Origin of the sequence: Burkholderia sp. PR2 (assembly GCF_052372875.1) — a bacterium.
GTDB classification, from domain to species: Bacteria; Pseudomonadota; Gammaproteobacteria; order Burkholderiales; family Burkholderiaceae; genus Burkholderia; species Burkholderia diffusa.
On sequence record NZ_JBQRWH010000004.1, the window covers coordinates 1,240,158 to 1,354,530 of the forward strand.

At 63.8% G+C, this 114,373-nt stretch carries 103 protein-coding genes, 2 tRNA genes and 3 pseudogenes (1 of these 108 running past the window's edge); 69 read left to right on the forward strand and 39 right to left on the reverse strand.

Going from position 1 to position 114,373, the window contains the following annotated elements:
- Both ACT2FV_RS23015 and ACT2FV_RS23020 read right to left on the reverse strand, forming a co-directional pair.
- Window positions 1–673, reverse strand: partial view of a DUF2242 domain-containing protein gene (locus ACT2FV_RS23015; protein ID WP_174919694.1) — the 5' portion only. The gene continues 407 nt to the left of window position 1, outside the view; the window shows 673 of its 1,080 coding nt (coding positions 1–673); it begins with the start codon at window positions 671–673; its stop codon lies beyond the left edge, outside the window.
- 126 nt (window positions 674–799) lie between these two features.
- A complete protein-coding gene (locus ACT2FV_RS23020) occupies window positions 800–1,693 on the reverse strand; it encodes a LysR family transcriptional regulator (RefSeq protein WP_124902046.1) in 894 nt (297 codons plus the stop codon).
- Window positions 1,694–1,800: 107 nt separating this feature from the next.
- Between ACT2FV_RS23020 and ACT2FV_RS23025 the strand changes: the two genes are divergently transcribed.
- Window positions 1,801–2,556 (forward strand): TerC family protein, encoded by a 756-nt coding sequence (locus ACT2FV_RS23025; protein WP_059603516.1) that lies wholly within the window; start codon window positions 1,801–1,803, stop codon window positions 2,554–2,556.
- A gap of 84 nt (window positions 2,557–2,640) precedes the next feature.
- On the forward strand, window positions 2,641–2,943 hold the full coding sequence (locus ACT2FV_RS23030; protein WP_124626705.1) for a TFIIB-type zinc ribbon-containing protein: 303 nt from the start codon (window positions 2,641–2,643) through the stop codon (window positions 2,941–2,943).
- A gap of 113 nt (window positions 2,944–3,056) precedes the next feature.
- On the opposite strand, the gene ACT2FV_RS23035 is transcribed toward ACT2FV_RS23030, so the two are convergent.
- Window positions 3,057–3,479 carry an Hsp20/alpha crystallin family protein gene (locus ACT2FV_RS23035; protein WP_059603522.1) on the reverse strand — a complete coding sequence of 141 codons (423 nt, stop codon included), beginning with the start codon at window positions 3,477–3,479 and terminating at the stop codon, window positions 3,057–3,059.
- A 27-nt stretch (window positions 3,480–3,506) separates the two neighbouring features.
- A complete protein-coding gene (locus ACT2FV_RS23040) occupies window positions 3,507–3,947 on the reverse strand; it encodes an Hsp20/alpha crystallin family protein (RefSeq protein WP_151051766.1) in 441 nt (146 codons plus the stop codon).
- A 241-nt stretch (window positions 3,948–4,188) separates the two neighbouring features.
- Here ACT2FV_RS23040 and ACT2FV_RS23045 point away from each other — a divergent pair, with 241 nt between their 5' ends.
- Window positions 4,189–5,106, forward strand: coding sequence for a 3-hydroxyacyl-CoA dehydrogenase NAD-binding domain-containing protein (locus ACT2FV_RS23045; protein ID WP_444504867.1), 918 nt, complete (start codon window positions 4,189–4,191; stop codon window positions 5,104–5,106).
- Between the two features lie 28 nt (window positions 5,107–5,134).
- Here the strand turns inward: ACT2FV_RS23045 and ACT2FV_RS23050 are convergent, their stop codons facing one another.
- Window positions 5,135–5,416 carry a DUF4148 domain-containing protein gene (locus ACT2FV_RS23050; RefSeq protein ID WP_124626700.1) on the reverse strand — a complete coding sequence of 94 codons (282 nt, stop codon included), beginning with the start codon at window positions 5,414–5,416 and terminating at the stop codon, window positions 5,135–5,137.
- A 168-nt stretch (window positions 5,417–5,584) separates the two neighbouring features.
- Complete coding sequence (locus ACT2FV_RS23055) at window positions 5,585–6,433, reverse strand: LysR substrate-binding domain-containing protein (protein ID WP_114176641.1); 849 nt, start codon at window positions 6,431–6,433, stop codon at window positions 5,585–5,587.
- Window positions 6,434–6,762: 329 nt separating this feature from the next.
- Here ACT2FV_RS23055 and madL point away from each other — a divergent pair, with 329 nt between their 5' ends.
- The 11 genes from madL (at window position 6,763) to ACT2FV_RS23110 (ending at window position 15,710) form a co-directional block, all read left to right on the forward strand.
- Window positions 6,763–7,158: a malonate transporter subunit MadL gene (madL, locus tag ACT2FV_RS23060; RefSeq protein ID WP_124626698.1), complete on the forward strand. Its 396-nt coding sequence runs from the start codon at window positions 6,763–6,765 to the stop codon at window positions 7,156–7,158.
- Window positions 7,159–7,169: 11 nt separating this feature from the next.
- A complete protein-coding gene (gene madM, locus ACT2FV_RS23065; RefSeq protein ID WP_174907074.1) occupies window positions 7,170–7,937 on the forward strand; it encodes a malonate transporter subunit MadM in 768 nt (255 codons plus the stop codon).
- 130 nt (window positions 7,938–8,067) lie between these two features.
- Window positions 8,068–9,714: a malonate decarboxylase subunit alpha gene (gene mdcA / locus ACT2FV_RS23070; RefSeq protein WP_059603540.1), complete on the forward strand. Its 1,647-nt coding sequence runs from the start codon at window positions 8,068–8,070 to the stop codon at window positions 9,712–9,714.
- Window positions 9,715–9,724: 10 nt separating this feature from the next.
- Entirely contained in the window at window positions 9,725–10,039 is a 315-nt protein-coding gene (gene mdcC / locus ACT2FV_RS23075) for a malonate decarboxylase acyl carrier protein (protein WP_444504868.1), read from the forward strand.
- Entirely contained in the window at window positions 10,036–10,959 is a 924-nt protein-coding gene (locus ACT2FV_RS23080) for a biotin-independent malonate decarboxylase subunit beta (protein WP_151051773.1), read from the forward strand. The genes mdcC and ACT2FV_RS23080 overlap by 4 nt, the downstream gene beginning before the upstream one ends.
- A 79-nt stretch (window positions 10,960–11,038) precedes the next feature.
- Window positions 11,039–11,746 (forward strand): biotin-independent malonate decarboxylase subunit gamma, encoded by a 708-nt coding sequence (gene mdcE, locus ACT2FV_RS23085; protein WP_444504869.1) that lies wholly within the window; start codon window positions 11,039–11,041, stop codon window positions 11,744–11,746.
- Window positions 11,733–12,401 (forward strand): malonate decarboxylase holo-[acyl-carrier-protein] synthase, encoded by a 669-nt coding sequence (mdcG, locus tag ACT2FV_RS23090; protein WP_444504870.1) that lies wholly within the window; start codon window positions 11,733–11,735, stop codon window positions 12,399–12,401. Before mdcE ends, mdcG begins: the two co-directional genes overlap by 14 nt.
- Window positions 12,398–13,264: a triphosphoribosyl-dephospho-CoA synthase MdcB gene (gene mdcB, locus ACT2FV_RS23095; RefSeq protein ID WP_444504871.1), complete on the forward strand. Its 867-nt coding sequence runs from the start codon at window positions 12,398–12,400 to the stop codon at window positions 13,262–13,264. The genes mdcG and mdcB overlap by 4 nt, the downstream gene beginning before the upstream one ends.
- On the forward strand, window positions 13,261–14,193 hold the full coding sequence (locus ACT2FV_RS23100; RefSeq protein ID WP_444504872.1) for an acyltransferase domain-containing protein: 933 nt from the start codon (window positions 13,261–13,263) through the stop codon (window positions 14,191–14,193). Before mdcB ends, ACT2FV_RS23100 begins: the two co-directional genes overlap by 4 nt.
- A 150-nt stretch (window positions 14,194–14,343) precedes the next feature.
- Complete coding sequence (locus tag ACT2FV_RS23105) at window positions 14,344–14,865, forward strand: phospholipase D-like domain-containing protein (protein ID WP_124626683.1); 522 nt, start codon at window positions 14,344–14,346, stop codon at window positions 14,863–14,865.
- A 176-nt stretch (window positions 14,866–15,041) separates the two neighbouring features.
- Entirely contained in the window at window positions 15,042–15,710 is a 669-nt protein-coding gene (locus tag ACT2FV_RS23110) for a phosphoribosyltransferase (RefSeq protein WP_444504873.1), read from the forward strand.
- On the opposite strand, the gene phaZ is transcribed toward ACT2FV_RS23110, so the two are convergent.
- Entirely contained in the window at window positions 15,697–16,920 is a 1,224-nt protein-coding gene (gene phaZ / locus ACT2FV_RS23115) for a polyhydroxyalkanoate depolymerase (protein ID WP_444504874.1), read from the reverse strand. The two genes, ACT2FV_RS23110 and phaZ, sit on opposite strands and share 14 nt — an antisense overlap.
- Window positions 16,921–17,067: 147 nt before the next feature.
- Between phaZ and ACT2FV_RS23120 the strand changes: the two genes are divergently transcribed.
- The gene (locus tag ACT2FV_RS23120; protein ID WP_444504875.1) at window positions 17,068–17,697 is read left to right on the forward strand and encodes a glutathione S-transferase; all 630 of its coding nucleotides are present in this window, start codon (window positions 17,068–17,070) and stop codon (window positions 17,695–17,697) included.
- A gap of 341 nt (window positions 17,698–18,038) precedes the next feature.
- Entirely contained in the window at window positions 18,039–18,236 is a 198-nt protein-coding gene (locus ACT2FV_RS23125; protein WP_044844954.1) for a hypothetical protein, read from the forward strand.
- 109 nt (window positions 18,237–18,345) lie between these two features.
- Here ACT2FV_RS23125 and proP read toward each other — a convergent pair whose 3' ends face one another.
- Window positions 18,346–19,830: a glycine betaine/L-proline transporter ProP gene (gene proP, locus ACT2FV_RS23130; RefSeq protein ID WP_444504876.1), complete on the reverse strand. Its 1,485-nt coding sequence runs from the start codon at window positions 19,828–19,830 to the stop codon at window positions 18,346–18,348.
- Window positions 19,831–20,359: 529 nt separating this feature from the next.
- On the opposite strand from proP, the gene ACT2FV_RS23135 reads away from it, so the two are divergent.
- Window positions 20,360–20,692 (forward strand): YnfA family protein, encoded by a 333-nt coding sequence (locus ACT2FV_RS23135; RefSeq protein WP_059523489.1) that lies wholly within the window; start codon window positions 20,360–20,362, stop codon window positions 20,690–20,692.
- A gap of 34 nt (window positions 20,693–20,726) precedes the next feature.
- Here the strand turns inward: ACT2FV_RS23135 and dnaQ are convergent, their stop codons facing one another.
- From dnaQ to ACT2FV_RS23150, 3 genes are read right to left on the reverse strand one after another with little or no spacing between them, the layout of a single operon-like run.
- On the reverse strand, window positions 20,727–21,470 hold the full coding sequence (dnaQ, locus tag ACT2FV_RS23140; protein WP_444504877.1) for a DNA polymerase III subunit epsilon: 744 nt from the start codon (window positions 21,468–21,470) through the stop codon (window positions 20,727–20,729).
- A 43-nt stretch (window positions 21,471–21,513) separates the two neighbouring features.
- The gene (gene rnhA / locus ACT2FV_RS23145; protein ID WP_059523484.1) at window positions 21,514–21,957 is read right to left on the reverse strand and encodes a ribonuclease HI; all 444 of its coding nucleotides are present in this window, start codon (window positions 21,955–21,957) and stop codon (window positions 21,514–21,516) included.
- Window positions 21,954–22,766, reverse strand: coding sequence for a class I SAM-dependent methyltransferase (locus ACT2FV_RS23150; protein WP_059603577.1), 813 nt, complete (start codon window positions 22,764–22,766; stop codon window positions 21,954–21,956). The genes rnhA and ACT2FV_RS23150 overlap by 4 nt, the downstream gene beginning before the upstream one ends.
- A gap of 18 nt (window positions 22,767–22,784) precedes the next feature.
- Here ACT2FV_RS23150 and gloB point away from each other — a divergent pair, with 18 nt between their 5' ends.
- The 8 genes from gloB (at window position 22,785) to ACT2FV_RS23190 (ending at window position 33,322) form a co-directional block, all read left to right on the forward strand.
- Window positions 22,785–23,591 carry a hydroxyacylglutathione hydrolase gene (gene gloB / locus ACT2FV_RS23155; protein ID WP_151047849.1) on the forward strand — a complete coding sequence of 269 codons (807 nt, stop codon included), beginning with the start codon at window positions 22,785–22,787 and terminating at the stop codon, window positions 23,589–23,591.
- Between the two features lie 153 nt (window positions 23,592–23,744).
- Window positions 23,745–25,346: a transglycosylase SLT domain-containing protein gene (locus ACT2FV_RS23160; protein ID WP_151047848.1), complete on the forward strand. Its 1,602-nt coding sequence runs from the start codon at window positions 23,745–23,747 to the stop codon at window positions 25,344–25,346.
- 157 nt (window positions 25,347–25,503) lie between these two features.
- Window positions 25,504–26,736, forward strand: coding sequence for an MFS transporter (locus ACT2FV_RS23165; protein WP_444504878.1), 1,233 nt, complete (start codon window positions 25,504–25,506; stop codon window positions 26,734–26,736).
- Between the two features lie 361 nt (window positions 26,737–27,097).
- On the forward strand, window positions 27,098–28,243 hold the full coding sequence (gene carA, locus ACT2FV_RS23170; RefSeq protein WP_059523474.1) for a glutamine-hydrolyzing carbamoyl-phosphate synthase small subunit: 1,146 nt from the start codon (window positions 27,098–27,100) through the stop codon (window positions 28,241–28,243).
- Window positions 28,244–28,280: 37 nt separating this feature from the next.
- Window positions 28,281–28,940, forward strand: a complete 660-nt coding sequence (gene leuE, locus ACT2FV_RS23175; RefSeq protein ID WP_124905252.1) for a leucine efflux protein LeuE — start codon at window positions 28,281–28,283, stop codon at window positions 28,938–28,940.
- A gap of 59 nt (window positions 28,941–28,999) precedes the next feature.
- Complete coding sequence (carB, locus tag ACT2FV_RS23180) at window positions 29,000–32,254, forward strand: carbamoyl-phosphate synthase large subunit (RefSeq protein ID WP_151047846.1); 3,255 nt, start codon at window positions 29,000–29,002, stop codon at window positions 32,252–32,254.
- A gap of 118 nt (window positions 32,255–32,372) precedes the next feature.
- The gene (gene greA, locus ACT2FV_RS23185) at window positions 32,373–32,849 is read left to right on the forward strand and encodes a transcription elongation factor GreA (protein ID WP_057927897.1); all 477 of its coding nucleotides are present in this window, start codon (window positions 32,373–32,375) and stop codon (window positions 32,847–32,849) included.
- Window positions 32,850–32,863: 14 nt separating this feature from the next.
- Window positions 32,864–33,322 (forward strand): DUF4149 domain-containing protein, encoded by a 459-nt coding sequence (locus ACT2FV_RS23190; protein WP_059603594.1) that lies wholly within the window; start codon window positions 32,864–32,866, stop codon window positions 33,320–33,322.
- Between the two features lie 58 nt (window positions 33,323–33,380).
- Here the strand turns inward: ACT2FV_RS23190 and ACT2FV_RS23195 are convergent, their stop codons facing one another.
- Window positions 33,381–33,908: a YhbY family RNA-binding protein gene (locus ACT2FV_RS23195; RefSeq protein ID WP_124626665.1), complete on the reverse strand. Its 528-nt coding sequence runs from the start codon at window positions 33,906–33,908 to the stop codon at window positions 33,381–33,383.
- A 194-nt stretch (window positions 33,909–34,102) separates the two neighbouring features.
- Here ACT2FV_RS23195 and ACT2FV_RS23200 point away from each other — a divergent pair, with 194 nt between their 5' ends.
- From ACT2FV_RS23200 to phoR, 11 genes are all read left to right on the forward strand, one after another.
- Window positions 34,103–34,765, forward strand: a complete 663-nt coding sequence (locus tag ACT2FV_RS23200) for an RlmE family RNA methyltransferase (RefSeq protein ID WP_059523464.1) — start codon at window positions 34,103–34,105, stop codon at window positions 34,763–34,765.
- Window positions 34,766–34,931: 166 nt separating this feature from the next.
- Window positions 34,932–36,827: an ATP-dependent zinc metalloprotease FtsH gene (gene ftsH, locus ACT2FV_RS23205; RefSeq protein ID WP_059603600.1), complete on the forward strand. Its 1,896-nt coding sequence runs from the start codon at window positions 34,932–34,934 to the stop codon at window positions 36,825–36,827.
- 160 nt (window positions 36,828–36,987) lie between these two features.
- A complete protein-coding gene (folP, locus tag ACT2FV_RS23210; RefSeq protein ID WP_437340724.1) occupies window positions 36,988–37,797 on the forward strand; it encodes a dihydropteroate synthase in 810 nt (269 codons plus the stop codon).
- 36 nt (window positions 37,798–37,833) lie between these two features.
- Window positions 37,834–39,189 (forward strand): phosphoglucosamine mutase, encoded by a 1,356-nt coding sequence (glmM, locus tag ACT2FV_RS23215; protein ID WP_151047844.1) that lies wholly within the window; start codon window positions 37,834–37,836, stop codon window positions 39,187–39,189.
- Window positions 39,190–39,644: 455 nt separating this feature from the next.
- A complete protein-coding gene (gene pstS, locus ACT2FV_RS23220) occupies window positions 39,645–40,679 on the forward strand; it encodes a phosphate ABC transporter substrate-binding protein PstS (RefSeq protein ID WP_124626659.1) in 1,035 nt (344 codons plus the stop codon).
- A gap of 94 nt (window positions 40,680–40,773) precedes the next feature.
- Entirely contained in the window at window positions 40,774–41,757 is a 984-nt protein-coding gene (gene pstC / locus ACT2FV_RS23225) for a phosphate ABC transporter permease PstC (RefSeq protein WP_059603612.1), read from the forward strand.
- The gene (gene pstA / locus ACT2FV_RS23230) at window positions 41,754–42,647 is read left to right on the forward strand and encodes a phosphate ABC transporter permease PstA (protein WP_444504879.1); all 894 of its coding nucleotides are present in this window, start codon (window positions 41,754–41,756) and stop codon (window positions 42,645–42,647) included. The genes pstC and pstA overlap by 4 nt, the downstream gene beginning before the upstream one ends.
- Before the next feature lie 15 nt (window positions 42,648–42,662).
- On the forward strand, window positions 42,663–43,511 hold the full coding sequence (pstB, locus tag ACT2FV_RS23235) for a phosphate ABC transporter ATP-binding protein PstB (protein ID WP_444504880.1): 849 nt from the start codon (window positions 42,663–42,665) through the stop codon (window positions 43,509–43,511).
- 18 nt (window positions 43,512–43,529) lie between these two features.
- Window positions 43,530–44,234, forward strand: a complete 705-nt coding sequence (gene phoU / locus ACT2FV_RS23240) for a phosphate signaling complex protein PhoU (RefSeq protein WP_059523442.1) — start codon at window positions 43,530–43,532, stop codon at window positions 44,232–44,234.
- Window positions 44,235–44,264: 30 nt separating this feature from the next.
- Window positions 44,265–44,966, forward strand: a complete 702-nt coding sequence (gene phoB, locus ACT2FV_RS23245) for a phosphate regulon transcriptional regulator PhoB (protein WP_006750313.1) — start codon at window positions 44,265–44,267, stop codon at window positions 44,964–44,966.
- 57 nt (window positions 44,967–45,023) lie between these two features.
- Complete coding sequence (gene phoR, locus ACT2FV_RS23250) at window positions 45,024–46,343, forward strand: phosphate regulon sensor histidine kinase PhoR (RefSeq protein ID WP_059603622.1); 1,320 nt, start codon at window positions 45,024–45,026, stop codon at window positions 46,341–46,343.
- Window positions 46,344–46,474: 131 nt separating this feature from the next.
- Here phoR and ppk1 read toward each other — a convergent pair whose 3' ends face one another.
- On the reverse strand, window positions 46,475–48,538 hold the full coding sequence (gene ppk1 / locus ACT2FV_RS23255; protein ID WP_226114031.1) for a polyphosphate kinase 1: 2,064 nt from the start codon (window positions 48,536–48,538) through the stop codon (window positions 46,475–46,477).
- Between the two features lie 278 nt (window positions 48,539–48,816).
- Here ppk1 and ppx point away from each other — a divergent pair, with 278 nt between their 5' ends.
- The gene (gene ppx / locus ACT2FV_RS23260; protein ID WP_059603629.1) at window positions 48,817–50,331 is read left to right on the forward strand and encodes an exopolyphosphatase; all 1,515 of its coding nucleotides are present in this window, start codon (window positions 48,817–48,819) and stop codon (window positions 50,329–50,331) included.
- Window positions 50,332–50,385: 54 nt separating this feature from the next.
- On the opposite strand, the gene ACT2FV_RS23265 is transcribed toward ppx, so the two are convergent.
- Window positions 50,386–50,826 (reverse strand): hypothetical protein, encoded by a 441-nt coding sequence (locus tag ACT2FV_RS23265; RefSeq protein WP_124626652.1) that lies wholly within the window; start codon window positions 50,824–50,826, stop codon window positions 50,386–50,388.
- Window positions 50,827–51,153: 327 nt separating this feature from the next.
- Between ACT2FV_RS23265 and ACT2FV_RS23270 the strand changes: the two genes are divergently transcribed.
- The 12 genes and pseudogenes from ACT2FV_RS23270 (at window position 51,154) to ACT2FV_RS23325 (ending at window position 60,637) form a co-directional block, all read left to right on the forward strand.
- A complete protein-coding gene (locus ACT2FV_RS23270) occupies window positions 51,154–51,867 on the forward strand; it encodes an integrase arm-type DNA-binding domain-containing protein (protein ID WP_444504881.1) in 714 nt (237 codons plus the stop codon).
- A 255-nt stretch (window positions 51,868–52,122) separates the two neighbouring features.
- Window positions 52,123–53,191, forward strand: a pseudogene (locus tag ACT2FV_RS23275) (alpha/beta hydrolase); the annotation flags it as partial.
- On the forward strand, window positions 53,185–54,225 hold the full coding sequence (locus tag ACT2FV_RS23280; protein WP_444504882.1) for a T6SS immunity protein Tli4 family protein: 1,041 nt from the start codon (window positions 53,185–53,187) through the stop codon (window positions 54,223–54,225). The pseudogene ACT2FV_RS23275 and the gene ACT2FV_RS23280, both read left to right, overlap by 7 nt.
- Window positions 54,226–54,236: 11 nt before the next feature.
- Window positions 54,237–54,524, forward strand: a complete 288-nt coding sequence (locus ACT2FV_RS23285; protein WP_444504883.1) for a PAAR domain-containing protein — start codon at window positions 54,237–54,239, stop codon at window positions 54,522–54,524.
- Window positions 54,525–54,926: 402 nt separating this feature from the next.
- Window positions 54,927–55,427 carry an Imm6 family immunity protein gene (locus tag ACT2FV_RS23290; protein WP_226114244.1) on the forward strand — a complete coding sequence of 167 codons (501 nt, stop codon included), beginning with the start codon at window positions 54,927–54,929 and terminating at the stop codon, window positions 55,425–55,427.
- Window positions 55,387–55,719, forward strand: coding sequence for a hypothetical protein (locus ACT2FV_RS23295; protein WP_226114034.1), 333 nt, complete (start codon window positions 55,387–55,389; stop codon window positions 55,717–55,719). The genes ACT2FV_RS23290 and ACT2FV_RS23295 overlap by 41 nt, the downstream gene beginning before the upstream one ends.
- Before the next feature lie 141 nt (window positions 55,720–55,860).
- Window positions 55,861–56,034 carry a hypothetical protein gene (locus ACT2FV_RS23300; protein WP_444505443.1) on the forward strand — a complete coding sequence of 58 codons (174 nt, stop codon included), beginning with the start codon at window positions 55,861–55,863 and terminating at the stop codon, window positions 56,032–56,034.
- Window positions 56,028–56,846, forward strand: a complete 819-nt coding sequence (locus ACT2FV_RS23305; protein WP_444504884.1) for a hypothetical protein — start codon at window positions 56,028–56,030, stop codon at window positions 56,844–56,846. The genes ACT2FV_RS23300 and ACT2FV_RS23305 overlap by 7 nt, the downstream gene beginning before the upstream one ends.
- Window positions 56,827–57,321 carry a hypothetical protein gene (locus ACT2FV_RS23310; RefSeq protein WP_444504885.1) on the forward strand — a complete coding sequence of 165 codons (495 nt, stop codon included), beginning with the start codon at window positions 56,827–56,829 and terminating at the stop codon, window positions 57,319–57,321. Before ACT2FV_RS23305 ends, ACT2FV_RS23310 begins: the two co-directional genes overlap by 20 nt.
- A 20-nt stretch (window positions 57,322–57,341) precedes the next feature.
- Window positions 57,342–59,504, forward strand: coding sequence for a hypothetical protein (locus ACT2FV_RS23315; protein ID WP_444504886.1), 2,163 nt, complete (start codon window positions 57,342–57,344; stop codon window positions 59,502–59,504).
- Window positions 59,446–60,168 carry a hypothetical protein gene (locus ACT2FV_RS23320; protein ID WP_444504887.1) on the forward strand — a complete coding sequence of 241 codons (723 nt, stop codon included), beginning with the start codon at window positions 59,446–59,448 and terminating at the stop codon, window positions 60,166–60,168. The genes ACT2FV_RS23315 and ACT2FV_RS23320 overlap by 59 nt, the downstream gene beginning before the upstream one ends.
- Window positions 60,169–60,265: 97 nt before the next feature.
- On the forward strand, window positions 60,266–60,637 hold the full coding sequence (locus ACT2FV_RS23325; protein WP_444505444.1) for a PAAR domain-containing protein: 372 nt from the start codon (window positions 60,266–60,268) through the stop codon (window positions 60,635–60,637).
- Window positions 60,638–60,645: 8 nt separating this feature from the next.
- On the opposite strand, the gene ACT2FV_RS23330 is transcribed toward ACT2FV_RS23325, so the two are convergent.
- From ACT2FV_RS23330 to ACT2FV_RS23380, 11 genes are all read right to left on the reverse strand, one after another.
- Complete coding sequence (locus ACT2FV_RS23330; RefSeq protein WP_175770352.1) at window positions 60,646–60,897, reverse strand: PAAR domain-containing protein; 252 nt, start codon at window positions 60,895–60,897, stop codon at window positions 60,646–60,648.
- 12 nt (window positions 60,898–60,909) lie between these two features.
- A complete protein-coding gene (locus ACT2FV_RS23335; RefSeq protein WP_444504888.1) occupies window positions 60,910–61,446 on the reverse strand; it encodes a hypothetical protein in 537 nt (178 codons plus the stop codon).
- 9 nt (window positions 61,447–61,455) lie between these two features.
- Window positions 61,456–64,350 carry an SH3 domain-containing protein gene (locus ACT2FV_RS23340; RefSeq protein ID WP_444504889.1) on the reverse strand — a complete coding sequence of 965 codons (2,895 nt, stop codon included), beginning with the start codon at window positions 64,348–64,350 and terminating at the stop codon, window positions 61,456–61,458.
- 60 nt (window positions 64,351–64,410) lie between these two features.
- Complete coding sequence (locus ACT2FV_RS23345; protein WP_444504890.1) at window positions 64,411–66,918, reverse strand: type VI secretion system Vgr family protein; 2,508 nt, start codon at window positions 66,916–66,918, stop codon at window positions 64,411–64,413.
- A gap of 346 nt (window positions 66,919–67,264) precedes the next feature.
- Window positions 67,265–67,624, reverse strand: coding sequence for a hypothetical protein (locus ACT2FV_RS23350; protein WP_444504891.1), 360 nt, complete (start codon window positions 67,622–67,624; stop codon window positions 67,265–67,267).
- Window positions 67,625–67,772: 148 nt separating this feature from the next.
- Window positions 67,773–69,740 carry a caspase family protein gene (locus ACT2FV_RS23355; protein ID WP_444504892.1) on the reverse strand — a complete coding sequence of 656 codons (1,968 nt, stop codon included), beginning with the start codon at window positions 69,738–69,740 and terminating at the stop codon, window positions 67,773–67,775.
- A complete protein-coding gene (locus ACT2FV_RS23360) occupies window positions 69,737–70,375 on the reverse strand; it encodes a hypothetical protein (RefSeq protein ID WP_444504893.1) in 639 nt (212 codons plus the stop codon). Before ACT2FV_RS23360 ends, ACT2FV_RS23355 begins: the two co-directional genes overlap by 4 nt.
- 62 nt (window positions 70,376–70,437) lie before the next feature.
- The gene (locus ACT2FV_RS23365; RefSeq protein ID WP_444504894.1) at window positions 70,438–71,013 is read right to left on the reverse strand and encodes a recombinase family protein; all 576 of its coding nucleotides are present in this window, start codon (window positions 71,011–71,013) and stop codon (window positions 70,438–70,440) included.
- 240 nt (window positions 71,014–71,253) lie between these two features.
- Window positions 71,254–72,456, reverse strand: a complete 1,203-nt coding sequence (locus ACT2FV_RS23370) for an AAA family ATPase (RefSeq protein WP_444504895.1) — start codon at window positions 72,454–72,456, stop codon at window positions 71,254–71,256.
- A gap of 234 nt (window positions 72,457–72,690) precedes the next feature.
- Window positions 72,691–72,822 (reverse strand): hypothetical protein, encoded by a 132-nt coding sequence (locus ACT2FV_RS23375; RefSeq protein WP_444504896.1) that lies wholly within the window; start codon window positions 72,820–72,822, stop codon window positions 72,691–72,693.
- Window positions 72,823–73,258: 436 nt separating this feature from the next.
- Window positions 73,259–73,335: transfer RNA gene (locus ACT2FV_RS23380), tRNA-Pro, on the reverse strand.
- A gap of 161 nt (window positions 73,336–73,496) precedes the next feature.
- Between ACT2FV_RS23380 and sixA the strand changes: the two genes are divergently transcribed.
- Both sixA and ACT2FV_RS23390 read left to right on the forward strand, forming a co-directional pair.
- Window positions 73,497–73,958 (forward strand): phosphohistidine phosphatase SixA, encoded by a 462-nt coding sequence (gene sixA, locus ACT2FV_RS23385; RefSeq protein WP_444504897.1) that lies wholly within the window; start codon window positions 73,497–73,499, stop codon window positions 73,956–73,958.
- A gap of 159 nt (window positions 73,959–74,117) precedes the next feature.
- Window positions 74,118–74,924 (forward strand): GNAT family N-acetyltransferase, encoded by an 807-nt coding sequence (locus ACT2FV_RS23390; RefSeq protein ID WP_059606381.1) that lies wholly within the window; start codon window positions 74,118–74,120, stop codon window positions 74,922–74,924.
- Window positions 74,925–75,132: 208 nt separating this feature from the next.
- Here the strand turns inward: ACT2FV_RS23390 and ACT2FV_RS23395 are convergent, their stop codons facing one another.
- The gene (locus ACT2FV_RS23395) at window positions 75,133–75,303 is read right to left on the reverse strand and encodes a hypothetical protein (protein WP_162840567.1); all 171 of its coding nucleotides are present in this window, start codon (window positions 75,301–75,303) and stop codon (window positions 75,133–75,135) included.
- A 135-nt stretch (window positions 75,304–75,438) separates the two neighbouring features.
- Here ACT2FV_RS23395 and ACT2FV_RS23400 point away from each other — a divergent pair, with 135 nt between their 5' ends.
- On the forward strand, window positions 75,439–75,630 hold the full coding sequence (locus tag ACT2FV_RS23400) for a hypothetical protein (protein ID WP_444504898.1): 192 nt from the start codon (window positions 75,439–75,441) through the stop codon (window positions 75,628–75,630).
- Window positions 75,631–75,655: 25 nt separating this feature from the next.
- Here the strand turns inward: ACT2FV_RS23400 and ACT2FV_RS23405 are convergent, their stop codons facing one another.
- The 5 genes from ACT2FV_RS23405 to ACT2FV_RS23425 all read right to left on the reverse strand — a co-directional run bounded on the left by ACT2FV_RS23405 (window position 75,656) and on the right by ACT2FV_RS23425 (window position 81,190).
- Complete coding sequence (locus tag ACT2FV_RS23405) at window positions 75,656–77,026, reverse strand: MATE family efflux transporter (RefSeq protein ID WP_444504899.1); 1,371 nt, start codon at window positions 77,024–77,026, stop codon at window positions 75,656–75,658.
- Between the two features lie 10 nt (window positions 77,027–77,036).
- Window positions 77,037–77,363 (reverse strand): DUF2288 domain-containing protein, encoded by a 327-nt coding sequence (locus tag ACT2FV_RS23410; RefSeq protein ID WP_444504900.1) that lies wholly within the window; start codon window positions 77,361–77,363, stop codon window positions 77,037–77,039.
- Between the two features lie 88 nt (window positions 77,364–77,451).
- Window positions 77,452–79,071: an acyl-CoA synthetase gene (locus ACT2FV_RS23415; protein WP_444504901.1), complete on the reverse strand. Its 1,620-nt coding sequence runs from the start codon at window positions 79,069–79,071 to the stop codon at window positions 77,452–77,454.
- A 378-nt stretch (window positions 79,072–79,449) separates the two neighbouring features.
- A complete protein-coding gene (locus ACT2FV_RS23420; RefSeq protein WP_444504902.1) occupies window positions 79,450–80,142 on the reverse strand; it encodes a peptidoglycan DD-metalloendopeptidase family protein in 693 nt (230 codons plus the stop codon).
- Window positions 80,143–80,278: 136 nt separating this feature from the next.
- Window positions 80,279–81,190 (reverse strand): aldose epimerase family protein, encoded by a 912-nt coding sequence (locus ACT2FV_RS23425; RefSeq protein WP_151047827.1) that lies wholly within the window; start codon window positions 81,188–81,190, stop codon window positions 80,279–80,281.
- 485 nt (window positions 81,191–81,675) lie between these two features.
- Here ACT2FV_RS23425 and ACT2FV_RS23430 point away from each other — a divergent pair, with 485 nt between their 5' ends.
- From ACT2FV_RS23430 to ACT2FV_RS23485, 12 genes and pseudogenes are all read left to right on the forward strand, one after another.
- Window positions 81,676–82,506 (forward strand): undecaprenyl-diphosphate phosphatase, encoded by an 831-nt coding sequence (locus ACT2FV_RS23430; protein WP_059606402.1) that lies wholly within the window; start codon window positions 81,676–81,678, stop codon window positions 82,504–82,506.
- A gap of 183 nt (window positions 82,507–82,689) precedes the next feature.
- Window positions 82,690–82,766, forward strand: a tRNA-Arg gene (locus ACT2FV_RS23435).
- A gap of 1,362 nt (window positions 82,767–84,128) precedes the next feature.
- Window positions 84,129–85,625, forward strand: coding sequence for a ShlB/FhaC/HecB family hemolysin secretion/activation protein (locus ACT2FV_RS23440; protein ID WP_444504903.1), 1,497 nt, complete (start codon window positions 84,129–84,131; stop codon window positions 85,623–85,625).
- Between the two features lie 79 nt (window positions 85,626–85,704).
- Window positions 85,705–86,607: a hypothetical protein gene (locus ACT2FV_RS23445; RefSeq protein ID WP_444504904.1), complete on the forward strand. Its 903-nt coding sequence runs from the start codon at window positions 85,705–85,707 to the stop codon at window positions 86,605–86,607.
- Between the two features lie 72 nt (window positions 86,608–86,679).
- On the forward strand, window positions 86,680–96,168 hold the full coding sequence (locus ACT2FV_RS23450; RefSeq protein WP_444504905.1) for a two-partner secretion domain-containing protein: 9,489 nt from the start codon (window positions 86,680–86,682) through the stop codon (window positions 96,166–96,168).
- Window positions 96,165–96,428, forward strand: coding sequence for a hypothetical protein (locus ACT2FV_RS23455; RefSeq protein WP_174910645.1), 264 nt, complete (start codon window positions 96,165–96,167; stop codon window positions 96,426–96,428). The genes ACT2FV_RS23450 and ACT2FV_RS23455 overlap by 4 nt, the downstream gene beginning before the upstream one ends.
- Window positions 96,429–96,449: 21 nt before the next feature.
- Window positions 96,450–97,262 (forward strand): hypothetical protein, encoded by an 813-nt coding sequence (locus ACT2FV_RS23460; protein WP_444504906.1) that lies wholly within the window; start codon window positions 96,450–96,452, stop codon window positions 97,260–97,262.
- Complete coding sequence (locus tag ACT2FV_RS23465) at window positions 97,249–97,512, forward strand: hypothetical protein (RefSeq protein WP_244112033.1); 264 nt, start codon at window positions 97,249–97,251, stop codon at window positions 97,510–97,512. Before ACT2FV_RS23460 ends, ACT2FV_RS23465 begins: the two co-directional genes overlap by 14 nt.
- A 767-nt stretch (window positions 97,513–98,279) precedes the next feature.
- Window positions 98,280–98,384, forward strand: a pseudogene (locus ACT2FV_RS23470) (peptide transporter); the annotation flags it as partial.
- 382 nt (window positions 98,385–98,766) lie between these two features.
- Window positions 98,767–100,596 carry an acyl-CoA dehydrogenase gene (locus tag ACT2FV_RS23475; protein ID WP_444504907.1) on the forward strand — a complete coding sequence of 610 codons (1,830 nt, stop codon included), beginning with the start codon at window positions 98,767–98,769 and terminating at the stop codon, window positions 100,594–100,596.
- Window positions 100,597–100,722: 126 nt separating this feature from the next.
- Window positions 100,723–101,703, forward strand: coding sequence for an NADPH:quinone oxidoreductase family protein (locus ACT2FV_RS23480; protein WP_059606595.1), 981 nt, complete (start codon window positions 100,723–100,725; stop codon window positions 101,701–101,703).
- 91 nt (window positions 101,704–101,794) lie between these two features.
- Complete coding sequence (locus ACT2FV_RS23485; RefSeq protein ID WP_059606426.1) at window positions 101,795–102,232, forward strand: nuclear transport factor 2 family protein; 438 nt, start codon at window positions 101,795–101,797, stop codon at window positions 102,230–102,232.
- A 26-nt stretch (window positions 102,233–102,258) separates the two neighbouring features.
- Here the strand turns inward: ACT2FV_RS23485 and ACT2FV_RS23490 are convergent, their stop codons facing one another.
- Both ACT2FV_RS23490 and ACT2FV_RS23495 read right to left on the reverse strand, forming a co-directional pair.
- A complete protein-coding gene (locus ACT2FV_RS23490) occupies window positions 102,259–103,629 on the reverse strand; it encodes an ATP-binding protein (RefSeq protein WP_444504908.1) in 1,371 nt (456 codons plus the stop codon).
- On the reverse strand, window positions 103,630–104,355 hold the full coding sequence (locus ACT2FV_RS23495) for a response regulator (RefSeq protein WP_059606429.1): 726 nt from the start codon (window positions 104,353–104,355) through the stop codon (window positions 103,630–103,632). It abuts the gene before it with no gap.
- A 246-nt stretch (window positions 104,356–104,601) separates the two neighbouring features.
- Here ACT2FV_RS23495 and ACT2FV_RS23500 point away from each other — a divergent pair, with 246 nt between their 5' ends.
- The gene (locus ACT2FV_RS23500; RefSeq protein ID WP_444504909.1) at window positions 104,602–105,348 is read left to right on the forward strand and encodes a MipA/OmpV family protein; all 747 of its coding nucleotides are present in this window, start codon (window positions 104,602–104,604) and stop codon (window positions 105,346–105,348) included.
- Between the two features lie 273 nt (window positions 105,349–105,621).
- Window positions 105,622–105,957: a hypothetical protein gene (locus tag ACT2FV_RS23505; protein WP_124626607.1), complete on the forward strand. Its 336-nt coding sequence runs from the start codon at window positions 105,622–105,624 to the stop codon at window positions 105,955–105,957.
- 21 nt (window positions 105,958–105,978) lie between these two features.
- Here the strand turns inward: ACT2FV_RS23505 and ACT2FV_RS23510 are convergent, their stop codons facing one another.
- Window positions 105,979–107,193 carry a lytic transglycosylase domain-containing protein gene (locus ACT2FV_RS23510; RefSeq protein ID WP_124626606.1) on the reverse strand — a complete coding sequence of 405 codons (1,215 nt, stop codon included), beginning with the start codon at window positions 107,191–107,193 and terminating at the stop codon, window positions 105,979–105,981.
- A gap of 417 nt (window positions 107,194–107,610) precedes the next feature.
- Window positions 107,611–108,771 (reverse strand): porin, encoded by a 1,161-nt coding sequence (locus ACT2FV_RS23515; RefSeq protein ID WP_226114049.1) that lies wholly within the window; start codon window positions 108,769–108,771, stop codon window positions 107,611–107,613.
- Between the two features lie 434 nt (window positions 108,772–109,205).
- Between ACT2FV_RS23515 and ACT2FV_RS23520 the strand changes: the two genes are divergently transcribed.
- Window positions 109,206–109,790 (forward strand): flavin reductase family protein, encoded by a 585-nt coding sequence (locus tag ACT2FV_RS23520; protein ID WP_444504910.1) that lies wholly within the window; start codon window positions 109,206–109,208, stop codon window positions 109,788–109,790.
- A gap of 104 nt (window positions 109,791–109,894) precedes the next feature.
- Here ACT2FV_RS23520 and ACT2FV_RS23525 read toward each other — a convergent pair whose 3' ends face one another.
- The 3 genes from ACT2FV_RS23525 to ACT2FV_RS23535 are packed head-to-tail and all read right to left on the reverse strand — an operon-like array spanning window position 109,895 to window position 111,716.
- Complete coding sequence (locus ACT2FV_RS23525) at window positions 109,895–110,824, reverse strand: phosphatidate cytidylyltransferase (protein ID WP_124626602.1); 930 nt, start codon at window positions 110,822–110,824, stop codon at window positions 109,895–109,897.
- A 38-nt stretch (window positions 110,825–110,862) separates the two neighbouring features.
- The gene (locus ACT2FV_RS23530; protein WP_151052043.1) at window positions 110,863–111,495 is read right to left on the reverse strand and encodes a lysophospholipid acyltransferase family protein; all 633 of its coding nucleotides are present in this window, start codon (window positions 111,493–111,495) and stop codon (window positions 110,863–110,865) included.
- Entirely contained in the window at window positions 111,492–111,716 is a 225-nt protein-coding gene (locus ACT2FV_RS23535; protein ID WP_239007135.1) for a hypothetical protein, read from the reverse strand. Before ACT2FV_RS23535 ends, ACT2FV_RS23530 begins: the two co-directional genes overlap by 4 nt.
- A gap of 229 nt (window positions 111,717–111,945) precedes the next feature.
- Between ACT2FV_RS23535 and ACT2FV_RS23540 the strand changes: the two genes are divergently transcribed.
- Window positions 111,946–112,551: a CDP-alcohol phosphatidyltransferase family protein gene (locus ACT2FV_RS23540; RefSeq protein ID WP_124903658.1), complete on the forward strand. Its 606-nt coding sequence runs from the start codon at window positions 111,946–111,948 to the stop codon at window positions 112,549–112,551.
- 68 nt (window positions 112,552–112,619) lie between these two features.
- Window positions 112,620–112,892 (forward strand): annotated as a pseudogene (locus ACT2FV_RS23545) (serine aminopeptidase domain-containing protein); the annotation flags it as partial.
- A gap of 37 nt (window positions 112,893–112,929) precedes the next feature.
- Here the strand turns inward: ACT2FV_RS23545 and ACT2FV_RS23550 are convergent.
- The gene (locus ACT2FV_RS23550) at window positions 112,930–113,952 is read right to left on the reverse strand and encodes a sensor domain-containing diguanylate cyclase (protein ID WP_151052047.1); all 1,023 of its coding nucleotides are present in this window, start codon (window positions 113,950–113,952) and stop codon (window positions 112,930–112,932) included.
- Window positions 113,953–114,373: the final 421 nt, after the last annotated feature.

Below are 114,373 nucleotides of genomic sequence, written 5' to 3' on the forward strand. Positions count from 1 at the left end.
CCGGCGCGGCGGGCGGCGTCGGCACGACCGGCGTCGTCATCTTCATCGGCTCGCCCTGCGGCGTCGGCGCGGGTTCGGGCAGCGGCGTGACGGGTTCCTTCTCGGCCGCCTTCACGGTTGCGCGGTCGCGGCGGGCCGGATCGATCTTCAGAAAATGCTCGACGAGGTTGAAGAAGCGCTCGTAGAACACGCCGGCGGGAATCGTCTCGCTGGCGGTCTTGACGAGCGCGTCGTCGCTCGACCCGATCGGCAGCGACAGCGAGCCGAACACGCTGAGCCCGACGCTCGCCGACGTATTCGACTTCTTCAGCGTGTAGCGGTCCTGCACCGCGTTCACGTACGCGATGCTCGACGAGCCGTCGGCATTCGCGTCGGCGCACACGACGTGAAACTCGATCACGACGTGCATGTCGTTGCTCGGCTGGAAATTCTTGCTGCCGTCGACCGCATCGTTGCGCGACGACGACACCACGTAGCCCTGGCTCAGCAGCGCGCGCCGCGCGGCCTCGCAGGACGCGTCGGATTTCGAGCGGAACGTGTGCGCGTACGGGCTGCTCGTTGCGTCGAACTGCTCCTGCTGGTAGATCGGCTTGGGCGGCGACGAGCACGCCGCCAGCACGGTCGCGGCCGCGAGCGCGCACGAAACGGAAAACAGGCGAAATCGGTTGTGCATGGCGTCTTTCAGAAGGCTCGGCGAGATGCGCGGGGCTGCGGGCGCAGCGGCGGGGCCGGTGCGATGCGCGTGGCAATCTCGTATGGCCGGGGCGTCATTATAGTTTCGTTTGATGTCGCGCTCGCTTCAGGCGGTCGGCGCCGGCCGCGCGGCGGCGAGCAGGCGCGACGCCAGCGGGTGGTGTTCGCCGCGCCGCGAGCGGATCGCATGGATCTCCTCGGTCACGTCGCCCGCCCGGCCGAGCCGGCGCAGCCCGCGCAGCAGCGACGCGTCGTTCGCGCCGAGTTCGCTGAGCGGAAACACGCCGAGGCCGCGCGCCGCGAACACGGCCATCAGCGCGCTGTCCTCGAATTCCCCGGCCACGCGCGGCACGATCCGTTCCCGTTCCAGCCACAGGTCGAGGCGGGCGCGCAGCGCCGAGTGGGCGGTCGGCAGCAGCACCGGCAGCTCGGCGAGGCACTGCGGAAAGCGCTGCCGCGCAGCCGGCGTGACGAGTGCCGCGGGTCCGTACCAGTCGACCGGCGACGCGACGAGCCGCTCGCTCGTCACGCGCAGGTTCGACCCCGACGGCGCGCCCTGGCCCGCCAGCACGAGGTCGAGGTGATGCAGCGCCAGTTCCGCGAGCAGCGCGTCGTGCTCGCCCTCGTGGCACAGCAGCCGCAGCGTGGGCGTATCCAGCACGGGCGCGAGGATCGCGTGCGCGGCGAGCTTGGAGATGCCGTCGGCGAGCCCGACCGCGAGCCGCACAGTCGGCTGGCTGGCCGCCGCGCGCACTTCGTCGGGAATCAGCCGGCCCATCTCGAAGATGACCTCCGCGCGCGCATACGCGGCCTGGCCGGCGTCGGTCATCGCGACGCCGCGCCCGGCGGGGCGCAGCAACTGGTGCCCGAGCGCCTTCTCGAGTTCGCGCACCTGCGCGCTGATCGTCTGCACGGCCATGTCGAGCCGCGCGGCCGCGCGCGCGAAGCCGCCTTCCTTCACGACGACCCAGAAATAGTACAGATGTCGGAAATTGAGCATCGGATCGTAATTTCGGAAAAACCGAATTAAAAATCAGATTCTCTCTGATTTTTACGAAGTTCGTGGCGGCATATCATCTGGCTTTCCACTTTCGTATCGGCCCATTCATGGACTACCTGCTGACGCTTGCCGCCGACCCCGCCGTCTGGGCCGCGCTCCTCACGCTCGTCGTGATGGAAGTCGTGCTCGGCATCGACAATCTGATCTTCATCTCGATCCTCAGCAACAAGCTGCCCGAAGCGCAGCGCGCCCGCACGCAGCGCCTCGGTATCGCGCTCGCGCTGGTGATGCGCCTCGCGCTGCTCGGCAGCGTCGCGTGGATCGCGAGCCTCACCGAACCCGTATTCACCCTGTTCGATCACGCGTTCTCGTGGCGCGACATGATCCTGCTGTCGGGCGGCCTGTTCCTCGTGTGGAAGGCGACCACCGAGATCCATCACCACGTGTCGCACGACGGTGAAGGCGCGGGCGGTGCCGGCGGCGCGGCCGGCCTGACGATGTGGGCCGCGATCGGCCAGATCGTGATGCTCGACATCGTGTTCTCGATCGACAGCATCGTGACCGCGATCGGCATGACCGAACACGTGCCGATCATGTTCGTCGCGGTGATCGTCGCGGTGAGCGTGATGCTGTTCGCCGCGCAGCCGCTCGCACGCTTCATCGACCGCAACCCGACCATCGTGATGCTCGCGCTGTCGTTCCTGGTCGTGATCGGCATGACGCTGATCGCCGAAGGGTTCGGTTCGCACGTGCCGAAGGGTTACATCTACGCGGCGATGGCGTTCTCGGCCTTCGTCGAAGGCATGAACATGCTGGCGCGGCGTGCGAAGGCGAAGCGCGCGGCACGCACGCAAGGTCACTGAGCCACCGCGCGTGACGCCGGCTGTGGCCGGCTCGCGCGCGTCACACGGAACCCGGACGACATTCGCCCGGAAAGGAGAGACGCGATGAAATGCCCTGTCTGCAAGACGCCCGACCTGCTGATGGCCGAGCGCCAGTCGATCGAGATCGACTACTGTCCCACCTGCCGCGGCGTGTGGCTCGATCGCGGCGAACTCGACAAGCTGATCGCCCGCGAAACCGATGACGCGCCGGCACGCCGCGACGCCGCGCCGGCGCCGTCCGATGCGCCCGCGCAGCGCGGTCGCGACGACGGCTGGGGGCGCGACGGACGCTCGCACGACGAGCGTTACCGGCACGACGGCCGGCGTCGCAAGAAGTCGGTGTTCGACCTGTTCGATTTCGATTGAAGCCGCCGGCAGCCGCCGCATGCCGCGCGTCGTGAAACAAGCCCCGCACAGGCGTTGCCTGGCGGGGCTTGTTCATCGTTGGTACGGCCTCGGGCAGTACCGGAGCGCGACGCTCATGCGTCGCCGGCTTTCACGTCGATACGGCGCGGGCGGGCTTCTTCGCGACGCGGAATCGTCAGCGTGAGCACGCCGTCGCGCAGGTTCGCGTCGATCCTCGACGTGTCGAGGTCCGCACTCAGCGCGAACGTGCGCACGAAGCGCGGCGCGCGAACTTCCGCATGCCGCACGCGCAACTCGGCCGGCGTGTCGATGCGCGCTTCGGCTTCGATCGTCAGCGTACTGTCGTGCACCTTCACGTCGAGGTTTTCCCGCGGCACGCCGGGCAGATCGGCGCGCAGCGTGACGCACTGCGAATCTTCGACGATGTCGACGGCCGGCACGATCGCGGGCCGACGCGATGCGTCCTCGGCGGCGGCGGTAGCGCCAGCGGACGGGGTGCCGGGCTGGCGTTCGGTCAGGGTCTGGCTCGTATTCATGTCGTTCTCCTGAGGGTGATGCCGAGGTTACTGGACGGTGATGGCGCGCGGCTTCGATTCTTCGCGACGCCCGACGCGAATCAGCAGGCAGCCGTTTTGGTAGCGGGCGCTGACGTTGTCGGGATCGGCGTTCTGCGGCAGCTCGACCACGCGGCGGAACTTGCCGTGAAAGCGCTCCTGCGCATACGTGCGCACGTCGTCGCCGGCTTGCTGCGGCACGGGCTTGCGCTCGCCGCTGATCGTCAGCAGATCCTTGTCGATCGATACGTCGAAGTCCGCCGCGGCCATGCCGGGCGCGAACGCGACGATTTCGATCGTGTCGTCGGTGGCGCCGATGTTCAGCGCGGGGAACGCGCTCGGCCGGCCCTCGCGGATGCCGGTCGGAAGCCCGCCGAACAGGCCCGCCATCTGGCGCTGGACGCGGGCGAATTCGTCGAACAGGTCGTTGCCGAAATAGAGATCGCTCATGATGGTCCTCCTGCACGTGAAGCGCGGAATACGCGACGGGCGTTGACGACAAGGTGCCGCGTGGTTTTCCGCGGGATTGAAACGGGGCGGTGCGCGATACCGGCACTGCCCGGCACCGCGTAATTAGAGGCCGTCGAAACGTATTTCAAGAGGGAAATCGCACGTTGCATCGCCGCAGCGCGACGCCGCGAATCGATGCGACAATCCCCGCGCATCAACTGACCACGGAAACGGGACGCACATGGACATTCAACGTATCGCGATCGTCGGCACCGGCGTGATCGGCGCGAGCTGGACGGCTTTCTATCTGACGCAGGGTTTCGACGTCGTCGCGACCGACCCGGCGCCGCAGGCCGACGTGCGGCTGCGCGACGCGCTGGCTGCGTTTCTCGGCGAGCGCGCCGCCGAACTTGCCGCGCGGCTGTCGTTCGATGCCGATCTCGTGCGTGCGCTGGACGGTGTCGACTTCGTGCAGGAGAACGGCCCCGAGCGGCTCGACCTGAAGCGTGCGCTGTACCGGCAGATGGACGACGTGCTGCCCGCGCACGTGCCGATCGCGTCGAGCTCGTCGGGCCTGAAGATGTCCGATATCCAGACCGCGTGCGCGAAGCATCCGGAACGCTGCCTGATCGCGCACCCGTTCAATCCGCCACACCTGATCCCGCTCGTCGAGCTGGTCGGCGGCGATGCGACCGACTCGAGCATGATCGCGCGCGTGAAGGATTTCTACGACGCGCTCGGCAAGCAGACGATCGTGCTCAACAAGGAGATGACCGGCCACGTCGCGAACCGCCTCGCGGCCGCGCTGTTCCGCGAGGTGTATCACCTCGTCGGCGAAGGCGTCGTGAGCGTCGCCGATGCGGACAAGGCCGTCGCGTGGGGCCCCGGCTTGCGCTGGGGGCTGATGGGGCAGTGCCTGACCTATCACCTCGGCGGCGGGGCGGGCGGGATCGCGCACTTTCTCGAACACCTGTCGGGGCCGATCACGAGCTGGTGGGACGACCTCGGCACGCCGTCGTTCGATCCGGCCGTCGATCGCAAGTTGAACGATGAACTGCGCGCGATCCAGGGTGAGCATTCGATGCAGGAACTGGCGGCCGAGCGCGACCGGTTGCTCGTCGAGCTGATCGACGCACGGCGCCGCAGCTTCCTGCCCTGATCCGGGCGCGCCGGCGCGGCTGCGCCAGCTATTGCTGCGACATCGCCTGGCGGGCGGGCGGCGTCTGGGCCAGCCAGGCGGGGCTCGCGGCCTGCACGAGTTCGCGGTTGCGCGCGCGCGTCGCCGCGTTCGGCGGGTAGTTGCCGTCGTTCGTCGGCAGTTCGCCGTCGAGATAGGCCTGCTTGAGTTGGTCGATGACTTCCGCGCGGGTCAGCCCCGGTGTGGGGGCCGACGCATCGGTCTGGGCAAAGGCGGGGGACAGCAGGGCGGCTGCAGCGGTCGCGACGGCGAATCGCAGGACGTTCTTCATGGTGGGCTCCGATCAATGGGACGGGGTACCGGAGGCGCGCGGCGAGGTGCGATGCGTTCCGATGGGAGCCCATTGTCGCGAGCGGGTGCTGCGCGGACGATGACGCGTTCCGGGCAACGGTGTCAGGTGCGACGGACGCGCCCGGGTGCGTCCGGGCGCGCGGTGCCGCTACAGCTCGGCCGCCGCCGTGATCAGCGTGGCTTCGAGCGCGAGCGTCGAGCGCGACGCGGCCGCCGGGCGGTCGATCACGTATTCGAGTTCGCCGAGTTCGGGCAGCCCTGCGTCGAGCCGCGCGAGCCCGGCCGGAATCACGTAGCCGGCGAACGCGCTGACGCCGAGCCCCGCGCTCGCGGCCGCGCGGAGCACCGCGATGCTGCTGCTCACGACGGCGATCCGGTACGGGCGGCCGACCGCCTCGAGCGACTCGAGCACGCGGCGGCGCGATACGCTCGGCTCCGGATGCATCGCGAGCGGCAGCACGGCCTCGTGGCCGGTGATCCGCGAATCGGGGCCGGTGCACCAGTACAGCGGCTCGCTGCGGATCACGCGGCCGCGCCGGCTGCCGGCGATGCGTTTCGCGAACACCAGATCGTGCCGGCCTTCGTCGAGCGCGTCGAACAGGTCGCCCGACAGCCCCGTCGAGATCGCAAGCTCGACGTCCGGATTGCGCTGCACGAAGCTCGCGAGCGCGGCCGTCAGGTGCGCGGACGCGAAATCCTCCGACATCGCGAGCCGCACCTTGCCCGACAGCGGTGGGCCGCACACCGACGTGACGGCCTCGTCCATCAGCTCGAGGATGCGCACCGCGTAGCGGAACAGCGCGTCGCCGTGCTGCGACAGGTGCACGTTGCGCGTGTCGCGCTCGAACAGCGGCCGGTCGAGCAGCTCCTCGAGGCGGCGGATGTGCTGGCTGACGGTCGACTGCGACAGGCTCACGCGCTCGGATGCGGCGGTGAAACTGCCGGACTGGGCGACGGCAACGAAGCTGCGCAGCAGCTCAGGCGGTAACGGGCGCATTGCTAAATCCACTGAATCGGTTTCGACAACTTCATAAATGGCCGGATCATGCGGGGCTAGTATCGGATCACGCGCCGGTGCGACCTCTGCGACCGGGGGCCACCAGACGCGTAGCCCGTGTCGCGCCGCCGGCTGCATCGGTCAGTCTAAGCCATCCGGCGTCCGGCCCGAAACCGCATCATCCCATCGACCCCGAGAACGTGCTCGCACGACGAGCCGCCGGGCCGCGGCGCACCGCCGCAGGAGACAGACAGTCCGCCCGGGATCGGCGTGCGGGCCTGACTCCCGCACGCGTTCGGCGCCCGTCACGAAGAGACTGGAGACGACTCATGATCATCTACGGAACCGCGCTGCTGGCGTTCTGCCACCTGGCCGGACTGTTCCTTGGCGACCTGCTTGGCACCGCGATCGGCGTGAAAACCAACGTCGGCGGCGTCGGCATAGCGATGCTGCTGCTGATCTGCCTGCGCCTGTGGCTGCATCGCCGTGGCTGGCTGCCGAAGGAGACCGAGGCCGGCGTCGGTTTCTGGGGCGCGATGTACATCCCGGTGGTCGTCGCGATGGCCGCGAACCAGAACGTCGTCGCCGCGCTCAAGGGCGGCCCCGTCGCGCTGCTGGCCGCCATTGGCGCGGTCGCGATCTGCGCATGCTGCATCGCGGTACTCGTGCGCACCGGGCGCGACGACACGGCCTTCGCGGGCGTGCCGCAATTCGAAGAACAGTGACGGAGGCCACCATGTTGCAGATGCTCGAAAAAACCGTCGCCCACAACGGGCTCGTCGCATCGTTCGCGCTGGTCGGCCTGATCATGTGGATCTCGTCGATCGCGTCGCGCAAGCTCACGTTCGGCCGCGTGCACGGCTCCGCGATCGCGATCGTGATCGGCCTCGTGCTCGCCTATGTCGGCGGCGCATTCACCGGTGGCGAGAAGGGGCTGGCCGACGTCAAGCTGTTCGCCGGTATCGGCCTGATGGGCGGCGCGATGCTGCGCGATTTCGCGATCGTCGCGACCGCGTTCGAAGTGCAGCCGGCCGAGGCGCGCAAGGCCGGCCTCGTCGGCGTCGTGTCGCTGCTGCTCGGCACCGTGCTGCCGTTCATCGTCGGCGCGTGCATCGCGCGCGCGTTCGGCTATACCGACGCGGTCAGCATGACGACGATCGGCGCGGGCGCCGTCACCTACATCGTCGGGCCCGTCACGGGCGCGGCGATCGGTGCGAGCTCCGACGTGATCGCGCTCAGCATCGCGACCGGGCTCGTGAAAGCGATCATCGTGATGGTCGGCACGCCGGTCGCGGCCAGCTTCATGGGCCTGAAGACGCCGCGCTCCGCGATGATCTTCGGCGGCCTGGCCGGCACCGTGAGCGGCGTGAGTGCGGGGCTTGCCGCGACCGACCGCCGGCTCGTGCCGTATGGCGCGCTGGTCGCGACGTTCCATACCGGCGTCGGCTGCCTGCTCGGGCCGTCGGTGCTGTTCTTCACGACGCGCGCGCTGGTCGGCGCGTGACCGCGCATGGCCCGTCGCGCGCGGGCCGCATCCATCGCGGCGTCCTCTGAGTCGCATTCGTCAACATCATCAATCGGCGGCGGCGCCAGGCTTAGAATGCCGCTGAACCATCGAAGCGGGAGAACTGTTCATGACGGGATGGAATCACGCGCGGCAGGCGCGCGATGCACGCCTCGCGGCCGGCGCAGCCTTCGCGCAGGGCAAGCGGGTCGATGCGCGCGACACCGTCGCGTTGCTGGAAGCAGTGCTGCGGCCCGGCGACCGCGTGTGCCTCGAAGGCGACAACCAGAAGCAGGCCGACCTGCTCGCGACGGCGCTCGCCGACGTCGACAGCGCGAAGATCCACGACCTGCACATGGTGCAGTCGGGCGTCGTGCTGCCCGAGCATCTCGACGTGTTCGAGCGCGGCATCGCGAAGCGGCTCGACTTCGCGTATTCGGGCCCGCAGTCGCAGCGGATCGCGAAGCTGCTGTTCGGCGGCAAGATCGCGCTCGGCGCGGTGCACACGTATCTTGAACTGTTCGCGCGCTACTTCATCGACCTCACGCCGCATGTCGCGCTGATCGCGGCGGTCAGCGCCGACGCCGACGGCAATCTCTATACCGGCCCGAACACGGAAGACACGCCGACCGTCGTCGAGGCCACCGCGTTCAAGGACGGCATCGTGATCGCGCAGGTCGACCGGATCGTCGACAAGGTGCCGCGCGTCGACATTCCGGGCGACCGCGTGCATTTCGTCGTCGAGGCCGGCCGGCCGTTCTACGTCGAGCCGCTGTTCACGCGCGACCCGGCCGCGATCACCGAGACACAGATCCTGACCGCGATGCTCGCGATCAAGGGCATCTACGAACCGTACGGGATCAAGCGCCTGAATCACGGGATCGGCTTCAACACGGCCGCGATCGAGCTGCTGCTGCCGACCTACGGCGCGAAGCTCGGGCTGAAAGGCAAGGTCTGCACGCACTGGGCGCTCAATCCGCACCCGACGCTGATTCCCGCGATCGAATCGGGCTGGGTCGAGCAGATCCACTGCTTCGGCTCCGAAGTCGGGATGGACGACTACATCCGCGCGCGCTCCGACGTGTGGTTCACGGGCCCGGACGGCTCGCTGCGCTCGAACCGTGCGTTCTGCCAGACCGCCGGCCTTTACGCGTGCGACATGTTCATCGGCTCGACGCTGCAGATCGACCTGTCCGGCCATTCGTCGACGGTCACCGCCGAGCGGATCGCCGGTTTCGGCGGCGCGCCGAACATGGGCAGCGACGCGCGCGGCCGGCGCCACCCGAGCGAGCCGTGGCTGAAGGCCGGCGCGGAAGCCGACCCGGACACGCCGGCGGCGCTCAGGCGCGGCCGCAAGCTGGTCGTGCAGATCGGCGAGACCTTCGGCGACAAGAACGTGCCGATGTTCGTCGAGAAGCTCGATGCGCTGAAGCTCGCCGACAAGCTGCAGCTCGACCTCGCACCGATCATGGTCTACGGCGACGACGTCACGCACATCGTCACCGAGGAAGGGATCGCGAACCTGCTGATGTGCCGCGACAAGGACGAACGCGAGCATGCGATCCGCGGCGTGGCCGGCTATACGGAAGTCGGCCGCGGCCGCGACCGCAGGATGGTCGAGCGCCTGCGCGAGCGCGGCGTGATCCGCCGCCCGGAAGATCTCGGCATCGATCCGCTCGACGCCGACCGCCGCTGGCTCGCCGCGCGCTCGATCAAGGATCTCGTGCACTGGTCGGGCGGCCTGTATGCGCCGCCGGCCCGGTTCCGCAACTGGTGAGGAAGAGGGCATGGAACAGTTGAACTATCGCTTCACCGCGCGCGGGCGTGCGCGGGGCGAACTGGCCACCACGCTCGTTGGCGTGGTCGCGTCCGGCAATCTCGAGGTGCTCGTCGAGCGCGTGCTGCCGGGCAACGAATGCGAGATCGACATCCGCACCGCGGCGGTCGGTTTCGGCGCGGTGTGGCAGGCGGTGGTGTCGGACTTCGTCGAACGGCGCGCGCCGGGCGGCCTGAAGCTGTCGATCAACGACGGCGGCGCGCGGCCGGACATGGTGTCGCTGCGGCTCGCGCAAGCCGTGCGCGCGATCGAGGGGGACGCATGATGACCGACGCGATCCACGACGCGCCCGCGTTCGTCGCGAACGCCGCGAGTTGGTACGAAGCGTCGGCGCGCCAGCGCGTCGACGGGCTGCTCGACGCGGGCAGCTTCACGGAATTTCTTGGGCCGGGCGAGCGTGTGATGAGTCCGCACTTGCCGCTGTTCGACCTGCCGCAGCAGTTCGACGACGGGATGGTGGTCGGCCACGGCCGGCTCGGCGGCCAGCCGGTGTTCGTCGCCGCGCAGGAGGGCCGCTTCATGGGCGGTGCGTTCGGCGAAGTGCACGGCGCGAAGCTCACCGGGTTGCTGCGCGCCGCGCGCGACGTCGGCAAGCCGGTGCTGATCCTGTTCGACACCGGCGGCGTGCGGCTGCAGGAAGCGAATGCGGGCGAGCTCGCGATCGCCGAGATCATGCGTGCGCTCGTCGAGGCGCGCGCGGCGGGCGTGCCGGTGATCGGGCTGATCGGCGGGCGCGCGGGCTGTTACGGCGGCGGCGGGCTGCTCGCCGCGTGCTGCTCGGCGCGCGCGGTGTCCGAGCAGGGGCGCATCAGCGTGTCGGGGCCCGAGGTGATCGAGACCAACCGCGGTGTCGAGGAATTCGACGCGAAGGACCGCGCGCTGATCTGGCGCACGATGGGCGGCAAGCACCGTCGGCTGATCGGCAGCGCGGATCGCTATGTGGCCGATACGCCCGATGCGTTTCGCGCGGCCGCGCTCGACCTGATCGGCCGTGCGCCGACATTCGATGCGGCGATGCTGCGCGCGGAGCAGGCGCGGCTCGAAGCGCGCGTCGAGCGGTTCGGCACGTGCAGGGATGCGCTCGACGTGTGGCGCGCGCTCGGCGCGAGCGAGCCGGAAGCGATTCCCGGCATGTCCGACGATGAATTCGCGAAGCTCGCCGATCAACTGCAGGAGCAGAAATGACACGACCCCCACGCTTACTTGGTTCGCTGCCCCCCGAGGGGGCGTCTGCCTCCCTTGGGGCGGCCCGGCGGGAGGCAGCATGACGCTCGATGAAGTTCTGAATTCGCTGTTTCCCGAAGGCCATTCGATCAAGCGAAACGGCGGCCTGCTGACGGGCCACGCTGAACTGACCAGCACGCGCGTCGACGTGATCGGCGTCGCCGATCGCTTGCCGTTCGGCATCGACGAAGCCATCACGCTCGCATCGCACGTGCTCGACACGATCGAGCGTGGCGGCGGCACGCCGATTCTCGTGCTCGTCGACAGCGACAGCCAGCGGATGAGCAAGCGCGACGAACTGCTCGGCCTGAACGAAGGGCTGTCGCATCTCGCGAAATGCCTGATGCATGCGGAGCTTGCCGGGCACCGGACGATCGGCCTGCTGTACGGTCATACGGCTGCGGGCGCGTTCATCGCGACCGCGCTCGCGACACGCACGCTGCTCGCGGTGCCGAGTGCCGAGCCCGAGGTGATGGACCTGCCGTCGATGTCGCGCGTGACGAAGCTGCCGATCGACGTGCTGAAGGCAATGGCACGCTCGACGCCGGTGTTTGCGCCGGGGCTCGACAATCTCGTGAAGATGGGCGCCGTCGACGCCGTGCTCGATCCAGCCCGCGCGCTCGACGGGCAGGTCGGCGAATGGCTCGGCAAGCCGGCCGATCGCACCGATGGTCGTGCGGCGCGCGGCCGGCCGGTCGCGGCCGATGTCGCGCGGCGCGTCGAGGCACTCGCGCGTGCCGCACGCTGACACGCCGCCGCGACGCCACACGCTCGTCACGCTGACGGCGGCCGGGTGGCGCGCGGCATGCGCGCGCGATCCCGCGCTGGCGGCCGATCCGCTCGTGCACGCGTGGGCCGCGCGCGGCTGGCCGATGATCGTGCGCCGCGCGTCGCCCGACGAGGCCGATGCGCGGCGCGTGCCGCTCGGCTTGCCGCTGCCGCCTTCCGCGGGCAAACGGCGCATCGCACTGAACGTCGCCGCCGACGCGGTGGAGTCGGTCGGCCCGCTGCCCACGCTGGCCGACGTGCTGGCCGCTGCGCCCGACGCATGGCACGCGACGCTGCGCGAGCTGGATGCGCTCGGCGCGCGCTGCGGCGTGCAGGGTCGCGTGTTCGGCAGCCTCGCGTGGCAGGCGCTGACGGGCGAGCGCTATCTGAGCGCGTCCTCCGATCTCGACATCGTGTTCCCGCTGCCGGACGCCGCATCGCTCGCCGCGCTTCTCGACGGCCTGGCTGCACTCGACGCGCGCGCGCCGATGCGCATCGACGGCGAACTGCTGCGCGACGACGGCGCGGGCGCGAACTGGCGCGAATTGCATGCGCGGCTGCCTGAAGTCGCGGTCAAGACGGCGATCACCGTCGAACTGATGTCCGCCGACGCATTCACGGGAGGCACGCGATGAGTGCATGGGCCGCCCGCCGGGCGGCGGCGCCGTCCGAGGCCGAGCGCATCGCCGAACTCGCCGAGCGCAGCCTCGTGCTCGAAATCGAGACATATCCGAAACCGGGCCTCGTCAGTCACGTCGACACCGGCAGCCATGCGGACATGGACGCCGCGACGTTCGCGCGCAGCGCGGCCGTGCTGCGGCCGTACTTCGCGGAACTCGCCGGCGCCGGCGCGCGTGACGCGGACATGGCCGTGCTGCGCAAGATCGGGCTGCGCGCGGAACACGCGATGCTCGCGGCGACCGGCGGCGTCAACACGCATCGCGGCGCGATTTTCGGGCTCGGGTTGCTGTGCGCGGCCGCCGGCCGCCGCACGGTGCCCGGCACGGCGGCCCGCACGATGACGCTCGGCGCGTTCGTCGCGCAGCGGTGGGGCACCGAGATCCTCGGCGGCCCGCGGCTGCCCGACAGTCACGGCGAGCGCGCGAGCCGCCGCTACGGCGTCGGCGGCGCGCGTCGCGAGGCGGCCGACGGGTTCGCGACCGTGTACGGCGTCGGATTGCCGGCACTGCGCCGCGCGCAGCGCCGCGTGCCGGACGATCCGGAGGCCGCGCGCGTCGACGCATGCTTCGCGCTGATCGCCGCGCTCGACGATACGAATCTGCTGCACCGGGGTGGGCAGGCCGGCCTCGATTTCGCGCGGGCCACGGCACGCGCATTCGTCGCCCGCGGGGGCATACGCGCTCGCGACTGGCGATTGCGCGCAGCGGCCGCACACCGCGCGTTCGTCGCACGCCGGCTGAGCCCAGGCGGCGCGGCCGACCTGCTGGCGATGAGCGTGTTCGTCGACGCACTCGAAGCGGCCGAGGAGGGGGGATGACGCTGGCAATCCTGTGTTCGGGGCAAGGCGCGCAGCGGGCGGACATGTTCGAGTTGACCGGCGCCGCGCCACAGGCTGATACGCTGTTCGAGCATGCGGGCCGGCTCCTTGGCGACGATCCGCGCGACTGGGTGCGGCATGCCCGACCGGACGCGCTGCGCGGGAACCGCGCCGCGCAGATCCTTTGCACGGTGCAGGCGCTCGCGGCGGCCGCGTTGCTCGACGCGGTGTGGCCGCGCAGGCGCTGTGTCGCGGGTTACAGCGTCGGCGAAGTCGCGTCGTGGAGCGTCGCGGGGATGATCGATCCGCACGATGCGCTGGATCTGGCCGACGCGCGCGCGCGCGCAATGGACGCCGCGAGCGGCGGCGACGAACGGATGGCGTTCGTGCGCGGGCTGACGCGCGCGCAGCTCACGCAACTGTGCGACGGTCGCGATGCGGCGATCGCGATCGCCAATCCGGGCGACGCATTCGTGGTGGCCGGGCGGCAGGCCGACGTTGCCGCGGTGGGCGACGACGCGGCACGCGACGGTGCGCTGCGCGTCGCGCCCGTGTGCGTACGGATCGCGTCGCACACGCGCCGGCTCGCGTCGGCGGTGCCCGCGTTTCGCGCGTCGCTGGCTGGCGTGAACGTGCGCCGGCCGTTGCCCGGTAGGCGGCTGTTTTCGGGGATCGACGGCGCGTCGGTGCTCGATGTCGGCACGGGGCTGGACAAGCTCGCGCGGCAGATCGCGGAGCCGGTCGAGTGGGCGGCCTGCCTGGCCGCGTGCGTCGAGGCCGGCGCGACCGCGTTTCTCGAGCTCGGCCCGGGCCGAGCCTTGGCCGAGATGGCGGGCGGCGCTTATCCGGCACTGCCGGCACGCAGCGTCGCGGATTTCCGTTCGGTCGACGGTATCGCGAACTGGCTCGCGCGCGTCGCGCCCGGCTGACGGGCGGCGCGCGAGCGGCCCGGAAACGCCTGGAAATCCCGGCGAGATCGATTCCGGAACCGGCCCGCCAGGTGGTGGTTGCGCACCGGGTGTTGCGCCGGCGCAGCAGCGTCGCAGCAGGCGCTTGCCACGCGAATTGGCGTCGCTACAATGGCGCCCGCCATGAGACCAGCCGCCTTCCTCCTCGCCGTGCTTTGCTGCGCGGCGACCGCCCACGCCAGCCCGATTCCGTCCGATGCCGCATCGGTCGGCACGTACTTTTCGTATGACAATGCGGCGGCCGACGCGACCGTCGACCTGATCGGACAGGCGCAGCGCCGCGTGTTGCTGGCCGGCTACGCGTACGTGCCGCCCGCGGTCGCGGCGGCGCTGCGCGACGCGCGTTCGCGCGGGATCGAAGTGCGGGTCGTGCTGGTGCGTTCGCCGCGTGCGGGCAAATACAGCGGCGCGGGTTATCTGAAATCGGCCGGCATCGACGTCGCGATCGATTCGCGGCATGGCGATCCCGCGCCGCGCTTCGTGATCGTCGACGACAGCGTCGCGCTGACGACGCTGTCCGACGGCGCGCCCGCGCACGCGGAAACGGTGAACGTGTTCCAGCGCGCACCGGAGCTCGCGCAGTCGTACGCGCAGTCGTTCTGGCGGCTGTACCGGCAGGCCGGCGGGCTCTGAGCGCCTGACGGCGGACCCGCCCGGGCAAACCGCCACCCATCCTTTTCCCGCCGTAATCCGCATGCCGCGCGCGCCGGTATGACCCCGCTTGCATCGGCGCGTCCGATGAACCATGCTCGTTGAACAGGGTGCCGGTGCGTGCGTCGCGCATCCGGCGCAACGGGCAGGGAGCCATCGTGATCGAATGTTTTGCCGATCGCGCCGACGCGGGGCGCCGGCTTGCGCATGCGCTGCAGGACTATGCGGGGCGTCGCGACGTCGTCGTGCTCGCGCTGCCGCGTGGCGGCGTGCCGGTCGCATTCCCGGTCACGCAGGCGCTGCGCGCGCCGCTCGACGTGCTGGTGGTGCGCAAGCTGGGCATGCCGTCCGATCCGGAATTCGCGATCGGCGCGATCGCGACCGGCGGAGCGATCTACCTGCAGCATTCGGCGATCCGCGCGATGGGCGTGACCGATGCGCAACTGGCGGACGTGATCGCGCGCGAGACAGCCGAACTGCAGCGCCGCGAAGCGCTGTATCGCGGCGCTCGGCCGCCGCTGCCGGTCGACGGCCGGATCGCGATCGTCGTCGACGATGGCGTTGCGACCGGCGCGTCGATGCGCGTTGCGCTGCAGGCGCTGCGCGAACGCCACCCCGCGCGCATCGTGGCCGCCGCACCCGTCGCGCCGGGCGGTGCCCGGCATGCGTTCGACGATCTGGCCGACGCGTTCGTGACGGTGTTGCAGCCGCTGTCGTTCCTCGGAATCAGCCAGTTCTACGCGCGTTTCGACCAGACCGGGGACGACGAGGTGCGTGCGCTCCTCGACGCGGCCCGCGCGCCTGACGGCGACATCACGTCCGCCTGATACGGCGCCGGCGCGATCCCGGGCGAGCGGCTTCGGCCTGCACGAATACGCGCTGCAGCGCCGGATGGACTTCGCCGTGCCAGCGCGCGCCCGTGAACAACCCGTAATGATCGCAATCGTCGACATCGAGGCGCTGGCGCTCACCGGCCTTGAGGCCGCGACACATGGCCAGAGCTGCATGCGTCTGGCCGACGCCCGTGACGGCGTCGCATCCGCCTTCGACCGTCAGCAGCGCGACGCCGCGCAGCGCGGCCGGCTCGACGCGCTGCCCGCCGACTTCCCACGTGCCGTTCGCGAGGCACATTCGCTGAAACACGATATCGACGGTATCGAGGAAGTATTCGGCCGGCATGTCGAGCAGCGCCGTGTATTCGCGCAGCGCACGCCGCGCGTCCGCCAGCGCCGTCAGGTCGAAATGCGACGCCGCGCGCGCGTAGTCCTCGATCAGCGTCAGAAAGCGCTGCGGATACAGCAACGCGATCTCGCCTTGCTGAAGATAGGTCGGGAACACGTGCCGGCCGCGGCCGGGGAAGCGGGGCGGCACAATGTCGATCAGGTGGCGGCGGCACCACGCGAGCGACCGGGACGCGGCGGTCGTGCCGAGCGTGGTCGGGTTGACGCGCGCGTCGAGCGGCCCGCCGATCAGCGTGATGCTCGCGGGCGGTGCAAGGCCGCGAGCGGCGCGCAGCGCAAGTGCGCCGAGCGCGGGAACGGTGGCCTGGCACACGGCGACGACGTGCAGCGGTCGCTCGTCGCGGGCGAGCGCGTCGACGAAGCCGTCGAGCGTCGCCACGTATTCGTCGAGCCCGAAGCGACCGGCCGCGAGCGGGACGTCGCGCGCATTGACCCAGTCGGTCACGCAGACGTCGCCGTCCGCGAGCAGCGCCTCGACGGTCTCCCGCATCATCACGGCCGCATGTCCGGCGAGCGGTGCGCACAGCAGCACCGTGCGCCGCGCGGCGTCGCGCGCGAAGCGTCGCAACTGGCAGAACGGCGTGCGCGCGACGATCCGCTCGTCGATCGCCGGGCGCCGGATCTCGAATCGCGGCGGCCCGGCGGCGGGCCCGAGGAGCGGCTCGAACAGGTCGTCGTAGCACGACGACGCGGCGTGCGCCAGCGTCGCGGCGGGCCATGCGTCGAACGCGTGGCGCGTCGCCGCGCGCCAGGCGCGCATCCATTCCCGCTGCTGCTCGACGACGGTGTACCACATGGCGAACCTTGGGGCGGAGGGGGCGTGAATCTGCATTATGGTCACTCTGGCCGCGCAGCGGGTGTCGGAAACGCGAACAGGCCCTAGGCGGCGACGCACGGCGCTGCTACAGTCGTCGGTCCCATTCCCTCAAGCGGAGCGTTCGCGATGAAGCTGATCGGCATGCTGGATTCCCCGTTCGTGCGCCGTGCCGCCATTTCGGCGAAGCTGCTCGACCTGCCGTTCGAACACGAGTCGATCTCGGTGTTCCGTCAGTTCGACCGGTTCCAGACATTCAACCCGGTCGTGAAGGCGCCGACCCTCGTGACCGACGACGGTGCGACGCTGATCGATTCGTCGCTGATCGTCGACTATCTCGACCATCGCGTCGCGCCCGAGCGGCGCCTGCTGCCCGACGCCGCCGACGTGCGGCTACGCACGCTCGTGCCGGTCGGATTCGCGCTGGCAGCGGCGGAGAAGACCGTGCAGGTGGTGTACGAGCACGCGCTGCGGCCAGCCGAGAAGCAGCACGCGCCATGGCTCGAGCGCGTGCTGGGCCAGATCGAGGCCGCGTATGGCGAGCTCGAGCCGCTCGTCGCGGCCGCGAACGGCTGGCTCGGCGGCGCGCGCCTGCTGCAGTCCGACGTGACCGTCGCCGTCGCGTGGCGCTTCACGCAATTCATGACCGCCGATTACCCGGCGCTCGCACGGATCGATCCGGCCCGTTATCCGGCACTCGCCGCGCATTCGGCGCGGGCGGAAGCGCTGCCGGCGTTTGTCGAGACGCCGCTCGACTGAAGCCGGCGGCTGTCGCGTCGGCACGGGAGCGGGGGCGACGGGCGACGCGACCGGCGTGCGGTCCCGCCGGGACTCGTGCCGGCTTCCGGCACCGATCGACCCGGCCGCTATCGGCTGCCCGGTCGCCCGTTTTCGCCCGGCGCGGCGTCCGCAAGACGCCGCCGCGCGCCGTCCGTCTGGCGCTCCCGAACCATCCGCCGCCGCCCGCTCGGCCCCGTGCGCCAAAGGCCCGGCCGATTGTTCTCCGTCACTGACAAGTGACTTCGCATTCGCGCTGTTTATCCGGTTGCGGCCGATCCCTAGAATCCACTCCATCGAATAAGCATTGCCTGATGGAGCCGATGATGAGAGCGCTGATCGAATCGAGTCTGTACCACCCGTCCGTCGTGTTGCCGCTTGCCGCGCTGACGCAGCTGATGGTCGAGCGCGATTTCAATCTCGGCCAGGTCGGCCTGATCGTCGCGGCGCGCGGTGCGCAGGCTGCGGTGTCGCGTTCGCGGGCGCTGATCTTCTGCCGCCACTGCGAAGCGCACGCATGATCGCGCAGCCACCCAACAGATGAAAAAAAGCCCGGCCGGCGCAAGCCGGTCGGGCGGATCGGATTCGATCTGGCCCCGGCTTTTGCCGGGGCTTTTTCTTGGGCGTTGCTCAGGCGCGTACAGTCGACACGACGCCGTAAATCTCCGCATCGTCGTCCTCGCGCATCTGGCGTACCAACTGGTGCGCCTCGCGGCGCGTCGCGACGGCCGGCGGCGAGCCCTTGAGCGGCTGGCGCGCGGTTTCGGCAAGCGCGACGACCGACACGATGCCGATCACGGCGGCGCCCATCATGTAGTACGCGGGCATCATCAGGTTATGGGTCACGTCGACGAGCCACGCGGTGACGAGCGGCGTCGTGCCGCCGAACAGCGACACCGACACGTTGAAGCCGATCGCAAGCGCGCCGTAGCGGATCTCGGTCGGGAACAGCGCCGGCAGTGCCGACGGCATCACACCGGTGAAGCACGACAGCAGCACGCCGAGGATCAGCAGGCCGCCGAACACCGACGCGGTGGTGGCCGTATGGATCAGCATCATCGATGGGATCGACAGCACGAGCAGGCCGACGCAGCCGGCCAGCATCACGGGCTTGCGGCCGATCCTGTCCGACAGGCGGCCGGCGGCGAGCGTCAGCGGCATCATCAGCACCATCACGATCAGCACCAGCACGAGGCTGTGCGATTCGTCGAAGTGCAGCGTCGACGACATGAAGCTCGGCAGGTACGACAGCACCATGTAGTCGGTCACGTTGAAGATCAGCACGAGGCCGACGCAGAGTAGCAGCGCACGCCAGTTGCGCATCAGCGTTTCGCGGAAGCGCGCCTTCGGCACGGCCTTGTCCTGCGCTTCGCGCTCTTCGGCCTGGCGCTTGAACGCCGGCGTTTCCTCGAGCTTCATCCGGATGTAGAGGCCGATCAGGCCGAGCGGGCCGGCGATCAGGAACGGCACGCGCCAGCCCCACGACAGCAGCGCCTCCTGCGACAGCGATGCGGTCAGCAGCGCGACGACACCCGCACCCATCACATAGCCGATCAGCGTGCCGAACTCGAGGAAGCTGCCCATGAAGCCGCGGCGCTTGTCGGTCGAGAATTCGGCGATGAAGGTGGCGGCGCCGCCGTATTCGCCGCCGGTCGAGAAGCCCTGCACGAGGCGGGCGACGAGCAGCAGTATCGGCGCCAAGATGCCGATCGACGCGTAGCTGGGGATCAGGCCGATCGCGAAGGTGCCGACGGCCATCATGATCATGGTGGCGGCGAGCACGCGCTGGCGGCCGATGCGGTCGCCGAGCGGGCCGAACACCATGCCGCCGAGCGGGCGCACGAGGAATGCGGCCGCGAACGTGCCGAAGGTCGCGAGCAACTGCGCGGACGGGCTGCTGGAGGGGAAGAACACCTTGCCGAGCGTGACGGCGATATAGCTGTAGACACCGAAGTCGAACCATTCCATCGCATTGCCGATGGCCATCGCGCTGACGGCGCGCTTGAGCAGGCTCTGGTCGACGACGGTAATGTCGTCCGCGGCGAGTGGGGCCTCGCCGGACGACGTGGAGGAAGAAGCAGCGGTCGGGCTGACGTGTGTTGCGGTCAAGGTCATGCACTCCTTTGACTGCGCCGGAACGGGCGGGCCGTCCGACACGGTTTGCCGGCGAGCGCGATGTCGCGTGCTGCGCGTCGGGGCAGGCCATTTAAGCGCTTACTGCACATGAGGCGGTAAAGGGCCGGAAGGGACTGCTTCGACGCGGGCCCGATGGGCCGTCGCGACTGTGCGCTCATGAAGAATGGGCCGCGTGATGCGAGCGGCAGATGCCGGTGCGGACGGTGTCCGGCGTTCCGGCAAGCGCCCCGGAGGGGCAACGAAACGAGAAAAGCGGGCCTGTCGGGCGGGCTTTCCTGTGGATGCAATTTCGGTCGAAGCACCGGCCTGCAACGCGCGGACGGACTCCTTTCGAAATCGAATAGACAGATATTGAATGTTGAAACAGGCGACATGATAGCACGATGGCAGACGATCGTGCAAATTGCCCGGAATCTCCCGTCTGGCGGCGGTTCCGCCCGGGTCGCCTCCGGTATGATCGGCGGCGCGCGGCCCACCGGGCGGGTGGGGCGAATCTGCGAGGAACCGGATGACCGAACTGATCAGGATTGCGGCGCTGTTCGCCGTCACTGCACTGGCCGAAATCGTCGGCTGCTACCTGCCTTGGCTCGTGCTGAAGGGCGGCCGGCCCGTGTGGCTGCTGGTACCGGCAGCGCTGTCGCTCGCGTTGTTCGCGTGGCTGCTGACGCTGCATCCGAGCGCGGCGGGGCGCACCTATGCGGCATACGGCGGCGTGTATATCGCGGTGGCGTTGATCTGGCTGCGGGTGGTCGACGGCATCGCGCTGTCCCGCTGGGATGTGGCTGGCGCGGTGCTTGCGCTCGGCGGGATGGCCATCATCGCGCTGCAGCCGCGCGCGTGAGCGCGGCTGCAGGCGCCGGTCGGGAGATGCTGCGTCAGGCGGCTTTGGCGGCTTCGCCAGCATCCGCATCGGCGGACTTGCGCCACACGCAGGTGCCCTTGACCGACTTGTCGAGTTCGTCGAGTTGGGTCTGGTGGGCGGCGAGTTCGTCGTCGCTCGCCGCGAGAATCGGCAGGTCGAGCGACGCGAGCGACACGCGCTGGCCGTTCGCGGCGCCACCGGCGGCGCCTGCATCGTCGAGCATGTCGATCACGAGGCTGTCCTGGCCGCGCGTCATCGCGAGATAGACTTCGGCGAGCAGTTCCGAGTCGAGCAGTGCGCCGTGCAGCGTACGGTGCGCGTTGCTGATGCCGAACCGGTCGCACAGCGCGTCGAGCGAATTGCGCTTGCCGGGAAACATCTGCTTGGCCTGCACGAGCGTGTCGATCACGCCGCTGCAATGCTCGCTGAACGGCGGCAGGTCGAGCCGGGCGAATTCGGCGTCGAGGAACCCGAGGTCGAACGGCGCGTTGTGGATGATCAGCTCGGCGTCCTTCACGAAGTCGCGGATCTGGTCGACGACTTCCGCGAACTTCGGCTTGTCGCTCAGGAATTCGGTCGTGAGGCCGTGCACGGCCAGTGCGCCCGGATCGCTGTCGCGCTCGGGGTTCACGTAGATGTGCAGGTTGTTGCCGGTGAGCCGCCGGTTCAGCAGCTCGACGCAGCCGATTTCGATCAGGCGGTCGCCCGTGCGGGGATTCAGGCCGGTGGTTTCGGTATCGAGAATGATCTGGCGCATGTCGGATAAATCGGGAAAGACAGTAGGGTTGGGTGGCCTGCGTTCAGGCCACGAGCGATTCGACACCGCGATTCGCGAGCGCGTCCGCGCGTTCGTTTTCGGGGTGGCCCGCGTGGCCCTTCACCCAGCGCCACTCGACCTCGTGCTGCGCGACGAGCGCGTCGAGGCGCTTCCACAGGTCGGCGTTCTTCACCGGGGTTTTCGCCGCGGTGACCCAGCCCTTCTTCTTCCAGCCGTGGATCCACTCGCTGATGCCTTTCTGCACGTATTGCGAGTCGGTATGCACGATCACGCGGCACGGCCGTTTCAGCGCCTCGAGCGCGGCAATCACGCCCATCAGTTCCATGCGGTTGTTGGTCGTGTCGGGCTCGCCGCCGAACAGCTCCTTTTCGCGGTCGCCGTAGCGCAGCAGTGCGCCCCAGCCGCCGGGGCCGGGGTTGCCCTTGCAGGCGCCGTCGGTATAGATGTCGATGGTGTCGGTGGTCATGAGTGTTCTTGATGGGTGGTCGGGGTGGCCGCCGGCGTGAGGCCCGGCGCGAGCACGGGCTTCTTCATCTTGATCGGGCCGACGAGGCGCATGCCGCGCACGCGCTTGACGGCCGTGACCATGTAGACGGCGCCGAAGATTGGCCACCAGCGGTCGCCGGCGGCTTCCATGAAGCCGTAGCGGGCAAGCCATTTGTCGGTGACGAGCGGCGGCCGGTAGCAGCCGAAGCGGCCGCGCTCGAGATCGAAGCCGAGCAGCTTGATCCAGTCCTTGAGCCGGATGAACGCGATCTGGTCGCGCGCGGACGGCACGAACGGACGGTTCGCCATGCGTCCGAACGATTGCCGCATGCCCCACAGGCTCAACGAATTGAAGCCGGTGATCACGAGCTGGCCTTCCGGCATCAGCACGCGTTCGGCTTCGCGCAGCAGGCGGTGAGGGTCGGACGTGAATTCAAGCGTGTGCGGCATCACGATCAGGTCGACGCTCTGCGACTCGAACGGCAGGTCGAGCAGGTCGCACCACGTGGTGCTGCGACCGGCCGGCGCGTGTTCGGGCGCGTGCGCCTCGCGCGCCCACGGATACTGGTAGGGCGCGCTCGCGCCGCTTGCCGGGTCGAGCACGAGGCCGCGATACGGCATGCGGTTCTCGCGCAGCGCATCGAGCTGCGGCAGGCCGAGCTGCAGCGCGTGAAACCCGAAGACGTCGGACACGATCCGGTCGAGCTGCGCTTGCTCCCAGTCCAGCACATAGCGGCCGGGCGGCGAGTCGGTCCAGGCGGGCCAGTCTATAATTTGACGATCGGACATAACGATGATTGCGCGCCCATGAACGAGCTGGAATACGTGCCGGTTCCGGCATTCGAAGACAACTATATCTGGCTCGTCTCGGACGGCCGCGATGCGATCGCCGTCGATCCGGGTGAAGCCGCGCCCGTACGCCGTGTTCTTGCCGAACGCGGCTGGCGGTTGACCGCTATTTTACTCACGCACCATCACGCCGACCATGTCGGCGGTGTCGCCGCGCTGCGCGATGGCCAACCGGACGATGTGCCACTGGTCGTCTTCGGCCCGGCGGCCGAGGCGATCGGCGTGGTCATGCGGCCGCTCGAGGGCGGCGATCGCGTGACGCTCGACGCACCGGCGCTCACGTTCGACGTGCTCGACGTGCCGGGGCATACGCGCGGTCACATCGCCTATTTCCAGGCGGCCGGGCAGGGCGCCGCCACCCCTCATGTGTTCTGCGGCGACACGCTGTTCTCGTGCGGCTGCGGTCGCCTGTTCGAAGGCACGCCCGCGCAGATGCTGGCGTCGCTCGACGCGCTCGCGGCGCTGCCCGGCGACACCCGCGTGCATTGCGCACACGAATATACGCTGTCGAACATCCGCTTCGCGCTCGCGTGCGAACCGGGCAATGCGGCGCTCGCCGCCTGGCGCGACGAAGCGCAGGCGCTGCGCGCGCGCGGCGTGCCGACGCTGCCCACTACGATCGCGCACGAACGCGCCGTCAACCCGTTCATGCGGTCGGACAGCGCGGCCATCCATGCGACGCTCGAGGCCGAGCTGCACGAAACCGTGCCGGATCGCCTGGCGGCATTCACGCTGATGCGCGAGTGGAAAAACCGGTTCCGATGACGATTTCCGGAGGACTCCAAAAAGCTCAGGCAGAGCCTGTAAAAATTGCTCCAACTGTAGGATTTGGCTGAGTTTTCGGTGTTTTTATTGACGTGAAGCACGCACTTCCGTAGTATCGCCAGCAATTTCCAGCCGTCGGAAGCCGAGATTTTCATGCGACTTATATTGAGTGCGATGGTGGTCCTGCTGCTCGCCGCTTGTGCGAGCCAGGCTCCTGTCGCCAACAACGCCGCCGATTCGCAGGCAGCGTCCAACTACCTCCGTAAATCAGCCACCGCCAAAGAAACTGTCGACGTCGACAAGCAATCCGTCGGCGACCTGACCAGTGCAGATTCCGATCTCTGGGGCCGTATCCGTCGCGGCTTCCAGATGCCCGACCTGCAGAGCGACCTCGTCGACATGCAGACGACCTGGTACACGCAGCGTCCCGATTACGTGCAGCGCATGACCGAGCGCTCGCAGAAATATCTGTACCACATCGTCGAGGAGCTCGAAGCGCGCCACATGCCGACCGAGCTCGCGCTGCTGCCGTTCATCGAATCCGCCTACAACCCGCAGGCGCTGTCGGTCGCGAAGGCGGCCGGCATGTGGCAGTTCATGCCGGGCACCGGCCGCACGTACAACCTGAAGCGCAACATGTGGCAGGATGAACGACGCGACGTGCTCGCGTCGACGAGCGCCGCGCTCGACTACCTGTCGCGCCTGCATGACATGTTCGGCGACTGGTATCTGGCGCTGGCCGCGTACAACTGGGGCGAGGGCAACGTGCAGCGTGCGATCGCACGCAACCAGGCGGCCGGCCTGCCGACCGACTACCAGAGCCTGCGGATGCCGAACGAGACGCGCAACTACGTGCCGAAGCTGCAGGCGGTGAAGAACATCATCGCGAATCCGCAGCAGTTCGGCCTGACGCTGCCGGAGATCCCGAACCACCCGTATTTCGTGACGGTCACGACGTCGCGCGACATCGACGTGGCGGTGGCCGCGAAGCTCGCGAACCTGTCGCTCGACGAGTTCCGTTCGCTGAACCCGTCGTTCTCGAAGCCGGTGATCCTCGGCGCGACCGAGCCGCAGATCCTGCTGCCGTTCGACAACGCGTCAGCGTTCGAGAAGAACCTGAAGGCTTACAACGGCCAGTTGTCGACGTGGACCACCTATACGGTCAGCGAGCGCGCGCGCCCGGCCGCGATCGCCGAGAAGATCGGTGTCGACGCCGATACGCTGATGTCGGTCAACAAGATTCCCGCCGGCATGCGCCTGAAGCCGGGCTCGACGATCGTCGTGCCGCGCGGCGATGACGACGACGAGGACATCAGCGCGGACGTTGCGGAAAACGGCGTACTCGCGATGGAGCCCGACGTACCCGACACGCGCAAGATGCTGATCCGCGTGCGCCGCAAGCAGTCGATGGCGGCGATCGCCGGCCGCTACGGCGTGTCGGTCGGCCAGCTGAAGGCATGGAACCGCACGCATCGCGATCTCGCGATGCCGGGCCAGGCGCTCGTGCTGCACGTGCCGGTCGGCCGCGCGGTGCCGGCCGAGCCGGGTCCGGAGCGGATCGCGACGTCGACCTCCGGCGCGCATATCGAGCGTGCGAGCCTGTCCGTTGGCGGCAAGTCGCGCGGCGCGAAGCGCGGTGCCGCGAAGCCGGCGGCTCGCGCGACGAAGGCTGCTCCCGCGAAGGCTGCTCCCGCGAAGGCGGCGCCGGCCAAGGCAGCGCCGAAGGCCGCTGCAAGCAAGGGCAAGAAGAAGTAGCGCGACCGCGGCGCGGCGGTCCGGCCGGACCGTGCGTTTGCGTTATCATCCGATGAAACACGAAGCAACGCCGTCACCAAGGTGACGGCGTTTTCGTTTGTGCGCGGCAGCGGGGTCGCTGCTTCGCGGGGCCGGGATCGGATCACGAGGAGGAGCGATGTCGTCGGTGCAGGTGAGGGTGCTCGCGCTGTTTGCGGTCGGATATTTCGTGTCCTATGTGTTCCGCGGCGTCAATCTCGGCTTCGCGCCGTTCGTCACGCACGAGCTCGGGCTATCGGCCGCCGATCTCGGACTGCTCACCAGTCTCTATTTCCTCGGTTTTGCCGGCGCGCAGATTCCGGCCGGCGTGCTGCTCGACCATTTCGGCCCGCGCCGCGTGACGGCCGGGATGCTGCTGTTCGCGGCCGCCGGTGCCGCCGTGTTTGGCGTCGCGCACGACCTCGGCACGATGATGGTCGGCCGGCTGCTGATCGGCGTCGGCGTATCGGTGTGTCTCGGTGCGGCATTCAAGGCGCTCGCGCAGCATTTTCCGGTCGGCCGGCTGCCGCTCGTCAACGGTCTCGTGATGGCCGTCGGCGGCCTGGGCGGCGTCGCGGTCGGCTCGCCGTTGACCTGGCTCCTCGGCGTCACGAGCTGGCGTGTGATCTGCGGCGGCCTCGCGGTGCTGACGGTCGTCGTCGCGGCCGCGATCGGCTTCGGTGCGCCGGAAGCCGAGCGGCCGCGCCATCAGGGCGGGCTCGTCAGCCAGTTCAAGGGCACGTGGCACATCCTGGGCAGCCGCGCATTCTGGAAGATCTCGTCATTCTCGATCGTCACGCAGGGCGTGTTCTACGCGATGCAGTCACTGTGGGTCGGTCCGTACCTGCGCGACGTCGCGGGGTTCGATGCGCAGCGCGCCGCACGGCTCGTGTCGGTGCTTGGCTTCGCGATGATGGCCGGCTGTGTCGGTTTCGGCGCGGCGGCGCGTGTGCTCGAGCGCCGCGGGGTGTCCGTCCAGGCATTTTGCGGCGTCGGCATGGTGCTGTTCGTCGCCACGCAAATCGCGATCGTCGCGCGCGTGCCGCTGCCGTCGGCCGTGCTGTGGGCGGCCTACGGAATGTTCGGCGGCGTCGGGATCCTGACCTATGCTGTGCTTGCCGGTCACTTCCCGGCCCATCTGATCGGCCGCGCGAATACGACACTGACGCTCGTGATCTTCGTGCTGATCTTTGCGTTCCAGATCGGTATCGGCGCGGTGCTGTCGCACTGGCCGGCCGTCGACGGCCATTACCCGGCTGCCGCCCACGTCACTGCGTGGAGCGTGCTGCTCGCGCTGCAGCTTGCCAGCGCGGTCTGGTACGTGTGGCCCGCGCGCAGTGCTGGCAAGCACGTTGATCCGGCGGTACGCTGACGGGTAGGGCGGCTGCGGAAACGGGGCCGCAGCAAGGAATGTCGCGCCTGATGCCACGGCATTGCGCGCGCCGCATGCGTGATCGGACGGCCATATCAATTGAAGATAAGGTCATTTTCGGGCTATAATTTGAAAGTTTGTGCTGATCAACCTCGCACCCTAGCGCCTACCTCACTTATCCCGTTCATCCGCCGCACGCCGCCTGTCGGGCGATGCCGCGAAGCCTCGTGCGCCACGCGCCGGGTTCGCGTGCCGACACAGCAGGTCGCGTCCAGCTAGCGACTCCGCGCGCCTATGCAGCGCGGCGCTCGCGCGGCAGGGTAAACAGGTCGGCAGCAGGGTGTTCCCCAAGGAGCCTCCCGTGTTGCCGTCTTTTTCTCCCGCCTTGCTTGCACTCGCCGACGGCACGGTCTTTCGTGGTTATTCGATCGGGGCCGAAGGCCACACGATCGGTGAAGTCGTGTTCAACACCGCGATTACCGGCTATCAGGAAATCCTGACTGATCCGAGCTACGCGCGTCAGATCGTCACGCTCACCTACCCGCATATCGGCAACGTCGGCGTCAACGCCGAAGATGTCGAAGCCACGAAAGTCCATGCCGCCGGCCTGATCATCCGTGATCTGCCGACGCTCGCATCGAATTTCCGCATGGACCGCACGCTCGGCGACTACCTGCGCGACGAAGGCGTCGTCGCGATCGCCGGCATCGATACCCGCAAGCTGACCCGTATCCTGCGCGACAAGGGCGCGCAGAACGGTTGCATCCTGGCCGGCTCGAACGACGAGGCGAAGGCGATCGAACTCGCTCGCTCGTTCCCCGGCCTCGCGGGCATGGATCTCGCGAAGGTCGTGTCGACCACGAAGCCGTTCGAGTGGAAGCAGACCGAATGGCGCCTCGGCAGCGGCTACGGCATGCAGGAAGCGCCGAAGTACCGCGTCGTCGCGTACGACTTCGGCGTCAAGTACAACATCCTGCGCATGCTCGCGGAGCGCGGCTGCCACGTGACGGTGCTGCCGGCCGAGGCGAGCGCGGCCGACGCGCTCGCGCTGAATCCGGACGGCATCTTCCTGTCGAACGGCCCGGGCGACCCGGAGCCGTGCGACTACGCGATCGCGGCGGCCAAGGAGTTCATCGAGCGCGGCGTGCCGACCTTCGGCATCTGCCTCGGCCACCAGATCATGGGCCTCGCGGTCGGCGCGAAGACGCTGAAGATGAAGACGGGCCACCACGGCGCGAACCACCCGGTGAAGGATCTCGGCGACGGTCGCGTGGTGATCACGTCGCAGAACCACGGTTTCGCGGTCGACGCGGATTCGCTGCCGGCCAACGCGCGCGTGACGCACGTGTCGCTGTTCGACGGCACGCTGCAGGGCTTCGAGCTGACCGACAAGCCGGCATTCTGCTTCCAGGGTCACCCGGAAGCGTCGCCCGGCCCGCACGACATCGCGTATCTGTTCGACCGTTTCACCGCACTGATGGACGCGGCGAAGCAGCGCAACGCCTGACGCGACTGAAGCAACCGAAGAACGGGAGATTCGCATCATGTTCGGCCACGCACTCGGCATCACGGATATCTGGACCTACGTGTTCGGCGTGATCTTCATCATCCTGCTGCCGGGGCCGAACTCGATGTACGTGCTGTCGCTTGCGGCCCAGCGCGGCGTGAAGGCCGGCTATCGCGCGGCCTGCGGCGTGTTCCTGGGCGACACGGTGCTGATGGTGCTGTCCGCCGCGGGCGTCGCGTCGCTGCTGAAGGCGAACCCGCTGCTGTTCTCCGTCGTCAAGTACGGCGGTGCCGCGTACCTGCTGTACATCGGCACGGGGATGCTGCGCAGCGCGTGGCAGAAGCTGCGCGCGCGCACCGATGCGCCAGCCGATGCACCGCGTGCGGTCGACGGCGAGCGGCCATTCCGCAAGGCGCTGATCGTGAGCCTCCTGAATCCGAAGGCGATCCTGTTCTTCATCTCGTTCTTCATCCAGTTCGTCGACCCGGCGTTCCCGCATCCCGCGCTGTCGTTCGTCGTGCTCGGGGCGATCGCGCAATGCGCGAGCTTCCTCTACCTGAGCACGCTGATCTTCGCGGGCGCGCGGCTCGCCGAGCATTTCCGCCGCCGCCGCAGGCTCGCGGCGGGCGCGGCGAGCAGCGTGGGCGGCCTGTTCATCGGTTTCTCGGTGAAGCTCGCGCTCGCCACCATGAGCTGAGCGCAACCGCCGATCCGCGACAACGCCACGACAAAGATTACTTACTGAATTCACAAGCCATGCCAAAACGCACAGACATCAAAAGCATCCTCATCATCGGCGCCGGCCCGATCATCATCGGCCAGGCGTGCGAGTTCGACTATTCGGGCGCGCAGGCTTGCAAGGCGTTGCGTGAGGAGGGCTACAAGGTCATTCTCGTCAACAGCAACCCGGCGACGATCATGACCGACCCGAACACGGCCGACGTGACCTACATCGAGCCGATCACGTGGGAAGTCGTCGCACGCATCATCGAGAAGGAGCGCCCGGACGCGATCCTGCCGACGATGGGCGGCCAGACCGCGCTGAACTGCGCGCTCGACCTGCACCACCACGGCGTGCTCGAGAAGTTCGGCGTCGAACTGATCGGCGCGTCGCCGGAAGCGATCGACAAGGCGGAAGACCGCCAGAAATTCAAGGAAGCGATGACCAAGATCGGTCTCGGCTCCGCGAAGTCGGGCATCGCGCACTCGATGGAAGAGGCGACCAAGGTGCACGCCGAGATCATGGCGGAGACGGGCGGCAGCGGCTACCCGGTCGTGATCCGTCCGTCGTTCACGCTCGGCGGCTCGGGCGGCGGCATTGCGTACAACCGCGAAGAGTTCGAAGAGATCTGCAAGCGCGGTCTCGACCTGTCGCCCACGCGCGAGCTGCTGATCGAAGAGTCGCTGCTCGGCTGGAAGGAATACGAGATGGAAGTCGTGCGCGACCGCGCCGACAACTGCATCATCGTGTGCTCGATCGAAAACCTCGACCCGATGGGCGTGCACACCGGCGACTCGATCACGGTCGCGCCGGCGCAGACGCTCACCGACAAGGAATACCAGATCCTGCGTAACGCATCGCTCGCGGTGCTGCGCGAGATCGGCGTCGACACCGGCGGCTCGAACGTGCAGTTCTCGATCAATCCGAAGGACGGCCGCATGGTCGTCATCGAGATGAACCCGCGCGTGTCGCGTTCGTCGGCGCTCGCATCGAAGGCGACCGGCTTCCCGATCGCGAAGGTCGCGGCCAAGCTGGCGGTCGGCTACACGCTCGACGAGCTGAAGAACGAAATCACCGGCGGCCAGACACCGGCGTCGTTCGAGCCGACGATCGACTACGTCGTCACGAAGATCCCGCGTTTCGCATTCGAGAAGTTCCGTGAAGCCGATTCGCGCCTGACCACGCAGATGAAGTCGGTCGGCGAAGTGATGGCGATCGGCCGCACGTTCCAGGAGTCGTTCCAGAAGGCGCTGCGCGGCCTCGAAGTCGGCGTCGACGGTCTCGACGAGAAGTCGACCAACCGCGACGAGATCGCGATCGAGATCCACGAGCCGGGCCCGGACCGCATCTGGTATGTCGGCGACGCGTTCCGCATCGGCATGACGGCCGAGGAAATCTTCGCGGAAACCGCGATCGATCCGTGGTTCCTCCATCAGATCGAGCAGATCATCCTGAAGGAAAAGGCGCTCGCGGGCCGCACGCTCGCGTCGCTGACGTTCGACGAGCTGCGCTACCTGAAGCAGAGCGGCTTCTCCGACCGCCGCCTCGCGAAGCTGCTCGGCGCGACGCCGGAAGACGTGCGCCGCCGCCGCATCGAACTCAACGTGCGTCCGGTGTACAAGCGCGTCGACACCTGCGCGGCCGAGTTCGCGACCAAGACGGCCTACATGTACTCGACCTACGAGGAAGAGTGCGAGGCGCAGCCGACCACCAACAAGAAGATCATGGTGCTGGGCGGCGGCCCGAACCGGATCGGCCAGGGCATCGAGTTCGACTACTGCTGCGTGCACGCAGCGCTCGCGATGCGCGAGGACGGCTACGAAACGATCATGGTCAACTGCAACCCGGAAACGGTGTCGACCGACTATGACACGTCCGACCGCCTGTACTTCGAGCCGCTGACGCTGGAAGACGTGCTCGAGATCGTCGACAAGGAAAAGCCGGTCGGCGTGATCGTCCAGTACGGCGGCCAGACGCCACTGAAGCTCGCGCTCGACCTCGAGGCGCACGGCGTGCCGATCGTCGGCACGTCGCCGGACATGATCGATGCGGCCGAAGACCGCGAACGCTTCCAGAAGCTGCTGCAGGACCTCGGCCTGCGCCAGCCGCCGAACCGCACCGCACGCGCCGAAGACGAAGCGCTCAAGCTCGCCGAGGAAATCGGCTATCCGCTGGTCGTGCGCCCGTCGTACGTGCTGGGCGGCCGCGCGATGGAAATCGTCCACGAGCCGCGCGACCTCGAGCGCTACATGCGCGAGGCCGTGAAGGTGTCGAACGATTCGCCGGTGCTGCTCGACCGCTTCCTGAACGACGCGATCGAGTGCGACGTCGACTGCATCTGCGACGGCGAAGCCGTGTTCATCGGCGGCGTGATGGAGCACATCGAGCAGGCGGGCGTTCACTCGGGCGACTCGGCATGCTCGCTGCCGCCGTACTCGCTGTCGAAGGAAACGGTCGCCGAACTGAAGCGCCAGACGGGTGCGATGGCGAAGGCGCTGAACGTGGTCGGCCTGATGAACGTGCAGTTTGCGATCCAGCAGGTGCCGCAGGCGGACGGGTCGAAGCAGGACATCATCTACGTGCTCGAAGTGAACCCGCGCGCATCGCGCACGGTGCCGTACGTGTCGAAGGCGACCAGCCTCCCGCTCGCAAAGATCGCGGCGCGCGCGATGGTCGGCCAGAAGCTCGCGCAGCAGGGCGTGACGAAGGAAGTCGAGCCGCCGTATTTCAGCGTGAAGGAAGCGGTGTTCCCGTTCGTGAAGTTCCCGACCGTCGATCCGGTCCTCGGGCCTGAAATGCGTTCGACCGGCGAAGTGATGGGCGTCGGCCAGACGTTCGGCGAGGCGCTGTTCAAGTCGCAGCTCGCGGCCGGTTCGCGCCTGCCGGAGTCGGGCACGGTGCTGCTGACCGTGATGGACGCCGACAAGCCGAAGGCGGTCGAAGTCGCGCGCATGCTGCACGACCTCGGCTACCCGATCGTCGCGACCAAGGGCACGGCTGCCGCGATCGAAGCGGCCGGCGTGCCGGTGAAGGTCGTCAACAAGGTGAAGGACGGCCGTCCGCACATCGTCGACATGATCAAGAACGGCGAGATCGCACTCGTGTTCACGACGGTCGACGAGACGCGCCAGGCGATCGCCGATTCGCGTTCGATCCGCATGAGTGCGCAGGCGCACAAGGTCACGTACTACACGACGATGTCGGGCGCGCGCGCGGCCGTCGAAGGCTTGCGCTACCTGAAGGATCTGGAAGTCTATGATTTACAAGGTCTTCACGCTCGCCTAAACTAAGCGGTCAGTTACCTGTCGAAGCAACACGTGCCGCGATTAAGCGGTGTTTCCGGTTCGCCGGAAATGCGCTTAATCGCGGTGATTTTTTTTAAAGCCGTTTTTAGCGATTGAGCCGTTTATGAGCACCATTCCGTTGACAAAGCGTGGCGCAGAACTCCTGCGCGATGAATTGCAGCGCCTCAAGTCCGTCGAGCGGCCGGCCGTGATCAACGCGATCGCGGAGGCCCGCGCACAGGGCGACCTGTCCGAAAACGCCGAATACGATGCCGCGAAGGAAAAGCAGGGCTTCATCGAGGGTCGTATCGCGGAACTCGAATCGAAGCTGTCGGCCGCGCAGGTCATCGATCCCACCGTGCTCGACGCCGAAGGCCGAGTGGTTTTCGCATCGACGGTCGAACTCGAGGATCTCGAGTCCGGCGACACCGTCAAGTACCAGATCGTCGGTGACGACGAAGCCGACATCGATCACGGCCTGATCTCGGTCAGCTCGCCGATCGCACGCGCACTGATCGGCAAGTCCGAAGGCGACGTCGCGGCCGTGCAGGCGCCGAGCGGCGTGCGCGAATACGAAATCATCTCGGTCAGCTACATCTGAAGCGGGGCGACGTGATGCCGCATCGCGTGTTCCGTCTGCTGTCGGCCGTGTGGGTCGGCAGCCTGCTGACGATCGGGTATGCGGTCGCGCCCGTGCTGTTCAAGACGCTGGAGCGGATGACGGCCGGCACGGTCGCCGCCCAGTTGTTTCGCATCGAGGCGATCCTCGGTGTCGTATGCGGTGTGTTGCTGCTCGCGCTGTCGAACCAGCAGGTGCGGCGCGGCAGCGGTGATTACCGTCGCGTGCGCTGGATCGTCGCGGCGATGGTCGCGTGCGTGCTGGTCGGGTATTTCGCGCTGCAGCCGTTCATGAACGCGCTGCGGGTGGCCGCGATGGAGGCGGGCACCGATATCGCGAACTCGCCGTATGCGAGCCGCTTCGGGATGCTGCACGGCGTCTCGAGCCTGTTCTATCTCGTCGAGAGCGTGCTGGGGCTGATGCTGATCTGGCGTTTGCCGGCGCAAGACGCCTGAACGGCCTGAGCGCCGCACCGGCAGGGCAGCACGGGCTGCCCCGTGCCGCGCGGCAGGATTACTTGTCCTGGTGCGGCCGCTTCGTGCTGGCCTGGCGCTTTTTCGCGCGCTTCACGTTGCCGCCCGCCGTCACGCGCTCGTTGCCGCGCACGACGACCTTGGTCGGCTTCGGACGACGCACGGGGCTCGCGTTCGGCGACACCTTGACGACCTTGACGGTGCGCGGCGCACGGCCTTTCTTGTCGTCGACGGCTTCGGCTGCGCTCGGCAGCGCGCCGGCACGACGACCGCGGGTCGGGGCCGCCACGGCAGCCTCGGGCTTCCAGATCACCAGCAGCTTGCCGATGTGCTGGATCGGCGCCGCGTTCAGGCGGTCGCAGATCTCGTCGTAAATGGCGACGCGCTCGTCGCGCTCGTCACCGAACACACGGATCTTGATCAACTGGTGCGCGGCGAGGTGTACCTTGATTTCCTTCAGCACGGCGTCGGTCAGCCCTTCGGCGCCGATCAGCACGACGGGCTTGAGCGCATGGGCCTGGGAGCGCAGCGCGGAGCGCTCGGCGGGGGAAAGCGAAAGGGCGGGCATGGAAATGTCGAAATCTAAATAGGGGCGCGCTGCATCAGAAGCGAATCGCGGGAAGTTACCGCATCAGCCGCGCGCCGAAACCACGTAAAATCGCGGCTTGGGCCCTGGAAGGGGCCGTAGCCGCGCGAAGAAGACGCGTATTATCCGCCAAAAGCACGGCTTCACGAAGCAAATAGCAGCAATCTCTCTCTCGAATGGCAAAAAACCGCTTTAACCAGCACTGGCTGCACGATCACATCAACGACCCGTACGTCAAAATGGCGCAGCGGGAGGGCTATCGCGCGCGTGCCGCGTACAAGCTGAAGGAAATCGACGAGCAGGACAAGCTGATCCGTCCGGGCCAGGTGATCGTCGATCTCGGCGCGACGCCGGGCAGTTGGAGCCAGTATGCCCGCAACAAGCTCGCGCAGGGCAAGAAGCGTGACGCGGAGCGCGAAGGCGGCATCGACGGCACGATCGTGGCGCTCGACATCCTGCCGATGGAACCGATCGCCGACGTCCACTTCCTCCAGGGCGATTTCCGCGAGGACGAGGTTCTTCACCGGCTGGAGGAAGTGCTCGAAGGCCGCTCGGTGGACCTTGTTATTTCGGACATGGCCCCCAACCTCTCGGGCGTGGCCTCGGCGGACGCGGCGCGCATCGAGCATCTGTGCGATCTGGCGCTCGAATTTGCGCAGAATCATCTGAAGCCGGAAGGTGCGCTGCTCGTGAAGTGTTTCCACGGCAGTGGCTACAGCCAGATCGTCGAAAAGTTCAAACAGCAGTTTAAGATCGTCGCGCCGCGCAAGCCGAAGGCGTCGCGCGACAAATCGTCCGAAACGTTCATTTTGGGCCGGCAACTGAAGCATCCGCGGTGACGCGGCGCGCTGTGCCGCAAACGGGCTCCGGCCCTTGCCAGACAAGCGAAGCGCTATTGCGACGGTTGTCAATGCTTATGGCAGGGGTGGTCGGACTGGATTAGAATGACCGAGGAGCGCCGCAAGGAAAATGTAGGCGCTCGTCTACGAGTGAAGGAGTGGTGCTTTGAACAACAATATGTTTTCGAAGGCAGCGGTGTGGCTGGTGATCGCACTGGTGCTGTTTACGGTGTTCAAGCAGTTCGATAAGCCCCGCGTCCAGGAAGGTGTGTCCTATTCGCAGTTCATGGACGACGCCAAGAACGGCAAGGTCAAGAACGTCATCGTGCAGGGGCGCAACCTCACCGTCACTCCGGCTGATGGCCAAAAATACCAGATCGTGTCGCCCGGCGACATCTGGATGGTCGGCGATCTGATGAAGTACGGCGTGCAGGTCAGCGGCAAGGCCGATGACGAACCGAACGCGCTGATGTCCGCGTTGTACTACCTCGGGCCGACGATCCTGATCATCGTGTTCTGGTTCTACATGATGAGACAGATGCAGGGAGGCGGCAAAGGCGGCGCATTTTCGTTCGGGAAATCGCGGGCGCGGCTGATCGACGAGAACAACAACGCGGTGAACTTCTCCGACGTCGCGGGCTGCGACGAAGCGAAGGAAGAAGTGTCCGAACTCGTCGACTTCCTGCGCGACCCGCAGAAATTCCAGAAGCTGGGCGGTCGCATTCCGCGCGGCGTGCTGCTCGTCGGCCCCCCGGGTACCGGCAAGACGCTGCTCGCCCGCGCGATCGCCGGTGAAGCGAAGGTGCCGTTCTTCAGCATCTCGGGTTCCGACTTCGTCGAAATGTTCGTCGGCGTCGGCGCGGCCCGTGTGCGCGACATGTTCGAGCAGGCGAAGAAGCACGCACCGTGTATCGTGTTCATCGACGAAATCGACGCGGTCGGTCGTCATCGCGGCGCCGGCATGGGCGGCGGCAACGACGAGCGCGAGCAGACGCTGAACCAGATGCTGGTCGAGATGGATGGCTTCGAAGCGAACTCGGGCGTGATCGTGATCGCCGCGACCAACCGTTCCGACGTGCTCGACAAGGCGCTGCTGCGTCCGGGCCGTTTCGACCGCCAGGTCTATGTCGGCCTGCCGGACATCCGCGGTCGCGAGCAGATCATGCGCGTGCACCTGCGCAAGGTGCCGATCGCGAACGACGTCGACGCAGCGGTCATCGCGCGCGGCACGCCGGGCTTCTCGGGCGCCGATCTCGCGAACCTCGTGAACGAAGCGGCGCTGTTTGCCGCACGTCGCGGCAAGCGCATCGTCGAGATGCAGGATTTCGAGGACGCGAAGGACAAGATCTTCATGGGTCCGGAGCGCAAGTCGGCGGTGATTCGCGAAGAAGCGAAGCGTGCGACGGCTTACCACGAGTCGGGCCACGCGGTGATCGCGAAGCTGCTGCCGAAGGCCGACCCGGTGCACAAGGTCACGATCATCCCGCGCGGTCGCGCGCTGGGTGTCACGTGGCAGCTGCCGGAGCATGACAACGAGACCTACTCGAAGGACTACCTGCTCGACCGCCTGGCGATCCTGTTCGGCGGCCGCGTGGCTGAGGAGCTGTTCCTGAACCTGATCAGCACCGGCGCGTCGGACGACTTCAACAAGGCGACGCAGACGGCGCGTGCGATGGTGGCGCGTTTCGGCATGACCGACGCGCTCGGACCGATGGTCTACGTCGACGACGAGAACGACAGCAGCCCGTTTGGCCGCGGCTTCACCCGCACGATCTCGGAAGCGACGCAGCAGAAGGTCGACAGCGAAATCCGTCGAGTGCTCGACGAACAGTACGGCCTTGCGCGTCGCCTGCTCGAAGAGAACCGCGACAAGGTCGAGGCAATGACGGCCGCGCTGATGGAGTGGGAGACGATCGACGCCGATCAGATCAACGACATCATGGAAGGGCGTCCGCCGCGCTCGCCGAAGAGCTCGCCGGCCGTCGGCGGCGATTCCTCGGGTGGCGGCACGGCCGCCGAAGTGAAGCCCGGCAACGCGCCGGCGCCTGCTTCGCCCGCCTGACCTTCGCCGTAGCACCGTTCACGGGCTGGTGTGGCTTCACACCGGCCCGTTTTGCATTCATCAACGTCTCCCGCCCGTGCCCGAATCCGCAGTTCCAGCCTCCATCCCCGCGCCGCTCCAGTGCGGCCGTTTCTCGCTGACGTTCGAACGCCCGCTCGTGATGGGCATTCTCAACGCCACCCCCGATTCGTTTTCCGACGGCGGCCGCTTCCTCGCGCGCGACGATGCGCTGCGCCAGGCCGAGCGGATGATCGCCGAAGGCGTCGACCTGATCGACATCGGCGGCGAGTCGACGCGTCCCGGTGCGCCGCCCGTGCCGCTCGACGAGGAACTCGCGCGCGTGATCCCGCTCGTCGAAGCGCTGCGGCCACTGAACGTACCGCTTTCGATCGACACCTACAAGCCGGACGTGATGCGTGCGGCGCTCGCTGCCGGCGCGGATATGATCAACGACATATGGGGGTTCCGCCAGCCGGGTGCGATCGACGCCGTGCGCGAAGGCAACGGCGGGCTGTGCGCGATGCACATGCTCGGCGAGCCGCAGACGATGCAGGTCGGCGAGCCCGACTACGGTGACGTCGTGACCGACGTGCGCGACTTTCTCGCCGCACGCGTGCAGGCGCTGCGCGACGCGGGCGTCGCGCCGGAACGGATCTGCGTCGACCCCGGGTTCGGATTCGGCAAGGCCGTGGTCGACGACAACTACGCGCTGTTGGCCGCGTTGCCGGACACGGCCCCCGCGCGGCCTGACGGGCGCGCGTATCCGATTCTCGCAGGCATGTCGCGCAAGTCGATGCTCGGCGCGGTGATCGGCGGCAAGCCGCCGATCGAACGCGTCGCGGCGAGCGTGGCGGCCGCGTTGTGCGCGGTCGGGCGCGGTGCGGCGATCGTGCGTGTGCACGACGTCGCGGCGACGGTCGATGCACTGAAGGTCTGGAACGCCGTGCGCGAAGCCGCGCGGCAACGATAAGTCAGAAGTCAGAAAGACGAAGGAGGAAGGTTCGCCATGGGACGTCGATATTTCGGCACGGACGGCATTCGCGGCACGGTGGGCGATGCGCCCATCACGCCTGATTTCGTGTTGCGTCTCGGCTATGCAGCCGGCAAGGTACTGGCCGGCGCGGCCGACGTCGCGGCGGGGGTACGTCCGACGGTGCTGATCGGCAAGGACACGCGCGTGTCGGGCTACATGCTCGAGGCCGCGCTCGAGGCCGGTTTTTCGGCGGCAGGCGTCGACGTGATGCTGGCCGGCCCGATGCCGACGCCGGGCGTCGCATACCTGACGCGCGCGCTGCGCCTGTCGGCCGGTGTCGTGATCAGCGCATCGCACAACCCGTATCAGGACAACGGGATCAAGTTCTTCTCGGCCGATGGCAACAAGCTGCCCGACGATACCGAGGCCGAGATCGAAGCATGGCTCGACAAGCCGCTCGAATGCGCGTCGTCGGACCGGCTCGGCAAGGCGCGCCGCCTCGACGACGCGGCCGGCCGCTACATCGAGTTCTGCAAGAGCACGTTCCCGGCTGCATACGACCTGCGCGGGCTGAAGCTCGTGATCGACTGCGCCCACGGCGCCGCGTACCAGATCGCACCGCACGTATTCCACGAACTCGGCGCGGACGTGATCCCGATCGGCGTCGCGCCGAACGGCTTCAACATCAACGACGGTGTCGGCGCGACGGCGCCCGACGCACTGGTGCGTGCCGTGCGGGCGAACCATGCGGACCTCGGCATCGCGCTCGACGGCGATGCGGACCGCCTGCAGGTCGTCGATTCGACGGGCCGGCTGTACAACGGCGACGAGTTGCTCTACGTGCTCGTGAAGGACCGGATTGCGACCGCCGGCAAGGTCGACGGCGCGGTCGGCACGCTGATGACGAACCTCGCGGTCGAGGTCGCGCTGCAGCGTGAGGGCGTGCAGTTCGTGCGTGCGGCCGTTGGCGACCGCTACGTGCTCGAACAGCTGCGCGAGCGCGGCTGGCAGCTTGGCGCGGAAGGCTCAGGCCACATCCTGTCGCTCGACCGCCATTCGACCGGCGACGGCATCGTGTCGGCGCTGCTCGTGCTGGCCGCGCTCAAGCGCAGCGGCCGCACGCTTGCGCAGATGCTGGACGGCGTCACGCTGTTCCCGCAGAAGCTGATCAACGTGCGGATGAAGGCGGGTGCCGACTGGAAGGGCAGCGTATCGATTCGCGCGGCGATCGACGCAGCCGAAAGCGCGCTCGCCGGCCGCGGCCGTGTGCTGATCCGCGCGTCGGGCACCGAGCCCGTGCTGCGCGTGATGGTCGAGGCACAGCATGCGGCCGACGCGACCCTTCACGCGGAAGCGATTGCCGACGCGGTGCGCGCGGCGACAAGCTGAGCCGAACCGGTGACGGCGCGCGACGGTCAGGCCGTGTGCGCGCCGCCTCTTTGGTGATTCGACGGGCGGCGCTCTCAGGCGCCGCAATTCGTCAGACGCAAAGGTTTGCGCTATTAAATAGAGGGCGACTTCGGCGCGGATTTCGTCTGACGGAGGAAAACATCCGACCCTGAATTGCATTGGCTGTGGCGATGGGTTTTCCTGCCCCCACGTGCGGTGCATATGTTTCGCTCCGGGCCTCGCATCAGCGGGTACCGAACAGCCCTTCCTGACCGGTAATTCTTGCCGTCATTCCCGCCGCGCTGCCCTTGCGCGGCCGCCCTCACAGGGCCCGATACTCCCTTTCAACCAGTCATGCTACTGTCACACCAGTTTCATCGATTGTCACATTATCGTCATGAGGAGCCCCTAACCTTCGCGGTGCCGTAGTCATCCGCTCACACACTGGAGGTCTCATGAAATTGATGCAAACCGCGATTGCCGGCCTGGCTGGCGCGCTTTTCGCAGTCGCCGCGCAAGCTGCCGACATCACGGGCGCAGGCAGCACGTTCGCGATGCCGATCTATACGAAATGGGCTGCCGACTACCAGCAGTCCGGCGGCGCGAAGGTGAACTACCAGGGTATCGGTTCGTCGGGCGGCCTCAAGCAGATCAACGCGAAGACGGTCGATTTTGCCGGTTCGGACGCGCCGCTGAAGGATGAAGAGCTCGCGAAGGAAGGCCTGTTCCAGTTCCCGACGGTGGTCGGCGGCGTGGTGCCGGTCGTCAACGTGCCGGGCGTGAAGGCCGGCGAACTGACGCTGTCGGGCCCGGTGCTCGGCGACATCTACCTCGGCAAGATCAAGAAGTGGAACGACCCGGCGATCGCCGCGCTGAACCCGAAGGTCAAGCTGCCGGATACGGACATCGCGGTCGTTCGCCGCGCTGACGGTTCGGGCACGAGCTTCATCTGGACGAACTACCTGTCGAAGGTCAACGACGAGTGGAAGTCGAAGATCGGCGAAGGCACGACGGTCAACTGGCCGACGGGCACGGGCGGCAAGGGCAACGACGGCGTCGCGGCCTTCGTGCAGCGTCTGCCGGGCGCGATCGGCTACGTCGAGTGGGCGTACGCGAAGAAGAACAACATGACCTACACGGCCCTGAAGAACTCGACGGGCACGGTGGTCGAGCCGAAGACCGAAACGTTCAAGGCTGCTGCTGCTGGCGCGAACTGGTCGAAGTCGTTCTACCAGATCCTGACGAACCAGCCGGGCAAGGAAGCATGGCCGGTCGTCGGCGCGACGTTCGTGCTGCTGCACGCGAAGCAGGACAAGCCGGAGCAGGGTGCCGAAACGCTGAAGTTCTTCAGCTGGGCGTTCAAGAACGGCGAGAAGGCAGCCGACAGCCTCGACTACATCTCGCTGCCGTCGTCGGTCGAGACGGAAATCCGCAAGCAGTGGAAGACGAAGGTGACGGACGCATCGGGCAAGCCGGTCGCCGCAGAGTAAGCAATCCAGCGGTTCGCTGCCCGGCCGTGCCGGCCGGGCAGTGTGTGCGGTAAGGCCGGGCGTCACGGCGCCCGGCGATCCAGAACAGGCGCCCATGTCTGATATTTCCTACACGTCTTCTCGGCCCGATGTCGCGCAGCAACGCGCGCCGAGCCGTCTCGGAGACGTTCTGTTCGGCGGCCTCGCACGGCTCGCCGCGATCGTGACCCTGCTGCTGCTGGGCGGGATCATCGTTTCCCTGATCATTGCGTCGATGCCGACCATCCAGAAGTTCGGCCTCGGCTTCTTGTTGCAAACCGAGTGGGATCCGAACTCGGATATCTACGGTGCAGTGGTGCCGATCTACGGCACAATCGTGACGTCGCTCATCGCGCTTGTCATCGCGGTGCCGGTCAGCTTCGGCATCGCATTGTTCCTCACCGAATTGTCGCCCGTGTGGCTGCGTCGCCCGCTCGGCATCGCGATCGAGCTGCTCGCCGCGATTCCGTCGATCGTGTACGGCATGTGGGGCCTGCTCGTGTTCGCGCCGATCTTCGCTGAATACTTTCAGAAGCCGATCGGCCGTCTGTTCAAGGACGTGTGGGTGCTCGGTCCGCTGACGGCGGGCCCGCCGATCGGCATCGGCATTCTCGCCGCCGGCGTGATCCTTGCGATCATGATCATCCCGTACATCGCATCGGTGATGCGCGACGTGTTCGAAGTCACGCCCGTGCTGCTGAAGGAATCGGCCTACGGGATCGGCTGCACGACGTGGGAAGTGATGTGGAAGGTCGTGCTGCCCTACACGAAGACCGGCGTAATCGGCGGGGTGATGCTCGGCCTCGGCCGCGCGCTCGGCGAAACGATGGCCGTGACCTTCGTGATCGGCAACACCAACCTGCTCGACAGCGTGTCGCTGTTCGCGCCGGGCAACAGCATCACGTCGGCGCTCGCGAACGAATTCGCGGAAGCGGAACCGGGCCTGCATACGTCCGCGCTGATGGAGCTGGGCCTGATCCTGTTCGTGATCACGTTCATCGTGCTGTCCATCTCCAAACTGCTGCTGCTTCGTCTCGAGAAAGGAGAGGGCAAGAAATGAGCGAGCCCGTCATGAATTTCCCGGGGCCGAACGGCGCCGCGCTCGACGCGATGCGCAACCGCCTGCAGCGCAAGCGCAAGGTGACCAACGCGATCGCGCTGACCGCGTCGCTCGCCGCAATGGCGTTCGGCCTGCTGTGGCTTGTATGGATTCTCTACACCACGGTGCATCTCGGCGTCGGCGGTCTGTCGCTGCAGCTGTTCACCGAATCGACGCCGGCACCGAACACGGAAGGCGGCGGTCTGGCGAACGCGATCGTCGGCAGCCTGCTGCTGTGCGGTTTCGGCACGCTGGTCGGCACGCCGATCGGCATCCTCGCGGGCGTCTATCTCGCCGAATACGGCCAGAAGAACCTGCTGGCGGGCACGATCCGCTTCATCAACGACATCCTGCTGTCGGCGCCGTCGATCGTCATCGGCCTGTTCGTGTACGCGATCGTCGTCGCGAAGTCGGGGCGCTTCTCGGGCTGGGCCGGCGTGATCGCACTCGCGCTGCTGCAGATCCCGATCGTGATCCGCACGACCGAGAACATGCTGAAGCTCGTGCCGAACGCGCTGCGCGAAGCAGCCTTCGCGCTCGGCACGCCGAAGTGGCGAATGGTGCTGAAGATCACGCTGCGCGCATCGGTGGGCGGCATCATCACGGGCGTGCTGCTCGCGATCGCGCGGATCGCCGGCGAAACGGCGCCGCTGCTGTTCACCGCGCTGTCGAACCAGTTCTTCTCGTGGGACATGAGCCAGCCGATGGCGAACCTGCCCGTGACGATCTACAAGTTCGCGATGAGCCCGTTCGCGGAATGGCAGTCGCTCGCATGGGCGGGCGTGTTCCTGATTACGCTCGGGGTGCTCGGACTCAACATCCTGGCGCGCTCGGTCTTCTCGAAAAAGTAACGGCGGAGCAATCCGATGAATATGGCAGAGAGCCACCTGAATCCCGTCGAGCGCACCGCAGCGCCCGTCGGCACGCACGACGCGGCGAACGATCGTCCGCTGGCGCCGCTGAACGCGAAGATCGAGGTCAACGACCTCAACTTCTTCTACAACAAGTTCCACGCGCTGAAGAACATCAACCTGCGCATTCCCGAAGGGAAGGTGACGGCGTTCATCGGTCCGTCGGGTTGCGGCAAGTCGACGCTCCTGCGCACGTTCAACAAGATGTACGCGCTCTATCCGGAGCAGCGCGCCGAAGGCGAAATCCTGATGGACGGCGAGAACCTGCTGACCACCAAGCGCGACATTTCGCTGCTGCGCGCGCGGATCGGCATGGTGTTCCAGAAGCCGACCCCGTTCCCGATGTCGATCTACGACAACATCGCGTTCGGCGTGAAGATGTTCGAGAAGCTCACGCGCTCGGAGATGGACGATCGCGTCGAGTGGGCGCTGACGAAGGCCGCGCTGTGGAACGAAGTGAAGCACAAGCTGAACCAGAGCGGCTACGGGCTGTCCGGCGGCCAGCAGCAGCGTCTGTGCATCGCGCGCGGTATCGCGATCCGTCCGGAAGTGCTGCTGCTCGACGAGCCGTGCTCGGCGCTCGACCCGATCTCGACGGGCCGCATCGAGGAGCTGATCGCGGAGCTGAAGAGCGACTACACGGTCGTGATCGTCACGCACAACATGCAGCAGGCTGCGCGCTGCTCGGACTACACGGCCTACATGTACCTGGGCGAACTGATCGAATTCGGCGAAACCGAAAAGATCTTCATCAAGCCGGTGCGCAAGGAAACGGAAGACTACATCACCGGCCGCTTCGGCTGATGACGGAGAATCACAACCATGTCGGATAAACATCTGTCGAGCCAGTTCGACGCGGACCTGAATGCCGTGTCGTCGAAAGTGCTGGAAATGGGCGGACTCGTCGAGTCGCAGATCGTCGGTGCGATGCATGCGCTGAACGAATTCGACCGCGAGACGGCCGAGAAGGTGATCGCGGCCGAGGAAACGCTGAACGCGATGGAAGTCGACATCGACCAGGAGTGCGGCAACATCATCGCGCGGAGGCAGCCAGCCGCGCGCGATCTGCGTCTTCTGATGTCGATTTCGAAAACGATTACGAACCTCGAGCGCGCCGGCGACGAGGCCGAGAAGATCGCGAAACGCGTGCGCCGCCTGATCGACGAGCCGGCCGCGCGCGCGGTGAACATCGCCGAGATCAAGGTGTCGGGCGAGATGGCCGTGACGATCCTGCGCCGCGCACTCGACGCATTCGCGCGCCTCGATACGGTAGCGGCCGCGCAGATCGTCAAGGACGACAAGGAAATCGACCTCGAATTCCGCGCGTTCGTGCGCAAGCTCGTGTCGTACATGCAGGAAGACCCGCGCACGATCTCGGTCGGCCTCGAGTACCTGTTCATCGCGAAGGCGATCGAACGGATCGGCGACCACGCGAAGAACATCGCCGAATTCATCATCTACATCGTGAAGGGCACCGACGTGCGGCACCAGCCGCGCGACACGCTCGATCGCGAAGCCAACAGTTAATCGACTCCGTAAGGAAGAACAGAGGTGCCGATGCCCAGCAACATTCTCGTCGTCGAAGATGAGCCCGCGATTTCCGAACTGATCTCGGTGAATCTCCAGCATGCCGGTCACTGCCCGATTCGCGCGTACAACGCCGAGCAGGCGCAGAACCTGATCAGCGACGTGCTGCCCGACCTCGTGCTGCTCGACTGGATGCTGCCGGGCAAGTCCGGCATTGCGTTTGCGCGCGACCTGCGCAACAACGAACGGACCAAGCACATCCCGATCATCATGCTGACCGCGCGGGGCGACGAGCAGGACAAGGTGCTCGGCCTCGAGATCGGCGCGGACGACTACGTGACGAAGCCGTTCTCGCCGAAGGAACTGATGGCGCGGATCAAGGCCGTGCTGCGCCGTCGCGCGCCGCAGCTGACCGAGGACGTCGTGTCGATCAACGGGCTGCGCCTCGATCCGGCCACGCATCGGGTCGCCGCGCACGGCGACGGCAGCGAGATCAAGCTCGATCTCGGCCCGACCGAATTCCGCCTGCTGCATTTCTTCATGACGCATCCGGAGCGCGTGCACAGCCGCACGCAACTGCTCGATCAGGTCTGGGGCGATCACGTGTTCGTCGAAGAACGTACCGTCGACGTCCATATCAAACGATTGCGCGCGGCCTTGAAACCGGCCGGTTGCGATGCGATGATCGAGACCGTGCGCGGCAGCGGCTACCGGCTCGCCAAGCACGCGTAACGTATCCGGACATGCCGTGTGCCACGGCATGCCGTTCATTCTTTCGGGCGCTGAAACATGAACATCATCTGGGCGCGCTTTCTCGTGTCGCTCGTGCTGCTCGTGCTGATCAGCGTATTGGTCGGCGTGTTCGCCGGCCCGATCGCGGGCCTCGGGTTCGCGGTCGTGATGCTGGTCGCGCAGGGCTTCTTCAGTACCTTCCATACGCAACGCCTGTGGCGCCTGCTCGATGCGCCCGTCTACGGCGAGGTGCCGAGCGCGCCGGGCATCTGGGGTGAAATCTACTACCGGCTGCACAAGCTCGCGAAGCAGTGGCATGCGCAGGTGCGGCAGGTCGAGCAGCAGCATTCGCGCTTCATCCAGGCGATCCAGGCGTCGCCGAACGGCGTCGCGATGCTCGACGACCATGACCAGATCGAGTGGTGTAACGCGATCGCCGAGGTGCATTTCGGCCTCGATGCGAAGCGCGACCTGCGCCAGCACATCACGAACCTGGTTCGTCATCCGGAATTCGTCCGCTACCTGAACGCGCAGCATTACGACGAGACGCTCGTGATGCGCGGGATGGGCGACTCGCGGCAGAACGTGCTGGAAGTGCAGGTGTTTCCGTACGGCGAGAACCGCAAGCTGCTGCTCACGCAGGACATCACGGAGCTCGAGCGGACCGACGCGATGCGGCGCGACTTCGTCGCGAACGTATCGCACGAACTGAAGACGCCGCTCACCGTGCTGTCGGGCTTCCTCGAGACGATGCGCGAACTGCCGCTGAACGAGGAAGATCGCGCGCGCTATCTCGAGATGATGGAGCAGCAGGCGTCGCGGATGCGGCACATCGTCACCGATCTGCTGGTGCTCGCGAAGCTCGAGGGCGAAAGCAAGCCGCCGATGGATCACGCGATCGACATGCGTGCCGTGTTCGACCATCTGAAGGAGGATGCGCAGACGCTGTCGAACGGGCATCACGAGATTACGTTCACGATCGACGAGACGCTCGGCGTCACGGGCGCGCAGACCGAAGTGTTCAGTGCGTTCGCGAATCTCGTGACCAATGCGATCCGCTATACGCCGGACGGTGGCAAGATCTTCGTGTCGTGGCGGCGCGAGGGCGCGCAAGGCGTGTTCTCGGTCACCGACAGCGGCTTCGGCATCCCGGCCGCCGACCTGCCGCGGCTGACCGAGCGCTTCTACCGCGTCGACCGCAGCCGCTCGCGCGATACGGGCGGCACGGGGCTCGGCCTCGCGATCGTCAAGCACGTGCTGCAGCGGCACGACTCGCACCTGTACGTGCAGAGCGAGGAGGGGCGCGGCAGCACGTTCACCGCGCGCTTCCCGGCCTCGCGAATCATCGCGATCCGGCCGGCCGCGTTCGAAGCATGAGCGCGTGACGCGAGTCGGGTGCCTGACGTCGGCATCCCAACGCAAATACGCCGCAAACAAAAAAGCACAGCCCGTGGGCTGTGCTTTTTTGTTTGGTGGCGCGGCACGCGAAACCGCGCGCCGCCACGTGTCTACGAACAGAACTTCGCGAGCAGCCCGAGCTGCGCGTTGCGGAGCGTCTTGCCTGCACGGCGCCGGCGGTAGTGGCCGTCGCTGAGCATCTGCCAGGCCGACTGGTTGTCGCCGAGGCAGACCGACAGCCCTTCGGCGATCACGCGGCGCTTCAGCTTGCGCTCGCGGATCGGGAATGCGACTTCGACGCGGCGGAACAGGTTGCGGTCCATCCAGTCGGCGCTCGACAGATAGACCTCCTCGGCGCCGCCCGCGTGGAAATAGTAGATGCGGTGGTGTTCGAGGAAGCGCCCGACGATCGAGCGCACCGTGATGTTTTCCGACAGCCCCGGTACGCCGGGCTTCAGCGCGCACACGCCGCGCACGATCAGGTCGACCTTGACGCCGGCCTGCGACGCTTCGTACAGCGCAGCGATCACCGACGGCTCCAGCAGCGCGTTCATCTTCGCGACCACGCGCGCGCGCTTGCCGGCGCGCGCATTGTCGATCTCCGCGCGGATCGATTCGATGATGCGCGGATGCAGCGAGAACGGCGACTGCCACAGCTCGTGCAGCGTGAGCTCGCCGCCGATCCCGGTCAGTTGCTGGAAGACGTGGTGGACGTCCTCGCAGATTTTCTGGTCGGCCGTCATCAGGCCGAAGTCGGTGTAGAGGCGGGCGGTGCGCGGGTGATAGTTGCCGGTGCCGAGGTGCACGTAGCGGCGCAGCGACGCCTTGCCGTTCTGCACGACGCGCCGCACGATCAGCATCATCTTCGCGTGGCACTTGTGGCCGACCACGCCGTACACGACGTGCGCGCCGACGGCTTCGAGCTGCGACGCCCAGTTGATGTTGGTTTCCTCGTCGAAGCGCGCGAGCAGCTCGACGACGACGGTCACTTCCTTGCCGTTGCGCGCGGCTTCCATCAGCGCGTCCATCAACGGCGAATCGGTGCCGGTGCGGTAGATCGTCTGCTTGATCGCGACGACGCTCGGGTCCTTCGCGGCCTGCTGCAGCAGTTCGAGCACCGGCTGGAAACTTTCGTACGGATGGTGCAGCAGGATGTCGCCGTCGTCGATCGCGTCGAACATCGTCGGCGCGTTGACGATCGCGGGCGGGATCGACGCGGCGAACGGCGCGAACTTCAGGTCGGGGCGATCGACGAGATCGGGGATCTGCATCAGCCGCACGAGGTTCACGGAGCCGGCCACGCGATAGCAGTCCTTCTCGCTGAGCAGGCTTTCCTCGAGCAGGCGCCGAACGATATGCGCCGGCGTATCGGCCGACACTTCGAGCCGTACCGCGTTGCCGAGGTGGCGCGCGGGCAGCTCGCCCTGCAGCGCGACGCGCAGGTTGGTGATTTCGTCCTCGTCGACGAAGAGCTCGCTGTTGCGCGTGATGCGAAACTGGTTGCAGCTCTTCACGACCAGTTGCGGGAACAGTTCGCCGACGAAGCGCTGCATGAACGAGCTGAGCAGCACGAAGCCGTGCTCGAAGCCCGACAGCGCCTGCGGCATGCGCACGACGCGCGGCAGCGCGCGCGGCGCCTGCACGATGCCCATCACCGCCTGGCGGCCGAACGCGTCTCGGCCCTCGAGCTCGACGACGAAGTTCAGGCTCTTGTTCAGCACGCGCGGGAACGGGTGCGCGGGATCGAGGCCGATCGGCGTCAGCACCGGCAGCAGTTCATCGAGGAAGTAGCGGCGCGCCCATTCGAGCTGCTCTTCGTTCCACGTGTCGCTCGCGTGGAAGTAGATGCCTTCCTGTTCGAGCGCGGGCAGCACGGTATCGTGCAGCATCGTGTACTGGCGGTGCACGAGCCGTTGCGCGCGCTCGACGACGAGGTCGTAAGCGTGCTGCAGCGACATGCCGTCGGGGGTCAGTGCGCCCGGGTTGTCGCGGATCTGTTCCTGAAGGCCGGCCATCCGGACTTCGAAAAATTCGTCGAGGTTGCTGCTCGTGATGCAGATGAAGCGGAGTCGCTCGAGCAACGGAATCTGCGGGTCAGCCGCCTGGGCCAGCACGCGCTCGTTGAAACCGAGGATGCCGAGTTCACGATTGAGAAGCGGATAGCGGACGGACATCGGCAGAGTAGGGGGTGATTCAGGCGATGATTCGAAAGGACGCTCGGAAACTCTCACGGTACGATGACGTGCTGATGACGATAATGTATTTATATCGGGAAATTCTACGCCTGAACCATTTTGTCTCATAAATGTTTCGGCCATATACAATCTACCCGTGTACATGCCCGTGAAGCGTGGCAACGGCAAGCGTTCCACGCTTAAAATGTCGCCTTTGATTGATCGCCCAGCGTGGCCGGCCGGCTGCCGCGGGCGAACGCGCACGGAGCACCCTTCTGATGGTTACATCCCCCCACTTGCTGGCTGCCGTCGATCTCGGCTCGAACAGCTTTCGGCTGATCGTCGGGCGCGTCGAGGAAACGCCGGCGGGCAGCCAGATCTATCCCGTCGATGCGCTGCGCGAGCCCGTTCGACTGGCCGCGGGCCTGTCGAGCGACAAGATGCTCGATCGCGCGTCGCAGGAGCGTGGCTGGGAGGCGCTCAAGCGGTTCGGCGAGCGCCTGCGCGATTTCCATCCCGATCATGTGCGCGCGGTGGCGACCAACACGCTGCGCGTCGCGAAGAACGCGGGCGAATTTCTCGGCGAGGCCGAAGCGGCGCTCGGTTTTCCGATCGAAGTGATCGCGGGCCGCGAAGAGGCACGTCTGATCTATGCGGGCGCCGCACATTCGGTGCCGGCGAGCGCCGGCAAGCGGCTCGTCGTCGACATCGGCGGTGGCTCGACCGAATTCATCATCGGCTCGCACTACACGCCGATCGTGATGGAGAGCCTCTACATCGGCTGCGTGAGCCATAGCCGCGCGTTCTTCCCGGCCGGCAACGTCGACGAATACACGATGCGGCAGGCCGAACTCGCGGCCAAGCGCGAGATCCAGATCATTTCCAGCGAGTACAAGAAGGCCGGATGGGACCAGGCGATCGGTTCGTCCGGCACGGCGCGTGCGCTCGCCGAGCTCGTCGAGGCGAACGGCTTCAACGACGCGGGCATCACGCACGGCATTTCGCGCGGCGGGCTCGAACGCCTGAAGCGCGCGCTGATCAAGTCCGAGAACGTGAACCGGCTGAAGCTGATCGCGCTGAAGCCCGATCGCGTGCCGGTGCTCGCCGGCGGCCTCGCGATCATGCTCGCGGTATTCGAGGAACTGGGGGTCGACTACGTCGATACCACCGACGGCGCGCTGCGTCTCGGCGTGCTGTATGACCTGCTCGGCCGGACCCAGCACGAGGACATGCGCGCGGTGACCGTCGAGGGCTTCACGCGCCGCTACGGCGTCGATCGCGCGCAGGCCGGGCGCATCGGTGCGCTCGCGGTGCGGTTCTACGACGAGCTCGACGAATCCGACGACGAAGAACGCGAGGAAGGCAGGATGTTCCTCGGTTGGGCCGCCGCGTTGCACGAGATCGGCCTGTCGATCTCGCACAGCTCGTATCACAAGCATTCAGCCTATATCGCGAGCAACGCCGACATGCCGGGTTTCTCGCGCACCGACCAGGCGCGCCTTGCCGCGCTCGTGCTCGGGCATGCGGGCAAGCTCGGCAAGCTGTCGCAGGCGCGCGACGTCGAATGGCCGCTGCTGTTCTGCCTGAGGCTCGCGGCGCTGCTGTGCCGGCGCCGGACGGATGCCGGGCTGCCGGACATTTCCGTGTCGCAGATGAAGAAGGGCGGGTATGAAGTGCGCCTGCCGGGCGCATGGGTCGAGCAGAACCCGCTGACCGACTACAGCCTCAGCCAGGAAGCGGCCGAGTGGGAGAAGGTCGGTATTCCGTACCGCGTGGTTTATACGGGCGCGTGACGCGCCGGCACGACGGCGGCGCGCCCGCGCCGCCAGCGCTGCCTTACGATGCGCTCAGTCGGAGCACACGATCGCGGTCAGGAACGGGAATGCCTGCTTGACGGTCGCGTCGCTGCCGGCCTTGCGCACGGCCTGCTCGACCGCGTTCTTCGTGCCGCGCACCACGACGCCGTATGCCCAGTTGCCGATCGGCGTGCCGTCGCCGGGCTGGAAAATCGGATCGTTCGCCTGGTAGCCGAGCACGACATAGACGCCGAAGCCGTAGGCGGTCAGCGGATGGTTCGTGCGGAATGCGTTCACCGAATTCGATTCGACGTGCATCGGCTCCGACTGGATGTCACCTGCCGCGAGCAGCGGCGCGACGAACTTGTGGCCGTTCGAATGGCAGTCGAGCGCGTCATCGAGCGACTTGGCCGATGCGACGCCGGACGCACCGAGGGTGCCGATTGCGAGCAGCACGCCGAGCAGGGCAGTCTTGAAAACGTGGTTTTTCATGCGTGATTGCGGGTTGGTCGCGGACATTATCGCGTGTTCCGCAATTTTCGTGCGCGGGCTGCGGGCGGTACGGCACCGGTGGCGCAAGCGGGCGGCGGACCAAACGAAAAAGGGCTGCAAGCGCGATGGCTTGCAACCCTTATCGTATATCTCGTGGTCGGAGCGATAGGATTCGAACCTACGACCCTCTGATTCCAAATCGGGTGTCCCCACTATTTTCAACGTCGCTGGCGATCGATGGAAGTTATAAATCATTGATTTGATGTGGAACTTAAGCTCATTGCGATTTGCTGTTCCGACCCACAACGCTAGATCGAAGCGTTGCCGATGCCAGAGAAGGGCTGGAAGTATTACAACGACACGAAGGTGAGTGGTCTCGCGATCGGCATCGGCCCGAGCGGCGTCAAGACGTTCATTCTCTATCGGAAAGTCAATCGTAAGTCAGACCGAATCAAGATTGGGCGCTATCCCGATCTGACGGTTGATAAGGCGAGGACGCACGCTCTGACCCTGATCGCAGACATCGCCGGTGGGACGAATCCAGCCGAGCTGAAGCGTGCCCGTCGCGCGGAGATGACTTTTGGCGAGCTGTTTGACCAGCACTACGAGAATCGCAGCGTTCCGCACAAAAAGACGGCAGCGGAAGACAAGCAGAAATTCGAGGAATACCTTTCGAGTAATGGGGACGGTATCAACCTCGCGTCGCGGCAGCTATCGGAAATCACGACGGCGACAGTTGCTCAACTGTTCATCAAGATCAGCAAGGATCACAAGGTGATGGCGAGCCGGGTGCTTGCGCTTGTCAGCAGTATCTTTGGCAAGGCGATCGAATGGGGAATGTGGAACCAGATCAATCCATGCCACGGTATCCGCAAACATAGCGAAGTCAGCCGGGATCGCTTCCTGCAGCCGGACGAACTGCCGAAGTTCTTCGAGCAGGTGCTGGCATATCCGAATGCCACGGTGCTGGACTACATCTTGGTCAGCCTGCAGACTGGCGCGCGCAGAGGAATGTTCTTGCGATGCGTTGGGAACAGGTGAATCCCGACCGAGCGGAGTGGCGTATCCCGGATACAAAAAATGGAACGCCGCAAAGCGTTCCGCTGGTTCCTGATGTGGTGGCTATTCTCCGGGCGCGGGATAAAGAGCGAGGGGACTCGCCGTTCGTGTTTCCGGGTTCTGGCGAGGCGGGACATCTCGTGTCACCGAAGAAGGCATGGAGGATCATCCTCGATATGGCTGGCATCGCCAATCTCCGGTTGCATGACCTGCGCCGCACGATGGGCTCGTGGCAAGCATGGCGGCAAGGCGATTATCCTGACGCACTCGATGGGCGGGTTGGTGGCTCGGATGGCGATTGCCATGCACGCGGCAGGGAGTATTCCACAACGTGCTGCCGGCGACCGGGGCGCCGATCGCGGCGAAGCGGTTCCGTACCGGCGGTGGAAGCGAGGGTTCGATAGACGGTTTCATCAATGGTGCCCTGCTCGGGAGTAATGCGAACGAATTTGTGGCGGTGGCCGCGAATGCACCGGGGGCGCTCGAGTTGCTGCCGATGCCGGATTATCACAACGGTGAGGCATGGTGGATTTTTGCACGGCTCGATGGCACACCGGTGATGGAGTTTCCGAAAGATGGGAGCGCATATGCGCAGATTTATACCAATTCGAAATGGTACGGCTTGGTGCCGGAGTAGTCGACATCGTTGCTCGACCCGGCAGGAATCATCCAGGCACGACTCGACGCTAACCCAATAAAGTCCACCGTAGATGAGAATTTCAGCAAGGTAATGAAAAAGGTGGTTGAGAATCAAACCAATATAAAGTACGCCTACCACGATAATACGTACGTGGCTTACGGGGATGGGGAGTTGAAACCCAAGGGAGCAACCGAATCGGGCGACAATCACGGCAAACCCACAATCGAGAAAGGCAAGAAGCTGACCGATTTGTTGGCATGGGGCACGGTGATCTGGAAGGGAAACGTGCCCGCAGGGGTAACGGCGGAGCAACTGAGCGCCGCGCGGTTCATGCACGATACGCACAGCGGCACGCTACGCGTGCACTTGGATTCGCGCAACGTCACCATCGAATTCGAGGTTCAGAAACACCCTAAGCTACCGCCTGACAGCAAAGTCCCCGATCCTAAGAAGAACGGGATCATCCCAGGTGATGGTACCGTGGCGGTCTGGTCGGCCGAAGCCCCTGCGTACGGCGTAAATGGTGTAGCGGCCCACGGTGTACAAGTGGTATTTGACCAAGGGGGCTACGTGCATCAGGAAAGCTACAACCATCCGTGGACTCGCTGGGCGTTGCTCTACAGTATCGTGCAAATCGCACAAGATGCAAAGGAGCCGCAATGCTGACACGTATTGGACGATTGCTGTTTTTTGTAGTGGGCATCTGCGCCTGTTCGATCAGTTTTTCTGTGGAACCGACGATGACGAATCCTCTGCTGTCCAAACCGCGCCCGTGGTGTGTCGGACGCTTCGTGTTCAATCGACCTGCGACGAGCGAACTCACGAATCAACGATATGGGTTTTGGGGGGATAAGCTGGAGACACAACACAATGTTGCTATTGCTACATATCAGACAAAAGTCGGAGGTTTGGAGAAAAAATTAAAGACGGAAAAAAGAATCGACCCCGGAAATAATAATAACAAATTGAATCACGTATGGCTGGAAAGAGAAATCTCTCCAAGAGCAAATGCAAAGGTATTTGCTTACGTGGATGCGTATACGGAAGGCGTAAAATTACCTTTCGATACGGAGGGTTATATCTACGAAAACAACACGTTATTTCATACAACCGGGTCATTTGGTTCGACCGGTTTGGACAAGTTTGAACCTGTTTACACGGACCTCTATCGGCGCATCAAGGCACGTGACAATTGGTCGGTGCCGACCGAGTCGGGGTTCTGCTTTGACGGCGGCATAGCCACGGGTTCGTCGACCTTCTCCGAGGAGGTCAGCCAGTCGTTCGCGTTGATGCCGGGGCGGCCAGCGCTGCTCGTGATCCAGATGCGCGAATCGATAACCGGCGACCAGAAATCGCCACTGACCAAGACGTTGCCTGATCTGCGCGCGAAGATGGACCAGATATCGAGCGGGAGCTATCGCATTCTGCGGCAGGGCAAGCGCACGGTGGCCGGGATGGATGCCGAGGAAGTGCTGTTCGCGTTGAAGGAAGGCGAGATTACGTCGTACCGTTTCTATCTGCTCGCGCCGGGTGATCCGAGTACGTTGGCGAAGCCACATACGGCGATTCAATTGCTCTTAGGCGCACCCAGTCCCGACCTGTCGCCCGACCAGGCAAGTTCGCCGGTGGACGAGGCTGGTGCGCTGCAAACGTGGGACACACTGCTGAACAGCCTGCGACTGCGGCCTGGCGCAGTCTGAGCGGAGGCGACATGCGACGCTACGACATCGTGAAGGGTGACGCGACGACAGTCGGAGGCATCGTGCAGGGTGGTGACGGACAAGACATGCTGCACGACCGCGAACAAGCGTATGAACACGATCCGGTATGGTGCCCGGTGTGCAAGACACTCGGCGTGATCGAGTGCGACGGCCCACGTCATTCGAGCACCGGACCGGATGGCCGACAGTCGGCGCTGAGTGACGACCTCTGTCGGTGCACATGTCCGATTCCGCCGAAACTGGTGGCGTCACAGTCGGCATCGTATACGGAGGTTTGACCGACGGAGAAGGAGAACGACATGCCCCGAACGATCGCAGGTCGGGTTGTACTGCTGGTGCTGGCAGTGAGTGTTACGGGGTGCGCTTCGACCGGAATATTGAGCAGCGTCATGTAGTTCTCCGTACTCGACACTAGGCCGATGCCCTTGACGAAAACCCTCTGTTTACGCGTTATGCTGAGGAAGACCTCTTTAATAGAGTGGCGCAGCAAATTGATTCGAGTGGATTGAAGAGTGCTGATTTGGCCGGAAAGACCCTTGATGTGCAGATTTCAAATATGAGCGGCGTTTGCAATAAATGCACTACCGGATTGACAGGGTCTTCGGATTTGAGTGGTGTGGTTCAACAATTTAGTAATCGGTATCCAAATTTGACGGTAAGGATTTCTGCAGTTGGCGGAAATGCAATGCCCGGACGTACAACCATTGTGGTTCGCGGAGGAAAGATTGCTAACTGATATCGTAAATAAGCTGATGGCTATGCCGTGGGAGAAACGAATTATTTCACTGCTTGCGATGGCAAACCGCGCAAACGAGACGATCAAGGCATCGCATCCGGAGAGTTTTAAATTGTGCGAGCGCGCCTTGGTTGCTTGTAAAGATTGGTTGGATGGCAAGCCTATCACCCCGGAAAGCTTGGCGTTCTACCTTGATGCAGATGAAACTGAGAATCCGTGGATGCAGGAGTCCCTATTTAGAGGCAACCCTGCTGGTCTGAATGCACTTGTATTTATGACCATGGTAATTGGTCATGTCGCACATCTTGCATACGTAAACTCGGGAAAATCGAAATATATGTCGGAGATAATTTCCGAGGCTGGCTCGAATATTTTGGAATCGATTGTCGAATACGGTGCGCCGTATGGATTATCTGAATTTTCGCTTTCTGGGACAGAAAATTGACGATGTCGGACTCCAGGAGGGCGTGGTACCCGTGGTAAGGGATGATCCTTTCTGGTCCGTCTACTTCAACGGCCTGGGTGTTGCAATAGCGAATGCGCTTGAAGACCAACGTGACCCTCACGCGCGTTCATACCGCTTCCGGCGCGACGGCACCGAGGAGTTGTTTGACAGAAGCTTCTCGTGGCGATCGTTCCGAGAGGCTACCGTTGCTGAGGCTCGCAGCCTGCCTGACGATGCGATAGTTGTTCAGACCGACGTTTCCAGCTTCTATGAGCATGTTTCGCATCATTAAGTTCAAAACTCAATCAACGACCTTTTTCCTGACGGCCGGGTTGGCAACCAGATCACCGCGCTACTAGGGAAATTTTCGGCGGGCCGCTCGTTCGGGCTTCCTGTCGGCGGCCAAGCGTCGCGCGCACTGGCTGAACTATTCCTGAATCCGTTCGATCAGCGGATGACCGTCAGCGAAATCCGGTGGTTCCGGTACGTTGACGACTATGTGCTCATCGCACCGTCGAACGCCGATGCGTACCGCGCGTTGTCGGTACTTTCCTACGCTCTGGCAGACTACGGCCTCACTCTAAACCGGGCAAGACCGTCATGCTGACGGCGAAGCACTATGTCGATTACGTTACGGCACAACTGGGCGACGACGAAGATGGTGCATCCCGACTTCGGGCAGTCGACCTGCATTTTGATCCGTATTCGGACACCGCCATCGACGACGATGAATCACTGAAGGAGACGGTGGCGACGTTGGAGGTTCAATCGATTCTGACCCAAGAGCTTGAAAAAGCTCTGCCGGATAACTTTCTCGTCACCCAAATAAGTAGAACGTTAAAACTTCAGCAACCTGCAATTGCTCTTCAACTTGTAGCAACGCTTCTCGCGCCGGAGAACCTTCACGCGTTTCGGGGGTCGTGGTCGACGATCATGCGAGGGATAACTGGTCTGCGGGCTGACCCAGCGTTCGATAGCATCGCGCCGCAAGTTGATTCCATGCTTGACGCAATCGCAGACCATTCCTCTCACTTACTTCGAGCAGAGGCCAGCATACTGCACTATCTGCGAACTCTTCAGGCGCGGCGCACGACTGAGCGTGCGACATTCGTCCAGCGCACCTATGAACACGCTCGGTCTGAAACGGTGAAGCGAGCGTGCATCGAGTGCTGGCGGCGCTGGAAGGACCGAGCTGGGTTCACTGCTCTCCGCGGTAGTAGTTGGTCGAGCATGAGCCCCGAATGCCAGCGGTTAGTTTGGCTGGCAGCGGATTCGTTTGGCGATCAGGGCGATGGATTCAGGCGCCAGGTCGAGCTCAATTTTAAACACGCCCTCAAATTGGGAATTGAACGGCAGGACAAGGCGACGTTTGCGTCGGTTTATGAAGGATGGTGCTCCGATGCCCAAGCTGCTGCATGACCCGCGGACCGTGGCGCGAGATGTGCCCGGCCTGTTTGACGCCGTGTTTCCTCGGTTGACCACCGGGGTTGTTGCGTACCTGAACAAAAGAAAAAGCTCTGCCTCGGGGATGCAGCCGATCTCCGCCGAGTTGGTCGAGCAAAGCAGCCTCGACCGCGCAATGTTGTTCGAGCTTGGTGTTGCTGGGCGCGAAATGCTTTTAACGTCCGGAAATGCAAACTGGGAAGAGTGCAAGCGGGTGGCGCTGGCGAGACAACGCCGATACTTCGACGCTGAGCTGCCCGACAAGATCACGGACGTAGACCAAGTTATCGCAGAGTTGGTCGGGCGGAACATTGCCACGAGCATCGGTCAGTTTGCGGTTGAGCGAGCGCAACCTGTCATCGTCGCCCCCCTTATACCTGGTCTTCGTTGGGTACCTATGCCGTCGTTTTCTTCGGGCGAAGTTGCAAACACATATCTCCATTCCCTGTAATTTTATCTGACAGAGTCGCCATGATTATTAGTCCGCCTTTTGTGAATTCGGCTCAGCCTGATAACGATCCGAACGTCGATCCTGCGCGGGATTCGTTCCCTATGCTGGAGTGTGGTCCTGGAAACGGGGCATTTCCCGTCAGTTTTAATCTCGGATGGCACGGCGGAGCGCATCTGGAAGCTCCGGTCGACAATCAGGGGCATCTACTTCCGGTTAGAGCGATTGCAGACGGTACGATTGTGTTCGTTCGTGCCACGGATACGAAGAACAAACCTGAATTGAACTATGCCGGCGTACGAACTGACGACGGTTGTGTAGTCATTCGGCATGACACGGAGATCGGGGACGGCGAGCAATCAAAGGTCACCTTCTTTTCTGTGTATATGCATCTGCAAAGTGTGGAACCACTGACGGCAGGAAAAAAAGTCCACCGCAAGGACAAGCTAGGTTTGCCCGGGATTGTGTATAGTCGGCCGGGGCGCATCCACTTCGAAATTGTTTGCGACAGTCAAAACATGACGAAGTTACTCGGACGTGCTCCGGGGCCAATGGGGAGTGCAGGCCGTATCGACGCGATCTATGGAGATATTTGGTTTTTTGTTCCAGTCGGAGCGAATTTATATTCGAACGAGCCGCACCCTGCTAAGAGCGATGGTAGCGTTTCAGTAGACGGAGCACCACCCCAGGTCGCAATTTCGCAGACGACGAGTCCGCTTGCCGTGCGGATGCATTATGACAGGGGATGTACCCTGACGACATATCAATGCACCGCCGATGGCAGTTGGGAAGTTTGCGCTGATATGCCGCCAGAACAGGATGCTGAATATGATCTTTATAATCGATCGCAGCAGTTGAATGGGAAATACTCTCAAGGAACACCTCCGTCAACCAGCGTAATCTTCGAAGTTTTACGTTTCGGGCGATGTATCAATGAACAAGCTAATGCGAATTTTAACCATTGGCGAAAGGTGAATACTCCTGTCGGTCAGGGATGGATCAACCTGTCTGGTCAGGGCGTTCAGGCATATAGTGACGCCGATTTTCCAGAATGGGCGGGTTGGAATTTTATTCAAGACGATTCGACGAAAAGCAATCTCTGTGACTCGCCAACGTTAAAGAAATGGCTGCTGGATGCTTCTGGTGAGACACAAATTGATCATGCCGGAATGGTAGGCGCACTGCAGAACGCAGCTCTCAGAAAACGTCTTGCACAGGTGGTGTGCCGATTTTCTACGGAATGGTCTGCTAGCAATTTGGACGAGCTCTATGGTTGGTTAAAGACTGAACATGAGGCGTTAAGCGCACCGCTCTCCGATGATGATTTCAAGTTGTTTGAAGGGCATGTGCAGGCTTTGGCATTTTGGGAGAAAATTCAAGGCGAGAAGCCAGCGGCTGATGATTGCTGGCATTGGCCGCCTACAGCATTTATTCGACACTTCATGAAGTGTAAGTGGTTTAGTGAGGATGAGTTTAAGCAAATTTATCCATCTGCTTCTGCGAGTTCAGCCCAGAAATATCGAACAAGTATCAACAAGACGGTGAATAAATATTGCTTGACCACAACGCTCAGACTGTCGCACTTTTTTGGTCAAGCCTCCGTCGAGTCGGGTCAACTTCGCTGGATGGCCGAGCTCTACAATGGTGATCCATACGAATATTTTAGAAAGTACGAGAAGGCGAAGAATTATGCCGGATGGCTGGGGAACGTGGAGTGGAATGACGGCGGAAAATTCCGGGGTAGAGGTTTCAAGCAGCTAACTGGAAGGGCAAATTACTCCAAATATTTTGTCTATCGAGGGTGGTTGCAAAAATCTTCCTTCGCGGAGGTGTGGTGGAACGATGCGCGCTGGTGGGGTTTTACTCCTCCCTATCATTCGGCGCAGCATAAGGATTTGACGCCGATTCAAAATTCAACAACTGTTGCTCAGCTCATTTCGACCTTGAGACGGCCAATTATTTCGAATCCTGATATTGTGTCAGATGATGCCTATGTGTCTATTGATACGGCAGGATTTTTCTGGGCGAAGAATTTGCTGCTTGGTATTGCTGATAGAGACGATGCAATAAGTTTGACAAATAAGATCAGAGGGGATCATGCTTCTTCGGCGGCGGATTTTCCCGCCGATGCTCATTTCCCTCAGAGATTGTCGGAGGCGGGAAGAATTAAGGGGATTTTATCTTGAGATCGAAATTTTGGATTTTCGCTATTCTTTTTTTGCGGGATTGCGTGGGGTTTGGGCTGCAAGTCCATCTGATGTTACTATTTTGGCTAAGTCGGGTGGTGAGTCTTTCACATTTGTTTGCGAAGTCGGTCAGCCTGAAATTAAGGTGTTTGCGGGTGATAAGATCGACGGGGAGGCAGGCGTATTGATTGATCAGAAGTTGGATGACTCAGACAATTGTGTCGGGGCAGAATGGATCGTAAATCAGCTGGCTGAATCTGATGTCACGCTGGTTATGATAAATCCTGGAAGGTCGGGAGCCAATGTCCAGATGAATGTTTACGCGCTGCAGGGCGGTAAGGCGACATTTGCCGGATATTTGCCCGTCGGAGCAGATTATGTTGGGAAGGCAGCGTACTTCTATGATTTCGATCAGGCCGACGGATCGTGGAGAAGGGTTTATGAGGTGGTTGGTGGGAAAATAATTTTGTATAGAGAAATTCAGCTTATGCAATCTGGGAGCGTGTGTGTTGATAAGGGTGGGATCGTAGGTGCTGATTCTGCGTGTGGCGGCAGGAGATTAAAGGCCGGTGCAAAGAAGCCACTGTGTATAGTATATGAGCGGCACGTTGGGAAGATTTCGCCGACCAAGAATTGTTCTGGATTGACTGGCCGTCCTGGATAATTGCATTGAGATGAGGCTGTGTGGTGAATATTTTTTGATTGCCTCAATTGTGATGTTTTTTAGGTCGAGGTGTGATGGTATGCTGAACGCTATTCGAATGGGTGATTCGACTGATCACGGTGGTGAGGTTGTTGAGGCGTCACGGATTATGAAGATAAATGGGCGAGGGGTCGCGAGAAAAGGGGATAAAATAAAGTGTCCAATTCACCCAGATGTTAATCCGAATGTGATCGAAGAGGGTGATCCAAATATCAAGGATCACGGTGTTCCGATTGCACGGCAAGGCCATCTTGGAACATGTGGTTGCCCCCTCGAAACAGGTCGTGCGCACCCGTTACCAATAACAAACCACGTGCTACTCCACAATCCGGCCCGGCAAAGGTGTCAGGCGCGGGGCGCTAAACATCTGCGAGCGCTGATTTCGATACACAACCAACGACATTTGTCGACACGTTGGCACCTTGTTTGATCTCAGGATCAAACGAGACTCGAGATCAGGTGGCAGCCGCACGTGGCGCGGTGGCCGTGCCGTGCGATCGGAATGCCGTCGTCCGTCATTGACGGATCGCCTTCGACGATGATGTTGGACGACACTTCGGGATGCTGCGGGCACGACACGCGATCGCCCTTGCGAGCGACGTAGCGGCCGTCAAAGCGCATCGTCGTGGAACCCGTTTCGACCTTACCGCCGTGATCGGTGTCGTCACCAACGCGGATTAAATTCATCATAGGAAGTCCCCTTTAAGGGTACATATATTCGGTATGATGTCCGACGAATTTATCGCCAACAAATTCGAAACAGAAATTTCCTTCTTCAAATGATCTGTAGACCAGTATCGCACCACTAATGCATACTTTGTTGCTCTTTATGGAATAGCTGATCTTTCCTTCATCTTTGGCAGCCGGTCGGCCGTGCATGAAGCCAGAAAACGCATCGATCGGAAGTGGATACACTATCCCAGTTTGAGTGTCGATTGCGACAACTGACCTTTGATGATAATTTTTGAATTCAGGGTAGGCCAAAAGAATATAGTGGTCGTTAAAGTTCGGCGCTTGCGTTTTGAGCGTGTCGTTGTATGTGGCGACGTGCTTGTCGTCGCAAAAATCAACAGGACTGTACTGGAAGGAACATTTTGTTAAATCTGATGTTGCGTAAGAAATTTTCACCTCTGTGTATGGATGATTTTTTACGCTATCTGTCTTCGGTTGCTTGGCAAAAATTCCAAACGACAAAATTGCGAGGGCGGCCAAAAAAGTCGAAATAAATATTTTTTTCATGTCGATTGCCTATCTTGAATTCTGGATTTCTTCAAGAATTTCTCGTAGCTTACCAGTAGAAGTCATGCTGGCCTTATTGGCTGCACCTTCATTTTGAAAGTATGTCAGCGTTCCATCTGACAGGAGTTTCTCTTTTGTCCCATCTGGGTGTTTAATTACCTTGTTCGTCGGATATCCTTTGGGGACAGCGATTGACGCCCACTCTTGGGATGCAGAAAACACGGCATCGTCGATAGTTCCTTTCCCATGTTTTACAAATGCAGACAGTCGACCGCCGCCAGCCTTGTTAAACAGATAATCGCGAAACATCCGCTCCTGCATATCGGCATCGTACTTTTCATTTCCGCTCAAAGATAGGCTCGCTTTTCCGGCGCTCAGTGTAGGGAAGATGGTTTGGTATTTCCCGGTGGCAAACAATCGATTTGGGTTGGTCCCTGGTAGAGGTTCGGTCGCAAGAATCTCGTTGATGGTCTTACCTGTAACGGGGCCGCCGGGCCCCCCGTGTATATAGGAATGACCGACGTGACCGCCCGGAACATCTTTTGTACCCGTGTTATAGGCGTCATATCCGCCTTCGCCACTCGCAATAATATCGCCGATCTTCTTTATCAGTTCATCCAATGCGGTGCTGCTACTTACTTTGAAATTTCCGACAATTCCAACCGGATGGAAATGCCATGGATTCGGTTCCTTAGGGAAACCTTCTACGCTGGTGACTTGCTCCCACCACTGCAATTTTCCGATCCGCTCGATCTCAGTTTTCCACAGCCACAGTAGCTTCTTCATCAACGGCGACAACGCTTCCCACTTACCCAGGCCACCGCCCCATTCGCTTTCACACCGCACGACGAGGTGGGAGAGGGCTTCTGCTATCCACGGCGTTTCCTGCGCGTGCTTCAACTCCTGCGCTGTCACCTTTCCGTCGTGATTCGTGTCAATCGCCTTCTCGAGCTTTGTGATGAGCGGGCTCGCATTGACCGTTGCGGCGCTCGCCTCGAATTCGGTTTTGCTTTCATCGGCCAGAAATTGTTCGGCGACGTGGATGTACCGCTTGAGCATGTCGACCGGCATGATGCTGCTGTTGTCGACCAGTTCGAAGCCCGGCCAGTCCCACGGCCCGCACATTCGCACGAGCGGATGGTCCTGCTCGCACACCCATCCGTTGCGAGTACTACCGTCCTTGGTGCCGATCTCCACGTAATACCAGCGACGCCCCTTGTCATCTTTCGCGATGCTCCCCGGACCGTTCTTCTCCAAGTCGACGCTCCGGAACACGTCACGGAAATCCGCGCCTGGTCCCTTGGCGTTGGAGAAGCTCAGCGGGAAATCCTTCCAGCCCGGCACGATCGCGGTGGTGGTCGTGTTGGCGAGGCTGCTGTCCACCCAAACGGGCGCACCGGCGTCGTTGAATACCGGCTTCGTGTGTCGGCCACCATGTACTGGTGCGGCTGTTTTCGGTTGCACCTTGACCCATTTGCCCTTTGCGTCGGCGGCGAAAGGTACAAGTTTGGTACCGGGCTGCAGTTTCTGGTCCGGTTCTGGTAGGTCGGTTACGAGCCGCGCACCCGGCGAGATTTCTAGAAATGCTTTGAATGCGGGTAACTGCTTTGCCCGCTCGCGGCTCTTCTGGATGAATGCTTCGAGTTCGGGGCCTGCGAACACTTCCAGGTGCAGCAGTGGCCGGGTTGGCTTCGCTGGCAATAACTTCGCGTCCGGGTACCGCAGATAGTGGCCGAACTGGCCGATGACGTCTCCAGCCTTCACAGCATAAGGCTGCTTTAGCACGACGACTGTGTCCAGCGGTTTCGGATCGACGATCGGATCAAGTTCCCCGAGGAAGACGTACCCGTATGGCGCATGCGGCGATACGGACTGGCCGACAACCGCCGCAGCCGGAGTCCCGGACTTGATTGCCTTGATTTTCGCCCAGCCCGGGTTCGCTTTTGTTTGGTCGTCAGTGTCTGAGACGGTCAACTCTGTACCTTGCGGCAAGATGCCGAGGATTTTGCTCTTGCTGTTCGGCAGCTCACGGATGCGCAGGCCCGTGACCGGGGCCGGGAGCGGTGTTGTGTCTTTCGTGTCTTCTTCCGGTTCGGGCACCTTCTTGAAATCGCTCTGGATGAACTCTCCGAGTACATCGCGATTGATCGTGTCACGCAATGATGGCACGGGCACCTTTGGCAGCGAGACCTCTTGCTTGTCTTTCGCCTTGTCGCCGACCCGATAGTAACGATCGCCTTCCCAATACGGCATTGGCCCCATGTTCAGCTTGAAGCGGTCGACCTGAGCGACTTTCGCCTGTTCTGCCGCGGACTGGTAGCTATTGTGGTCCATCGTGTGCATGTACAGGCTGAAGAACGTGAGCGTTTCGTTCTTGCCGGGTGGTGTAGTGCTCGACGTTGGAGCTGGCGTCGCCGTTGCTGGCGCTGTGGATGACGTTGCCGGTTGGGTTGCAGCATTCTTGGCTGGCTCCGGCTTTGCGGGCGGAGGTGGGGGCGGAGGCAGTTTCAGCCGATGACGGATGAGCACGAAGCCCGTCGAATACAACGCGTGGCGGCCGTCTTGGTAGTCCTGTTCCGGATACTTGCTGTCGAGCCGGTACGCGACGACTTCCCCGTCGGCGATTGCGCGGATGCCGTCGCCTTGTTTCAACTGCGCAGCCGTGTTCTGGTCGAAGTGGATGCCGCCATGCCACATGCCATTCGCACCCAGCGGATAGAACCCGTCTTCGGCGGCTGCCAGCGCCTTCATATAGGTCATCGGGTTGGCCGGGTCATCTTTGCCGACCGGTGAGAACGGAAAGGCCCAGTTTAGCGGCGTGTACGGTGCTGTCGCAGGTGCACTCGGGGCGGTCGCCGGCTTGGCCGGCGCGGCTTGCTTCGCGGTAGGGTGGCTATTGCTCATGTTTCTCGGAATCTCTCGTTTCTCGTTTTTCTTGCTGCTCGGATGCTGTCCGGCTTGGCATCAGCCGGAGAAAAGCGAGCCGCGGCCGCCGTCGGTCGATACCGGCGTCGCCTTCAATGGATCGCGAATCGTCCCGCTCGCACCACTTGGCTTGTCCCAACTACCGCATTTTTCCAGAATCTGTCCGGTCGTCACGTTTTCGATCAGACCGCCCTTGATGCTGATGTATGAGCCGCCCGCGCCGATCCACACTTCCTTCGCGGCCGTCAGAATCAGCCGTCCGTCCGCGCTTTCGATCTTCACGTCCTGCAGCCCCACCAGCGAGGCCGAGCCGCTTTGCGCCTGAATGTCTACCGGCCCCTTTGCCGCGAAAATCTTGATGCCGAGGTTTTGCGCGAACAGGCTGATCTTGTCGAGCACACTGACCAGTAACGCTTTACCGGCGGCCAAGTTGACGTTCTTGCCTGCAACGACGTTCGCGTGCTGGTTCGCCGTGACATGCACCGACTGCTGCGTCGACGCGGCGATGCCGTCAGGACTCGACAGCAACATCACTGGCTTCGCAAAACCGTTCGCATTACCCGTGCCACCGCCGGCTGTACGGCCGCCGCTGGCAGAACCGGCAACCGTGCGCTGCGTTGCGTCGGTGAACGACTTCAGTGCAGCCTGACCGTCCTGAAGGCTTTCGGCGCGGTTCGTTTCACTGGCCTTCGACACGGTCTCAAGCACGGCTTCCGCGCCGGCAAGCGGATCGGTGGCGGCCGTTACGTTCAGCGGCTGGGCGGTGGCTGGCTGCGTCGATACATAGAGACCCTGCTCAGCGCGTACCGCGCCGTACGCGCCGGACTTCAGGTCGAATCCGTTGCCGAGGAACGAGCCGCGCGTGTTATCGGATTGTTCGATCAGGTAACCCAAATGCAGGTGAGAACTGTAGCTCGACGAGTAAAGATGGACCCGGTTCTGCCCGGTAGCGTCGTCCATGACGAGCTGGTTGAAGCCGTCGCCGCCGTATTCGCGAGAACGGAAGCCGGACAGCAGGCCGTGCGTGTGCCACACCGGCATCGTTGCGCCTCCGTGCAGTCGCGAGATGATCACCGGCCGGTCGCAGTCGCCATTGACGAATCCGAGGAGCACCTGATCGTCTTTGCGCAACGGAAAGTAACCGCCGCGCTTCGAGCCTGCGTCCGGCATCGCTGCGCGAATCCACGACGTGGACTTCGTATTGCGATCCTTTCGACTGTTCGACGTCCGGACCCGCACACGATTGCCGTCGTCTGTGACGATTTCCTCATCACTATCGGTTACGACAATCGCCGTCTGCAAATGCATTTCCGGCTTCTCATGCTCGAACGGGCTGCGGAACGGCGTCTTGCGGCGTTGCGCTTCGATCTCGACGTGAAAAAATCCGATACCGCCGTCGCGGTGGCTCACGGTCGTACCGGCTCCGGTCGCATGGACCTGTTCGATCTCGCTGCGCAGGCTGCGCGGGAATCGCGTGAGCGCATCTATGCCGGGCAAGTTATTTTGGATCAACCAGTCGCTCGCGATGATCGACAGCTCGCGCTCCTCCTCCGGCAATGCATCGAAGAGGGGGTGTCCCGACACCTTGAACCAGTAGCCGGGTAATGCATAGCGGGGGCTTCCGATCGCGAAATAGCGTTTTGCTCGCGAAGCCCATTCCTCGGTGCGGATGCGGGCCTGTTGCTGTCCAGCATCGGATTCGGCCCAGCTCTGCGAGCCCGTATAGAGATAGTCTTCGCCTTGACCGGGTAACTCATCCAGGTCAGCCGCTGGCGTGCTCGCCTGTTTATCGAGGTCAGGCCGCTTGTAGTCAACGGTGCCCAGCGTCAGCGTCGCACTTTGAGCGTCCTGCTGTTCACTCAACTGGGTAAGTCCGTCGAAATCCTCGTCGGTACCCGCGTGGCTGAACTTCATCTCCGAGTTGGGTAGCGACGGCCCAAAATAGAGGTCGTCCATCATGACGACCTTGTGCGACTTGCCGTCCTTCGCGAAATCGAAGCGCGGAAACACGCCGACTTCCTCCAGACTCCGGTGGACAAAATTCCAGTCGGTTTCCCACTGCACGCGGTGCGAATACGAGCGCATCGCCGTGCGTAGTTCCTGACCATAGTTGCCGGAAGCCTGCGGATGTTTGTCGAAGACGTCGGTGAGAATTTGCCAGCCGCTGGCTTCCTGCCAGTCGCGCCGATCGCTGCTGAGCTTGAGGAAGCTTAACCACGAAGAGAACTGAAGCTGAAAATACGAGACGGTTCCATCGTTTCCAAGGCGGCGAGCCCGCTGCACATAGCCATGGATTGGCAGATAGCCGCCGTCAGTCTGACGAATCCAGAGCGTGACGGGTTGCAGCATCAGGGCGTTGAGCTTGATCTTGTCGCCCATGACGGACGAAGCGTCGACAGTCACCTCGAAATTGCGCCCAAGCCGCGCGTTGATCTTGACGTACAGTGGCGTGAGCCAGTCGTCGCCGAGCGGCGTGTCAAGTTTCACGATGCGATCGAACTGCGCGTAGCCACCGCGCAAAACCTTCAGCAAAACTTCCCCGCTCATGCAGTCACCCCGTTTTCGTGCAGGACGCGTCCGATCGTTAGCTAGACATCTAAACGCCGGGACTGCGTATGTGGCACGACACAAAATTACAAATAAATAACAAATATATTAAATTAAGCCTTCGATCAGATGCCGCAGCCGATTAAAGAGGCAGGTCGCGGAATGTAGTTCGATAGCGCAAAGATCATACCAAAGTAAGTTTGGCACAATAACGGATCGGTGACGATTTTTGACCTTCTTCTCGATGCTATCGGTTGGACCGCTCTTTCTCAGATTTTTGTGTGTTTCCAATATCATGTGGCCCCAAATGGAGAGTGATTAACTCGCTCAATAAAGGTGGAGCACATCATTGATGTGGATGTTTTCGCTCAGGCACGATCGGCGACAGCGAGTCATTGGCCACAAATTCACTGAGCCGCGCTTGGGCGTCGGCAATGACGTAGGCGGGGAGGTTCAGCAATTGTTCATCGCGGAAGATGAGCACCTTGTGGATCGCGGCCATGCCATCGGCCGTAGTCGTGAATTTGCCTTCAGCCTTGCCGCGGACGACGCAATCATGAAGTGCCGCTTCAGCAAGCCGAAAAACATCCAGGTCGGTTCGCCCCACGGTCGCTTCGTGAACGTAGTACGCACCATAGACAGCGCCGAACAACTGGGCCACGGCCGAACTGTTGCCCTCGCCGGTCACGAGGGTATGGAATGCCATGTGATGTTCGATGGATTTCCGGCGAGCGACTGATGCCGCGAGAGGTAACAACATCTCTTTCGCCATCGGTCGCCGGGAGCGCGGTGGTCGCCGTTTAATCATACAGAGCAGATGAAACGTTATGGGGACAACGGTCGCGCAGGCACTCCTACCGCACCGAAGGCGAGCGTGACTCCGACAGCCGACCCGGCGACCCATTGTCGGATTCTTCGTCGTCACACCGCAAATTTGTACCAGCATCCCTTGTGGGTAGACTCTCCAAGCAGAACCATGGGACTCGGTCAGGGTATAAAAATGAAGCCAAGATCGTAGCTGCGGCTATAGTGTCTGTTGACGGTGTTAGAGCAGATCGTGGCCAGAATCGGCTCAAATCGGCCACACGGAAAATGTCGTAGCCTATCGACCACACCAAGTTTTGCCCGCTGCTCATCATATCTTGACCATACTCGGAAAATATAGGGTTGATATACGCAGTGAGAGGCACGCCATCCAGTTTCCATAAATCGTGGTCGAAAACGTCATTGAGGCAAAGCGTTGGAGCGATCCTCATCAATACCGTCAACGTTTTATTGGGGCGCTCGATAAGATCGGAGAATTGGGAATACTCGTTTTCGCGTCGTGCAAGCAAGTAATCGAGCGTCGACTCTGGTGGAATATCGCAGCGCGCTAGACGGCCTCGGCAGTTGACAATTGAATTGAACAACAGGCCCGCCAGTTTGTCGGCTTGCTCGTCCAAGCGAAGATGCGCGGCACGGGATAGCGCAACGGCCCAATAAGGCGCTTGAGCGTCGCTCATCGTGACTATCGAACCTGTGTAATGTTCAAGTAGAAACTGCAAGAGTTCCGAGAAGAGTGCATCGGCAGTCGTTCGTCGAGGGTCATCGATCTTGTATAGTCCCGGTGACGCCGCCGTCCAACCCAGCACCTTTGCCACTCGCAATGGCAGATAGAAAAGTTCAGAAAGACCTCCTCCTCGTTTAGCGAGAAGCGCATAGCGATCACTGGTCAAATCATCCAACAATTTCGAACCGGCAGCAATCAGCTTGTCTCCAGTCGTCTCCAAGAAACGTGTTATCGCCCGCTCTGGTAGTTCAGACTGGAGATGCGGCAGCAGACAGACTGCAAGCGTTGCGCTCACTTGCGCCTTCCTGAACACGTCGTCGGAATATTCAGCGCGCTCAAGTACAGCGTCACCAAAACGCTCCAGAAACCCAGCAAGCAAGTCCGGAGTTGAGGTGAGCGGCGATAAGGCTCGCGTCACCACATCGGCGAATGACCTCGGGTGCCACTCGTCACTCACCGACGCATATGCACGCCAAAGATCGTCGTAGCGCTCCCTAGCCGCGCCCATGTCGTTGCCCGGCCATGATTGTACGATCTCACGCAGTGGTTTTGCGGGGTCTTTCCCATAGCGTGGATTACGGCAAAATCTCGGAGGGCCGTAAAGATTCAATCCCCATACGACTGGGGATTGGTCCGTTTCCCTGAGTCGATTCGAAACGCATCTTCCTATTTCAACAAGGTCTAGGACGCTTGCCGTGTCTTGCACGAAATCCCGACCCTCTATGCAGTCTAAAATCGCGTTTGTACCGAAGCCGCCCAAATCAGTTTCCCCCGAAAACTGATTCTGTGCAGACGTTGCCACCAGCGTAATGCCGGGTGTACCAGCGTCGCCAAGCATGTCGGCCTTGAGTAGGACCCCAAGATCGGCAATCAATCCACCACTCTCACATGCATCGATGATGATATTGCTTTGCGTCGGCGCAGCCTCATTAATGCTTCGAAATACGTCAGAAAGAGAAAGGGCGGTTATGGATTGTGCGTCCGACTGAGTATCCCGAATCCACATGTAGAAGCTTCCGGCTCGCACCCCACCATGCCCGGCGAAGAAAAACGTGAATGTATCAACTTTACCGTTCGAGAAGAGAATTTCACGTAGAGCCTGACGGACAGCATCCACCGATGGCGAAAGTAACAGCTTGGAACGCGTTTCGTCGTAATCGCCGACATCAGGGCGAACGAGTACGTCGTACATCCTCCGGGCGTCTGCCTCGGCACCGCTGAGGTGAGTAGCGTGATCGTATTCGTTACATCCAATCGAAAGCAAAATTCTCACGTATCGTCCCCATAGCGGACAAATTTGGCCTTACGTTCTATTTCCCGGGCGACTGCCTCTTCTCTCTTTCGAAGCAAAATATCGTCGACGCGCTGCTTGAATTCGGGCGAGGCGGCGCTCAAAGCGTTCGTCATACGAGAAACAGCTTCCGGCCCCGCGTGAATTTGAGGGAGCGCCACCTCTCCGTTTCGATTCGCAATCAACTCAATTTTTTCTATCATTTCAAGGAATGCGTTTTCTATCGAACCCGCAGCTTGCGCATCGATTGTGTTGCCTGTCTGTTCACAAGCAGACGATACTGTCGAATAGAGCATGGTGGCAAACTGACGATGCATTGAGTCAAGAAGGCTTTGGATATTGCGATGAATAGCATCAAGGTCGTTATCCACCAAATCTTGAAACTGCGTCTCGACCATCGAAGAGTGTTGCCGAGGTTGCCCGACAACCGCTTCCGGAGCGCCGGGGTGTACCCAGCCACCGCGGTGGAGAAAACGGAGCGAATTCTCAGCGGACATGTATTGACCAACGATTCTCTTATGCTGCTCAGATACTAATCGCAGAAAGGCTTCGTCGAAGGCTTCAGCCCCCGCTTCATCAACAAAATAGTCGTGATCGCTTGCTGGCTTATCTTCCATATATGGGTGCCTCCGTGCATTCCATTGCGGAAATCGGTATGTCGCAAACTATACAATTCCAACTAGCCGCGCTGGGCCACTTTCAGTATGGTTGGGTGCGACACCGCATATTCCTTCGCAAGTCCTCGGGCGGTGGCACCTGTCGACAGTTTCTGCAGAATCTCGGTCTTTTGCTCCGTCGTTAGAGCGTCTCTGCGGCCCAGTTTCTTGCCCTCGGCTTTCGCGCGCGCCAGTCCGGCATGTGTGCGCTCAATGAGCAGGTCCCGCTCGAACTGGGAAACGGCCGCAAGGACCGTCATGTGCAGTTTTCCAGATGCGCTTATCAGATCGACGCCCTTAAGCGCAAGGCAATGGACGTGGACCCCCATCTCGGCCAGCCGCTCGACCGTCGCGAGCACATCGGTTGTGTTACGGCCCAGCCGGTCTAGCTTAGTGACGACGAGCGTATCGCCATCGTCCAACCGTTCCAGCAGCTTCGAGAAGCCGGGGCGCTCGGCGGCTGGCACGCTGCCGGAAATGGTCTCCATGACCGTGTGGCGCGGCTGAATGGCGAAACCCGCGCTGCTGGCTTCCAGCAGTTGGTTGTCGGCGGTCTGCTCGGCCGTGGACACGCGAGCGTAGAGGAACGTGCGGGACATGATTTTCACCGGTAAACAAACGTGGAAATCATATTATACGGTAATCAATCCTCCGGACTTGAATTGCTTACCACCACCGGCGCGCTTCCCGCAGCGGTCAGAAACCGGACGATTGATTTCCACGTTGCTTCGCGCGGTCGGGCCCCCCCAAAAAAACGGAAGTGAGCATGGACGAAATGAACCGCCCGAAAGCTGCCGGTCGACGCCGCCGCAGTTGCATTATTTCCCGGCTGAACATTGTCAGGCTGCAGCTGGCGCCGCCGCTCTCACGTCTTCAATGAGCCCTGGTCGGCGAGCCACGAGCCACTCGCGCAGTTCTGCAACGTAGAGATCCCAGACCGGCGACAGGGCCGCGACGTTGACAATGGCGCTCAAGCCTACAGGTCGGTGCACATTGAGCGTCTGCACGATGAGCTCGATGAACGAGTGAGTGTCGTCGACGGCCTCGATTCCCCCTGCGAGATCGATGATTTCGTTCGCCCCCTCATCTTGCTGCTGGGGCAAGTTGCGGATCATCCTGTGAAGTTGGGCCTCTGGCGCAAGGGGGGCATCTGCTTGAGCGCAGAGTTTTCTGATGCCTTGGAGGCAGCGTTGTCGGCGTGCCGCCGCATGTGCTTCCGTGCCGCTCAGTACGGCGTTGGCGCGTTCGAGCTGAAGCTCCTGGGTCAAGTACAGGTCACCATCGAGCAGGAACAACTGACTGTTCACATCGTGTCCGCCGGAAAGGATAAGACCAGCGGCCAAGGTGAAGCAGTTCGTTGCTGCCCCGTAGCGGGTGATGTTGGCAACCCGCTTCATTCCCTGCCTGAACAGTTCGTGTTCGACGATGGCGAGAGCCATCTCGTCTTCGACGAAAATCTCGAGGGGACGATCCTGTTGCCCGGTCAGGCGCCGAAGCGCGTCAGGCTTGGTGTTGGAGAAGCAGTAGGTCTTGGTCTGCGCGGGCGTGGGCGGCACTGTCGGCGGCGGCACGGTCTTTACCGTGTGAATATGCTTAATGCTCACCATGTCCGTCAGCTCAAGGATCGCTTCCCGGTGGGTGGTGAAGACGATCTGCAGCGATTTCTCCTGTGCTCGCTGGAATAAGATGCCGATCAACTGCGTCAGTGCGGCGGTATGCAGCAGCAGGTCGATTTCATCGATCAAGATGAGCCCGTATCTAGGCGCGTTGAATACAGCCGACAGAATTTCCAACACGCGCTGCTCACCGGCGCCCATTGCGAGTGCGGAGTATCGGGTGCCGTCCAGAGCAAGACCTGGATATCGACGCCCCATATGAGCCCGATGAATATTCAACTCGTTGTAGGCGCGATTGAAGACCGTCCCCATCTTGGCCATGATCAGGCCAGCATCAGCGTGAGCTTCTGTCTGGTAGTTGATCGCAGACGTATAGCTCTCTTCTTCGATGCGCGGCACGCAAGACTTAATGCCGATGAAGCGCAAGTGACGCTCCGGACGATTCGCATAACGCGGAGACCAACGGTCGGTGCTCTTGCGATACTCAGTTCTGACGTTGAGAAATTGATTGGCACCCTCCCGGTGAGAGTGGACCATTTCAAGGGAGCTTCCTGCCCACGTCGCGTCCGTTGTGGGCGTGAAGAAGTCCCGGAATTGCCAGTTCTCTTGATCCGCTCCCTCTGGTGGCTTGTAGCAGCAGGCCAAGGCGTGCAAGATTGTTCACTTGCCGCAGCCGTTCGGACCCAAGATGGCCGTAAGGGGTTTTTCGTCAAATCGAATCTCGTCAAGCGATGAAATTCCCTTGAGCTTCTTGATACTCAGGCTGTGCGTCACCTGCTGACTGACTGGCATGCTGCGTTTTGTCCTTATGTAAGCCGCGCCATCCGGCCAAGCCTTCCCCGAATCCGGTCTGGTCGTCGCCTTTGCGGATTACATCGTACCATCGCAAAGCGCCCTAGCGAGCGGAGTTGGACGAGAGCCCGTGTGTTCCCACTAAGGTTGATCGCCACACAGAGGAAGAGGATGGGAAGTGCGCGCACGCGTTGGCGTATCAGCCACAGAGCGACCCTTAGCGCCAAAACGCCCCAATGCATAGATAGAGATTAGCGATGGCGATGAACACCGGGCCGCCGTTGACCGGGGCGTAAAACGTGCGAAGTCCGATAAGGTACGACGCAAGTCCGTAGCGCTTTGGATCGTGCGATCCATTTTCCGGTAACGGAACGGTAGCGAGGAGCAAAAAAGAAAAGGGGTTACAAGCAAACAGCTTGTAACCCCTTGATTCCTTTGGTCGGAGCGATAGGATTCGAACCTACGACCCTCTGATCCCAAATCAGATGCGCTACCAGGCTGCGCTACGCTCCGACGAGCCAAAGATTCTATCGTCTAATGGGTAACTGGGTCAATCACGTTTTGCATAAGGCGCACGTCATCACGAAACGCTCACGATTGGCGACAATTCGAAGCGTGATCGTCCGGCCTGCGAGCGTGCGGCCGGATCATTCGTCGAAGCCTGGAGAGACATCATGATGAACCTGATCCTGTGGCGCCACGCCGAAGCCGAGGACTACGCGGCAAGCGACCTCGCACGCCAGTTGACGGCCCGCGGGCGCAAGGAAGCGCAGGCCATGGCCAAATGGCTGCGTGGCCGGCTCGAGTCGAGCAGCGTGATCCTCGCCAGCCCGGCGGCGCGCACCGTGCAGACCGTCGAGGCGCTGACCGACCAGTACCGGACCGTCGATGCGCTCGCGCCGGGCGGCAGCGTCGACGACGTGCTGGCGGCCGCCGGGTGGCCCGACGGCATCGCGCCGACGGTCGTGATCGTCGGGCACCAGCCGACGCTCGGCAGCGTCGCGGCGCAGCTGATCGCCGGCAACGACGACAGTTGGAGCGTCAAGAAGGGCGGTATCGTGTGGCTCGCGAGCCGCACGCGCGACGGCAGCCGTCAGGCCGTGCTGCGCGCGGTATTGACGCCAGACCTTGTCTGAAGGGGTTCGAAGGCATTGATCATACGGTTTCGCAGGCTTTCTGCTAAAGTCAATTCGGCGACACGTCATTGAAAGGACACGGTCGTGCCACAGAACGGTAACGACCGGTTACTACATTGGCTGGCATGTCGTCCTATTCCTTACGATCAGGAAAGCCTAATGCGAGAACTGCCGACGCCTACGCTCCCCTTTGCCTCGCTTCCCCTCGACACGTCACGGCGTCACCTGCCGCGCGCTGCTGAAACCGTCACATCCGAGTTCCGTCTGCGGGCCGCCTGGGCCCGCACGGAAGACGAACTGCGCGAGGCCCAGCGCCTGCGTTACACCGTGTTCGCCGAAGAGATGGGCGCGCAGGTCAGCGGTCCATCCGGTCTCGACGTCGATCCGTTCGACGCCTATTGCGATCATCTGCTGGTGCGCGATCTCGACACGCTGAAGGTGGTCGGCACGTACCGTGTGCTGCCGCCGCACCAGGCCGCGCGTGTCGGCCGTCTCTACGCCGAAGGCGAATTCGACCTGTCGCGCCTGACGCACCTGCGCGGCAAGATGGTCGAGGTCGGCCGCTCGTGCGTGCACAGCGACTACCGCAGCGGCGCCGTCATCATGGCGCTCTGGGGCGGTCTCGGCGCGTACATGATGCAGAACGGCTACGAGACGATGCTCGGCTGCGCGAGCGTGTCGATGGCCGACGGCGGGCACTATGCGGCGAACCTGTATCAGTCGCTGCCGGCCAACTCGCTGACGGCGCCGGAATACCGCGCGTTCCCTCATACGGCGCTGCCGGTCGACGAACTGCAGACGGGCACCGTCGTCGCACCGCCGCCGCTGATCAAGGGCTACCTGCGTCTCGGTGCGAAGATTTGCGGTGCGCCGGCGTGGGATCCCGACTTCAACTGCGCGGACTTCCTGACGCTGTTCCGGCTGTCGGACATCAATGCCCGCTACGCCCGGCACTTTCTGGGCTGAGCCATGTGATCGCGGCGCGCTGCTCAGGCGCGCACGCAAGCGAACGCCGTCGCACGGCAGATTGCCGCGCGACGGCGTTTGACCGTTCCGAGGAAGTTGTTCTATCCGGCCCTGTTAATTTGGGCGGTACGCGCTGCCCACCGTGCACGCAGGCGCACGTTCGGAGCAGGCCGCGCAAGCGGCGGCCCGGACGACAGGGCGGGCTTGCCTAGTGCTTGCGCCGCCAGTCGAGCAGGTGGTGTTCGGCCATCCAGTGATGGATCATTCCTTCGCCGCCGTGGCTGCGCTTGTATTCGCGCGACTCGAAATAGGACAGGGCGACGAGCACCATCAGACCGATGAACAGACCGATCAGGCCGGCGATTTCTTCAGACGACATGGCAGCCTCCTTTCAACGGCACAGCGCCATGGGTACATGGTAGAACATGCGCGGGACAACCCCTAACCCGGAATTCCGCTAGACTCGGCGCGGTCCTGGCGCGCGATGGGCGCGCCGTTTTCCGGAGCCTCATCGATGACCCGTTTCATGCTGGCCGTGCTGGCCGCGTCCGTTCTCGCCGGCTGTTCCGGCGATCCCCGCCAGGCCCGCCGCGGCCACCCGCCGCAAGATCCGGCCGATTACCACGGCGTGCCGACCGACATGACGCCACCGTCGATGCTCGGTGCGCCTGGGCCGTCAGCACCCGCACCCGCATCCGCGCAATGACGAAACCGGCCGGCCTGAGTGGCCGTCAGGTGCCGGCTGCGGGTGCGTCGGCGCCGATTCGCCGCGTCAGCGCCGGCAGGTAGCGCGCGAGCGTCGCGCCGCGCGCCACCATGAACAGCAGCAGCGCGAACCACAGCCCGTGATTGCCGAACGGGCCGACAGCCGCCAGCGTCGCGGCAATGAAGATCGCGAACGACACGACCATCGCGCGCATCAGCGATTGCGTCTGCGTCGCGCCGATGAACACGCCGTCGAGCAGGAACCCCCATACGGACACGATCGGCGAGATCGCCGCCCACGGCAGGTATTGCAGCGCGACCGCGCGGATCCCGGCCTGGTCGGTCAGCCGTGCGACGATCCAGCCGCCGGCCGCCCAGTAGACGAGCGCGAACAGCAGCGCGCCGAGCGCGGACCACAGCAGCGTGACCCGCACGGCCCGCCGGAATGCGGCGCGGTCGCGCGCGCCGGCTGCGGCGCCGACGAGCGCCTCTGCCGCATGCGCGAAGCCGTCGAGCCCGTACGCCATGAAGGTCTGGAAATTCAGCAGCAATGCGTTGGCCGCGAGCGTCGCGTCACCCTGTTTGGCGCCCAGGTGCGCGAACCAGCCGAACGCGCCGAGCAGGCACAGCGTGCGAAGGAAGATGTCGCGATTGAGCGCGATCAGCCGCTTGAGCGCCGCGCGATCCGCCAATGCACCCGCGGCCAGCGGCGCAAGGCCGCGCGGGCGCAGTTGCCATAGCATCCATGCGCCGAGCGCGAAGCCGCACGCGTCCGCGGTCGCGGTCGCCGCACCGATCCCGGCGATACCCCAGCCGAAGCCGTACACGTACAGCAGCACGGCGCCGATGTTCACCGCGTTGATGAAGACCTGCGCGACGAGCGCGAGCCGCACGCGCTGCACGCCGAGCAGATAGCCGAGCACGACGTAGTTCGCGAGCGCGAACGGCGCGCTCCAGATTCGTGCGTGGCCATAGGCCAGCGCCGTCGCGCGGACGGCGTCGCTGCCGCCCAGCGCGGTCAGCGCGAACGACAGCAGCGGCACCTGCAGCGCGAGCACGGCGGCGCCGAGCGCGAACGCGACGATCAGCGCGCGCAGCACGTTGAGCCGGATGCTGGCGGCGTCGCCGGCGCCGTGCGCCTGCGCGACGAGGCCGGTCGTGCCCATGCGCAGGAAGCCGAAGCCCCAGAACACGAAGTTGAAGAACAGCCCGCCGAGCGCGACGCCGCCGAGATACTGCGCGCCGTCGAGGTGGCCGGCGACGGCCGTGTCGACCGCGCCGAGGATCGGCTGGGTCAGGTTCGCCAGGACGATCGGGAAGGCGAGCGCGAGGACGCGCCGGTGCGAGACGGTGGCCGACCCGGTGCCGGCGCCGTGCGGTAATGCGGATTCGGACATGGCGAACGCGTCAGGCGCGTTCCTGCACGCAGACCCACGGCGACACCACTACCGCCCACAGCTCCGGATTGCGCGCCGCGAAGTCGGCGGCGGTTTCCGCGGGCATGCGCGCGACGAGACCGGACGACAGCCAGCGCGTGACCTGTTCGGCGTCGTCGCCGGCGATCGCTTCCGCGACGCTGACGAGATCGAGATCGTGTGCGACCGACAGCAGCTTGCCCTGCGCGAAGAAGCGCTCGAGGTCGCACCAGTCGATCTTGGCGGTTTCGCCGAGGAGTTTGGCGTAGAGCGGGCTGTGCGACGCGCCCGCGGCGGATTCGTGTTGGTCGGAGGACATCGGTCGTGTACTGAAAAGACTGCGTGGGCGCCACTATAAACCATCCGGGCGCGCGGCCAGCCACGCGGCGCGGCGGCACGCGCCCGGTTCATGCGTCGCGCAGCGCGCGGCGCACGATCTTGCCGGTTGCCGTCATCGGCAGGCTGTCGACGAACGCGATCGCGCGCGGGTACTCGTGCGCGGCCAGGCGCGTTCGCACGTGGGCCTGCAGTGCCTGCACGAGCGCGTCGTCGCCGACATGGCCGGGGTTCAGCACGACGAACGCCTTGACGATCTCGGTGCGCGTCGGATCGGGCACGCCGACGACGGCCGCCATCCGCACCGCCGGGTGCGTGAGCAGGCAGTCTTCAATCGGCCCCGGCCCGATCCGGTAGCCGGCGCTCGTGATCACGTCGTCGTCGCGGCCGACGAATCGCACGAAGCCGTTGTCATCGATGGTGCCGGTGTCGCCGGTGAGGAGGTAGTCGCCCGCGAACTTGTCGCGCGTCGCGGCGGGATTGCGCCAGTATTCGAGGAACATCACCGGGTCGGGGCGACGCACCGCGATGCGCCCCTCGACGCCGGGCGGGAGCGGCGTGCCGTGCTCGTCGACGATCGCGACCGCATGGCCGGGCACGGCCTTGCCGATCGCACCGGGCTGCGCGTCGAACAGCGCCGCGCATGACGACAGCACCATGTTGCATTCGGTCTGTCCGTAGAACTCGTTGATCGTCACGCCGAGCGCGTCGCGTCCCCAGGCGGTCAGTTCGGTGCCGAGCGATTCTCCGCCGCTCGCGACCGATTTCAGCGCCAGCGCATGGCGCTCGCGCGGCGCGGGCACCGCGCGCATCAGCTTCAACGCGGTCGGCGGCAGGAACGCATGGGTCACGCCGTGCCGCGCCATCAGCGCGAACGCGGCTTCGCCGTCGAACTTCTCGAAGCGGCGCGCGAGTACGGGCACGCCGTGGTGCCATGACGGCAGCAGCACGTCGAGGAGCCCGCCGATCCACGCCCAGTCGGCGGGTGTCCAGAACAGGCGCGCGTCCCGCGGAAAGCATTGCTGCGACATCTCGACGCCCGGCAGGTGGCCCAGCAGCACGCGATGCGCATGGAGTGCGCCTTTCGGCTTCCCGGTCGTCCCGGACGTGTAGATGATTACCGCCGGGTCGTCGGCGGCGGTGTCCGCCGGCACGAAATCCGGCGATTCGGCGGCGAGTGCGGCGTCGAATCGCAGCACGCCGGGCGCATCGGGCGCATCGTCGCCGATGCAGTAGCACGTGCGCAGCGCCGGCAGTTGCGCGCGCAGCGGCGCGATCTTCGCGTAACCGGCCGCGTCGGTGACGAGCGCGGCGGCTTCGCTGTTCGAGAGCCGGTATTCGAGCGCGTCGGCGCCGAACAGCGTGAACAGCGGCACCGCGATCGCGCCGAGTTTGTACGCGGCGAGATGGGTGATCGCGGTTTCGGGGCCCTGCGCGAGGAAGATGGCGATCCGGTCGCCGCGTTGCAATCCCGCACGCGCAAAGCTGTTCGCGAGCCGGTTAGAAGCATTCCTCAGGTCGTCGAACGTGAGGTGGGACACGTCGCCTTGCGTCGTTTCGTGAATCAGCGCGAGCCGTCCGCTGCCGTCGGCCCACTTGTCGCAGACGTCCACGCCAATGTTGTAACGGGCCGGAACGTCCCACGCGAAGCGGGAGAGCAGGTCGTCGTAGCGGTCGGCGGCGGGTAGCATCGTGTGTCTCCTTGGCGTCGATCGTCGGCATTGGTCGATAGATTACATCGGCATTTCACGCGACCGAAATCACAATGGCGCCTGATGGATAGGGAATGTGCGGACTCGTCCAACGGGGGCGGCTCAGTGCACGATTCCGCCATGACGCATAAGATCATGACAAAACAGTGATGAGACCATGGATTTGCTTCTGATAGCTGCGGGGTTCAGCCTGTTCGGAATCGGTGCGCTGGTGGCGTTTGCCAGCCGCGTCGATCCGTTGTCGGGCCGGTTCACCGGCCGTCTGCGCAAGCGCTGACACAACCTTACCGATCTCCCTCGCGACGACATGCGATGCATGCCGGCATCGCGTGTCGTCCTCCTTCGGCGGCGGTGTGCTCAGCGCGCGGGCAGGTAGCGCGCCGGATCGATCGAGCGGCCGCCGTAGCGCAGCTCGAAGTGCAGCGCGACGCGATCGCTGTCGCTGTTGCCCATCTCCGCGATCGTTTGCCCCTGCGTGACCGACTGACCTTCCTTCACGAGCAGCGCACGGTTGTGCGCGTAGGCCGTCAGGTAGTCGGCATTGTGCTTGAGGATGATCAAGTTGCCGTAGCCGCGCAATCCGTTGCCCGCGTAGACGACGGTGCCCGGTGCGGCGGCCAGCACCGGCGTGCCCGTGGCGTTGGCGATATCGATGCCCTTGGATTTCGAGCCGTCGAAGCTGCGCACCACGTTGCCGGCGGCCGGCCAGATCAGCGCGATGCTGGTGGCCGGCTTGACGGCCGATTCGACCGGCGCCGAAGGCGCGGGGCGGCTGCGGCCCGCACTGCCGGTGCCGGTGGTCGATGCGGCCGTCGTGCCGGGCGGCGGCGCGACGCGCAGCACCTGGCCGACCTCGATCGCGTCGGGATTCGTGATCTGGTTCCAGCGCACGATGTTCGCCATCGACGTGCGATTCTCGCGCGCGATCTTGTAGAGCGTGTCGCCGCGCTCGACGCGGTAGTAACCCGGGCCGACGGGTGCGGAGCCACACGCGACGAGCAGTGCGGCGCAGGCGGCCGCGAAGAGCCGCTTCGTTGTTGTTCCGAACATTGAACCTCGCAAAACCCCGCCGCGCGCGATGCGGCAGGCGATACAAAACGTCCGATTTTAACGGGTTCGACCCGAGCACCGCAGTTTCGGGCCGCGGGCGCGGCCGGCGCGCACCGGTTCGCCCGTGCGGCCGACGTCAGCCGGCGAGCGGCAGCACGCGAATCCGCAGCGATGCCGTTTCGGTCGCGCCGGGTGCGAGCGTGCGCAGCCCAAGGCCGTTGTGGATCGCGTCCGGCAGGCCGAGCCACGGCTCGACGCAGTAGAAGTCCGATTCCGGCTTTTCCGTCCAGGTCGTGACCGCGTACCACGGGATCGAGCCCGGGACGTCGAGCGCGATCTCGATCGTGCGGCGGCGGCCCGGCATCACGATGCGCACCGGCTCGGACGGCGCGCCGTCGAGGCAGTGGAAGCGGTCGAGAATGTCCGGATCGCCGAGGCTGTACGATGCCTCGCCGGGCTCGAGCGGGCTGATCGAGCCGTCGGCGCGCTGCATGCAGCGGCGCGTCGGCGGCAGCTCGAGCGTGGTTTGCGCGCGCTCGCCGTGCGGCAGCGCGAAGTAAAAATGGTGGCCCGCGTAGTAGGGCAGCGGCGTGTCGCCGCGATTGGTCGTGGTGAGCGCGACGTCGAGCGTGTGGGCATCGGCGAGCCGGTAGGTCGTCTCGAACCGGAAATCGAACGGGTAGCTGTCGCGCAGCGCGTCGTTCGCATCGAGCGTCATCGACAGCGCGGCGCCGTCGGCCGACGGTTGTGCCGCGAACGGGAGGTCGCGCGCGAAACCATGCATCGGCAGGTCGCGGACCACGCCGGCGGCATCGCGCCAGCGGCCCAGTTCGCCGTCGACGCGATGGCGGCCGAGGAACGGGAACAGCAGGGGATTGCCGCCGCGCACGCGCGCGAGGTTGCTCCAGTCGGCGGCTTCCGGCCAGAAGATGACTGGCTCGTTGTCGACGTGCCACGACAGCAGGCGGCCGCCGAATTGCGGGGCGACCCGGACGAGCGACGGGCCGGCGTGAAGTTCATGAATGTCGTGCTGCTGGAAGATCGGCATGGCGAATCGGTATGAACGGGTGGACGGGTGCGCGATGGTGCGCTCCATTATCGGGCCGCGAGGCGGTCGGGGAAAACCCTTCTCGGGGAAATCGCGAGTTTTTCAGACTGCCGACGGTCTGGATAATGGCGTTAAACCGGTGATGTTGCCGGGTCATGACACTTCGTGGAGGGGGCCATGGATCTGGCAATGGCAATGGGTATCGCACTGTTCGGCATGTTTACCGGCAGCACGGTATTGTTTTTCTATCAGCTCGGCCGCTGACGGCAATTTCTGCCGGAATCGAAAGGCCCGCCATGCAAATGGCGGGCTTTTTGCTTTCTGAGTGCTTACAAGTTGCAAGCGTTTGTGTGCATTGCCGCAATAACCGGCCAAATGCCTTGGCGCAGTAATCCTGGCTGGGCATAATCGGGGCGCGTTTTTTCGGACGCGCGATGCGTCGTCCGCTTTTCTACCCGATTGATCATCACTAAAAGGACCGACGCGTGAGTCTCTGGTTTCTGATATTCCTGAGCGTCCTGCAGGGCGTCACCGAACTCTTCCCCGTCAGCAGTCTCGGCCACACGCTGCTCGTGCCCGCACTGTTCGGCATGCACATCGACAAGCACGCACCGCAGTTGCTGCCGTTCCTCGTCGCGCTGCACCTCGGCACCGCGCTCGCACTGCTGTGGTACTTCCGCGCACGCTGGATCGCGCTGATCAGCGGCTTCTTCGCGCAGCTCGGCGGCCGCAAGAACGACGACGGGCACCTGATGTGGGCGCTGATCATCGGCACGATCCCGACCGGGATCGTCGGCCTGCTGCTCGAGAAGCGCATCGAGCGCGTGTTCCATGACCTGCGGATCGTCGCGATCGCCCTGATCATCAACGGCGTGCTGCTGTGGGTCGGCGATCGGATCCAGCGCAGCCGTGCACACCAGCCGCCCGAGAAGATGACGTTCAAGCAGGCGTTCTTCGTGGGCCTCGCGCAGATCGGCGCGCTGATCCCGGGTTTTTCGCGCAGCGGGCTGACGATGATCGCCGGTAACGCGGCGGGGCTGACGGCGGAAAAGGCGGCGGAGTTTTCGTTCCTGCTCGGCACGCCGATCATTTTTGCGGCGGGCGTGCTGGAACTGCCGAAGCTGTTCCATGCACGCGACCAGCTCGCGGACGCGCTGCTCGGTGGCGTGCTGACGGCGATCGCCGCTTATCTGAGCGTGCGGTTCTTGATGCGCTATTTCGAAGGGCGCGGGCGGCTGGCGTCGTTCGGCGTGTATTGCGTGATTGCCGGAGTGTTTTGCCTCGGGTGGTTCATGCTGCATCCGCAGCCGGTTTGACGGTTGCGGTGCCGGTTGCGCGTCGCGCATGATATGACGCGATGATCGGGTATAATTTCGGGCTCGGCTCCATGCCGGGCCCGTTTCGTTTCGGGGCTTAGAGTCCGGTTTGTGCCGTGTTGTGCTCGAAGCCTTTCGCGTCAAATGCGGCCCGGGTTGTGTGGCCGTGTCTTTTCCCCTCGACCGCCCTTAGCTCAGTTGGATAGAGCAACGGCCTTCTAAGCCGTAGGTCACACGTTCGAATCGTGTAGGGCGGGCCAGTGAAATCAGCGTGTTAGCTGATATTTTCAAATTCCCCATCCTCTGTCGGCATGCTCGTATAGGCAGCACGTAGGTGTTTGTAGTCAACTCGGATCGTGACCAATCCATGTGACTGGCTGGCCGCACGCGAGACAGTGGTGAGTGTCCAGCATGTTGTCATCGATTGCGCCACCGACAGCGGAACCGGCGGCGCAGCCTGCGACGCTGCCGACTAGCCCGGCGATTACTGCGCCGGCGAGGCCACCGAACACGGTGTCGATCTGGCCGGCGATCGAGCCGACGACCTCGTCGGTCTTTGTACCCGCGAACGCGGCGGCTGTACCGCCCGTGGCTCCCGCAACGCTGTTGCTGCGCGCCGGCGGGGGAACGACGGGCGGATGAGGGCATGTCGGCCGGCGAGCCAGTAGAAGCCCGTCGCGAACATCGCGACGAGCGCGAGGCCCAGCCCGATCAGCACAAAGGTAAGGGGATCAGAGATCACGGAAACGCCTGAGCGATGTGCGCCGATGAGGAAATGCTCGACGGAGCGGCCGTAGCTGGCCGGGCTCAGGACGGTGATATGTGATTTAAAAATTCTGCCTTCCGGAGGCGAGCATGGCGCCTGGCGAAAGTCCTGTTGCAAATTGGAGACATGCGCCATCGCACGGGCGTCTACCGCTACTAGTCGATGATCAGTGGATTAACGGCGGCGAGAAATGTCAATTGGCTAGATTTTGATTTTTCCTATCTCAATAGCCGGCGTGGCTTTGTTGTAGATCTTCGGAAGAACGATGAAATCTCGCAGGGCTCTTCCACGGAGATGTGTCTGGCGCTCCTTGCTGACGTGCGAGCTGTCGAAATAAATCGATATTTATTGAGTTGATATGGGAGTGGTAGCACCCCCTTTTGCCTGATGGTCTCTTGGAGAATTGCTCTATTTTTGATGCGCGATTTTCTATTGGATAACCTTTTCGAAGTGTCAAATTTTTGTTTTTAGAGGGATTGGATTGCGCGTATTTGATTTGAATATGCCGTGATCGCGGATCGTGCAGCAACGGCGGGCGAGCGCTCACGGCTGGGCATATCGGTGCGGCATTGCAATTTCTGACAATCTGCTTTCGAGTGTTTTGATAAATTGCGGCGCGAGAGACCAATCATTACGCCGCTAACAAGTGAAGAAACGAGAAACTTCGGCAGCGTTGATTTCGGCGTTGGCGAGTGTTTCTGCATTCGCGCAAGGCGTTCCGCCGTCCGAGATCACGTCTGGCCCGCAAATCCAGCGTTTGCAACAACAGCAGTTGGACGCGACGAAGGAATTGAATCCTCGTCCGACAGTCCTGACACCGACGGGCGAGAAGGCATCGACGACTGGCGTCGAAAGCTTGCCGCTCGATAACCCGTGCTTTCCGATCAACGCAATCGCATTGGAAGACAATGCGTTCGCGTGGCTTGCGCGTTTTCTGCAACCGGTCGTCGGCCAGTGCGTCGGCAAGACCGCACTCAAGCAGATTCAGGACGCCGCTAATAACGCATTGATCGACCGTGGCTACGTGACGTCACGCGTGCTCGTGCCGACGCAATCGCTGCAATCCGGAACGTTGACGCTTCGCGTGGTTCCGGGGCGTATCAGCGACATCCGCGCCGACAAACCGATGATTGGCTGGACGCGTGCGGCATTGCCGACATCAGCCGGTGCCTTGTTGAATCAGCGCGACATCGACCAGGGGCTCGAGAACGTGCGCCGGCTTCAGTCGCAGTCCGATGCAACATTCGACATCGCGCCCGGCGTGAATCCGGGGGACTCGGAGCTGGTATTTCATCCCGGCACCGGCAAGCGCTGGCATGCCGTCATCGGCGCGGACAACGCGGGTCTCGATTCGACCGGCAAGTACGAGCTGTCCGGCTCGTTCACGTTCGATTCCCCGTTTCACTTGTACGACCAACTGCAGATCGCGGGCACGACGAACGCAAACATTGGCGCATCCGAGAAGGGTAACCAGTCTGTCTCCGCGAACTACAGCGTGCCGATCGGTTACGCGATGCTGACGCTGAACGCGAGCCGCTCGCGGTACAAGCAGACGGTCGCGGGTTTTGGCGAGCCGATCGAATACAGCGGTGTCCAGTCTCAACTCCAGGCCGGGCTGTCCGGCGTGATCTATCGGAACGCGCATGCGCGTACCGAAATTCACGGCAACCTGTTCCACAAGATCAGCCGTAACTCGATCGACGGTGTCGATATTCCGGTGCAGCACCGCGACATCATCGGTTACGAACTGGGTGTCGCGCATCGCCAGTACATCGGCGATGTGGTGCTCGACGGCTCATTCGCCTGGCGCGCATCGCTGCCGGGCCTGTCCAGCAATTCGGGCACGGTGGTCGGGGCCCCCGACTTCGACGGCAAGACGCAGATCGAACTGGCAAGCCTCAGCGCTCAAGTCCCTTTCAAGATCGGCAGTCAGACGTTCTCGTACCAGTTCGGCTGGAACATGCAGAACGCACGTACACCACTGACCCCTTCCGACTATTTCACGATCGGCACGCGTTACGCCGTACGCGGCTTCGATCAGCAACTGACGCTGGCTTCCGAGAGCGGCTGGGTTGTCTCCAACGAACTCGACTGGTACGTGCCGACGCCTGTCGGTACGCAGGCGCTCTATGCCGGCGTCGATGCCGGGCGCGTGCGAGGGCCCGCTGCACAGTACCTGCTCGGCGAAACACTGGTCGGCGCCGTCGTCGGTGTGCGCGGCAATCTCGCCCCGAAGAACGTGCTCGGTGCCGCACTGAATTACGACGTGTCGCTTGGGTTCCCGTTGTCGAAGCCGCAGGGCTTCAAGACGAGTTCGCCGACGTTGCTGTTCCAGGTCAGCACGTTGTTCTAAGCGTTGCTGGGGTGGACCGAGCGGGGTGTCGATCTCGACTCGGTGTCTTGTTGATCGTCAATCAGAAGAAGGAAGAACCATGCAGCACCTGTACGAGAAGCGTCGGCTTTTGCAAGCTGCGACGGCAACGTTTGCGGTGGTGGCAGCGCTTGGCCTGAGCGCATGTGGCGGTGGTGACGACGGTGGTAGCGGTGGCAGCGCGGCATCGAGTGGCGCGTCGTCGAACGGAGCGCCGTCGGGTAGTGCGTCGTCTTCGACGGGGATTCGCGTGGAAGGGCAATCCCAATCGATCTCGAGCCAGGTTTCGACAGTCCGCATTCTGATGCCGCCTGCATCGTGGAACGGTGGACAGATGCCGAACGGGAATTACACGCTCAGAGCCCTGTCCCAGCCGACCGCGTCGCTCAAGGAGCAGGCGCCGGGTGCCTATGTCGCGATTCCGTACGACTCCTCGGGCACGATCAAGACCCTGACCAAAGGCATCGTGACGGACATCGCCGGCAATGGCGACATCGCCATCGGTCGCTGGGCGGATGGCGCCGATTCGGCAGGCGCGACGTACAACACCAACCAGGGGCAAGTATGGGCAATCGGTGTGCCGGTTGCGATCGACACGACGTCGCCCGTGCAAATGCAATGCTCGCTGGCCTTCGCAACGCGTCCGACGTCGACGGACGGCAATACGGCGCCGGGTTCGCTGAATGGCGCCACGGCGACGCTGACGAGCGGTACCGATACCTTCGGTAATCCGACCATCAACTACACGCTGAATCTGCAGTACTCGATCGGTAGCGACCAGAACCAGTCGTTCGTCGGAAGCTCTGCGATTGGTCTGACGGAGCTGAGCTCGAAAACCAAATCGACGCTGATGAGCACGGTCATGGGCCCGGACGCGAAGCAACCGTATCTGGTGGTGTCGTACGGCATCCCGGCCGCGACGACGGGCAACATCAACGGCCTGGTGGCACTGAGCTGCAAGTAACGTGAGTAGGGGCCGGTCATTCGCGCGATGCGTGGAAGGCCGGCCTGACATGCATTCAAGAATAAAACGATCATGAATTCCGGAATCTTTCGTTTGGTCTTCAGTGCCGTTCGCGGCATGCTGGTAGCGGTTGACGAATACGCATCGGCGCACGGGGGCGGTGAACGCGCTCGCGTGCGGCCAGCCACTCGACCTATGTCGGTGGATTCCGGAATCTCGATCTGGTTTGCGGCACGCGCAACCGCGTTTGCCGCACTCTGTACGTTCGGCATGCAGCCGCTCGTTGCCGAAGCGCAGGCAACGCTGCCGATCACGCCCGATCGAAGCGGTCCGACTCATCCGGTCGTCGGGGTGTCGGCATCGGGCGTACCGCTCGTCAACATTACTGCACCGAAGAACGGCGTCTCGCTGAACAACTTTACGCAGTACAACGTCGGGACGAAGGGGGCGGTGCTGGTCAACAGCGGCCAGAATTCGCAGACGCAGCTCGCTGGCTGGGTTCAAGGCAATCCATTCCTCGGCAACAACGCTGCGCGTGTGATCGTCAACCAGGTCACGTCGGGTAACCCCAGTCAACTGCTCGGGCCGACCGAGATCGCGGGCAATCGCGCGAATCTCGTGATCGCCAACCCGGCCGGCATCACCTGTGCCGGTTGCGGCTTTCTGAATGTTCCGCGTGTCACGCTGACGACCGGCGTGCCGACTTTCAATCCGGACGGCACGTTGGCAGGTTTCAACGTGACGCAGGGGCAGATCGGCATTGCCGGTGCCGGGCTCGATGCGCATGGCAGTGCGATCGACTTGATCGCTCGCGCGATGACGATCAACGGCCAGGTGTGGGCGGATTCGATCAATGCAGTGGCGGGGGCGAACCGGGTCGACTATGCGAGCAACACCGCGCAGGCACAGACCGGTACCGGTGCCGCGCCGGGCGTCGCGATCGACGTGCAAGCGTTGGGAAGCATGTTTGCCAATAGCGTCCGGATGATCGGGACGGAGGCCGGCGTGGGTGTGCGAGACGCCGGTTCCGTCACTTCACTGACTGGCGATATTCAAGTGTCGAACAACGGCGATGTGACGATCGCGCCGACGGCGCGTATTCAGTCGGCCGCGAACACTCGGATCGATGGCGCCAACGTCGCCCAGCAAGGCACGATTGTCAGTACGCAGGCCACCGATCTGAACGCGTCCCAGGCACTGTCGAACGCCGGAACGATTTCGTCGGGCGGCAACACGAACCTCACAGCCGCCACATCGTTCAACAACAGCGGGCAGGCATACGCGGGTGTGGATTCCGCAGGCAATCTCGTTGGCGGTGGCTCCGTCACGGCACGCGCCGCGAATGTGACGAGCAGCGGCACGCTGGCAGCGGGCGATAACGTCAATCTGTTCGCAAACGACGTTACGCTCGATCAGGGAACCGTGAACGCGGCCAGCGCGGTCAACGTCACGACGAATGGCACGTTGTCGAATGTCGCCGGCACGATGAGCGGACAGAACGTGACGCTGAGTGCGGGACAACTGATCAACAATTCCGGCACCATCAGTTCGCACAGCGTCGCGAACGTGGCCGCGCAATCGGTTTCGAACCGGTCCGGGACGTTGGCGGCGGACGCGCTGTCCCTGAACTCGGCTGGCGCACTCGACAATACGCAGGGGCAAATGACTGCGCGCACGGCGCAGATCGCTGCAACCGACCTCACGAACGTGGCGGGCGAGATCGGCACGTCGACGGGCGCGTTGACATTGACGGCGACGGGGAACGTGTCGAACGCCAACGGGAAGATCGCGGGTGGAAATGGTCTCACGCTGACGGCGAATGCGGTTTCCAACGCACAGGGCCAGATCGGCTCCGTGGCGGGCAATACCTCGCTCGACGTCACGCAATCGCTGAACAACGCAAACGGCAAGGTTGCGTCCGGTAACGATCTGTCGATTCACACGACTCATCTCGACAACTCGGCTGGATCGGTTAGCGCACACGCCGCACAGATCACGGCGACCGATGTCGTCAATACGGGCGGCAAGATCGGCACCACCGATATGCTGACCGTGACGGCGACGGGCGCCGTCTCGAATCAGTCCGGCGCGATAGTCGGTGGCAATGGTCTGTCGGTGACGGCAAACAGCGTTGGCAATGCGGCAGGCGCGATCGGATCGGCCGCCGGCGACACGACGCTGCGTGTGACGAAGTCTCTGACGAACACCGGCGGTACGGTGAGTTCGGCCAATGCGCTCATCGTTGCAAGTGACACGACCGACAACTCGAACGGCAGTATGACGGCCGTGCGCGGTGCACAAATCCAGACGGGGGATCTCGTCAATGCGGGCGGTCAGATTGGGTCATCGTCGGATGCGTTGTCGTTGACCGCAACGCGCACGGTGTCGAACGATGGCGGCAAGCTGGTTGGAGCGACCGGGCTGTCGGTGACAGCCGCCACGCTCAGTAACCGAGCAGGCCAGATCGGCACATCCAGCGGCGACATGGCGCTGACCGTCTCGCAGGCACTCGACAATACCCAGGGCAAGATTGCCGCGGCTGGCACGCTGAACACGCAGGCCGGTGCGTTCGACAATTCGCAAGGCGCGGTCTCAGCGGATGCAGCGAAGCTCAATGTTGCAGGCGCATTGACGAATGCAGGCGGCACGATCGCGACGACACACGACACGACCGTGGCCGCGCAGACCGTTACGAACCACGGTGGCACCATCGGCTCCGTCTCCGGTGCGTTGTCGGTGGCGACATCCGGTACGACGGACAATGCAGGGGGCAAGCTGCTGGCGTCGGGTGACACGACCCTGACCAATTCGGGCCTGCTGAACTCGGGCGGTACGATCACGGGGGCGAACGTCACGCTCGCGTCCGGACAGGGGGCGATCGACAACACGCTCGGCAACGTGGCGGCAAGCCAATCGCTGTCGAGTCGATCGGGGGCGTTCGATAACCGGTCGGGGTTGGTGCAGGCAACGGGAGCGGTTGACATCGATACGCACGGCCAGACGTTCGACAATGGCGTACTGGCAGGGCAATCCACGGGTGGTCAGGTTCTCGGTAAAGGCGTCGCGCTGACGACGGGGGCGCTGAGCAACGCAGGTGGTGCGATTTCGTCGAGCGGTGCGGCAACCGTCAACGCCGCATCCGTGACGAACGATGCAGGTTCGCTCGTGGCGAACGGCGCACTGACCATACGAAGCGCCGGGACGGTGTCGAACGTGGCCGGCCAGATAGGCGGCAACAGCGATGTAACGGTGTCCGGTACGACGGTCGACAACACGCGTGGGGCCATGCACGCGAGCGGCACGCTGTCGGTGACGGGCGATACGATCCGCAACGCGCAGACTGCCAATTCAACGCTGCCGACGACCGCAGGCGTGCCGGGACTGACTGCAGGAATGGAAGGCGCAAGCGTCACCCTTGACGCCAACCAGGCGATCGACAATACGTCCGGATCGATTCGAGCAGACAAGGGTGCGAAGCTCACCGCACCGATCATCGACAACACGTCGGGCAGCATCCAGTCGAAAGGCTCGGCAACGTTGACGGCATCGAATACGCTGGTCAACAGCCGGGGCGACATCAATGGCGGTCAGCAACTGACGGTCTCGACCGGTACGCTGAACAACGACGGCAAGCTCCAATCGGCGGGCGACGTCAACGTAACGACGCAAGGCGATCTGACCAACACCGGCCAGATCGTAGCGGGTCATGATCTGACGACCATGGCCGGCGGCACGCTCGACAACAGCGGCACACTGTCGGCCGGCAATGTTGCCAATGTGAGCGCGAATTCGATCCAGAACCGTGCGACGGGCGAGATTTTCGGTGGCAACGCGACCAACGTTCACGCGAACCAGTCGATGACGAACGAAGGCCTGATCGATGGTGGCACAACGACGGTGACGGCAGGTGACACGATCACGAATGCCGGTGGCCGGATTTACGGCGACACGGTCGCGGTGGGCGCGAACACGGTTGTCAATGACCAGAATACCCAGGGTGTCGGTGGCGTGATCGCTTCTCGCGGGGATCTCGACATTGGTGCCCAGACGTTCAAGAACCAGAACAACGCGCTGATTTACGCGAGCAACGACATTCGTGTTGGCGGCGCGCTGGACGCGAACCATCAGGCAACCGGTGCTGCGCAGACCGTGACGAACAACGGCGCGCAGATCGACGCCGGTCGCGACATCACGATCAGCGCAAACCGGTTCGAGAATCTGAATTCGAACTTCCAGACCTCGACGGTCACGACCGACAGCGGCAACCAGTTGTGGTACCAGGTGCCGGGTTCGACCGAAAAGATCGACCCGTCGACCGTTTACCTGTACCAGAAGAACAGCCAGGAAATCCATCCGGGCACGGATTACCAGTGGGCGCTGGACGACGACCAGAAATTCATTCTGCTGCCGTCGACCAAATATCCGTTTGCCGAGTACGCGAAGTACACGATGAACGGGGTGGCGGGCAAGATCGATAACACGGCGTATCCCGCAAGCAATTTCGGTACGGGAGCTTGGGCGTCTCAGACTGGCGCGTATCGAACTGTGCCGGCTGACATCTGGACGACGTTCGGTGTGACGCCGCCGCCCGACGCAAATCCGGCATGGACCACATCCGGACCGTTCTGGATGTCGGCGATTGCAGGTTCGTTTGCCGGTAGAAACAACGTCGGTAGTGACTGGTTTGCCATCAAGCCCCCCACTGAAGCTGACGTAACGGGGGCAAAACCGGATCCCTTCGGTCGGCCGAGCCCTTCGTGCCTGACGTCAACGAATGCAGCATGCGCCCCGTTCCAGCAGTGGTACAACGCCACGGTCGCCGCTTACCAGAAGCTGGATCAGGTGCTCGTCGGCTATAACGCGGACGTCCGGAGCCGGCTTGTACAGACCTACACCGTCTATACGGTCGACGTGAAATCGACCAAGGACGTGGTAACGGCGTCGCAACCCGGCACGATCACCGCTGGCCGTCATATCACGATCAACACGCCCTCCGGCGTCAACGACAAGAGCCAGATTGTGGCCGGTGACGGCAACAATCCGATGAACGTGCAGAACATCGGTGCGACCGGTACTGAAACGTTCACGGGCTCGGGCAAGGCGATCTATACGTGGGTCCAGTCCGGCGGCGCCTTCAGCGGTGACGAACGCGCGACCTCGACGACCAACTACTCGCCGGCTATTCCGTCACAAACGATCGATCTGCCGGTCGTGCTGACCGATCCGGGCAAACCGTCCAATCCGATCAAGAGCGTGGCGGCGGCGACGTCCGCTGCGCAAGGTGCGAGCGGTACCGGCGTGACGCCAGTAGCGGGCAAGGACGTTGGCGGGCAAGTACTGGTCGGCTCGGATGTGTCGGGCGTCGGCGTCGGGACCGTATCGGCCGTGAAGGCCAATGTCGGCGATGTGGTCGTGCGCACGGTCACGCCGAACACGCGTTTGCCCAACAACGCGCTGTATCAGGTGGCGAGCGACCCGGGCAGCCACTTCCTGATCGAGACAGACCCGCGCTTTACCGATTACAAGAAGTGGTTGTCCAGCGACACGATGCTGGATGCGCTCAAGGTTGACCCCAATACGGTCCTCAAGCGCATCGGCGATGGCTTCTACGAGCAGCAACTGATTCAGCAACAGATCATTCAGACGACCGGCCAGCGTTTCATTGGCGACTATACGGACAATCAGAGCGAATACGAAGCGCTGATGGCCAATGGCGTGAAGGCGTCGCAGCAGTTCGGGCTGAATGTCGGCACGGCGCTGACCGACGCGCAAATGGCCGCACTGACGAGCGACATCGTGTGGCTCGTGAATCAGACGGTGACATTGCCGAACGGTAGTCAGCAGACGGTGTTGGTGCCGCAGGTGTATCTGCACGCGAACGCGGCGGACGTGACAGGCGAAGGCACGATCATCTCCGGCAAGAACGTCACGGTCGATGCCGACGGCGCGTACAAGAACTCGGGCACGATCGCTAGCCGCAACGTCACGATCATTCATGCCGATTCGATCGACAACAGCGGCACTGTGTCGGGTGGCACTGTGCTCGCGAGTGCGAACCAGGACCTCAATAATCTCGGCGGGTTGATTCAAGGCAATACCGTAGCGCTGTCCGCTGGCCGCGACCTCAACCTGACGAGCACGACCAGTTCGGCGAAGGCGGCGAATGGCAGCGCGACCGGCATCGATCGTGTATCGACGGTCAATGCGGGTACGCTTCAGGCAACTGCCGGTCGGGACCTGAACGCCAACGCGGCTGTAATTGCGACGACCGGCGATGCAGTGCTGGCCGCGAACAACGACGTCAATCTGAACGCGATTCGCCAGAGCAGTCAGGACGCGGTGAAGTGGGACGCCCGCAATCACGCCGAACACTCGGCGTCGAGCGACACGGGCACGCAGATCGCAACGGGCGGCAACTTGGCGATTGCGGCTGGCCATGACGTGAATGCGACGGCAGCTTACGTGAATGCGCAGGGTGCGATTGGCATCAGCGCCGGGCACGATGTGAATCTGAATGCCGGTGAACAGAGCGCGAGCGCGAACGACGAGCACTATCGCAAGGAAAACGGCTTCCTGTCGTCGAAATCGACGCACATGATCGATTCGAGCAGTTACACCAATGCGGTGGGCACGACGTTGTCGGGTAACAGTGTCTCGGTGCAAGCAGGCAATGACCTGACGGCAAAGGCGGCAACGATTGCGGCGACTAACGACGTCAGCCTGACGGCCGGTCACGATCTGACGGTGACGACGGCGGACACGGCCTCGAGCGAATATCACTACAAGGACGTGAAGAAGTCGGGCCTCGGCAGCGCGGGCGCCGGGATTTCGTACGGTACGAATCAGACCATCGATACCAGCCGCGACACGGTGAAGGGTTCGCAGGGCAGCCTGATCGGAAGCACCGACGGCAGCGTGTCGATGGTAGCGGGAAACAAACTCCACGTGACGGGCTCCGACATTGTCGCGAGCAAGGACGTGACGGGCATCGCGAAGGAAGTGACGATCGATGCGTCGCAGACGGATCGCCATCACGAAGAAACCCACGAGGTGAAGAGTTCGGGTTTCACGCTGGCAGTGAAGTCGCCTGTCATCGATGCGATCCAGAACGTGAATCAGCAGGCGCAGGGCGCGGGCGGTAGTCAGGACGGACGGGCGGCAGCGCTGCATGCGATTGCCGCGGCCGGCGGCATGGCTGATCTGGTCGGCGCGACCGGCAATATGACCAAGGCGCTGAACGATCCGAAGGGCAAGGTCGAGGCGAAGGTGGAGTTGAGTTTCGGTTCTTCGCACAGCAAGACGACGTTCACCGAGGACGGCAGGCAGAACAACGGCAGCAGCGTGAAGTCGGGCGGCACGGCGGCATTCGTCGCGATGGGTGACAAGAACGCGGGCCAAGGGAACGTGACGATCCAGGGATCGGACGTGAACGCGAAGGACGTGCTGCTGCAGGCGACGAACAAGATCAATCTGGTCAACAGCACGGATACCGACAGCACGCGCAGCACGAACGAGTCGAAGAGCGCGAGCGTGGGCGTGTCGTATGGCACCGGCGGATTCGGCGTCTCGGCGTCGATGTCGCGCGCGCACGGCGATGCGAATTCGGATGCGGCGACGCAGAACAATACACACATCAATGCGAGCAACACCGCGACGATCATCAGCGGCGGTGACACCAATATCGTCGGTGCGAATGTCAATGCGAACAAAGTGATCGCGGACGTGGGCGGCAATTTGAATCTCGCGTCGGTGCAGGATACGAGCCGTAGCGAGGCCCACCAGAGCAGTTCGGGCGGCGGGTTCAGCATCAGCCAGGGCGGTGCGAGCGCCAGCGTCAGCATGCAGAACGGCCATGCGAGCGGTAACTATGCCGGCGTGAACGAGCAGGCGGGCATTCAGGCCGGGGAGGGTGGATTCGACATCAACGTGAAGGGCAATACGGACCTGAAGGGGGCGTATATCGCGAGCACGGCGACGCCGGACAAGAATCAGCTGACGACGGGGACGTTGTCGTTCTCGGATATTCAGAATAGCTCGAGCTACAACGCGAGCAGTTTCGGGATCAGTGCTGGTGGTGGTGTGGGTGATGGGGGCAGCAACTACGCGACGCACGGCCAGACTAGCGGGAAGAATACGGGTGGTGCGTTACCGCTGTATGTGAGCGAAAGCGGCAGCAGTAACGCGACGACAAAGAGCGCGATCAGCAATGGCGGCATCACGATCACGGATCAGGCGAACCAGAAACAGGATGTGGCGACGCTCAATCGTGATACGTCGAACCTAAACGGCACGGTCAGCAAGACGCCCGATCTGCAAAACGTGCTGAACAAGCAGTCGGATTTGATGAACGCCGCGACGGCGGCATCCGAGACGATCGCCAAGCAGATCGGCAATTATGCGGACAAGAAGGAACAAGCCGCACGCGACGCGGCCGCCGCGACCGATGATCCGGCGCTCAAGGCGCAATACATGCAGGATGCGAAGAACTGGGCCGAAGGTGGTGACAACCGCGTTGCCTTGCATATCGCCGGCGGTGCGCTGACGGGTGGCTTGACTGCGGGCGGTTGGGGTGCGGCGGGCGGCGCGGCAGGCGCAGGCGTGTCGGCGAAGGTCGCGCCGGAGTTGACCGAGATTGCGCAGTCGATCAAGGATGCGGGGCTGACCGGCAACAAGGACGTCGACGAACTGCTGGGTAACGTAACCTCGAATCTGCTGGCGGGCGGCGCCGGTGCGCTCGCCGGTGGCGGCACGGGTGTGTTGACGTCGGCGGCCGTGGATCGGTTCAATCGGCAGTTGCATCAGGAAGAAAAGACGTTGGCGAAACAGCTGGCCGACAGGAGCGGCGGAAAATATACGCAGGCGCAGATTGAAGACCAGATGCGCGTCATGGGCATTAGCGTCAATGGGGCGAGCGAATCGGGCGCACCGGCAACGCTGGTCGGTCAGATGCCGACCGACTCCGGGGCACGCTGGATTTCGGGAGGGACCACGGCGGACGGGAAGCCGATCCTGACGCAGATCACCGCGCAGGCGAACCCCGAATTGCAGTCGTATATTCTGGCGAACTACAACATAGCTTCCCCGGGGGGAGTGCCGAGCCAATTCACCTATGCACTCACGGGCGGTGGCGGGTCATACAACATGACGGGACCGTTTACGAAGTTTGACCAGTCAGATGTAAATTCGATTCAATCAACGTCTTCTAGCTTGGCCTCGGCCACGTCGTTGACGGCGGGATGGATTGCATCCTCCGCGAGTACATTTGCCGCAGCACCTTCACCATACGCGCCGGCATTTGGAACTGTTGCGCTTGTGGCAACGGCGACTGGAGTTGCGGCAGATGGGGTGTCGCAACTGGTTAGCCCCAACATTGGGGGGTATCTGACGTACAACGTGGCGAATGTGGTTGGGAATAAAGTGTTGACCGATAAATATCCTCTGTTGGCTCCGGCGTTTAACGCAACGGTTAATTATTTTTCGAATAGCGGTGCTTATACTGCTATTCAGGATTTTGTGAACTCATCGTGGGGTCGTTTGATTGGCGGAGATAAATCAAAATGAAGATTATTGTAGATGGGAATTTTTCGCGCCCCGTGAGTGTGGCGATGGTGTTAATTGGTGTTGCGATCATGTTCGGTTTCTTGAAGTACGGCCCTCCATCAATTGTTAGCGTTCTGATGGTGTGTTTTGGTTTTGGGCTGGCGATAGTTGGTGGAATGACTAGCCAGGCAAGACTGCTTAAAATCAAACCGTTCGATAACAGCTACAAAAAGGCGCGCAAGAGCTACGAAGTGAAGGACGACACGCAGGACAAGTCCTAACAGCAATGAAGCACTGGGAGAGTGAATCGGTTCAATCGCCAGTTGCATCCGCAAGAAAAAGCGCTCGCAAAGCAGTTGGCCGAGAAAAGCAAGGGAAAATATACGCAGGCGCAGATCGAAGATCAGATGCGTATCATGGGTGTATCGGTAAACGGCAGCCATGAGTCGGAAGCGCCAGTTACCCTCGTAGGAGAGACGCCAACTGACTTGGGCGCACAGTGGATTGGAGGAAAGCCGACGGCAGATGGCCAAATGGTTCTGACGCATAAAACGGCTCCCAATAATCCTGAATTGCAATCGTATATCTTGGCAAACACAGACTCAGCGACGCCCGGCCAAGTGCCTAGCCAGTTCAGGTACGATCGGTCAGCGAACTCTGATTACAATTTCACGTTGACTGGTCCTTTCACTCGACTACCGAACCAATCAGATTGGAACTACATAAGGTCGACGACAGGCGACTTGGCCTCGGCTACGTCGATAACCGCTGGATGGCTCGGAGCTACCACTGGTGCTTTAGTCTCGGCACCTACACCACTCGCCCCGACATTTGCAGGGATATCGTATGCGACCACTGTGGTTGGGGTGGGTGCGGACGCTGTAGGGCAGGCACTGAGTCCAAATATCGGGCAGTATCGGGTCGGTGGTGGGGTTAATATCCTGTCTAATTACGTTTCAGGGAAATATCCTATTATTGGGCCTGTCGTTAATGCGAATGGAAACACGTTAAATAATGATCATGGCGTGGCAAAAGTCCAAAGTTGGATAAACTCATATTGGCAAGCCGTGTCAAATAGCATCTCGACCAATGGAGGCAAGGGTGCGAAAAATTAAAATCATCGAAGATGGGAATTTTCCTGATTGGGTGAGATTGGCATTCATCGTCGTGGGGTTTGCGTTGATGTTCTGTGCGTTCAAATTTATTCCCCCTACGATCTTAGGCGGAGCGGTTGCCATCATGGGATTTGGTCTAGCGCTTATCGGAGGGTTTGCAAGTCGTGCACATATGCTAAAAATCAAACCATTTGGCGGCTCGGCTTGGCGTAAGGCAAAGAAAACATACGAAAAGGATGACCACTCCTGATCTTGAGTATTAGTTGAAAGCGATGTGCGCAATATGCCGAACCGTCCGCTCCCGCCAGTTTCCGCGTTGTCGCCGGCAGCGTTATTTTTCGACGTCGACGGCATTCCCGTTTCGCTTGGCGAGCCACTGGCCGGCAAATTCTCGGCGGCGTGGGCCCAAGACCCGCCGCGTCGATTTGCCCCCGAACTCGGCGTGGCGAAGCGGCCGGCCGGTTTCGCGCGATGAACTCTTGGAAGTTGTTCGCGCTGCCCGCACCGAATGGTTGCGATGCGTCGCTACTGAGCCGCTATCGATCACGCATCTTCGGCATACGCTGGTTCCCGCGTACAACAACGTTAAGCTGCTTCCACTCGCAAAAATGCCCTGTCCGGGAGTAAATTTGTCATTGATGCTGTCCGGGGTTGGGGCAAGTGGAGTTGCGGTTTACAGTGATGTACCTAAAGAGATCGAGTCTAGTCGTCAATGAATGAAAGCGTTTTCGGAAAAATTTGCCACTGGCTCGCGACTGTATTGATTGCCTTTGGGACTGGTGTATTTTGGACATTTTTGATCTCGGAGTTGATTCGGCATTTATTTGAGTTGAATGAAGACATGGTGCTGATTTACTTTGGCGGTCCATTATTTGTAATTTATTTCGTATGGTGCTGTCGCGTGTTGTCTCGTATTTTTTCGAGAAGGGGCGAAATATAGAAGATGGCGAAGATGGCAACGATTGCGGCGACCAACAACGTCAGCCTGATCGACGGTCACGATCTGACGGTCACCACGGCGGATATGCGGACGATCTCTTCGCCGGTACGCCTGTCTACAAGCCGTCGGGCTTTCCGATCGCGCGAGTGACGCTTGGTTTTCAGGTGACTGCCCAGTTCTGAAGACAATGAGTCAAGGTACTTCTCCGACACGTACACGTCGCAAGCCCGATGTTGCGTATGCCCGTCTGGTCGAGATTGCCACCGAACGGGGGCTTACGCTTCTGACTCGCATCAATTGCCGGGACAGCCCCGCATCGACCGACCTTCCCATGCCGCCATCGCCTCGATTCACCGTCGGGGTGACTCGCCATTGTTGTTTTAGAACGACCGTGCTAAATTCCCGCCAGCATTTGCAGTCACCGACCTAATCATCCGGTTCCGGCAACCGGCGCCAACGGGCGCGCCGGCGCGTCGCCCGACAGGAGACAGACGTGATGGAGCATGCATCGATCGAGCACCCGAGGACCAAGCGGGGCGTGCCGGCCGCATGGAGGGCGTCGCGATGAGCCTGCTGATGTCGCGACGCGATCTCGCGTTTCTGCTGTACGACTGGCTCGATGCGGAGGCGCTCGCCGCGCTGCCGCGCTATGCGGAGCACAGCCGCGAGACGTTCGATGCGGTGCTCGACACCAGCGAGCGGATCGCGGCAGACCTGTTCGCGCCGCACGCGGCGCGCGGCGACCGCGAGGAGCCGCGGTTCGACGGCGAGCGCGTGACGCTGATTCCCGAGGTCGAGCCGGCGGTGCGGGCCTTCGCCGCCGCCGGCCTGATCGCCGCGGGCCAGGACGAAGCATTCGGCGGGATGCGGCTGCCGAAACTCATCGAAGCCGCATCGTTCCTGTTCTTCCAGGCCGCGAACATCGCGACCGCCGCGTATCCGTTCCTCACCGTCGCGAACGCGAACCTGCTGCTCGCGCACGGCAGCCCCGCGCAGATCGACGCGTTCGCGCGTCCCGAGCTGGAAGGGCGCTTCTTCGGCACGATGTGCCTGTCCGAGCCGCAGGCCGGTTCGTCGCTGTCGGACATCGTCACGCGTGCCGACTTCGAGCGCGCGTCGCCGCTCGGCCCGCGCTACCGGATCACCGGCAACAAGATGTGGATTTCGGGTGGCGAGCACGAACTGGCGGAGAACATCGTTCACCTCGTGCTCGCGAAGATTCCCGACGAACAGGGGCGGCTGCTGCCCGGCACGCGCGGCATCTCGCTGTTCATCGTCCCCAGGTATCTGCCGGCCGAGGACGGCGCCGCTCACGGCGAGCACAACGACGTGGTGCTTGCGGGCCTGAATCACAAGATGGGCTATCGCGGCACGACCAACTGCCTGCTGAACTTCGGCGAAGGCACGCGCCATCGTCCGCAGGGGCGCGCCGGTGCGATCGGCTATCTAGTCGGCGAGCCCAATCACGGCCTCGCTTACATGTTCCACATGATGAACGAGGCGCGCATCGGTGTCGGCGCGGGTGCGGTGGCGCTCGGTTACACCGGTTACCTGCATGCGCTCGACTATGCGCGCAACCGGCCGCAGGGGCGTCCGCTGGGACCGGCCGGCAAGGACGCGGCGGCGCCACAGACGCCGATCGTCGCGCACCCGGACGTGCGACGCATGATGCTCGCGCAGAAGGCGTACGTCGAAGGCGGGCTCGCGCTGATCCTGTATTGCGCGCGGCTCGTCGACGAAGCGCGCGCGCACGGCGATGCGGCGGTGCGCGCCGAGGCCGCGCGCCTGCTCGACATCCTGACGCCGATCGCGAAAAGCTGGCCGTCGCAGTGGTGTCTCGCGGCCAACGATCTCGCGATCCAGGTGCACGGCGGATATGGCTATACGCGCGACTATCCGGTCGAGCGGCTCTATCGCGACAACCGCCTGAACCCGATCCACGAAGGCACGCACGGCATCCAGGCGCTCGACCTGCTGGGCCGCAAGGTCGGTCAGGACGACGGCGCGCTGCTGCGCACGCTCGATGCACGTATCGAAACGACGCTCGAACGCGCGCGGGCGGCGGATGGCGATACGCGCGCGCATGCCGATGCGCTGGCGCCGCGCTGGGCACGGCTCGTCGACGTCACGCGCGCATTGGCCGCGCTCGGCGATCCGCAGGTGCGGCTCGCGAATGCGAGCGTCTATCTGGAGGCGTTCGGCCATCTGGTCGTCGCGTGGCTGTGGCTCGACGTGACGCTCGCCGCGCGCGGACGCGATGACGATTTTCACGACGGCAAGCGAGCCGCCGCGCGATACTTCTTTCGCTGGGAACTGCCGAAGGTGGATGCGCAGCTCGACCTGCTGGCGAGCGTCGATACGACGACGCTCGACATGCGCGACGCGTGGTTCTGAGCGTCGCGCCGCACGGATGAAGGTGTCGCGGTGCGGGCCGCCTGGCCTGCGCCGCGCGCCGGTCGCGCGGGCGCGTCCCGCTGCCGTATCGATGCGCGGCGACGTCGCGCAAGGAGAATGGAGAGCATGAAAGCGCTGTTGTGTACCGCATTCGGCCCGATCGACCGCTTGCGTATCGAGGACGTCGCGATTCCCGAACCGGCCGCCGGTCAGGTGCGGATTCGCGTGAAGGCGGCGTCGCTCAATTTCCCCGATGCGCTGATCGTCCAGGGGCTGTATCAGGTGAAGCCGGCATTGCCGTTCTCGCCCGGCGCCGAATTCGCCGGCGTGATCGACGCGGTCGGCGACGGCGTGAGCGCCTGGCGGCCGGGCGACGAGGTGGTCGCGTTCACCGGCCACGGCGGCTTCGCCGCGCAGTGCGTGGCCGACGTGCACCAGATCGCGGCGCTGCCGCCGGGGATGACGTTCGAGCAGGGCGCGGCGCTGGTGCTGGCGTATGGCACGTCGCTGCATGCGCTGCAGCAGCGCGCGCGCCTGCAGCAGGGCGAGACGCTGCTGGTGCTGGGCGCGGGCGGCGGTGTCGGGCTCGCCGCGATCGAGATCGCGAAGGCGCTGGGCGCGCGCGTGATCGCGGCCGCGTCGAGCGCGGACAAACTGGCGCTATGCCGCGAAGCCGGCGCCGACGACACGATCGACTATGCGACCGAGGACCTGCGGCGCCGCGTCGACGAACTGACCGGCGGACGCGGCGCGGACGTCGTCTACGATCCGGTCGGCGGTGCGTACAGCGAGGCCGCGCTGCGCGCGACCGCGTGGCGCGGCCGGTTCCTCGTGGTCGGGTTCGCAGCCGGCGAAATTCCGAAGATCGCGCTGAACCTTGCACTGCTCAAGGAACGCGACATCCTGGGCGTGTTCTGGGGCGATGCGGTGCGGCGCGACCCGGCGCAGCATGCGGCGAACATGCGCCAGCTCGCGCAATGGTTCGCGGCCGGCAAGGTGCGGCCCGCGATCACCGAGCGCGTGCCGCTCGCGGGTGCGGCCGACGCCATTGCGCGCATGGCGAACCGGCAGGTCAAGGGCAAGGTCGTGATCCTGCCGGACGCGTGATCAAGCCGGTGCCGGTTCACGCGGCGGCGGCCCGCCCGGGCATCGCCTTCGATCGAGGACCTTTCCTGTAACGTTACCGGAGTCGCTGACCATGCAATCCCTGTCGAATCTGCAGCCCGCCGTCGCGGCATCGCTTGCTGCGTGGCACGCGATGCTCGCGCGCAAGGATTTCAGCGCGCTCGACACGATCGTCCATCCGGATGCCGTGTTCCGTTCGCCGATGGCGTTCAAGCCGTACGGGCCGGCGCCCGCACTGTTGCTCGCGCTGCGCACGGTGCTCACGATCCTCGAGAACTTCGAATATCACCGCGCGTTCGCCGACGACGACGGCACGAGCGTCGTGCTGGAATTCAGTGCGACGGTCGGCGACAAGCGGCTGAAGGGGATCGACATGATCCGCTTCGACGCCGACGGACGGATCGTCGAATTCGAGGTGATGATCCGTCCGTTCAACGCGCTGCAGGCGCTCGGCGCGGAAATGGGCGCGCGGCTCGGGCAGCAGCTGCCGGCGTTCAGGAGCGGCGGGTGAGGGGGGCGGCGACGCCCCGCTTGCATTCATTCGCGCAGTGAAATCGACGATGCGCGGCCAGCCCGGCCACGTGCCGTATTCTCCGGTGCGTCGCCGAGGAAGTCCGGCAACGCCCGGGGCGGCAGAGTAATCACGAAGCGTGCGCCGCCGAGCGGCGAATCCTCGAGCCGCACGTCGCCGCCGTGCACGAGCGCGACGCGTCGCACGATCGCGAGCCCGAGCCCGAATCCGCCGGTCTGCCGGTCGCGGCTCGAGTCGAGCCGCTGGAACGGTTCGAACACGCGCGCGCGTTCGGCGACCGGAATGCCGGGACCGTCGTCGTCGACGCTCAGCACCAGCGCGCCGGACGCATCGTGCGTCGCGGACAGCAGGACGGTGCGCGACGCATAACGCGCGCCGTTGCGGATCAGGTTCAGCAGCGCGCGTGCGACGAGCTTCGGATCGCACACATGCGAGGCAGGGGCGCCGCTCGTCGACACGCCGAGCGTGAGGCCGCGGTCGGCGACGTCGTTCGCGACGTTGCCGGCCACACTGTCGATCAGCGCATCGACGACGACGTCCATCGGCGCGAGCTCGCTTGCGCCTTGTTCGAGCCGCCCGATCGTCAGCAGCTCGGTCACGAGACCGTCGAGTTCGCGCACGTCGCGTCGAAGTTCGTCGCGGCGTTCACGCATCCGCCCGCTCTCGTCGGATTCGGCGAGCAGCGCGAGCCCGAATTCGAGGCGCGCGAGCGGCGTCTTCAGCTCATGCGAGATGCCATGCATCATTTCGCGCTGCTGCTTGATCGACGCCTCGATCCGCTCGGCCATGTCGTTGAACTGCTGCGACAGCTCGTAGATGTTCGATCGCCCGGACAGCTTCACGCGCGTCGACAGCTTGCCCGCGCCGAACGCGTGCGCGGCGGCCTGCAGCTTGCGCAGGTCGCGCCAGTGATACGAGATCCACAGCACCACGGCGAACAGCGCGGCGAGCGCGAGCAGCAGGTACGCGTAGATCTTGATGTCGAGATCGGCCGCCTCGGTCGGGCGCGCATGCAGCACGGACCCGTCCGCGAGCGGTATGTAGTAATCCTTGGCGTCGTAGCTGATCGCGATCCGGCCCGCGTCGAGATCGCGCAGCGGTGTGCCGCTCAACTGCGCGCGGGCGTCGGCCATCGTCATGAAGCCGAATCCTTCGTTGCCGTGCTTCGCGAGTTCGCGCAGCGCGAGCATGCGCTGCGCGCCCGGATGACGCTCCAGATAATCGTTCAGCACGAACGCGTAGGTCGTCAGCGAATCGCGCTGCGCCTGCGCGACGCGATCATAGAAGATCCGGTCGAACGAGAACTGGATGAACGCGATCGATCCGGCGACGCACAGGATCACGATGAGGTACAGCCTGATCAACGGGCGCAGCATTTATTCGTCCCACGCGGAAGGGCTGAACAGGTAGCCGCGGCCCCAGATCGTCTTGATCTTGTGCGGCTCCGACGACGCATCCTCGAAGCGGCGGCGCAGCTTCGAGATGCCGGAATCGACCGAGCGGTCGAGCCCGTCGAACTCGATCCCGCGCAACTGCTTCAGGATGTCGTCGCGGCTCAGCACGGTGCCGGCCGCGCGCGCGAGGATCAGCAGCAGGTTGAACTCGGCCGTCTTCAGGTCGACAGGATCGCCGCGCCATGTGACGGTGCGGTTCGGCGGCGAGATCGTCAGTTCTCCGAATACCAGCGCTTCGGGCGCGGCAGCGGGCCTGTCCGTCGCGGCCGGCTGCGCGCGGCGCAGCAGCGCGCGGGCGCGCGCCACCAGCACCCGCGGCTCGATCGGCTTCGTCACGTAGTCGTCGGCACCGGTTTCGAGGCCCGCGACCTGATCGTAGACGTCCGCGCGCGCGGTGAGAATCAGCACCGGGACGTTGGTGAACGCGCGAATGCGCCGGCACACTTCCATCCCGTCGAGGTTCGGCAGCATCAGGTCGAGGATCACGAGCGCGGGCTGGTGTTCGCGCACCGCCGCGACCGCCAGATCGCCGCGTCGCACGACCGTCACCGCGAATTCGTAGTTGTCGAGGTATTCGCGCACGAGCTGCGCGAGGCGGTCGTCGTCCTCGATCAGCAGTACACGGTATTTGAGCGGATTGTCGTACATGGTCTCCTCGATGCGCGCGCGTCGTCCCGCATCCCGGCAGGCGGGCGCGCGGCGCGGCACGCGAATTCTATCCGGCGTTCCGGCGGCCTGGGCAGCAAGGCGACAATCGCGAACAATCGAACACAATTGAGCACAGATTCCCCGCAGATTCCGGACAGTCCCGGCGCACGGCGGCACCTAGACTTCGGGCTCCGTCACTCTTATTTCAATATTGTGCGCCCAACCCTTCGCCGCTCCCGTTATTGCGTGCCGCTTGCCGGCCTGACCCTTGCCGCCGCCGCCCATGCGGAAAACCAGTATTCGCTTTCGCTCGGCGGCGGGTTCGCGCCACGCTACCAGGGGAGCAACCAGTATCGCGGCGTCGTCGCGCCGGGGTTTTCCGCGAAGTTCGGCAACGGCTTCTTCATCGACAGCACCGCGGGCGCCGGCTATCGGCTGGACCTCCCGCACGGCGCGTTCGTGTCGGCGGCGGTGAGCTACGACGCGGGCCGCGCGGACGAGAACCGCTTCGACCTGCCCGGTTCGGACTACCTGAAGGGGATGGGCCGGATTCCCGGCTCGGTGCTCGTCGGTGTGCGGGCAGGGCTGACGCTGTTCGATGCGGCGGAGCTGAGCGTGTCGGTCGACACCCCGGTGACGCATACGTTGCGCGGCGTGTCGGGGCATGTCGACCTCGCGGTGCCGGTGTTCAAGACCGCGCGGCACGAGATCGTCGTGACGGGCAGCGTGCATGCCGGGACCGGACGCTACACGCAGACGTTCTACGGCGTGACCGACGCGCAGTCGATGGCGAGCCGCTTCCGGCCATATTCGACGAGCGGCGGGATCGACAGCGCGACGATGTCGGTCGCGTGGCACTGGAACCTGTCGCGGCACTGGTCGGTCGTCGCGACGGGCGGCGTGACGCGCCTGCTCGGGCGCTATGGCGACAGCCCGATCGTCCAGTCGCGCAGCAACTACTACGGGATGGCCGGCGCGACCTACAGGTTTTGAACGGGGGGCCGGCGCGCGCGTGCCGGACATGACGCGCCGGTGCCGGGCCGTCGCCGCGAACCGCGTGCGGTAACATGCGGGCGGGTCCGGCGTCGCGCCGGGCCTGCGACGCCGGTGCGCCTGAACGGCTTGACCGCGTCGTCCATCGCCGCCATTCGCCGGCTGCTATCCGTCAGGATAGGGCCGGCGGCGCGCGGCGCCGATCACGCAAGCGATACCCGGCCTTGCACGCATGCCGCACGTGAATCGCCGGGCCGCGACAGGGAGATACCGATGAAGAGAACGATCGCGATGCTCGTGGCACTCGTTGCGAGCGCAACCTTCGCAGGATGTGCGGATATGAACACGAAACACCGCAACGCCACCGCCGGAGGCGCAGTGACGAACCCGGCTCCGTCGGGCGCCGTGAACGCATGCAAGGCGGACGCCGCGCCGGACGATGCGCTGATCGGCAAGACGGAGGGCGAGGCGGCCGCGCTGCTCGACGGCTGCCTGTGGCGCGTGCTCGAGCGCGACGGCCAGTCGTTGCCGGGCACGATGGACTATCGCCCGGAGCGCCGCGACCTTGGCATTCGCGACGGCAAGGTGATCTGGGTGCGGCGCGGGTGATGCGGCTGGGCGGTGCGTGCGTTACTTCGAGATATACCAGAGCGCGTCGGTGCTGACGCGTGCAGCCGGCTTCGTCGCGGCCGGCGCTTGAGGTGTCGCGACGGGGGGCGGCGTGTTCGACGTCACGGCGGTGGGCCACGTCGCGGGCGTCTGCGACGTGGTCGATGCCGTCGAGGTATTTGCCGTACTCGAGGTCGCCGCCGATCCTGACGTCGACGCCGTATCGATATACCAGAGCGCATTGGCAGTGTGCTTCACGGTCGGTGCCGCGGCAGCCGTTGCCGCCGTCGCGCCTGAACGCGGCGTTCCCGCTGCCGCTCCCGCCCCAGCCCCTGCCTGCGCAGTCGCCCCTGCCGCACCGCGCTGCGCGCGCGCCTCGAACGGCCCGAGCTGGAAGATTAACGTTTGCGCGGGACGCGTCAGAACGGCATACGGGAACTGCAGCTCCCACGACATCAGCACGCGGCCCGACGACGTCTCGGTGAAGATCGCCGGCACGTGTTTCATGTCGCTGAATTGCACGTAGATTCGCGCGCCGTCGTCGAACACCTGGGTCGGCTTGGCCTGGTCGGCACCCGTGACCGTCCAGCCGAAGTTGTACGTGCCGGCCGGGCCGGCGGGCCCGCCTTGCGGCTGCGGCGGCGGGGCGGCCGGCGCGAGCGTGCGGGCACGCGCGACCGGCGGTGCCGACACGCTCAGGCTCGCGAACGGGTTGTACGCCTGCACCTGCTGCGGCGGCGTGAAAGAGGGTGGCAGGATGGGCATGGGAGTATCCGGCGAATCCGGCATGGTCCGGATTGCATCATAGACCTTGCGGGCATACGCGAGGCGCTTGTCGGGCGACGCGGAGTTGTACGCGCCGATCGCGTTCCAGTTGGCGCCGAGCTGTCGTATGTTCTGCGACAGGATCCACGCGCCGACGTACGCGTTGGTGCACGCATCGAACAGGCTTTCCCGCGAGATGCCTTCGCGCGCGAGCGTCGGCAGCCACGTGCTGTTGATCTGCATCAGCCCGATGTCGACGGTGCCGTTCGTGTTGGTGTTGACGGCATTCGGGTTCATTCCCGATTCGACCTGCGCGATGCCGCGCAGCAGGCTCACACTCACCTTCTGGAACGTGGCCGCGTCGTCGAGGCAGTCGGCACGCGCGAATCCGTGCAGCGCGCACGACAGCGCGATCGTCGCGGCGATCTTCGGCGTGGCGTGGCTGATCGAACGGGCAGTCTGACGCGGCATGGCAGGATGGGGCGGAATCCGGCCGCCCGGTGCAAGGAAATTACGCAGACGCGAAGTGTGCCATAGCGCGCAGTCAAATGGCTCGCGTCAAACTTTCCTTTGCATTTGCCGGCGCATGTGTCGCGCATTTTCGTTGGCGCCGGTATCGACGCGCGGCAGGACGGAATCGGTAAAAAAGACTGCAATCGTGCGCATGCCGGCAGGCGCGCGCAGTCGCAATACTGACGCCACGCGTCAGATGCGCCGCGGAGGCGGCAGTGAATGGCGCAGCGAAGCGGATGACGAGAGGCGCATCCGGCGGTGCGCGGGCCGTAGAAGCGACGACGGCGGCCGCAGCCGCCGTGTCGGTGATTTCTCGATCCCCGATTCGGCACCGATCGACCGGCCACGCGATGCCGCGCAACCGGCCATCGTCGATCAGAAGCGGTGACGCAGGCCCAGGTTGACCATCGTCTGCGAGCTGGTGCCCGCATAGCCGTACGAACCGATCGACGCCTGCGCGGCCATCGCCCCGCCGTTGCCGTCGCCCGTCTGGCCGCTCGCGTGCTGGTACGCGGCGGTCAGGTACACGTCGGTGCGCTTCGACAGGTTGTAGTCCGCGCCGGCGGACACCTGGTGATAGGTCGCCGACGTATCGCCGCCCGAGCGCGTATAGCTGTAGCCGACGCCGACGAGCAGCGCATTGGTCGCCTGGTAGTTCACGAAGCCCTGGCCGGTGTTGTAGTGCTCGTTCGAGTTGAACACCGAGCTCGCGTCGCGGCGGTACTGCGCGTTGCTGTAGCCGAGGCCGAACGTGAACGGGCCGGCGACGTACTGGCCCGCGATGCGGGCGATGCCGATCGAGTGCGCGCTCGCATAGCCGGTATTGATCGGGCCGTCGAAGGTGCCGTCCGACGAGCTGGTCCAGCCGTTGCGCAGCCCGTTCGACGCGGGGCTGTTGGTCGCGTGGAAGTAGCCGCCCGCGACGCTGAACGGGCCATTGTTGTACGACACGGCAGCCGAATACGACTGCGCGGCGCCGGTGCTGCCGGCGATGCCTCCGAACGAGTACATCGCCGAGAACTGCAGGCCCGAATACACGGCCGACGTGTACTTCACCGCGTTGTCGACGCGGAAGCTGTTGTCGTAGTTGTCGACGTCGCCCGGCGTCGCGAACACGCTGCCGAGATAGTTGTCGGCGGTGATGCCCTGCACGAGGTCGACGAGCGGATCGTACTGGCGGCCGAACGTGAGTGTGCCGTAGCGGTCGCTCGACAGCCCGACGAACGCCTGCCGGCCGAACAGGCGGCCGCCCTGGCCCTGCCGGCCGCTGCTCGGGTCGAAGCCGCTCTCGAGCTGGAATAGCGCCTTCAGCCCGCCGCCGAGATCCTCGGTGCCCTTCACGCCCCAGCGGCTGCCGGCAAGATTGCCCGCGCTGCTGTTGCCGAGCATCCATGCATTGTCCTTACCCTGCGCGTGATTCACGTACGTGATCGACGTGTCGATCACGCCATACAGCGTGACGCTCGACTGCGCATGCGCGGCGGGCATCGCCGCGAACGATGCGAGCGAAATCAGCGAGAGGGTCGTGCGTTTCATTTCATCTCCTTGCGATTGGCTTGCTTGAACCGGATGGGCAGGAGACTACCGAGCCGCCGACGAACGGCAAAAATGAAATTCTTCGATGTGACGTAAAGCAGACATGCACGTGCTGCGGCAAGGTCCATTGAGAGATTCACATTATTGAGAACTGTGCATCAATCGATCTGAATTTCAGGGTGGGGCGATTGGTGCATTGCCGGATTCGTGATAATTCCGCGTGATTTTCGGTCGAATTTCGATGGCGACGCATTCGTCGTCGATTCATCAATTGATTATTTAATGAATTGAATCGCGTGATGCAGACCGGGGTGTGTTATGGCGCGCATCGCGCGAGCGTGATGCGGCGCGCTCACCGTCAGCGGCAATTGGCATCGGGTGCGAGAATGCGGCCTTCGGCCGGCACGCGTCGTGCCGCTCACCAGGGAACCCGCATGGACACTCACATCGCTCCGGTGGAGCTGAAGAAAGCCTACCGTCTTCTCAACCATGGCCCGACCGTGCTCGTATCGGCCCGTCATGACGGCGTCGACAACGTGATGGCCGCCGCATGGGCCTGCGCGCTCGACTTCCTGCCGCCGAAGCTGACGGTCGTGCTCGACAAGTCTGCGAAGACGCGCGAGCTCGTCGAGCGTAGCGGGACGTTCGTCATCCAGGTGCCGACGGCCGCGCAGCTGCAGCTCACGCATGCGGTCGGCAGGCACAGTCTCGCGGAGCGGCCGGACAAGCTGCGCGAGGCGGGCGTCACGCTGTTCGACGTCGAAGGCCACGACCTGCCGTTCGTCGCCGGCTGCTCGGGCTGGCTCGCGTGCAGGCTGGTTCCCGAGCCGCACAACCAGCAGACCTACGACCTGTTCATCGGGGAGGTGGTCGCGGCGTGGTCCGACACGCGGGTGTTTCGCGACGGCCACTGGTATTTCGAATCGGCCGATCCGGCGCTGCGCAGCCTGCACTACATCGCGGGCGGCAACTTCTATGCGATCGGGGAATCGCTGCACGTCGATCCGGCCGCAGAGTAGGCGTCGGGCGGGCAGCCGGCCGCGTCCAGCGCGGCGTCGACGACGTCGTGCGCGAGATCGAGCGTGCAGCAATCGGAACCGGGCGGCGTGGCGCCGCCCGCGCATCACACGTACGCGTAGCGCACGAGGTGGAAGAACACCGGCGCGGCGAAGCAGATCGAATCGACGCGATCGAGCATCCCGCCATGGCCCGCGATCATCGAGCCCCAGTCCTTGGTGCCGAGCGAGCGTTTCACGGCCGACAGCACCAGCCCGCCGACGAAGCCCGCGATCACGATCGCGAGCGAGATCCCGAACGCCGCGCCGAAGCTGAACGGCGTCACGCGATACAGCGATGCACCGCACAGCGTGGCCAGCAGCCCGCCGCCGATGAAGCCCTCGATCGTCTTCGACGGCGACAGCTGCGGCGCGATCTTGCGGCGTCCGAACAACTTGCCGACGACGTATTGCAGCACGTCGCTGATCTGCACGACGAACAGGAAGAAGAACAGCAGCAGCGCGTTCTGCCCGGCGTAGCGCGGGATGTCGAGGATCAGCACGGCCGGCGCATGGCTCAACCCGTACACGCACACCATCAGCGCCCAGTTGATCTTCGCGTTGCGGCTCAGGAATTCCCGCGTGTCCTGCGTGAGTGCCGACACCAGCGACATCGCGAAGAACAGGTGCACCGGCACGAAGATCGAATACATCCCGTACCAGTTGATCCCGAGCAGCAGGTACTGCACCGGAATCGCGATGAAGAACGCGATGAAGAGCGTCGTGTGGTCGCTTGCGGTCGTCGGCGTGAGCGTGATGAATTCGCGCAGCGTCAGGTACGACAGCAGCGCGAACACCAGATACGTGACGTTGTTGCCGAGGCTGATCGCGATGACCATGATCGCGATCATCGCCCACCACGCGCGGATGCGCTGGTTCAGGTTGACGATGGTCGCGCTGGTGCCGCCGCTGCGCGCGCCGAGGATCGCGCCGATCACGGTCGCGAGCACCAGCACGCCGGTGACGCCTGCGACCAGTTCCCAGAAGAGAGTTCGCATGGAGAGGTCCGGAAAAGGGAGAGAGAGGGGCGCCGCGTTCAGCCGGCCGGCCGCTGCGGCGGCGCGAGCGCGACGATCGCGTCGCGCATGCGGGCGAGGAAGGTCGGCTTGTCTTCGCCGGCGCCGAGCGCCTCGTTCGCACCGAAGTGCACCTTGCAGATCAGCGGCACGGGCCAGATCGCGCCCTTCGGCATGATGCGTTGCAGGTTCTCGAGATAGACCGGCGCGAGCGCGACCTCCGCAAACTCGGTCGCGAGATGGAACAGGCCGCTCTTGAACGGCTGCGGCAAGACTTCGGCGCCGCGCGTGCCTTCCGGAAAGATGATGATCGAGTGGCCTTGCCGTAGTGCATCGCGCACCGGGTCCAGCGGGTCGCCGCCGCTTTCGCGGTGACGGTCGATCAGCACGACATTCAGCAGCTTCTGCGCGATGTGACGCTTCACGTTGCTGCTGTCCCAGTAGTCGCGCGCGGCGACGGGCCGCACGACCGCGCGCACGTCGCGCGGCAGCGCGGCGAGGATCGCGAGCGTGTCGATGTGGCTCGTATGGTTCGAGAAGTAGATCTTCTGCGTCGGGGAAGGCGGCGCCTGATGCCAGACCGGATACGCGCCGGCGACGAGCCGCACGATCGACAGCAGGAAATCGCGCTGCCAGACGTTCAGGATGTTCATCGGCGCCGCGCCTCCTGCATGCATGCCCGCGCGGCCGCGCATGCGCGGCGGGCGGAATCCCGGAATGCCGGTGCGGCAGGATGCGCGCCGGTCGGCCCTTGTTTAAGTTTTTTCAAATTCGTGGCTGCCTGTTGCAGGGCCGCGATAATCGGACGATGCACCGGCGGGTATTGCGTCGCGGCGAATTCGCCGTTCGACGGCGTGATAATCGGCTGTTGCACGCGCGCCCGGCCACAGTTCGAATGAATTGCTGCGCTCGCGGGCCAGCGGATTATCGCGAGTTTCCGTCGAAAACGCCAGATTGCCCGGCGTGGCACGGAGCGGGGTGCGGCTTGACGCGTGGGGACCGCTCGGCGACGATTACGCCCACCTGTCGAAAGCCGCCGCCGACGGGTGCGCTGCCCGGGGCCGGGCCGCAAACGTGTCCGAACGCAAAGAACCAATAAAACGATGAGCCTCTACGCACTCAAACCGAAATTCCAGAATCGTCTGCGTCCGTTCGCGGATTCGCTTGCCGAACGCGGCGTCACGGCCAACCAGGTCACGCTGTTCGCGGCCGGCGGCTCGATCGTCGTCGGCGCGCTCGCGGGGCTTGGCGTGTTCGCTCGCGTGCTGTTCCTGCTGATCCCGATCTGGCTGTTCGTGCGGATGGCGCTCAACGCGATCGACGGCATGCTTGCCCGCGAGCACGGGCAGAAGAGCACGCTCGGTGCGTACCTGAACGAGCTCGGCGACGTCGTGTCCGACGTCGCGCTCGTGCTGCCGTTTCTCGCGATTCCCGCGTTCGCTGCGGCGGACGTCTGGCTGTTCGCGCTGACGGCGGTCATCGTCGAATGCGCGGGGCTGATCGGCCCGCTTGCCGGCGCGACCCGCCGCTACGACGGCCCGTTCGGCAAGAGCGACCGCGCGCTCGCGCTCGGCGCGTTCGCGCTGTGGATCGGTTTCGGTCTGCCGGTCGGCAGCCTCGCCGCGTGGCTGTGGCGCGTGCTGATCGTGCTGTCGATCGTGACGGTGGTGCGGCGCGTGCAGGCCGGGATCGCCGAAGCGGGCGGCTGACGGCGGTAGTGGGACCGGCGCCGGAGGGCGCCGCCGCATGATTCGAATAACGAAACGAGCGAGACCGCATGAACGCAAGCGCGGCCCGCGAGGCCGACTTCATCACGCGCGATGGCGAAACGCCGCTCTATCGTCACGGGCCCGCGACGGGTCCGCGCTGCCGTGGTGCGATCGTGCTGCTGCATCGCGGCCACGAACATTCTGCGCGCGTCGCGCACGTCGTCGACGAGCTCGACCTGCCGGACTTCGCGTTCTTCGCGTGAGAGGCGCGCGGCCGCGGCCGCTCGCCCGGCGCGCGCAGTGCGCTTGACGCCCGCGCGGGTTGGTCAGCCATCCGTGACCGGCCCGGACGGCCGCGGCTCGCGGTGGCCAAGCGGGTCATGCGTGCGCCGCCCGCTGCGTCCGCGTGCGCTTCACCGCGTACATCGCCTGGTCCGCGTGCTCGATCAGCGCGTTCATGTCGGTGCCGTCGTCAGGCAGTATCGCGACGCCGACACTGACGCCGAGCCGCAGCGGATGCCCCTCGAATTCGAACGGCTCGCCGACCTGCCGGGCGAGCCGTGCGCGTTGCGCATCGACGTCGTCGCGGCTGCCGATGTCCGGCAGGATCACCGCGAACTCGTCGCCGCCCACGCGCGCGACCGTGTCCGAGCGCCGCACGGCGCGCTGCATCCGCGTGGCGATCGCACGCAGCGCGGCGTCGCCCGCGCGGTGGCCGTAGTCGTCGTTGATCGGCTTGAGCCCGTCCATGTCGATGTTGAGGATGCCGAGCCGGCCGTTCGCGCGCAGCGCCGTATGCATCGACTGGCGCAGGCGGTCGTAGAACAGCGCGCGGTTCGGCAGGCCGGTGAGCGCGTCGTGCGTCGCGCGCAGGTACAACTCGTTGGCCTCGTTGCGCGCCGCATGGAACATCGCGGCGGCGATCAGGTCGGCCGTGAGCCGCAGCGTCCCGGCATCGGCGGCCGAAAAACCGTCGAGGTCCGGCGACATCACCTTCAGCACGCCGACCGTCGTGTCCGCATGGGTGAGCGGCATCACCAGCATCGAGCGCAGCCCCACGCGGCGGCACGCATCGCGGTCGACGCGCGGGTCGGATTCCGAATCCTTGCAGTGCAGCAGTTCGCCGCGCGTCACGCACAGGCCGGACAGGCTGCCCGAGCGGCGCAGCCGCAGCCCGAGCATCCCGGCGGCGGAGCCTGACGCGGCGCGGTACACCATGTCGTCGCCTTCGGCGAATTCGACCGCCGCGCCGCTCGCGCCCGTGAGCTGCGGCACCTGCTCGGTCACGTAAGCCATCACACTGCCGAGGTCGAGGCCGAGTTTCGCGATCTCGGTTTGCGCGGCGATGATGCGCAGCAGCGTGTCGGGGGACGGAGTGGCGGTGTCGACGATTTGATCCAAGTCAGTTTTCCAGGAAGAAAGCACAGCGCGCGGCCCGAGCTTGCGGTAGCATACGCGCCGCTCACGCGGCAGCGCGTTCCGGGCGGCCCGCAACGGGCCGCCGCCGGCATCCGGCCGGTTTCCCGGGGCGCCGGGCCGTCGGTTCGGCAGCGCCGGGAGTATGCCGGTCGGTCCGGCCGGCAGCAACGGTGTAACTCTTGCCATTCCATCGCGACGCGCAGCATTTCCGACCGGATTGAGTTGTTTTTCGCTTCGTCAGCACGAATCAGGGCGAGTTTTGTCTTGATTTTGAGATAGTGTGACGAATGTGCGAGCGCCGGTGCCAGGTGCGCGCTGTCCTACGAGTCGGCAGCGAAATGATTCGCCGCGTTGTTTCGATAAATGCATTCAGGCCAGACTTTGAGGGGAAGCAGTGGGGATG

Excerpts from the sequence above, each read along its gene's own strand:
- ACT2FV_RS23020 (WP_124902046.1), bottom strand. The coding sequence starts at position 1,693 with ATGCTCAATTTCCGACATCTGTACTATTTCTGGGTCGTCGTGAAGGAA.
- ACT2FV_RS23025 (WP_059603516.1), top strand. The coding sequence starts at position 1,801 with ATGGACTACCTGCTGACGCTTGCCGCCGACCCCGCCGTCTGGGCCGCG.
- ACT2FV_RS23030 (WP_124626705.1), top strand. The coding sequence starts at position 2,641 with ATGAAATGCCCTGTCTGCAAGACGCCCGACCTGCTGATGGCCGAGCGC.
- ACT2FV_RS23035 (WP_059603522.1), bottom strand. The coding sequence starts at position 3,479 with ATGAATACGAGCCAGACCCTGACCGAACGCCAGCCCGGCACCCCGTCC.
- ACT2FV_RS23040 (WP_151051766.1), bottom strand. The coding sequence starts at position 3,947 with ATGAGCGATCTCTATTTCGGCAACGACCTGTTCGACGAATTCGCCCGC.
- ACT2FV_RS23045 (WP_444504867.1), top strand. The coding sequence starts at position 4,189 with ATGGACATTCAACGTATCGCGATCGTCGGCACCGGCGTGATCGGCGCG.
- ACT2FV_RS23050 (WP_124626700.1), bottom strand. The coding sequence starts at position 5,416 with ATGAAGAACGTCCTGCGATTCGCCGTCGCGACCGCTGCAGCCGCCCTG.
- ACT2FV_RS23055 (WP_114176641.1), bottom strand. The coding sequence starts at position 6,433 with ATGCGCCCGTTACCGCCTGAGCTGCTGCGCAGCTTCGTTGCCGTCGCC.
- madL (WP_124626698.1), top strand. The coding sequence starts at position 6,763 with ATGATCATCTACGGAACCGCGCTGCTGGCGTTCTGCCACCTGGCCGGA.
- madM (WP_174907074.1), top strand. The coding sequence starts at position 7,170 with ATGTTGCAGATGCTCGAAAAAACCGTCGCCCACAACGGGCTCGTCGCA.
- mdcA (WP_059603540.1), top strand. The coding sequence starts at position 8,068 with ATGACGGGATGGAATCACGCGCGGCAGGCGCGCGATGCACGCCTCGCG.
- mdcC (WP_444504868.1), top strand. The coding sequence starts at position 9,725 with ATGGAACAGTTGAACTATCGCTTCACCGCGCGCGGGCGTGCGCGGGGC.
- ACT2FV_RS23080 (WP_151051773.1), top strand. The coding sequence starts at position 10,036 with ATGATGACCGACGCGATCCACGACGCGCCCGCGTTCGTCGCGAACGCC.
- mdcE (WP_444504869.1), top strand. The coding sequence starts at position 11,039 with ATGACGCTCGATGAAGTTCTGAATTCGCTGTTTCCCGAAGGCCATTCG.
- mdcB (WP_444504871.1), top strand. The coding sequence starts at position 12,398 with ATGAGTGCATGGGCCGCCCGCCGGGCGGCGGCGCCGTCCGAGGCCGAG.
- ACT2FV_RS23100 (WP_444504872.1), top strand. The coding sequence starts at position 13,261 with ATGACGCTGGCAATCCTGTGTTCGGGGCAAGGCGCGCAGCGGGCGGAC.
- ACT2FV_RS23105 (WP_124626683.1), top strand. The coding sequence starts at position 14,344 with ATGGCGCCCGCCATGAGACCAGCCGCCTTCCTCCTCGCCGTGCTTTGC.
- phaZ (WP_444504874.1), bottom strand. The coding sequence starts at position 16,920 with ATGTGGTACACCGTCGTCGAGCAGCAGCGGGAATGGATGCGCGCCTGG.
- ACT2FV_RS23120 (WP_444504875.1), top strand. The coding sequence starts at position 17,068 with ATGAAGCTGATCGGCATGCTGGATTCCCCGTTCGTGCGCCGTGCCGCC.
- ACT2FV_RS23125 (WP_044844954.1), top strand. The coding sequence starts at position 18,039 with ATGATGAGAGCGCTGATCGAATCGAGTCTGTACCACCCGTCCGTCGTG.
- proP (WP_444504876.1), bottom strand. The coding sequence starts at position 19,830 with ATGACCTTGACCGCAACACACGTCAGCCCGACCGCTGCTTCTTCCTCC.
- ACT2FV_RS23135 (WP_059523489.1), top strand. The coding sequence starts at position 20,360 with ATGACCGAACTGATCAGGATTGCGGCGCTGTTCGCCGTCACTGCACTG.
- dnaQ (WP_444504877.1), bottom strand. The coding sequence starts at position 21,470 with ATGCGCCAGATCATTCTCGATACCGAAACCACCGGCCTGAATCCCCGC.
- rnhA (WP_059523484.1), bottom strand. The coding sequence starts at position 21,957 with ATGACCACCGACACCATCGACATCTATACCGACGGCGCCTGCAAGGGC.
- ACT2FV_RS23150 (WP_059603577.1), bottom strand. The coding sequence starts at position 22,766 with ATGTCCGATCGTCAAATTATAGACTGGCCCGCCTGGACCGACTCGCCG.
- gloB (WP_151047849.1), top strand. The coding sequence starts at position 22,785 with ATGAACGAGCTGGAATACGTGCCGGTTCCGGCATTCGAAGACAACTAT.
- ACT2FV_RS23160 (WP_151047848.1), top strand. The coding sequence starts at position 23,745 with ATGCGACTTATATTGAGTGCGATGGTGGTCCTGCTGCTCGCCGCTTGT.
- ACT2FV_RS23165 (WP_444504878.1), top strand. The coding sequence starts at position 25,504 with ATGTCGTCGGTGCAGGTGAGGGTGCTCGCGCTGTTTGCGGTCGGATAT.
- leuE (WP_124905252.1), top strand. The coding sequence starts at position 28,281 with ATGTTCGGCCACGCACTCGGCATCACGGATATCTGGACCTACGTGTTC.
- carB (WP_151047846.1), top strand. The coding sequence starts at position 29,000 with ATGCCAAAACGCACAGACATCAAAAGCATCCTCATCATCGGCGCCGGC.
- greA (WP_057927897.1), top strand. The coding sequence starts at position 32,373 with ATGAGCACCATTCCGTTGACAAAGCGTGGCGCAGAACTCCTGCGCGAT.
- ACT2FV_RS23190 (WP_059603594.1), top strand. The coding sequence starts at position 32,864 with ATGCCGCATCGCGTGTTCCGTCTGCTGTCGGCCGTGTGGGTCGGCAGC.
- ACT2FV_RS23195 (WP_124626665.1), bottom strand. The coding sequence starts at position 33,908 with ATGCCCGCCCTTTCGCTTTCCCCCGCCGAGCGCTCCGCGCTGCGCTCC.
- ACT2FV_RS23200 (WP_059523464.1), top strand. The coding sequence starts at position 34,103 with ATGGCAAAAAACCGCTTTAACCAGCACTGGCTGCACGATCACATCAAC.
- folP (WP_437340724.1), top strand. The coding sequence starts at position 36,988 with ATGGGCATTCTCAACGCCACCCCCGATTCGTTTTCCGACGGCGGCCGC.
- glmM (WP_151047844.1), top strand. The coding sequence starts at position 37,834 with ATGGGACGTCGATATTTCGGCACGGACGGCATTCGCGGCACGGTGGGC.
- pstS (WP_124626659.1), top strand. The coding sequence starts at position 39,645 with ATGAAATTGATGCAAACCGCGATTGCCGGCCTGGCTGGCGCGCTTTTC.
- pstC (WP_059603612.1), top strand. The coding sequence starts at position 40,774 with ATGTCTGATATTTCCTACACGTCTTCTCGGCCCGATGTCGCGCAGCAA.
- pstA (WP_444504879.1), top strand. The coding sequence starts at position 41,754 with ATGAGCGAGCCCGTCATGAATTTCCCGGGGCCGAACGGCGCCGCGCTC.
- pstB (WP_444504880.1), top strand. The coding sequence starts at position 42,663 with ATGAATATGGCAGAGAGCCACCTGAATCCCGTCGAGCGCACCGCAGCG.
- phoU (WP_059523442.1), top strand. The coding sequence starts at position 43,530 with ATGTCGGATAAACATCTGTCGAGCCAGTTCGACGCGGACCTGAATGCC.
- phoB (WP_006750313.1), top strand. The coding sequence starts at position 44,265 with ATGCCCAGCAACATTCTCGTCGTCGAAGATGAGCCCGCGATTTCCGAA.
- phoR (WP_059603622.1), top strand. The coding sequence starts at position 45,024 with ATGAACATCATCTGGGCGCGCTTTCTCGTGTCGCTCGTGCTGCTCGTG.
- ppk1 (WP_226114031.1), bottom strand. The coding sequence starts at position 48,538 with ATGTCCGTCCGCTATCCGCTTCTCAATCGTGAACTCGGCATCCTCGGT.
- ppx (WP_059603629.1), top strand. The coding sequence starts at position 48,817 with ATGGTTACATCCCCCCACTTGCTGGCTGCCGTCGATCTCGGCTCGAAC.
- ACT2FV_RS23265 (WP_124626652.1), bottom strand. The coding sequence starts at position 50,826 with ATGAAAAACCACGTTTTCAAGACTGCCCTGCTCGGCGTGCTGCTCGCA.
- ACT2FV_RS23270 (WP_444504881.1), top strand. The coding sequence starts at position 51,154 with ATGCCAGAGAAGGGCTGGAAGTATTACAACGACACGAAGGTGAGTGGT.
- ACT2FV_RS23280 (WP_444504882.1), top strand. The coding sequence starts at position 53,185 with ATGCTGACACGTATTGGACGATTGCTGTTTTTTGTAGTGGGCATCTGC.
- ACT2FV_RS23285 (WP_444504883.1), top strand. The coding sequence starts at position 54,237 with ATGCGACGCTACGACATCGTGAAGGGTGACGCGACGACAGTCGGAGGC.
- ACT2FV_RS23290 (WP_226114244.1), top strand. The coding sequence starts at position 54,927 with ATGCAATGCCCGGACGTACAACCATTGTGGTTCGCGGAGGAAAGATTG.
- ACT2FV_RS23295 (WP_226114034.1), top strand. The coding sequence starts at position 55,387 with ATGGATTATCTGAATTTTCGCTTTCTGGGACAGAAAATTGACGATGTC.
- ACT2FV_RS23305 (WP_444504884.1), top strand. The coding sequence starts at position 56,028 with ATGCTGACGGCGAAGCACTATGTCGATTACGTTACGGCACAACTGGGC.
- ACT2FV_RS23310 (WP_444504885.1), top strand. The coding sequence starts at position 56,827 with ATGCCCAAGCTGCTGCATGACCCGCGGACCGTGGCGCGAGATGTGCCC.
- ACT2FV_RS23315 (WP_444504886.1), top strand. The coding sequence starts at position 57,342 with ATGATTATTAGTCCGCCTTTTGTGAATTCGGCTCAGCCTGATAACGAT.
- ACT2FV_RS23320 (WP_444504887.1), top strand. The coding sequence starts at position 59,446 with ATGCTCATTTCCCTCAGAGATTGTCGGAGGCGGGAAGAATTAAGGGGA.
- ACT2FV_RS23325 (WP_444505444.1), top strand. The coding sequence starts at position 60,266 with ATGGGTGATTCGACTGATCACGGTGGTGAGGTTGTTGAGGCGTCACGG.
- ACT2FV_RS23330 (WP_175770352.1), bottom strand. The coding sequence starts at position 60,897 with ATGATGAATTTAATCCGCGTTGGTGACGACACCGATCACGGCGGTAAG.
- ACT2FV_RS23335 (WP_444504888.1), bottom strand. The coding sequence starts at position 61,446 with ATGAAAAAAATATTTATTTCGACTTTTTTGGCCGCCCTCGCAATTTTG.
- ACT2FV_RS23340 (WP_444504889.1), bottom strand. The coding sequence starts at position 64,350 with ATGAGCAATAGCCACCCTACCGCGAAGCAAGCCGCGCCGGCCAAGCCG.
- ACT2FV_RS23345 (WP_444504890.1), bottom strand. The coding sequence starts at position 66,918 with ATGAGCGGGGAAGTTTTGCTGAAGGTTTTGCGCGGTGGCTACGCGCAG.
- ACT2FV_RS23350 (WP_444504891.1), bottom strand. The coding sequence starts at position 67,624 with ATGGCATTCCATACCCTCGTGACCGGCGAGGGCAACAGTTCGGCCGTG.
- ACT2FV_RS23360 (WP_444504893.1), bottom strand. The coding sequence starts at position 70,375 with ATGGAAGATAAGCCAGCAAGCGATCACGACTATTTTGTTGATGAAGCG.
- ACT2FV_RS23365 (WP_444504894.1), bottom strand. The coding sequence starts at position 71,013 with ATGTCCCGCACGTTCCTCTACGCTCGCGTGTCCACGGCCGAGCAGACC.
- ACT2FV_RS23375 (WP_444504896.1), bottom strand. The coding sequence starts at position 72,822 with ATGCCAGTCAGTCAGCAGGTGACGCACAGCCTGAGTATCAAGAAGCTC.
- sixA (WP_444504897.1), top strand. The coding sequence starts at position 73,497 with ATGATGAACCTGATCCTGTGGCGCCACGCCGAAGCCGAGGACTACGCG.
- ACT2FV_RS23390 (WP_059606381.1), top strand. The coding sequence starts at position 74,118 with ATGCGAGAACTGCCGACGCCTACGCTCCCCTTTGCCTCGCTTCCCCTC.
- ACT2FV_RS23395 (WP_162840567.1), bottom strand. The coding sequence starts at position 75,303 with ATGTCGTCTGAAGAAATCGCCGGCCTGATCGGTCTGTTCATCGGTCTG.
- ACT2FV_RS23400 (WP_444504898.1), top strand. The coding sequence starts at position 75,439 with ATGACCCGTTTCATGCTGGCCGTGCTGGCCGCGTCCGTTCTCGCCGGC.
- ACT2FV_RS23405 (WP_444504899.1), bottom strand. The coding sequence starts at position 77,026 with ATGTCCGAATCCGCATTACCGCACGGCGCCGGCACCGGGTCGGCCACC.
- ACT2FV_RS23410 (WP_444504900.1), bottom strand. The coding sequence starts at position 77,363 with ATGTCCTCCGACCAACACGAATCCGCCGCGGGCGCGTCGCACAGCCCG.
- ACT2FV_RS23415 (WP_444504901.1), bottom strand. The coding sequence starts at position 79,071 with ATGCTACCCGCCGCCGACCGCTACGACGACCTGCTCTCCCGCTTCGCG.
- ACT2FV_RS23420 (WP_444504902.1), bottom strand. The coding sequence starts at position 80,142 with ATGTTCGGAACAACAACGAAGCGGCTCTTCGCGGCCGCCTGCGCCGCA.
- ACT2FV_RS23425 (WP_151047827.1), bottom strand. The coding sequence starts at position 81,190 with ATGCCGATCTTCCAGCAGCACGACATTCATGAACTTCACGCCGGCCCG.
- ACT2FV_RS23445 (WP_444504904.1), top strand. The coding sequence starts at position 85,705 with ATGCAGCACCTGTACGAGAAGCGTCGGCTTTTGCAAGCTGCGACGGCA.
- ACT2FV_RS23450 (WP_444504905.1), top strand. The coding sequence starts at position 86,680 with ATGAATTCCGGAATCTTTCGTTTGGTCTTCAGTGCCGTTCGCGGCATG.
- ACT2FV_RS23455 (WP_174910645.1), top strand. The coding sequence starts at position 96,165 with ATGAAGATTATTGTAGATGGGAATTTTTCGCGCCCCGTGAGTGTGGCG.
- ACT2FV_RS23475 (WP_444504907.1), top strand. The coding sequence starts at position 98,767 with ATGAGCCTGCTGATGTCGCGACGCGATCTCGCGTTTCTGCTGTACGAC.
- ACT2FV_RS23480 (WP_059606595.1), top strand. The coding sequence starts at position 100,723 with ATGAAAGCGCTGTTGTGTACCGCATTCGGCCCGATCGACCGCTTGCGT.
- ACT2FV_RS23485 (WP_059606426.1), top strand. The coding sequence starts at position 101,795 with ATGCAATCCCTGTCGAATCTGCAGCCCGCCGTCGCGGCATCGCTTGCT.
- ACT2FV_RS23490 (WP_444504908.1), bottom strand. The coding sequence starts at position 103,629 with ATGCTGCGCCCGTTGATCAGGCTGTACCTCATCGTGATCCTGTGCGTC.
- ACT2FV_RS23495 (WP_059606429.1), bottom strand. The coding sequence starts at position 104,355 with ATGTACGACAATCCGCTCAAATACCGTGTACTGCTGATCGAGGACGAC.
- ACT2FV_RS23505 (WP_124626607.1), top strand. The coding sequence starts at position 105,622 with ATGAAGAGAACGATCGCGATGCTCGTGGCACTCGTTGCGAGCGCAACC.
- ACT2FV_RS23510 (WP_124626606.1), bottom strand. The coding sequence starts at position 107,193 with ATGCCGCGTCAGACTGCCCGTTCGATCAGCCACGCCACGCCGAAGATC.
- ACT2FV_RS23515 (WP_226114049.1), bottom strand. The coding sequence starts at position 108,771 with ATGAAACGCACGACCCTCTCGCTGATTTCGCTCGCATCGTTCGCGGCG.
- ACT2FV_RS23520 (WP_444504910.1), top strand. The coding sequence starts at position 109,206 with ATGGACACTCACATCGCTCCGGTGGAGCTGAAGAAAGCCTACCGTCTT.
- ACT2FV_RS23525 (WP_124626602.1), bottom strand. The coding sequence starts at position 110,824 with ATGCGAACTCTCTTCTGGGAACTGGTCGCAGGCGTCACCGGCGTGCTG.
- ACT2FV_RS23530 (WP_151052043.1), bottom strand. The coding sequence starts at position 111,495 with ATGAACATCCTGAACGTCTGGCAGCGCGATTTCCTGCTGTCGATCGTG.
- ACT2FV_RS23540 (WP_124903658.1), top strand. The coding sequence starts at position 111,946 with ATGAGCCTCTACGCACTCAAACCGAAATTCCAGAATCGTCTGCGTCCG.